Here is a 105,203-nt window from a genome sequence, read left to right on the forward strand (position 1 = left end):
CCCCTCCCCGACGCCCTCCCTAACTGGTGTCGGCACCTGTAACGTTCTACACAATTGCGTTTGCCTGGGGGGCCGGCGCCCCCGGGGGGGGGGGGGGGGCGGGCCCCCCCCCCCGCTCCGGTGCCGCTGGGTCAGCTGCCGGCCGAGAGGTTGCCGGACAGGACCGGGATGTTCTCGGCGATGTGCGAGAGGGTCTCGTCGCCCTTGGCCTGGGTGGAGTTCTCGGCGCACTGCTGGTTCTGCGGGTTGGAGGCGATCGGGATGTCCTGGACGCCGACGTTGACCAGGGCCAGCACCGACTGGACGTTGACCTTGGCCGGCAGGCCGACGCAGAGCTTGTTCAGCGAGCCCTGGACCGCGCTGAGCTGCGGGCTCATCTTGCCGGAGCTCTCCTGGTTGCCGTAGATCTGGTCGGCGTTGTTGCCGTTGACCGTGTTGATCCCGTTGTCGTTGCCGATGGCCATCGCCGGGGAGGCCACGAGGGCGCCCGTCCCGAGGACGGAGGCGGTGACGGCGGCGGTGGCCATGAACTTCTTGAGCATCGTGTGGATCCTTCTGTCGCATGTGGCTGTCCCCGGCGGGACGATCTGACCAACTGCCGCCCGCCCCGGTGGTTATCACCGGTCACCCGTGCGGCCCAATGCATCCATGCGACCGCCGGTCCGCGCCCCCGCGGGTGCACCCTTCTGTGCATGACGGACGAACCGATGCCGGAGCTCTCCCAGATCACCGAACCCCGCGGGGTCACCACCGGACTCCGCGCCGAACTGATCGACTGCTGGACCGCGGTCACCAACTCCGGCGGCGCCGCCGGGTTCCCCTTCCCCCCGGTCCGGGACGAGGACGTCGCACCGGCCGCCGACCGGATCATCGGCCGCCTCCACCCCCGCGGCAGCCGGCTCCTCCTCGCACGGGCCGGGGGCGCGCTGGCGGGCTGGGTGGTCCTCGACCGCGACCCCCACCGCCTCGTGGGCCACTGGGGGACGGTGCACCACCTCCAGACCCGCCCGGGACTGCGCGGCCGCGGGATCGGCTCCGCGCTCATGCGCGAGCTGCGCAGGGCCGCCCGGGACGAACTGGGCCTCGAACAGCTCCACCTCGCGGCACGCGGCGGCGAGGGACTGGAGGGGTTCTACGGGCGCCTCGGCTGGCGCGAGGTCGGACGCTGGCCCGGAGCCCTGCGGCTGGCGCCCGAGGACACCCGGGACGAGGTCCTGATGCTCCTCGCCCCCCTCTGAACCCCGGACGCCGCACGCGTGACGCCCGGTCAGGCGTCCGGGGGAGGGGCCACGGCGCCGCCCCCGGCGCGGATCGCGCGCAGCGCGGCCGCGTGGAGGGCGGCGGGGTCGCCGTGCGCCACGGGGCTGCCCGTGAGCGTGTACCACTCGTCCGCGTCCGTGTACTGGACGTCGAAGCGGACCTTGCCGTCCGCCCCGCCGGTGGTGCGCAGCGTGAGCGGGCCCGTGATGACGCCGACCTCGTCGGTCATGGCGCCGCCGGGACCCGCGAGGACCTCGTCCTGCCACGGGCGGGGGGCTCCGGGAGCGGTCATGAGGCGCAGGTGTCGATCATGGTGGTGAGCATGGCCCTCTCGGCGTCGGTGACGGTCAGTCCGTAGTGGGACTTCACGGTGGTCCAGGCGCGCCCGTACTGGCACCAGCTCGACCTGTCCGTCGGCTGCCACAGGTCGGGGCTCTGGTCCCCCTTGGAGCGGTTGGACGCGGCCGAGACCGCCAGCAGCTGCGGACGCGTCAGGTCGTTGGCGAAGGCCTTGCGCTTCGCCGCGTCCCACCCGGCGGCGCCGGACCGCCAGGCCTCGGCCAGCGGCACCATGTGGTCGATGTCCAGCTTGCCGGCCTCGTTCAGCACGACCCCGTCGTACAGGCTCTTCCAGGTGCCCGACAGGGCCCGGCACTCGGAGTCCTGGGTGACGTCCGCCCCGTCGCGCTTCAGGACCGTCTCGCGGGTGTCGCACTTGTTGCCCTGCTCGGCCCAGTGCGTGAACTTGTCCCGGCTGTACCCGGCCATCGTGCCGGGCTTGCCGGTGGCCAGCCCGGCGAGCTGGGTCCGGGCGACGGCCGCGCTCACCATCCCCGGCAGCACGTCCCCGGAGGCCGGCTTGGCGTCGCCGGCGGACGGCGGAGCGGAGGGTGCGGTGGCCGAGGCCTGCGCGGAGGGACTCGCACCGGCCGGCTTCCCCGCCGGTTTGCCGTCCCCGGAACTCCCCGAGCCCCCGCACCCGCTCACGCCGAGCAGCAGCGCCACGGCCACCGCCCCGCCGCGTACACCTGTGTGACGATTCATGACCCCACCCCGGACGAGACGCTCCGCGAACTGACCCGGGAAGACTACCCATAACCGGACATCCAACCACGCACCGGGCCCGCCTTCGGGAGCGGATCCGGATCAACCGGACAACGGTGCAGGTCAGTTGGCGAGTCGACCGGCGGGTCACCCTCCCCGTCACGCCGGCGTCCGCCGGAGCCGGGAGGGCGACCCGCCCCCGGACAGGTCAGGCCCAGGAGGCGGCGACCAGGGAGCGGTGGGCGGCCTCGAGGTGGGCGGACGCCGCCAGCCAGGCCCAGGCGTAGCCCTCGGACGAGGCCTCGGTGAGCCGGCCGAAGGGGTCGCGGGGGCGGCGCGCGGCCTCCGCCACGAGTGCGCCGGCCAGGTCGGCCGCCGTCCCGAAACCGGCCCGGCGCAGCGGTCCGTACGCCGCGAGCGGCTCCGGACCCCGGCCGGTCTCCGCCACCGCCCGCCGGCCGCCGGCCACGCCCGTCTCCAGCAGCCGGCGCACCCGCCACAGCGGCGAGTCGGCCACCGCGTCCGGACCCGGCTCGCCGACGGCCGCCGGCCCGGCGGGGGACCCGCCGTCCGGGAAGTGGCTGCCCTGGAGCCGGTCGTAGCCCAGGTCCGCCCGGTCGCGCCACTCCGGCGGCAGCCGCAGCGTGTACGCCGCCCCGGGCACCGGCCCCACCGCGAGCGGACTCAGGGTGGCGGCCCGGTCCGGGTCGGGGCGGCCCAGGACGCGCACCGCCAGCCCCGGACACCCGGCCAGGCGCCTCAGGTTGGCGGTGTGCGCCAGCTCCGGGTGCGGATGCGCCGGGCGCAGCCGCAGCAGCGGCGCGTCCGCGCGCGCCTCCCGCACCAGCAGGTGCTCGCCGGCCGCGCCGACCACCTCGACGTCGCAGCCCAGCAGCCCCGGTTCGGCGTCCTGCGCCAGCAGTTCCCGTACGGCCTCGGCCGCCGGACGGGCGAACAGCGCGGCCAGCGGCTCCTCGTCCCAGGCCGCGCCCGGCGCGGGCACCGCCCGCACGCCGCGGCCGGCGCCGAGCCGCCCGTCCGCGGAGACCGTGGCCCCGGTGATGCGCAGGCCCCCGCGCGCCAGCCCGGCGTGATCGAGGACGGCCCCGCCCAGGGCCACGGAGGCCGCTCCCGCACCCCGGGCGCGGGCCAGACCGCCGGGGCGGACGTCCGACAGCGTGTAGCGGCCGCCGTCCGCGCCCAGCAGGTGGGTGACCACGCCGCCGTAGCCGGTCGCGCTCAGCACGGGCTCCCGGCACAGGCCGTGGACGCGCAGGCTGCCGCCGGCACCGTAGGCGCGCCTGCCGCCCCCGGTCAGTCCCGGACCGCCCGATCCGGACGCCAGCAGCGCGGCGGTGCGCAGCAGTTCGGAGAAGGCGGCGGCCAGGTCGGTGAGCCGCTGGCCGGCGCGGCGCTCCCGCGCGGCCCGCAGTCCCCGCACCACGCGCAGCGCGGCCGCCTCCGCGCGCGGCAGCCCGGCGAGCCGTGCGGTGTGCGCGGCGCGCAGCAGTTCGGCCTGGACCACCGCGCCCCCGGCGACGACCCCCGCGGCCAGGGCCTCGGCAGACACGGCCCACAGCGCGGCCCCGGCCCGGACCTGGGCCGGGGTCGGCGGTGCGTCCGCCCCCGCGTCCTCGGGGTCCGGACCGGTACCGGTACCGGCGCGGCCCGCCGGGGCCCCGGCGCCGGACGCGGTGCCGCCGGCGTCCGGCCCGGAACCCGGCGGTGTACCCGGGCCGGTGGCAGGTGCCGGGGCGTCCGCGTCGGGGTGCGTGCCCGCGTCCGGTCCGGCGCCGGCCGGGGCCCCGGCCGGCGGCACGGTCTCGGGTTCGGCCAGCGGAGCGGCCCCCAGGACGGCCGCCCGGTGCAGGCAGCGCGGCGCCAGCAGGCAGCCGCAGACCGCCTGCCCGGGTTCGGTGACCGCCCCCGACGGCCCCGGCCGCAGGGTGACCACCGCGTCCTCACCGAAGCGGAAGGTGACCGCCCCGTCCGCGCCGGCCCCCTCCGGGCAGCCCTCGATCGCGGCGTCCAGCTTCTTGCGCAGCCGGGCGCTCAGGTTCTCCACCGCGTCCGCGACCACCTCGGCGGTGACGGGCGGCAACAGCGGGCTGGTCATCGGGGCTCCCCACGGAGTCGGTCGCCCACCCAGCGGGCGAGGGCGAGAGGGCTGAGCGCGGCCACCGGCATCCCGGCGGCGACGAGCTGCCGCGCGACCGGCACCGAGTACCGGGGTGCGCCCGAGTCGTCGAGCGCGGCGCAGCCCAGCAGGTGGGCGCCGGACGCGGCCAGCGCCCGCACCTCGGCGAGCAGGCCCCCGACGGGGCCGCCCTCCTCGAAGTCGCTGACCACGACGACCAGCGTCCGGCTCGGCACCGTGATCAGGCTCCGGGCGTGCGCCAGGCCCGCGGCGATGTGCGTACCGCCGCCGACCCGGACCTCCAGCAGCAGCGAGAGGGGGTCCTCGACGCGGCCGCTGAGGTCCACCACCTCGGTGGAGAAGGCGAGGAAGTGCGTGGACAGGGTCGGCACCCCGCCCAGCACGGCCGCCGTCAGCGCCGCCCAGACCACGGACGCCTCCATCGAGCCGGAGACGTCCACCACCAGGACCAGCCGCCAGTCCGCCTCCTTCGACGCCCGCGTGCTGAACACCGGACGCTCCGGGACCACCACCACCCGGCCGTCGTCGAGGCGCCGGGTGTGCGCCAGGTTGGCCCGCAGGGTGCGCGCCAGGTCGAGCGGGCCGCCCGGCCGGCGGGTCGGGCGCGGGGTGGCCACGCCCGAGAGGGCCGGGCGCAGCCGGGTGGCCAGCTCCCGGGACAGCTCGTCGACGAGCCGGCGCACCAGTGGCCGCAGCCGGGCCAGGTGGGCCTCGGACATGCCGCCGGCCAGCGAGAGCACCGAGGTCAGCAGTTCCACGGAGGGCCGCACCGCCGCCGGGTCGAGCTGGGCCAGCACGTCGGTGCGGCCCGCCCCCGCCGCGTCGGCGAGCACCTCCTCGCGCACGTCGGCGCCGAACAGGGACTCCAGTTCCGCCGACCACTCCCGGGCCGTCGGGAAGGAGGCCTCGTCCCCGCCGCCCGAGCCGGGCCGGCCCACGTCCGCGGAGCCCTCCCCGCGCCCGGCGCCGTACAGCTCGTCCAGCGCGCGGGCGTAGGGCCGGGCGCCGGCCGGGAGCCGGTCGCGCTGGCGGCCCAGCAGCAGCCGCCACCGGTCGGCGGGCGCCAGCCGCCGCTCCTGCGCCGGCCGGGCGGGGAGCACGGTCGCCGCCGCGTCGGCGGGACCCGGTACGCCGGCCGCGTCCGGCGGGCCACCGGGCAGCGGCAGTTCCTTCAGTGCGGCCAGCCCGGCCGCGTCGGCGGCCGCCCACAGGGCGAGCAGCGCGGGCGGCGCGTCCAGCGCGAGGTCGACGCGGTCGCCGAGCCGCTCGGTGACCACGTCGAGCAGCCGCTCCCGGGCGGCCGGGGCCAGCACGTCGAACCCGGCCCGCAGCGCGGGCAGCCGCTCCAGGAACGCCGCGTCGGACAGCGAGTCCACCCGGTCCAGCAGCGGGGTGAGGGCGGCCGGGGAGGCGCCCAGCAGCGGCCCGGCGGCGGTGAGCAGCCCGGCGAGGCGGCGGGCCGTCGCGCGCCGCCCCTCCGGGGTGGCCGCCCCGTCCACCCAGGCGGCGGCGCGGGAGCCCAGCGACTCCGCGGGATCCAGGTCGAGCAGCACCCGTACGGCCAGCGCCGCACCCCGCATCAGGGGGCCGGCCCCGGTGGCGAGTTCGGTGAGGGCGGCGTCCATGCGCAGCCCCAGCCGGCGGGCGGCGGCCCGGTCGGCGAGGGCCACCAGGGCGCCCGCGTCCGCGGGGTCGTCGCTGCCGGCGAGGCCGGGCAGGGACCGCAGGGCCGCGTCGAGCAGCTCGCCGGCCAGTTCCCCGGCGGCGGCCCGCGCCCCGTCCCCGGCACCGGGCAGGTGGCCGCGGCGCAGCCCCTCCAGCAGGTCCACGGCCTCCAGGAGTTCCGGCACGCCGGCGGTGTCCGGCAGGACGGCCGCCATCTCCTCCAGTCGTACGCCGACCAGTTCGGGCAGGTCGCAGCGCGCGGCCGCGTCGAGCCCGGCCAGCACCTGGGCCGCCGTCGGGCCGCCTTCGGCCGCCTGGCGGCGCGCGGTGTCGCGCAGCGTCCCGGCGGCCGCCTGGGCGGCGGTGACGCCGCGGACCCCCGCCAGGTCGAGGCGGGCCGGGACCGACGGGGTCCACGACAGCCGCCACTTGCTCCCCAGGGCGGTTCCGTCACCGGTGGCCGCCGTGGCCAGGGGCTCCCCGTAGGAGGCCCCGCAGACCAGCAGCCGCCGCAGCAGCACCTCCCGGCGTCCGTCGAGCTCGGAGCGCAGCGGGTCCAGGCGGACCTCGCGCGGCTCCGGATCCCCGGGACACGGCAGCCGCAGCGCGGCCAGCTCCGCCTCCACGGAGGGGCCGAGTCCGGAGCGCGGGGCGTGCGGGGTGGTCCGGCCGCGGCCCGTGCCGACGAACACGGCCTCCAGGGCGCGGGCCAGCGCCCGCCCCCGGCCCAGGGGTTCGCCCTGCCCGAACACCGTGGTGACGGCCTCCAGCAGCTCGCCCCGGCCGGGGGCGGGCAGCCCCCGCAGCGCCGCCAGGTCGCAGGCCAGCCGCAGGGTCTCGGCGGCCTCCCCGGTGCCGGCCGTGTGCCCGGCGCGGCGCAGCTCCCGGCACAGCCGGGTGAGGGCGGCCGCGGCCGCCTCCCGCAGCCGTCCGGGGTCCCCGCCCGCCTCGAACACGGCCTGCTGCCACAGCGGGTCCCGGATCCCGGCGGGGTAGCCGGAACGCGAGTCGAGCAGGTCGTACGAGTACGCCACGAACGAGGTGACGGCACCACCGGCCCCGGCCTCCGCACCCGCGCCACCGGCCCCGGGACCGGCTTGCGCACCGGGACCGGCCGTGCCGGTGGCCCCGGCACCGGTACCCGGACCGGCCTCCGTCCCAGGCCCGGCCGAGTCGGCGGCCCCGGCACCCGTTCCGGACTCTGCCGGAGCGTCACCGTCCGGGCCCGTGGCACCCGCGGCACCCGCGGCACCGGCGGCACCGGCGGACGCCGTGAGCGCCGGGGCGTGGAAGGCGCCGATCACGGCGGCCACCCGGCGTCCCGCGAAGCGCGCGAGCACGCCCCGCATGTGGGACTCCCGCGCCAGGTCCACCGCCGCCACCGCGCCCGCGTCGGCCCGCAGCGCCCAGCCGACGCCGAGCGCGGCGCGGCGTACGGCCTCGGGCGAACACCCCGGGGCCAGGACCTCGACGGCCCGGTCCCACAGGTCGTCGCCCTCGCGCCCGGTCCCCGACGCGGCGAGCGCACCGGCGTAGGACGGGCCGCCCGACGGGCCGGGGGCGTCCGGCGCGGCCTCCGGCGTCCAGCCCCGGTCGGACAGCGGCAGGTCGCAGCACACGATGTCCACGCCCCGGTCACGGGCCCAGCGGACCGCCGCCAGCTCGGGGGAGAAGTCCGCGAACGGGTAGAAGGCGAGCCGCCCTTCGGCGCCCAGGCCCGCCAGGGCGACCGGCGCGACGGTCTCCGGATCGGCCAGGTGCGGCAGCCACGGCTGGAACTCGGCCGGCAGCTCCACGCACACGACCTCGGGGTCCGCCGCGTCCAGCAGCGCGGGGACCACCGCGGCCAGCGCGGGACTGTGGTGGCGCACCCCCAGCAGGTACGGGGCGCGGCAGGCGGCCAGCTCCTCCACCGCCGCCCTCGGTTCGGCGACGGGCGGCACCCCCGTCGCCACCGCCGACACCGCCGACGCCGTCAACGCAGGCTCCCGCGCAGGTCCCACAGCCGGCGCCACATCGCCGAACCGTCCTCGGCGCGGCGGCGGACCGGGCCGTCCCAGTAGCCCAGCAGCCGCCCGTGGTCGGCCCGGTCGTCCTTGCGCACGACACCCAGCAGGTGCCCCGGCAGCAGGTCCAGCACGTCACCGGCCGGCAGGTACGCGGCGGAGACCCCGAGGGAGGCCGCCACCTGCACGGCCTCGGCGGTGGACATGACCGTACCGGGCCGCTCCACGTCCCAGCCCTCGGCGCTGCGCCCCGAGCGCAGGTCCCGGAAGACGGTGACGAGCGCGTCGAGGACGGAGTCGTCGACCCCGAAGGCGGCGCCCGCGCGCTCCACGGCGGCGACCGCCTGCCGACGGATCAGCGCGGTCTCGGCGTCCGGGTCGGCGATCGGGCCGACGGTCTCGAAGTTGAAGCGCCGCTTGAGGGCGGCGGACATCTCCGAGACGCCCCGGTCGCGCAGGTTGGCGGTGGCGATGACCGTGAAGCCGGGGGCGGCCGAGACCACCGCGTCCTCGGTGGCGGTCAGTTCGGGCACGCTGACCCGCCGGTCGGACAGGATCGACACGAGCGCGTCCTGCACCTCGGGCAGGCAGCGGGTGATCTCCTCGACCCGGGCCACCCGGCCCGTCCGCATCGCGGAGAGCACGGGGGAGTCGACCAGGGCCTGCGAGGTGGGGCCCTGGGCGAGGAGCAGCGCGTAGTTCCAGCCGTACCGGAAGGCGTCCTCGGTGGTGCCCGCGGTGCCCTGGACGGTGAGTTCGCTCGTGCCGCACACGGCGGCCGACAGCAGCTCGGACAGCATCGACTTGGCGGTGCCGGGTTCACCGGTGAGCAGCAGCCCGCGCTCGCCGGCCAGGGTCACCACGCAGCGTTCCACCAGGGCGCGTTCGCCGACGAACTTCGGTGCGATCACCAGCTTCGCCGGCAGTCCGGCACGGCGCTTGGGCAGGGACAGCTCCTCGCCCGCGCTGCCGCACACGAAGGTCACCACCGCGCGCGGGGTGAGCGCCCAGCCGGGCGGGCGGGGGCCGGTGTCCTGGGCGGCGAGGAAGGCGAGTTCGGCGGCGTACCGCTCCTCGGCGGGCATCGCCTGCCGGGCGGGGGCGGTCTGTTCGGTGGCGGTCATCGGGTATCGGTTCCTCTGGGTTCGGAAGTACGGGGGAAGGGGCGGGCGGGGCCCGGTGGGGGCGCGGCAGCCGCTGCCGCGCGCCCCCACCGGCTCCGCCCGCCGGAGGGAGGGAGGGTCAGCGCCGGCGGGCGCCGGTGCGCTTGACCTTCAGCTCCTCGAAGCGCGGCACGTCGCCCTCGCGGACCCGCGCCCAGGCCCGGCGGTACAGGTCCGCGGCCGGCTCGGCGGGCACCAGCACGCCCAGCGCCGGGCGGCCCCCCGCGGCCAGGGCGTACAGGGGCAGCTTCCACGACTCGACCGGCAGGACCGGCGAGGCGGGCTCGGACCAGCCGCCCGGCAGGAACAGGGAGCGTCCCGCGCGGGCCCGGACGGCCGTCACCACCAGCTCGGTGGAGGCCAGTTCGGCGCGGGCGGCCTTCATCCGGGCCGGCTTCCAGCCCGTCCAGCGCGCCGTGTTGCGGTCGGTGGGGTCGGGCATCGCCAGCAGCGCCAGGTACAGAGCGGCCGCGTCGGCGCCCAGCCCGTGGGCCCCGGACACCTCCGCCACCAGCTCGGGCACGCTGCGCGACGGGTCCTGCGGCCACCAGGTCCCCTCCTTGTCGAGGCCGCCCGCGACGGGCTCCCCGGGGTCGGCGAGCAGCGCGGCGAACGCCGGGTCCTGGACCAGGCGCAGCGCCGTCTCGGCGGCGGAGGGCTGCTGCCCTTCGCCGCGCAGCAGCGGCAGGTACGGGTCGGAGCCGGTCGAGTCCAGCAGCGCCGGGCGCACCGCGGGCCGGGGCTGCGCGTCGTGCGTGGCCAGCACCACCGCGCCGTACCGCTCGTAGCCCTCGCCGGTCTCGGTGGGGGTGCCCGCGGCCTCGCGGAACTCGGGCAGCCGGATGTAGTGCCCGACGCTGAGCAGCAGTCCGGGCGCGGCGAGCCGCTGCCGCAGCGCGGTCAGCGCGGGCGGCAGGACCGCCCGTACCGGGTGTCCGGCGGGCAGCCGGTGCGCGAGCCAGGCCGTCAGGGCGGCGGCCCCCGTGAGCACCCCCTCGTCGAAGGGCCGTTCCACCGGGACGGCGGGCTCCACGTGATCGCCCTTGACGGTCCACTCGACGTCGGCGGTCAGCACCTCGGACGCCGCCGCGTCCAGCAGCTCGGGCAGTGCCCGCTGCGGGACCCAGCCGGTGCGCACGTCCTTGGCGGCCTCGGCGAGCAGCCACTCGGGCACGGGCGTACGCCGGCCCACGCGCTCGTTCCACACCCGTGCCGCGGCGGCCGCGTCCGGGCCGTCCGTCCACAGCCGGGCCGGTTCGGCCGGCAGCAGCGCCGCGACCAGGGCCCGCCGGACCTCCAGGCCGAGCTCCTTCAGGTCGTCGCGGGCGTGCACGGCCTCGCCGGCCTTCAGCCGGAGCGTGTCGCGCAGCCCGGCGGGCAGGAAGGAGCGCTCGTAGGAGTCCAGGTACGGCAGCCCCGCGAGGACCATCCGGGCCCCGGCGGAGGAGACCCCGGTGAGCCGCGCGAACTCCTCGGCGGCCTCCGGGAACCAGGGCGCCGGGCCGCGCTCGGCCGCCTCCTTCAGGAAGGCTGCGGCCCAGTCCGCGCCGCGTCCGCGGTCCCCGGCCGGTTCGGCCGTCCCGGCCAGGGTGTAGGGGGCGGGCACGGCGAAGGCGCCCGCAGGGTCGTGCAGCAGCGCGTCGAACTCACGGGCCTTCGGGAACTCCCTGGTCTGCTCGTTGAGGGCGAGCAGGGCGCCGCCGCCGAGCGGGAGCACGGCGCGGTGCCGGCCGCCCCGGCCGCGCTCGCGGCCGTCGGCCCCCAGCAGGTGGGCGGTGTCGATCCGCACCCGGACGCGCCGCCACCGCTCGGCCGACGCGGCGGCCGAGGCCAGGCCCAGGGCGTCCACCTCGGCGAGCAGCCGCAGCAGTGCGGCCCGCTCCTCCTCGGTGGTCTCCCCGGTGACGACGGCGCGGTAGGCGACCGCGGCGGGGGCGTCCAGGAACAGTCCGGCCCAGGGGAAGGAGGAGTGGGCGATCTTCGGGCTGTCCACGTGCAGCAGGCCGGGGACCGCCTCGGCCGCGGTGAAGGCCACGCCCGCCGACAGGGAGCGCAGCAGGCGGAACGTCCCGTCGGCCTCCCCGCCGAAGTGGCGGTGGTACGGGGTGCCCGTCAGCCCGTGCAGCGCGCGGTCGACGAGCTGGTCGGCCGGGCCCTTCCGGACCGGGTCCTTCGGCCGCTCCGGGCCCGGCTTCAGCGCCTGCGCCACCTTCTGCAGGGCCTTGCGCTGGGTCAGCGCCGAGCGGAGGGTGTCGGCCACCCCGCCGAGCAGCGCGGGCGCGGTGACGCCGGGCAGGGACGCGGCGACCAGTGCGGGCAGGTCGGTGCGCTTCTCCAGCTCCGCGGCGGAGGCCAGCAGGGCCCCGGCGGCCCGCCCGTCCATCGCGCGCAGCACCCGGGAGCCCTCGGCGTCGCGGGGCCGCAGGCAGTACCAGTAGGACAGCTTGGGGAGTTCGGTGTGACCGGTCCAGAAGAGGCCGCCGTTGTGGTCGGAGGTGACCCGGCAGGTGACGGCGCCCTCGGGGTCGGTGAGGGACAGCGTCCGCCAGTCCTGGGAGACGGCGCGCGGCCGGTCGTCACCGGGGAAGGCGACGGCCGCGCGCGGCAGCGGGCCGCCGTCGCGCACGGTGACGGAGCGTCCGGTGTTGTCGGAGCCGTGCCAGCCCTCGCCCCGGGCGTACACGACGCGCCAGCCGAGCAGCCCGTCCACCGGCGCGCCCAGCACGGAGCCCTCGACGACGGGCGTCGGCCGCAGCCAGTTCTGGCCGACGTGGTCGTTCAGGACACTGCCGGCCGGGTGGCCGTCCAGGGCGTCGGCGAGGAAGCCGGGCAGGGAGCGCCGCCCCACCGCGCCGGAGGCCGGGTCGTACTCGGCCCAGCCCCAGTCGCCCGGCCGGCCGCCCTGGTCCCACACCCAGTACGAGGTCCCGTCGGTGATGACGGCCTGCTCGGCGGGCAGCCGGCTGTCGCCCGCGTGCAGCGGGGCCGCGCCGCCGGTGGTGCGGCCGCCGCCGGGCAGCGCGAGGGTCACGTGCTCGGAGCGCACCGACCAGTAGGTGGCGCCGGAGTCCAGGGTGAGGACCTCGTCGGGGGCGCTCAGCCAGTAGCCCTGGACGGGGCCGTCGTAGGAGGCCCAGAAGACGAGGAGGTCCCCGTCGGTGTAGTGGAAGCCGTGGTTGTGCCGGTCGCCCGGCGGGACCCGCAGGTCGTGGGTGAGCACGGTGGAATCGGGGCCGATGACCCGGACCTGCGTGGAGTTGCCGACGATGAGGTACGGCCAGGCGTCCATCACGGTCAGCCGGGTGCGGCCCCGGCCGGGCGACAGCTCGGTGACGGCCTCCTCCCAGGCCGGCCAGACCAGTTCCTCGAACAGGCCGCCCCGCAGGGTGCGGGCCAGGATCTCGCCCAGGTCGACGGCCGCGGCCCGGGACACCTCCTCGGGAGCCAGGGCCAGCGCCTCGGACGGCAGCCAGGTGAGCCGGCGCAGCGCCTCGGGGAGCTCCGGCAGCGCCGCCGCCGTGGACTCGCCGGCCACCCGGCGGACCCATTCGGCCACCAGCGGGGCGCTGCCGGGGGTCCCGGCGAGGTGGCGCACCGTCCCGCGGTCGGACGACATGTGGGTGTTGAAGCGGTCCAGGGTGCGGAAGAAGGCCGGCCGCATCCGCTCGTCCGCGCACAGCGCCCGCAGGTCGCGCCGTCCCTCCGAACGGGCCCAGTCGTCCAGGCCCAGCACCTGGTTCGACCCGGGTTCGGCGACGGTCAGGCCGGACGAGAGCAGCAGGTCGAGCAGGTTCACGTCCTGGAGGCCCAGTCGCAGGCCGTCCTCCCGGCCCGGCAGGGCGAGTTCGGCGCGCAGCACGCCGGTGCAGCGTTCGACCAGGGGGAGCAGTGCCGGGAGCGGCGGCGGGGTGCCCCAGCCGGTGTGCCGGGCGGTGTGGAAGCGCTCCAGCCAGCCCGCGGTGCCGTCGGGGCTGCGCTCCTCGGCGGGCAGGTCCGCGTCGGTGAGCCCGGCGGTGGCGCCGGACTCCTCGAGCACCTCCAGCCAGAGGGCGGCCAGTTCCCCGGCGTCGCCGCCGCCGGAGGGGGTGATGCCGAGCAGGGTCCCGCGGACCGCGGGCACGCGCAGGGCGAGGGCGACGAGGGCCGTGCGGTGGGCCTTCCACCAGCCGGCCGCGGCGCGCAGGGTGGCGGGCAGCGGCAGCAGCTCGGCGAGGTAGTCCTGCTCGGCCGTGTTGCCGGTCAGCCCGGCCGCGCGCGCCAGCCGGCGCAGCTCGACGGCGGCCTGTGCGGAGGGCGCCAGCCCGCCCGCGGTGCGGCGCACGCACAGCCGGCGGAACCGCTCGAAGGCCTGCTCGGGGGAGACCCGCTGGGCCAGCTCCTTGCCGTAGCCGGTGAGCACCTTCACCGGCAGGGCCCCGGCCAGCGCGAACTCCAGGAAGACGGCGTCGAGCCGGTCCTCGTCGACGGCCAGCCCGTAGCGGGCCTCGCTGGTGCGGGCCCGGCCGAAGAGCTGCGCCGCGTAGGTGGTGTTCTCGACGGCGAGGAAGACGCGCGCGGCCTGCTCGTAGAAGACGGGCAGGAAGTGCGGGACGGCGGCCGCGAGCCGGTCGGCCAGCTCGGTGCAGGCGTCGAGGGCGGCCTTGGGCTTGGTCTTGGCCTGCCGGGCCAGCCGGTCCAGTTCGGGGACCACGGCCAGCGCGTGGTGCCCGTCCTCGGGGTGGTGCACCAGCACCCACTCGGGGAAGCCGAGCGCCTGGCGCCGGCCGAGGCCGACCACCGGCGGTTCGCCGTCCGGTACGAGGCCCAGGAAGCCGGCGGCGAGGTCCTCGGCGGCGCCGAGTTCGGCCGCGGCGAGGCGGACCACGACGCGCCCGTCCCCGAGCGCCGGGTGGCGGTACGCCCGCGCGGTGAGGGGGACGGCGGAGGAGCCCGCCCCGGTGGTGCCGGCGGGCAGCACGGCGCCCGCCGCGAGCAGTTCGGCGGCACCGCCGGGGGTCCGCCCGGCCGCGCCCGTCGTGTCGGTGGTGTCGGTGGTGCTCACGCTTCGTCCCCGCCCTCTTCGATCCTGCGCCCGGCGTACAGCGCCGCGGCCATCCGCATGCCCTCGGACCAGGCCACCGGTCCGACCTCGCCGAGGCGTACCGCCCGGCCCTCCCCGTCGTGCCAGTTCAGCGCCCCGGTGGCGGTCTCGTCGTCCCAGTACGGCTCGCCGATCCACACGGCGGCCTCCACGGCCCGGCCCGCGTCGCGCACCTTGCAGGTGGCGTAGCCGCCGGAGACCCGGTAGCCGAGGCCCGTGGCGCGGGCGGCGAGGCCGAACCGGGTCGGGAACACCCCGCCCGCGTAGTCGCGCACCTCGGTCGCGGCCGGCTCCAGGTCCGCGGGCTTCGCCCAGGTGGCCCGGTGGATCTGCTCGACCCGCTGGGTGATGTCCAGATCGGCGGCGAACTCCCGTACGTCCTCCAGGTCGGGCAGCAGCACCGGGTGCGGCAGGGTCACCGTGCGCGGGGAGAGGCGTACGGTCTCGCCGTCGAGGTTGACCACCTTCAGCTCGCCCGTGGCGGTGGCGTCGCGCAGGAAGCCCACCTCGTCGGGGTCGCTGTCGGGGACGACCGCGAGGTCGCGCAGCGCGGCCTGCCAGGCCTCGTCGGGCCAGACCCGGGCGAGGAGTTCGGTCGGCACCGGCAGCGAGGACACCATCCAGGTGTCCACCTGGGCCACGCAGGCCGCCTGGTGCCGCTCCAGCCACTCGGCGAGCCGGCGCAGCCGGTCCACCTCGGGGTGGTCGCGCAGTGCCTTGGGCAGCGCCTTCAACTGCCGCCCCTCGGGCCGCCGTACCGCGACCTTCCCCTCCACGAGGGAGATCTCGTACCCCTCGTCCAACGCCAGCCAACCCATCAGCGCGCGCCCCTCCGCCTGTCCGAAAATGGTCTTGCGCAGCCCGGAACAAGGCGCGGGCGCCCTGCTGAGCTGCGGTATGCGGGGAGACTAGCGAGCCCCACTGACAACGCGGACGGGAGGGTTCCGGGCGAGGGTCCCGGACACGCCGCCGCCCCCGGTCCTCGGGGGACCGGGGGCGGCGGGGGAGCGGCTTGACGGGGGCTCAGACCGCGTCTGCGGTCTCGGCGGCTGCGGGCGCCGGGGCGGCGGCGCGGACCACGCGCGGGCCGTGGCCGGAACGCAGGCCGAGCCAGCTGATCAGCGCGACGAGGGCGAAGGCGGCGGCGCCGATCCAGAAGGTGAGGGTGAACCCGGACTCGGCCGGCAGCGGCGGGACGCCCTTCGGCAGGTGCTCGACGGTCTTCGACGCCAGGATCGTGGTGACGATGGCGCTGCCGATCGCGCTGCCCGTGGAGCGGGAGATGGAGTTGATGCCGTTGGCGATGCCGCTCTGGTGGTGCGGGACGCTCGACATGATCACCGCGGGCATGGCGGCGTAGCCGAAGCTGACGGCCGCGCCGACGACGAGGCCCGCGCCGATCACGGAGAAGGTGTGGCCGTGGTCCAGCGCCAGCCAGCCGAATCCGGCGGCGCCGAGCGCGGCGGCCACGGCGAGCGCGAGGCGGGGGCCGCGGTGGCGCACCAGCTGGCCGCCGACGGGGGAGGCGAGCAGCGAGACGATCGCGCCGGGCAGCAGGAACTGGACGGAGGCGCGCAGGATGGACGCGTCGAAGCCGTAGCCGGTGAGCTTCTCGGGCATCTGGACGAGGTAGGAGACGCCGAGGAAGTTCGCGAACATGCCGAAGCCGACGAGGATGCCGGCCAGGTTGGCCATCAGCACCGGGCGGTGGACGAACATCTTCATGTCGACGAGCGGCTCGGCGACCTTGCGCTCGACCAGGACCCAGACGGCCGTCATCACGGCGGCGCCGGCGAAGCTGCCCAGGGTGCGGGCGGAGGACCAGCCCCACTCGTGGCCCTGGGAGATGGGCAGCAGGAGCAGCAGCAGGGCGATGCCGAGGGTCAGCGCGCTGAGGAAGTCGGTGCGTCCGCCGGTCTTGTGGCGGGTGGCGGGGACCAGGAACAGCACGGCCAGCAGGGCCACGACGGCGAAGCCGGTCGCCATCCAGAAGGCGTTGCGGTAGTCGGCGCCCTCACCGGAGGTGAGCAGGCCGGTGGCGACCAGCGCCAGGCCGCTGCCGAACGCGAGCGTGCCGCTGACCAGCGCCATGGCGCCCGGCAGCTTCTGCGGCCGGACCTCCTCGCGCAGGACGGACAGGGCCAGCGGGAAGATCGCGGTGGCGGCGCCCTGGAGCACGCGGCCCAGGATCAGCAGGGGCAGGGAGTTCGCCAGCGCGGCCACCACGGAACCCGCCACCATCACGCCGAGGACGGCCACCAGGGTGGGCTTCTTGCCGTGCTGGTCGCCGAAGCGGCCGAGCAGCGGGGTGAAGACGGCGGCGGAGAGCAGGGTGGCGGTGGTCACCCAGCTGACGTTGGCGGTGGAGGTGCCGAGGTCGTTGCGGATCAGGCCCAGGATCGGTACGGGCAGGGTCTGCATCATCGACACGACCATGGCGGCGAGGCTCAGGGCGAAGACGATGACCGTCTCGTTGCCCTTCCTCGCTTCGGCGGGGGCGGATGCGGCGGAGCTCATGGCGGGGGGACCTTCTCAATGGTTCAGAACGCAGATGTTTTATGTCATCAAGTACTTCGCCGAAGGTAGCCAGGAATACTTAAGGTGGTCAAGTAAAAGGTTGATAATGTCAACGATCCTCGGCTAGGGTCCCGGCCATGAGCACCACCGCCCCGCACCGCCCCGCCAAGCTGGAACTGCTGGAACTCCTCGCGGCCATCGGAACCGCCCAGTGGCGCGACTTCGCCGCCGCCGCGGCCCGTCACGGGCTCACCTCCACGCAGGCCAAGGTCCTCGCCCAGCTCGACGGGCCCGTGCCGATGCGCGGCCTCGCCGCCCTGCTGGCCTGCGACGCCTCGAACGTCACCGGGATCGTCGACCGGCTCCAGGCGCGCGGGCTGGTGCGGCGCGAGCCCGACCCGCGCGACCGCCGGGTCAAGAACGTGGTGGCCACCGCCGAGGGCCGCGAGGTCATGCGCCGGGTGCGCGAGGAGATGCAGGCCACCCACGGGGCGCTCGACACGCTGGACGGGGAGGAGAGCGCCGCCCTCTACGCCCTGCTGGAGCGGCTGCGCCCCGCCCTGGAGCGCGGCTCCGCCGCCTGATCCGGGCCGGTCAGGCCCGGGGGGCGGCCTCGGCCGACTCGACGGCGGCGTCCAGCGCGGCCGTGAGGCGGCCCAGGCGCTCCTGGAGCTCGCGGATCTCGGCCAGCTCGAACCCGGTCGCCCGCGCGATCCGGCGCGGCACCTCCACGGCCCGCCCGCGCAGGGCCGATCCCTCCTCGGTGAGCACAGCGTGCACCGAGCGCTCGTCCTCCGCGCTGCGCTCGCGCCGGATCAGGCCGGCCGCCTCCAGCCGCTTGAGCAGCGGCGAGAGCGTGCCCGAGTCGAGCCGCAGGTGCTGTCCGAGCTGTTTGACCGGCATCGTGCCGTGCTCCCAGAGCACCAGCATCACCAGGTACTGGGGGTAGGTGAGCCCCAGGTCCTTCAGGACCACCCGGTACAGGCCCCCGAAGGCGCGGTTCGCGGCGCCCAGCGCGAAGCAGACCTGTCCGTCGAGGCGGAGGAAGTCCTGGTCGCGAAGGGGTTCGCGGAGGGCGTCGGCGGGCTGCTCGGTCATGCGCACCAGTGTACCGGAGGCTTCTTGCGGGCCATTGAGTTGTGCACAACTTAATTGTGTGCTCTATTAGTGGACGAGGGCCGGCCGCCGGCCGCCCCGCCCCTGCGAAAGGACCTCACGATGGACGCGCTGTACACCGCCGTCGCCACCGCCAACGGCCGCGAGGGCCGCGCCGTCAGCTCCGACGGCCAGATCGACCTGCCCCTCGCCATGCCCCCGGCCCTCGGCGGCAACGGCCAGGGCACCAACCCCGAGCAGCTCTTCGCCGCCGGCTACGCGGCCTGCTTCGCCAGCGCCCTCGGCCTGGTCGGCCGGCAGGCGAAGGTCGACACCGGTGACGTCTCCGTCACCGCGGAGGCCTCCATCGGCCAGGACGCCGGCGGCTTCGGCCTCGCCGTCACCCTGCGCGTCGAGCTCCCCGCCCACCTGGAGGGCGAGACCGGCACCCTGCTGGTCAAGCAGGCCCACGAGGTCTGCCCCTACTCCAAGGCCACCCGGGGCAACATCCCCGTCGAGCTCGTCATCGAGTAGCAGCCCCCGCCGCCGTCAGGCGGTGCGCCGCGCGGCCACCACCGCGCAGGCCACCGCCAGCGGCAGCTCCGCGGCCAGCGCCATCAGCACCGCCGCGCCCTGCCCGGCCGTGCCCGCCGACGTGGTGACGTCGAGCCAGGCGTCCGCGACCAGCAGCGCGGCCGTCGCGCCCGCCACCCCCGGCACCCGCGGATCCCCCTTGCGCAGCAGCACCCCCGTCCCGGTCAGACCGGCGGCCAGCAGCGCGTCGAACCCGACCCAGGCGGTGGCCCAGTGGGACACCTCCGCCGTCTGCGGCAGCGTCCGCGCCAGCACCGCCATCCACGGCAGCAGCGCCAGCCCGGCCCCCGTCAGCACCGCCGCGAGCCGGGGCGCACGTCCGCGGACTCCCCCGGAACGGGGACGGGCCTGGAACTGCGGGGCGATGACGGCCATGGCTGCGGGTCTCCCTCCGTTCCGGCGGTCCGTCCGCCGGGCACACCACAACCCTGCTGGCCCGTACGGCGAAGATCAGTAGCCCCACCGTCCCGAACGGGGGTGGTGCCAGGTACACCCCCGGCCGGGTGCCAGGGTGGTCGTGGCCCCGTGATCACTCCGACTACCGTTGTGGACATGGCAACTCGGGGCGCGCTGGGGCGTGCGTACACCTGGATCGCGTCGCGCACCCCCTGGTCGGCGTGGGCCTGGCGGAACACGGCCTTCAGCACCGCCGCGATACCGCCCGCCCTGCCCCTCGTCCTCGGCGCGGCCGCCCTCGTCGCCCTCCCCGGCCACAGCGCGCTCCCGCTGCTCCTCGTCCTCGCGCTCCGCCCGCTGCTGACGCTCCTCCAACGGAGCCGCTTCCGGACGCTGCTCGGCCTGGACGTACCGCCCGTCGTCCGCGAACACCGCTGGGCGACCGTACGCGGACTCGCCGAGCGGCTGCGCTCCGAGGCGACCTGGCGCCAGTACGGCTACCACCTCCTCGTCAGCCCGCTCGCCGCCGCCGGAGCGGTCGTCCTCGTCCTCACCTGGGCCGGCGGCGCCGCCGCGGCCTCGGTCTACGGCTGGTCCTGGATGCTCCCCTCCGACGGCACCGTGCCCTCCCCGGGCTGGACGGCCCGGTACGACGCCGTCACCGTCCTCGGCGTACTCGCCCTGCTCGCCGCCCCCTGGCTGGCCGCGGCCCTCACCCGGCTCGACGCCACCGCCGCGGCCGCCCTCCTCGGCCCCAACCGGGCCCGCGAACTCGAACGCCGCGTCGAGGACCTCGCCGAGAGCCGGGCCGGCGTCCTGGACGCCGCCGACCTCGAACGCCGCCGCATCGAACGCGACCTCCACGACGGCGCCCAGCAGCGCCTGGTCTCCCTCGCCATGAACCTCGGCATCGCCCGCGCCACCCTCACCGACCTGCCGCCCGAGGCCAGGGCCGTCATCGACGAGGCCCACCGCGAGGCCAAGGAGGCCATCGAGGAACTCGGCAACCTGGTACGGGGACTGCACCCCGCCGTCCTGGAGGACCGCGGCCTGGACGCCGCGCTCTCCGGGATCGCCGCCCGCGCCCCGCTCCCCGTCGAACTCACCGTGGACCTCGCCGAGCGGCCCGGCCCCACCGTCGAGGCCGTCGCCTACTTCGTCGTCTCCGAGGCCCTCGCCAACGTGGCCAAACACGCCCGCGCGACACGCTGTTCGGTCCGGGTCGTCCGCGCCGCGGACCGCCGCCGGGGCGACCTGCTGCGCGTCGTCGTCACCGACGACGGGATCGGCGGCGCCGATCCGGCGGGCGGCACCGGACTGACCGGCCTGCGCAAGCGCGTAGGGTCGGTCGACGGAACGATTCTGATCAACAGCCCCCTCGGGGGCCCGACCACCGTCACCGTGGAGCTGCCGTGCGGGCTGTGATCGCCGAGGACTCCGTCCTGCTGCGCATAGGTCTTGTCAAAGTCCTGGAAATGGCCGGATTCGAGGTGGCCGCCGAGACCGGCGACGCCGAAGCCCTGCTGGCCGCCGTCGAGGAGCACCGCCCCGACCTCGCCCTCGTGGACGTCCGGATGCCGCCCGGATTCACCGACGAGGGCGTCCGGGCCGCCCTCATGATCCGCAGTCAGTACCCGGGGACCGCCGTACTGCTGCTCTCCCAGTACGTGGAGGAGCGCTACGCCGCCGACCTGCTGGCCTCCCGCAGCGGTGCGGGCATCGGCTACCTGCTCAAGCAGCGCGTCGCCGACGTCGAGGAGTTCGTCGACGCCCTGCGCCGCGTCGCGGCCGGCGGCACGGCCCTCGACCCGCAGGTCGTCGCCCAGCTGCTGCTGCGCCGCGGTGGGCCCGACCCGCTGGAGCGGCTCACCCCGCGCGAACGCGAGGTCCTCGCCCTCATGGCAGAGGGCCGCTCCAACGCGGCCATCGCCGCCGGACTCGTCGTCAGCGAGAGCGCGGTCGCCAAGCACATCAACAACATCTTCGCCAAGCTCGACCTGCCCCCGGCCGCCGAGGCCCACCGCAGGGTCCTGGCCGTACTGCGCTTCCTGGACGGCACTCCGTGACCGGTCCCGCCCCGGCGGGCGGTGGACCGCGCCTCGCCTGGTACACCGCCGCCGCGCTCAGCGCCGCCCTGGTGGTGGCGGCGGCCGCCTGGCAGGTGGGCAGCGGTGCCGGCGTGCGCACGGGCACGGCCGTCGGGGGCAGCGGCGGCCGGCCGGTCACCGCCGTGGAGGTGGTCGCGGGCTCCGCCGACGTGGCCGTCACCCCGCGCGGCGACGGGCGGGTCGGCTACCGGGCCGACCTCACCTGGTCGTTGGAGGAGCCCGAGGTCGAGGAGAGCTGGCTCGGCGACACCCTCCGGCTCACCCCGCACTGCCCGGGCGGCTCCGTCACCGCCGCCGCCGGGCTCGGCTGCTCCGTGCGGCTGGCGGTGACCGTGCCTGCCGGGGTTCCGCTGAAGGTGTCCGGAGGCACCGGCCGGATCAGCGTCAGCGGCATGGCCGCGACGGTGGACGCCGAGACGGGCCCGGGCACGCTGGTCCTGGCCGACCTGCGCGGCCCCCTGCGGGCGCGGGTGGGCGACGGCACCCTGCGGGCCACCGGCCTCACCGTCCCGCAGGCCGACATCCGGGCGGGGGCCGGCCGGGCGGAGGCCCGGTTCGCGGCACCGCCGGAACAGGTCACCGCACGCGCCGGGGCCGGCCGCCTGGAGCTCGTCCTGCCCCCGGACACCCGGTACCGGGTCGGCTGCCGGGCGGGGACGGGACGCTGCGAGGTACAGGACGGCCTGGACGACCCCTCGGCCGGCCGGTCCCTGGACCTCGCCGTCGACATGGGCCACGCCACCGCCTCCTACCGCGCGGAAGGCCCCTGAGCTACCCGGACGTCCGCTCCAGGACGCCCCGGACGTAGGCGGCCTGGCCCGCGTGCTGGAGGTCGTCCGCCAGCACGCTGACGAGGCGCACGCCCAGGGTGACCGGCGGGTCCCAGCGCTCGTCGACGATCCGCTCCAGGTCGGCGGCGGCCAGGCCGCGCACGAAGCGCAGGCTCTGCTCGTGGACCGCGTCGTAGTAGCCCAGCAGCAGCCCGGGGGAGTCGGCGCGGACCTTTCCGGCCTCGGCGGCGGTGTGCCCGTAGCCGATGCCCTCGACGGGCAGCGGCAGGGCGAAGCGGCCGGCCCAGCCGCCCGTCCGCCAGACTTGCTCCAGCCCCGCGACCTCGGCCACGTGGTCGTCCTGGACCCGGGTCAGGTGCCAGACCAGCCAGGCGATCGAGTTCGCCGCCGGGTCGAGCCGCGCGTTCAGCTGCTCGGCCGTGAGCCCCTCGACCGCCTCGTGCACCACCTCCCGGATGCGTCCGAAGCCGTCCGCCAGTACCTCCGTGGCCTTCATGAGCAGTCCCCAGCCGTGTTCCGCGTCGTCGTGTACGCCGTCGAGCCGTTCCGGGGACCACCATGCTCGCCCGCCGCCGGGCCGGGCGGGCGACACTCCGTCAGCGACGGGAGCGGCGCAGGAAGATGCCGGCCGCCGCGCCGGCGAGGGCGATCCCGGCCACCCCGGCGGTGGTCCACCAGCCCCCGGAGACGCCGGAGCCGGCGGAAGCCCCGGACGGTGCGGTCGTCGGGGAGGCGGGGGCGGCGGGCGGTCCGGCGGGGCCGGCGGGGCTCGCCGGGGCCGAAGCGGCCGGGGAGGCGGGCGCGGCGGGGGCCGGGGCCGACGGGGCCGGGTCCACGGCGGGGACCGCGATCTCGGTGTGCGCGTGTCCGAGCGAGGGGAAGCCCGCGTCCACGGTCACCTTCCACGTGCCGGGCGGCAGCGCCTCGGCCGTGACCCACCCCGCGGCCCGGCCGGGGTCGCGCGCCAGCCGCCACGGGCCCTCGGTGCGGCTCCCGTCGGCGCTGACGGCGTTCACGGTGGCGGCCACGGCCTCCTCGACGGCGTCACCGTCGTTCTCCCAGGTGACGTCGGCGGTGACGCGGCCGTCCCGCTGGCCGGTGATGACCACCTTCAGCGTGTCGCCGTGGGCCTGGGCGGGCCCGGCGCCCATGACCAGGACGAGGCACAGCAGGGGGAGGGTGAGTGCGGCGAGTGCCAGGGCGGGGAGGTGCGGGAGGTGTCGGCGCATCGGCACGGTGCTCCAGGTGAGGGGAGGTGCGGGAGGGGAAGACGAGGGGCGGGCGGCCGTAGGGGAGTACGGCCGCCCGCGGTTCGAGGGGTCGGTCAGCCGGCCTTGCGGGCCGTCCAGACCTGCGCCGGACGGCCGTCCGCGCGCTGGAGGTCGAGCAGCCAGGTCCCGTAGTAGGGCCGGTTGCTGACCGTCAGGGCGAAGCCGCCGCTCGGGTCGGTGATGGTCACCGCGCCGTCGCGGGAGGTCACCCGCCACTGCTGGGCGGCGGAGTTGCCGCAGGGCTGCTGCGCGACCCACATGCCCGCGGCGGCGGCGCCGCCGGGCTGGAGGCACTTGCCGGAGGCCGCGGACTTGATCCGCACCGTCCCGTTGCCCGCGTCGTCGAAGTACCACTGCTGCTGCGCGTAGCCGTTGCTGCGGTTCGCGACGAGCACGGTCCCGTCGGCGGTGCGCCCGCCCCACAGCTCGGCGGCCATGCCGCTGCTGCCGTTGCCGAGCACGTAGCGGGTGCCCGGGGTGGTGGCGCCGCCGCCCGTGTCGGTCGTGCGGAAGGACGCGGCCCTGCCGGGTCCGCTGTCACGGCCGGAGGTGTCGCGGACCGAGACGGCGGCCGTGTACGCGGTGCCGGGCTTCAGGTTGTAGACGCGCAGGGAGGTGGACTGGACCCAGGTCAGGTGCTTGTCGTTCAGCAGGACCTGGTACCAGGCGGCACCCTCGGTCTTCGGCCAGCTCAGCACCACCGAGTCGGCCTGGATCTGGCCCGCCGTCACCGCCGGGGCGCCCGAGGGCTTCTTGGTGGGGGAGGGGCTGGGCTTCGCGGTCGGCGACGGGTTCGGGTTCGGGTCCGGGTTGGTGCCGCCGCCGCCCGCGTTCTTCATCAGGAACTGGTTGTCGGCGATGTTCCAGTGCGTGGCCAGGTAGCTGCCGGCCTTCGGACTGGTGTGGAAGTAGTCGTCGTGGTTGCAGTCCAGGATGTTCTCGGACGCCTTGTTGGTGCAGATGTTGCGCATCTGCGGGTAGTACGGGGTGTCCGAGTAGCACATGACGTCCCACTCGTCGGTGCAGTGCGCGCCCCGGCTCGTGTTGGGCGCGCTGTTGTTGACCGCGCCCAGGTTGTGGCCGAGTTCGTGCGCGGCGGTGTGGCCGCCCCAGCAGCCGGAGTCGGTGCGCCCGTAGGAGGGGCCGAAGTTGCTCAGGTTGTTCTGGCCGGGCCGCTCGTCGCCGTTGAAGGTGCCGATGCCGCAGTAGACCTGGGTGTCCGCGAAGATCATGTACTTGCGGTCGCGGCGGTCCAGGCCCTTGCCGGCCAGCGCGTTGTTGGTGGCGCTGAACTCGGAGAGCGCGGAGTCGGGGAGCTCGATGTTGAGCACCGAGGGGGTGCAGTCGGCCGCCGTGACGTAGCGGATGTGCCGGACGCCGCCGGTCTCCTTGGCGCTCGCCGCGTAGATGAGGTCCGCGTCGGCCGCCCACTTGCGGAACGAGGCCACGTACTCGGCGTACCGGTCGCGGCCGGGGCCGTGCACGTAGACGACCTGGACACGGTTGCCGGTGGTGCCGTCGCCGTCGCACTGGACGGTCTGTCCGGCGGGCCCGGCTGCGACGGCCTGGCTGCCCGAGGCGGGCGAGGCGGGCGGGGCGGGGGCCTTGGCGCTCGCGGCGCTGCGGGCGTCGGCGGCGGGCGCGTCCTGAGGACGCCCGCCGCCCTCGCCGGCCGCCGGGTCGGCGCTGGCCGGGGAGGCGGGGTCGGCCGCCGGTGCCTTCGTGCGGACGACGGGCTCGACGTCCTTCTTGATGTCCACGCCCCCGGGGGGAGCGTCGGGCCCGTGGGTGCACAGGCCCGCCTTCGTGCGGTAGACGCCGACGCAGCGGTCGCCCTTCGGGGCCGTCTCCAGCCCGTCGTAGACCATGCCGCGCGCGCCCTCGTTGGCGGGCGTCTTCGCGAGGGGGGCCGGTTCCGCGTCCCGGGCCGGTGCGGCCGCCGGTTCGGCGGCCACGGCGGGCGCCTCGGCCAGCGCGGTCGTCGTCGCGTCCGCGTCGCCGCCCATGCGGGAGTACGCGAGGCCTCCCGCCAGCACCGCCGCCGATGCCACGGCGGCGGTGAGGAGTATCAGCTTCCGGGGTTTGCGCTTGTGGCCGGGCTTGCGGCGCCGGCCGGTGGATCGTGCTGTCATGCGCACCTCAAGTCCATGTCAGGAGAGTGGGTGCGCGGAAGCTTGCCAGATGAGCGGCTCGGAGAATTCGGACAAACGGGAGACCGGCCCGAGAAATCTATCCGTTACCTTGATGTCTGATTTGATGAACTGTCAACTCGCTGTAAGCACAAGGGAGTTACGCGCGTTGCGCGTGAAAGGTCCAGGCCTTTTCCGGGATCTCGTTATCAAATCGAGATATGATGCGGAACCTTGTTGACGGGAATTCAGTCAGCTATTCACTCAAAAACTACCCGCCGAACTCCCCCCGTCACGAGCCGTGAAGCGGAGCGGGCCGGAGAGCACGGCCGAGGGTGCCCAGGCCGCCCGGAAGGTGCGGCGCCGGCTTGGGCACCCGTACGGACTAGCGGACGGCGTCCCGCTCCCAGAGGTAGAACCGCTGGGCCATCGCGTCCTTCGGACCCCGCCACGTCTTCGGGTCGTGGGGGCTGACGAAGGCCGAGAGCCGCTCGCTCAGGTCGCGGAACTCCGGGTGCCCGGTGACGTGGGCGATCGCCGGACCCGGGTCCCGGTCGGCCTCGATCAGGTGCATGTACACGTCCCCGAACTGGAAGAGACTGCGGCGGCTGACCCCGACCAGGTGGGGCAGCTCACCCGCGTCCGAGGCGGCGAACAGACCGGCGATGTCGGGCGCCGAACCGGGCGCCATACGGGCCACGATGAGGGCTTGGTGCATCGGGAGGTGTGCCTTTCGTTGGGTGGGGGCGGGGGAGGGGCCCTCAGCGGCGGCCGGCCGGGGCCCTGCGGCCGCCCCGCTGCTCGATCTTGTCCCGGATGAGTTCCATCTGGATCCGGGAGTTCAGGTTGATGCGGTCGGTCATCCCCGCGTCGTCGATCGGCGCGTCCGGCTTCATCGCGAAGTCCTGGACCCACCGCATCCGGGTCCCGCCCGGCACCTCGCCGTACTCCCAGTGGATGTCCATGTGCGCGAACGGGCCGGTCTCCACCCGGCGGGCCTTCACCGTGAGGCCCTCCCGGTCCACCGTCCGCTCCGAGACCCAGCTCCACACCACGCCGTTCTCGTCCGGGTGCATGGCGAGCCGGAACCGGGTGGTGTTCCCGGCCTTCTCCAGGATCTCGATCGAGGCGTACTCGCTGAACAGCTTCGGCCAGTTGGGCAGGTCGTTCGTCACGTCCCACACGACGTCGACGGGCGCTTTGACCAGGATCTCGTTGTCGGTGTGTCCAGGCATGTCAGGCTCCGGTCATCAGGCTGTTGTTGACGAGGTCGAGGAACTCGCGCGGGCTCTTGCAGCGGTCCGCGTCCGTGGGCAGCGCGCGGCCCCGCCGGTTCTCCAGCTCACCGACGATGCCGAGCAGGCCCAGCGAGTCCAGTCCGTAGTCGTCGAACCGGGAGTCCGGGCGGCTCGCCAGCTCGGTGGGGTCGACGGTGATGCCGGCGGTCTTCATCAGCTTCGCCAGCTCTTCCAGGGTCAGTCGGTCGGACATGGTGCCTTCTCTCTTTCCTTCTACCGGGGGCCGGGCCCTTGGCCGCGCCCGGCCCTGACGAACGGGGTGCCGGTCACTGCGTTCCGGATCCGGGCCCCTTGCGGAGGACGAGGGCCGCGTTCGAACCCATCCGGCCCCGGCTCAGGACGAGCGCGGTCCGCAGGGGGGCGACGCGGGCGCTGCCGGTGACCACGTCGAGGTCGTGGCAGACGTCGAAGACGTTCGGGGTGGGAGGGACGACGCCGTGCTCCAGTGCCAGCACGGCGGCGGCCGCGTCGAGGGTGCCGGCCGCGCAGTACGCCCGCCCGGTACCGGTCTTGGGGGCGGTCACGGGCACCTTCGCCCCGTGCGCGCCGAGCGCCTCACGGATCGCCCGCGCCTCCGCCGCGTCCGCCTCGGGCGTGCCCAGGGCGTCGGCGAAGACCACGTCCACCTCCTCGGGAGCCAGCCCCGCCTCCCGCAGCGCGCCGCGGATCGCGTGGGCCAGGCCCTCTCCCGACTCCTCGGGCCTGCCCGGCCCGGTGAAGGTGGCGGCGTGCCCGGCCAGCAGGGCCCGCACCGGCGCGCCCCGCCGCTCGGCGGCCGCGGCGTCCTCGACGGTGAACATCGCGCCGCCCTCCGCCGGGACGAACCCGCAGGCCTTCGCCGTGAACGGCCGGTAGGCGCGCTCCGGGTCCTCGGCGGCGCTGAGCCCCTCGTACCCGAGCTGGCAGACCACCGAGTACGGGGCGAGCGGCGCCTCCGTCGCGCCGACCAGCATCGCCCGGCTGCCCTGACGGATCCCGCGGGCGGCGTGCGCGAAGGCGTCCAGCCCGCCCGCCTCGTCGCTCGCCACCACCCCGCAGGGGCCCTTGAACCCGCGCCGGATGGAGACCTGGCCGGTGCTGGCCGCGTAGAACCAGGCGATCGACTGGTACGGGCCGACGTAGCGGGGACCCTGCCCCCACAGCCGTTGCAGCTCGCGCTGCCCGAACTCGCCGCCGCCCGACCCGGCCGCGGTGACGACGCCCACCGCGTACGGATCGTCCTCGTAGTCCGCCCGGCCCAGCCGGGCGTGCTCCAGGGCGAGGTCCGCCGCGGCCAGCGCGTAGTGGCTGAACCGGTCGGTCTGCACGAGGAACCGGTCCTCGACCAGCTCCCCGGGCTCGAAGCCCCGCACCTGGCCGGCGACGCGCACCGGGAGGTGCTCGCACCCCTGCCGGGTCACCCGGTCCAGGACGCTCTCGCCCGCCTGGGTCGCCTTCCAGAAGGCGGCGGCACCGATCCCGTTGGGCGCGACGACCCCGATGCCCGTGACGGCCACCGGCGTGCCGGTGGTGGCTCTGTTCACGCGCGTACCTCCTTGGGCTGGGTCATGACCACGGCGGACTGGAACCCGCCGAAGCCGCTGCCGACGGACAGCACGCTGCGCAGGGTGTGGCTGCGGGCGGTGCGCGGCACGTAGTCCAGGTCGCATTCGGGGTCGGGGGTCTCGTAGTTCGCGGTCGGCGGCACCACGTGGTGCTTCATGGCCAGCACGCAGGCCGCGAGTTCGATCGCCCCGATGGCGCCGAGGGAGTGCCCCACCATCGACTTGATGGAGGTCATCGGCGTCTTGTAGGCGTGGTCGCCGAGCACCCGCTTGACGGCCGCCGTCTCGTGGCGGTCGTTCTGCTTGGTGCCGGAACCGTGCGCGTTGACGTAGTCGAGGTCCCGCGCGTCGGTCCTGGCCTGGGCCAGGGCGGTGGATATCGCCCGCGCCATCTCCAGGCCCTCGGTGGTCAGCCCGGTCATGTGGTGGGCGTTGCCGAAGGTGGCGTAGCCGCCGACCTCGCAGTAGACGTGCGCCCCGCGGGCCCGGGCGTGCTCCAGCTCCTCCAGCACCAGCACCGCGCCGCCCTCGCCGAGGACGAAGCCGTCCCGGTCGGCGTCGAAGGGGCGGGAGGCGTGCGCCGGGTCGTCGTTGTTCGCCGAGGTCGCCTTGATGGCGTCGAAGCAGGCCACGGTGATGGGGGAGACGGGGGAGTCCGAGGCGCCGGCGAAGCACACGTCCATCCGGCCCTCCTGGATGGAGTGCACCGCGTACCCGACGGCGTCGAGCCCCGACGTGCAGCCGGTGGAGACGGTCTGCACGGGGCCGCGCGCCCCGGTCTGCTCCGCCACCGCCGAGGCGAGGGTGGCGGGGGTGAACGCGCGGTGCAGGAAGGGGGAGGAGAGGCGGTGGTCCACGTCCCACCACGCCCCCTGCTGGCTGACCGCGACGTAGTCGTGCTCCAGCCGGGTGGTACCGCCGACCGCGGTGCCGAGGGAGACGCCCGTGCGCCAGGCGCCCTCGCCGTCGATCTCCAGCCCGGCGTCGGCCATCGCCTCGCGGGCGGCGACCAGGGCGAACTGGATGTAGCGGTCGGCCCGGGCCGCCTCGTCCCCGGTGAAGCCGTGCTCACCGGGGTCGAAGTCGACCTCGGCGGCTATCCGGGAGCGGAACCCGGCCGGGTCGAAGAGGGTGATGCCACGGGTCGCCGTACGCCCGTTGGACAGCAGGTCCCAGAAGGCGGTGGTGCCGATGCCGCCCGGGGCGACGACGCCCACCCCGGTGACGGCCACCCGCCGGCGCGTCACGAGACCACCCCGGAGCGCTCCGGCGGACGCTCCGCCCATGCGGTGCCGTCCGGATTCGGCGCCTCCTCGGTGTCCACGTGCCCGAGCTTGGGGTCCGGGGCGAGCGGGCCGAGGTGGAAGACCATCCGGGCCTCGGTGCGGCCGGTGTTGCGGAACCGGTGGCGCACGTTCAGCGGGACCAGCAGGCCCTGGTCGACGCGCAGCGGGTGGGTCTCGCCGTCGAGGTCGACCTCCAGGGACCCCGCGACCACGTACACGAACTCCTCGGAGTACGGATGGTAGTGCTCGGCGATCGACTCGCCGGGGGCCATCACCGCCAGGCCCATGAACCCGCTCGTCGAGCCCACCGAGGTCGGGGTGAGCACGGCACGCAGGTCCCCTCCGCGCCGGGTGTTGGGCTGGGTCTCGCTGAGGTCGACGATGCGCGGCTGATGTCTGGTCATGCTGACTTCCTCCTGGCGGATCGGAGCCTTGGCGTGCGCGTGGGCTGCCGGGTGGTGACGGGGGTGCTGCACGGGCCGGGCCCGGGGCGGGCCCGTCCGGATCAGGACTGCGCCGGAGACCGGCGGTCGGTGATCGGGTCCATGGGGTGGGGGGCGGCCGGCGCGGCGGCGGGCGTCCCGGCCAGCAGGCGGTTCAGCACCGCCGCCCGGCGGGGTCCCTCGATGCCGAAGCCCGCGGCGAACCGGCCGTCGGCCGGTCCCCTGACGTCGAGGAGGCGCACCACCACGTCGTCGCGCTGGAAGATGCTGCTGCTCAGCACCGGGGAGGTGGGGACCTTCGCGGCCGTCTCGTCCTGGCGGGCCAGGAAGCGGGCGACGAGCGGACCGCAGCCCGGCTTCGCGGGGTAGAACAGCGCGTGCCGCGCCACCCGGTCGGGCTGCGGGCCGTGCGCCGCCACGTGGTGGACGGCCGGCAGGGCCGCGCGCATGAAGAACATCCGCGCCGACTCCGGGTCGGACAGGTCCCGGTCCTGCTCCAGATAGGGGTTGATGGCGTGCTCGACGGCCCGCACCTCGGGCTGCTCCGACACGTGCCGCAGCGCCGCCGTCAGGTCGCCCTGCACCTCCACGCAGCGCACCACCCGGTTGCCGTGCATGAAGAGGGAGGTGCGCAGCAGCCGGGTGTGGTCGTCGACCCGGGCGGCCGGCGAGGTGTACGAGGAGAGGATCTCCGCGACCTTCTCCTCGCTGCCCGGCTTCACCGTGAAGGTCAGCGCGTGCCGGACGACTCCCTCGCCCAGCCGGGGCGCGTCCTGGAGCCGGCCCGACGCCCGCTCCGGGGCCTCGTAGCGCTTGCCGGTCTCGCGCAGGACGGTGAAGGTCAGCGGCCGCATCGAGCGGGCACAGGCGCCCAGCGGCTTCACCTGCGCGACGTGCTCCTCGCTGTTCACCCAGGCGAGGTACTGCGGAGCGCTCTCCCACTCGCTGGTGATCAGCCACTGGGAGGGGTTGGCGAAGGACTGGCAGAGCTGGTCGCCGAGGTGGCCCGGCACCGACGCGATGTCGTGGCGCAGCTGCTCGTAGGCGTCGAAGAACCGCTGCTGGGCCCCCTCGTGGAGGTCCATCAGCAGGACGACCCGCAGCATGGAGCCGTCGAACGCGGACTGAGACACCCGTTCGGACAGGGTGGTTGTCATCTGCTCACTCCTTCGTGAGGACCCGGGACCGGCGCGTGGGCGACCCGGTGCCCGTCGGCGGTGACCGCCGGTGGCGCGGGCCCGGCGGGCCCCGCGGGCCTGCGCGGTGGGGAACGGCGGACGGTGTGGCCCAAGTGGGTCCGCCGCTGTCGCTCATCGTCATCCGGCCGGGTACGGATCGCGACATCTCCGGATCAAGCGGGTGACAAGAGGCGACTCGCCAGGGCAAGAACCCTGATCGGGGGCATAAGGCGTCCACTGGCCCCCACACGAAACAGGAGTCCGCAGCCGATGGAAGAGCATGCCGATGTCCGCGTACCGGTCCTCGTCGTGGGCGGTTCCCTCGTAGGCCTCTCCACCTCGCTGTTCCTGAGCCGTCACGGCATCAGGCACATGGTGGTCGAGAAGCACGCCGGGACCTCCGTCCACCCGCGCGGACGGGGGATCAACGCCCGCACGATGGAACTGTTCCGGACGGCGGGCGTCGAACCCGCCATCCGAGAGGAGGCCTCCGCGCTGGAGGCCAATCAGGGCATCCTGCAGACCGAGGCCCTCGTCGGCGGCGAGCACAAGTGGCTCATCAAGGCCGTCGACCCCTCCGGGGCGCTGGCCCGCTTCAGCCCGACCGGCTGGTGCCTGTGCAGCCAGAACAACATCGAGCCGGTCCTCGCCGCGCACAGCCGCGCCCAGGGCGCCGACGTGCGCTTCGCCACCGAACTGATGAACTTCGACCAGGACGCCACGGGAGTGACCGCCCTGGTCAAGGACCGGGAGACCGGCGAGCACGTCACCGTCCGCGCGGACTTCCTGATCGCCGCCGACGGCCCGCGCAGCCCCGTCCGTGAGGCCCTCGGCATCCGCCAGACGGGCAACGGCGAGCTCTTCCACAACGTGAGCATCGTCTTCCGGTCGGAACACCTCGCCGAAGCCCTCGGCGACCTGCGCTTCATCGTCTGCTACCTGATGCGGCCGGGCGCCGACGGCGCGCTGCTGCCCGTCGACAACGAGACCCAGTGGGTCTTCCACGCCCCCTGGCACCCGGAGACGGGCGAGACCCTGGAGGACTTCACCGAGGAGCGCTGCGCCACGCAGATCCGGGAGGCCATCGGCCTGCCGGACCTCGACGTGGAGATCGGCGGCAAGGCCCCCTGGCACGCCGCCGAACGGGTCGCCGAGCAGTACTCCGTCGGCCGGGTCTTCGTGGTGGGCGACGCCGCCCACGAGATGTGCCCGACTGGGGCCTTCGGCTCCAACACCGGCATCCAGGACGCGCACAACCTCGCCTGGAAGATCGCCGCGGTGCTGAACGGCTCCGCCGGCCCCCGCCTGCTCGACAGCTACGAGGAGGAGCGCCTCCCCGTCGCCCGCGCCACCAGCGAGCGCGCCTCCGCCCGTTCGGCCGAGCACAGCCACCCCGGGTACGTGCCCCCGCCCACCATGGGCGGCGGCCCCGGCAGCGGGGTCCTCACCACGGCCATGGGCTACTGCTACCCGACCGGCGCCGTGCTCGGCGGCGACCCGGCGCGGCCGGTCATCCCGGAGGAGATGCGCCTGAAGGGCGACGTCGGCACCAGGGCACCGCACCTGTGGCTCGCCCAGGCCGGCCGGCGGATCTCCTCGCTCGACCTGTACGAGACCTCGTTCGTGCTGCTCAGCAGCCCGGACACGCCCTGGAAGGAGGCGGCCGGGCAGGTCGCCCGGGAGCTCGGCGCGCACCTGGACGCCTACACCGTCGGCCACGGGCCGGACGCCGACCTGGTCCAGCCGGAAGGCGCCCCGCACTGGGCGCAGCTGCACGAACTGCCCGCCGACGGCGCCGTCCTCGTCCGCCCCGACGGGTTCGTGGCCTGGCGCTCCGAGGGACCGGCGGCCGACCCGCGCACGGTCCTCACGGACGCCATGACGCGGCTGCTGCGCCGCTCCTGAGCGCACCGGGCCCGCTCAGCGGCAGGCCCAGCACCCCGCCCAGCATCCGTGGCCCGCGGGCCGCGGGGGCGGGCGGTGGTGCGCGCCGCGGGCCGGCCGGTGCGGGGCCTGCGCGGCCCGCCCGGCGAGGCAGGCGACCACCACGGTGATCGCGGCCAGTTCCTCGGGCTCTGCGCTGCCCCGGTGGATCCGGAGCAGGCCGGCTATGGAGACGTCGCTTCCCATCGGTACGGCCTCTCGTCGGGAGACCCCCCTGCCCCGGTCCTGCCGGGTGCTGACGACGCTACGAGCCCCCCGGCGGCGTGTCGTGCCGGGGGCCCCGCCGCACACCCATCCGGGCGACGCGCCCGGACGGGTGCCCCGGCCGGACCGTCAGCGGTGGCCGAGCTTCACCCACTCGGCCTTACTGGGCACCCCGCGCGCGTCGAGCAGGAACAGCATGTAGTACCCGGGCGGGGCGTCCGCCGCCGTCGCCGGGGTCCGCAGCCCGACGGTGTCGCCGCGCACCCCGGTGAGGGCCAGCTCCAGGTGCCGCTGGCTGGTGTTGACCGCGTGGGTGACCGTGGTCGGCGCCAGCAGCACGGCCCGCCGGACGGCGGCGGCGGTGGAGCTGTGCACCTCGAAGGCGGCGCCGTGGGCGAGTTCGCCCCGGGGCACGCGGTCCAGGGCCGGCCGGGTGCCGCCCCGGTGCAGGTACGCGGGCTCGTAGATCTCGATGCTGCCGTCCATCGAGTCCGCGATGTCGGGGTCGTTGGCGATCTGCTGGAGCTCGTCCCCGGTCACCATCACCCGCCCGTCGGGCATCACCAGGGCGTTGGAGTGGTAGCCCCGGGGAAGCCGCTGGGCCGGGCCCAGCCGCCAGTGTCCGGCGGCGTCGCGCAGCTCCGTCCGCCGGTACTTGAGGTCGGCCTTCGGGTTGAAGGGGCCGTTGCCGTAGTCGCGGGTGCTCAGCGCCCCGTTGACGGTCAGCAGGGTCGCGTCCGGCAGGATCAGGGTGTCGTCCTGGGTGCGGCCGAAGGCCCGCGGCCGCTCGGTGGTCCACCGGCCGCCCGAGAGCCGGTAGGTGTTCGGGTCGTGCGGGTCACCGCCCAGCACCAGCACGGAGTCCGGGCCGCGCAGCCCCGCGGGGAGCGGCACGGCGGATCCGTAGCCGCGGAAGTCGGCCGGGCGCCGGGGGAGGTCGCGGCGGGTCTCCTTCACCGGGTCGAAGAGCCACTGCTGGTCGGCGTCCCGGCCCAGGCCGTAGATCATGCCGTCGCGCAGCGAGAACAGGTGCGGGTAGTCGTTGCGGAAGGGCGCGTCGGCCCGGAACCGGTCGACCGCGACGTCCAGCGGGATGTCGAACGGCCGCCAGGGCACGGGCAGCCCCTTCGCCGGGAAGCGCTCCACCACCGGGGTGGGGGTGCCCGTGCCGCGCTCGGACTGGCCGGACATGACGATCTGGCGGCCGTCGGCGCCGGTGACCGCGGACGGGTACCAGCGGCCCACCGACATGTCCCGGTTGCGGTACCAGTGCTCGGTCCACGGGTCGAAGACGAAGGACAGCTTCGCGCCGCTGCCGCCCTTGCCGCCGGTGTTGCCGCCGAAGACCGCGAGCATCCCGTTGGGCAGGAAGGCGTGTCCGGCGCAGAAGAACGGGGCGGGGCGCGGGACGTACGTGCCGTCGGGCATCAGCACCGTCGGCGGCCGGACCTCCTTGAAGGCCCGCGCCCCGGTGCCCCTGGCGGGGTCCCAGAGGAAGGCCCGGCCCGCGTTGGTGGGGCCGATGCGGTCGGTGGGGCCGGTCTCCTTGGTGGGGTCGGTCTCGACCCGTTCGAAGGAGAAGAGCAGCACCTTGCCGGTCGGCAGCTGGGCGAGGTGGACCCCGAAGTCGGGGGAGGGGAAGAACTCGGTGAACCTCCCCGACTCCGCCGGGCGCACGGCCCGGTTGGCCCGCGCCTGCGAGGCGGCGAGCGCGGCCAGGCTCGCGGTCCGGGTGGCCTGCGGGTAGCCGCCGGCGCCCCGGGCCGCGCGCCGCCGCTCGGCGTGGGCCAGCGCGTGCTCCTCGCCGATCAGGGCCGCTTCCGCTGCCGTGACCCCGGCGTCGGCGTCCGCCCCGTCGTGGGCCGGGGCGGCCGCGGCGGCCGGCGCGGACAGGAAGACGGCCGCAGCCAGCGCGGCGGCCAGGACGCCGGACCGGTGTGCTGCTGGGGACATGCGACTCCTCGGTGTGCGACGACCGCCGGGACGGGAGGGACGCCATGCTAGAAGATCAGTTGCATATCACCTCATAGGACGCGAACCGGCTGCCTCGTACGGGTGCCGGGGGCGCCCCCACCCACCGATATCAGGACAATCGGCGACAGTGTGCCCCGTCCGGGGCAAGGGCGGCCCTTCGGCCACACCGGGCCCGCGCGACCCGTGCGTCCCGTCCGGCGACCGGCGCCGCAGCCGCTCCGGGCGCCGTGATCACGCCAGCCGCGCACGCACCCGCCCGGCGCGCGGGCCCGAACGGAACGTGCCATGGGCACCTGCGCGTCCTGGACGGGTGGATATGCCGCGTTGTTGGGTGGTGTCGCGCTTCAGTTCCCAAAGGTCCCTTCGGTGAACCGGGCGCCACATCCGCATATTCGAGGAGCATCCATGCGCATCGTCCGATCCGTCCTCGCGCTCGCCGCGGTCCCGCTCGTGCTGGCCGCCGTCGCCGCCCCCGCCGTCGCCGCACCGGCGCCGGCCCCGAAGCCCGCGAAGTTCTGCGCCCTCGTCATCGACACGGGCGAGGGCGGCTGTTTCGCGACCAAGGCGGAGGCCGCCTCGCTGGGTGCCGCGGCCGAGTACAAGGACCTCGGCAAGATATGGAGCGACGCCAACTCCGGCGGCAGCGAGTTCACCTTCCGCGGCAGTGTCGGCTGCAACTGGCGCTACCCGGAGTTCAACGCCCTCTCCAAGTGGGGGTGGAACGACACGGTGAGCTCCGCGCAGGGCATCACCTGCCCGATCACCCTCTGGGAGCACAGCGACTTCCGGGGCGCCCACCAGACCTACTACGGCTACAACGCCTACGTCGGCGACGGGATGAACGACAAGGCCTCCTCCGTCAGCTTCGACGTGCGCTGACCGGAGCGACATCACAAAAACGCCCCGGACGAATTGACGTCCGGGGCGTGCTTCCGCGTATATTCGATGGTTCACGCTCTCGTGTGAATGAGGGCGTGACGAAGCTTTACGGGGACATCGTATCGCGCTGGGAGCGAAATTGTCAAACACCGAATTTCAGAGCGAGCAGGAATTCATCACCGAGCTCTACGCGCGCCTCGAAGACCTGCGGGACCAGGCGGAACGGGCCCTCCAGAGCGCCCTGGGGGAGGGCGGCAACGGTTTCCAGGCGCGGCTGGAAAGGGACGTCCTCGTCGCCGAGCAGTCCGGCCTGCTTTCCGCCCTGAACTCCTCCGAACACGGTCTGTGTTTCGGCCGCCTGGAGTTCTCCGACGGCCGCGACCACCACATCGGCCGCATCGGGATCAGGCAGGACGACGCCGAACGCACCCCCCTCGTCCTCGACTGGCGCGCCGAAGCGGCCCGCCCCTTCTACCTGGCCACCGGACACGTCCCGATGGGCCTGCGCCGCCGGCGCCACATCACCACCCAGGGGCGGCGCGTCACCGCCCTGCACGACGAGATCCTCGACCTCGCCGACACCGAGCGCACCGGCTACGAGGGCGCCGACGCGGACGCCGTGCTGCTCGCCGCCCTCGACGCGGCCCGCACCGGCCGCATGCACGACATCGTCCGGACCATCCAGGCCGACCAGGACCGCATCATCCGCTCCCCGCACCAGGGCGTCCTCGTCGTCGAGGGCGGCCCCGGCACCGGCAAGACGGCCGTGGCCCTGCACCGCGCCGCCTTCCTCCTCTACGCCCAGCGCGAGCTGCTCGCCAAACGCGGCGTGCTGATCGTCGGCCCCAACCCCGCCTTCCTCGGCTACATCGGCGAGGTGCTGCCCGCCCTCGGCGAGACCGGGGTGCTCCTCGCCTCCCCCGGGGACCTCTACCCGGGCATCCGGGCCACCGGCACCGACCGCCCCGGCGCCGCCGCCGTCAAGGGCCGCGCGGCCATGGCCGACGCCCTCGCCCGGGTCGTCGCCGACCGGCAGACCCTCCCCGAGGCCGTACCCGCCGGCAGCGGCGAGGACAGCGCCGTGGTCCCGGAGCCGGCGCTGGAGATCGACCACGACGACTACGGCACCCTCCTGCTCGACCGGACCATGGCGCACGCCGCCCGCGACCGCGCCCGCACCACCGCCCTGCCCCACAACCTGGCCCGCCCCTACTTCGCGTTCGCCGTCATCGACTCCCTCACCGAGCAGCTCGCCGACCGGCTCGGCGCCGACCCCTACGGCGGCCCCAACCTGCTCGGCCCGGACGACGTCGCACAGCTCGGCAAGGAGATCGCCACCAGCTCCGAGGTGCACGCCGCCATCGACACCCTCTGGCCGCACCTGACCCCCGAACAGCTGGTCGCCGAGTTCCTCGCGGACCCCACCCACCTCCCGGCCGAGGACGCCGCGCTGATCCGCCGCACCCAGGGCGAGTGGACCCCGGCCGACGTCCCGCTCCTCGACGAGGCCGCCGAACTCCTCGGCGTCGACGACAGCGCCCTCCGGGCCGCCGCCGCACGCGACCGGCTGGAGCGCATCGCCTACGCCCAGGGCGTCCTGGACCTCTCCCAGGGCTCGGAGTCCTACGAGTTCGAGGACATGGAGAACGAGTACCTCGCCGCCCACGACATCATCGACGCCGAGCGGATGGCCGAGCGGCACGAGGAGGCCGACCACCGCACCACCGCCGAACGCGCCGCCGCCGACCGCACCTGGGCCTTCGGCCACCTCGTCGTCGACGAGGCCCAGGAGCTGTCCGAGATGGCCTGGCGACTGCTCATGCGCCGCTGCCCGACCCGCTCCATGACCCTGGTCGGCGACCCCGCGCAGACCGGCGACGAGGCCGGCGGCGGCTCCTGGAAGCAGATCCTCGACCCGTACGTGGGCGACCGCTGGGAACACGTCCGGCTCGGCGTCAACTACCGCACGCCCGCCGAGATCATGGAGCTGGCGGCCGGAGTGCTCCGCGCGCACCGGCCCGGCTTCGAACCGCCCCGCTCGGTGCGCTCCACCGGTGTGCGCCCCTGGGTGCGGGCGACGGCCGACCTCCCCGGCGCCGTCGCCGCGGCCGTCCGCGACGGCGCGCCCGCCGAGGGCCGGCTCGCCGTGATCGCCCCCCGCCCCCTGCACCCGGCCCTCGCCGCGGCACTGCCCGGCGTACGGGCGGGCGAGCAGCCCGACCTCACCCGGCCGGTGGTCCTGCTCGACGCCCGCCAGGCCAAGGGGCTGGAGTTCGACACGGTGATCGTCGCCGAGCCCGCGGACCTCGACCCGAGCGACCTCTACGTCGCCCTCACCCGCGCGACCCAGCACCTCGGGGTGCTCCACACCGGCCGCCTCCCCGAAGGCCTGCCCGGCTGACGGACCGGACGGACCGGACGGGAACACCCGCGCACGGGACCGGCCACGGGACGCACCGCGGCACGTGGCCGGATTCACCCCCCTCCAGGCGGCCTCGACCGTCGTAGGGTGACCCGATGGCCCTCGTCGACATCACCTCCAGCGCCCCCGACTTCGACTCCGACCCGCACTCCTTCTACGCGGCACTGCGCGCCGCCGGGCCGGTCCACCAGGTCAGGGGCCCCGGGCCCCAGCAGGACGCGTACTGGCTCGTCGTCGGGTACGAGGAGGCCCGCCAGGCCCTCACCCACCCGGACCTGCTCAAGGACTGGCGCAACTCCGGGCTGTATCCGGACATCGAGCCCAGCGCCTCCAGCGCCAACATGCTGGAGGCCGACCCGCCCCACCACACCCGGCTGCGCCGCCTGGTGGCCCGGGAGTTCACCGCCCGCCGGGTGGAGGCGATGCGTCCCCGCGTCCAGCGGATCACGGACGAGCTGCTGGACGCGATGGCCGCCCGGCCCGAACGCTCCGCCGACCTGGTCGAGGCCCTCGCCTTCCCGCTCCCCATGACGGTGATCTGCGAGCTCCTCGGCGTCCCCGACCTCGACCGCGAACGCTTCCGCCGCTGGTCCAACGAGATCGTCGCACCCCGCCCGGAGACCACGAACGAGGAGGCGTTCGTCCAGCTCACCCTCTACCTCACCGACCTCGTCGCCGAGAAGGCCAAGTCCCCGGGCGACGACCTGCTCAGCGCCCTGATCCGCACCCGCGACGAGGACGGCGACTCGCTCTCCCCCGACGAACTGATCGGGATGGCCTTCCTGCTGCTCGTCGCCGGCCACGAGACCACCGTCAACCTCATCTCCAACGGCGTACGCGCCCTGTTCGCGCACCCGGACCAACTGGCCGCACTCCGCGCCGACCCCGACGGCCTGCTCGGCGGGGCCGTGGAGGAGATGCTCCGCTACGACGGCCCCGTGCAGAACGCCACCTACCGCTACGCCGCCCGGGACGTGGAGCTCGGCGGCACCCTCATCCCCGCCGGGTCGGTCGTACTGGCCTCCCTCGCGGGCGCCGGCCGCGACCCGGACCGCTTCGCCGAACCCGACGCGTTCGACATCCGGCGCGCCCCCGGCGGCCACCTCGCCTTCGGGCACGGGCTGCACTTCTGCCTCGGCGCGCCACTGGCCCGGATGGAGGGCCGGATCGCCGTCCGGAGCCTGCTGGAACGGTTCCCCGCCCTGGAGGCCGACCCGGCCGGCGGCCCCCTGGAGTGGATCCCGGGCACCCTGATGCACGGCGTGACCCGGCTGCCGGTGCGCTGGTAGCCGGTCCCCGCGGAACCGCGGATACCGCCTGCCGGTACGCGTTTTGGCATGGCGCCGGATCCTCAATACGATCCGGCGATGATCACAAGAAAACGACTGGCGGCAGGGGCCTGCGGCCTGTTCGTCGCCTTGACCGCGGGACTCCTCCCGTCGACCGCGGCCGCCGCCGACGGACCGGCGAAGGAGCCGCCGAAGGTCGAGCTCGTGCTCGACGTCAGCGGCTCCATGCGCGCGAACGACATCGACGGACAGTCCCGCATGGCCGCCGCGAAGCAGGCCTTCAACGAGGTCCTCGACGCGGTACCCGGTGAAGTCCGCCTGGGCATAAGGACCCTGGGCGCCACCTACCCCGGTGACGACAGGGCGCTCGGCTGCAAGGACACCAAACAGCTCTACCCCGTCGGCGCGGTGAACCGCACCGAGGCGAAGACCGCCGTCGCCACCCTCGCGCCCACCGGCTGGACCCCCATCGGGCCCGCCCTCCAGGCCGCCGCCCAGGACCTGGAGGGCGGCAACGCCACCCGCCGGATCGTCCTCATCACCGACGGCGAGGACACCTGCGCCCCGCTCGACCCCTGCGAGGTGGCCCGCGAGATCGCCGCCAAGGGCATCCACCTCGTCGTCGACACCCTCGGCCTCGTCCCCGACGCCAAGACCCGCGCCCAGCTCACCTGCATCGCGGAGGCCACCGGAGGCACGTACACCTCCGTGACGCACACGGCCGAGCTCTCCGGCCGGGTCAGACAGCTCGTCGACCGCGCCGCCGACCCCGTCGCCACCCCCGTGGCCACCGAGGGCGCCAAGCAGTGCCAGAGCGCCCCGCTGCTGAAGGCCGGCCTCTACAGCGACCGCGAGACCTTCGGCGAGCACCGCTGGTACAAGGTCGACGTCCGCCCCGGCCAGGAGCTGCGCGCCTCGGTCAGCATCGGCGCCGACCGGGCCGTCAACAACGACTACGGCGTACTGCTGCGCGCGACGACCGTCCACGGGCGGGAGATCGTGCGCGGCTCCGAGGCCGGCGACGGCCGGACCGACGTCATCTCCACCGGCCTGCGCTACCCGAAGCCCGAACTCGACGGGGACGACGCGGAGAAGACCGAGACCGTCTGCCTCCAGGTCAGCAACTCCTTCGCGGCCGGCCCGGCCGTCAAGACCACCCCCGGCATGCCCGTCGAGCTGACCATCGACCTCGTCGACGGCCCCGACGGCGGCACCGACGCGGCCTCCTTCGGCCTCGGCCGGGGCTGGTGGCTGATCGGCCTGCTGGTGCTGACCGGCCTGCTCGCCGGTCTGGTCTGGGGCTGGATCTCGCGCTGGCGCATCTCCGTCTGGAGGACCAACTGATGCGTACCGTACGCACCCTGACCGCCGCCCTGCTGGCGGGAGCCGCGCTCCTCGCCCCGGCGGCCACGGCCACCGCGGCACCGACACCGAGCCCCACCCCGAGCGCGGGCCAGGGCACCGGCAAGGACGGCAGGGCCCCGACCGAGGCCGGCACGGGCTTCCGCACCGCGGCGCTCTTCAGGCCCGGCCAGAAGGCCACCGCCGCCGGGTCCACCGGCGACTACCTCTACTGGGCGTTCCCCGCCGACACGGGCCAACGGGCCACGGTCCGGGCCTCGGTGACGCTCCCGGAGTCCGCCGTCCGGCACGGCGCGCAGACGTGGCGGCTCGACGTGTACGACGGCCTGCGCCGCAGGCAGCCCTGCATGTACGGGCACCAGAGCGCGGCGGCGGCCAGGGAGGCCGCCACCGTGGAGCTCTCCTGCACCCTGCGCACCGTCCGCTCCGGGGCCGAGGCCTGGTCGAACGACCCGCTCCCGGGCAGCTACTACGTCCGTCTGACGGCCGTCGCGGCGCACGAGGAGGACCTGGGCCTGCCCGTGAAGGCGCAGGTCGAGGCCGAGGTGAAGGAGACGGGCGGGGCCACGGCGGTGGACGCCGCCCTGGCCGAGCCCCTGGTCCCGGGCATCGCGGGCGCCTCCGAGCAGCAGCGGGAGGCGCGCGCCCCGGAGGGCGGCTGGTCCGGCGGCTGGTGGTCCGACCGCTGGCTGTGGACGGCCGCCGGCGGGGTGCTCGGGGCCCTCGCGGGCATCTACGGGTACTCCCTCACCCGCGGCTCGGGCCGCCCCTCCCGGCCCCGGACGTGACCGGGTGCCGCCGTGCCCTCGGGTGCGGCGGCTCCCGCCCCCCAAATGATCATCCGGCCACGGAGCGTGGGCTATGTTGGAGGGAGAGTGACGTGAGAAGGAGGCCGCCGGTGTCATCGGGGCAGCAGGCACGCGCGCAGGCGGCCGCGATCACGCCCGGCGGGACCCCGCCGGGGCAGGAGAAGCCGCCGGCCGAGCGGCTCCTCGCGCTCTTCGACGGCCACCGGCTCTCACCCGGTCAGCGGCGGATCGCCCAGTACCTGATCGACCACCTCACCGAGGCGGCCTTCCTCTCCATCACCGAGCTCGCGGAGCGGGTGGGCGTCAGCCAGCCCTCCGTGACCCGGTTCGCCTCCTCGCTCGGCTTCAGCGGCTATCCGGCCCTGCGGGACGTCCTCCAGCCCATCGCCCTGTCGGCGGTCGCGGGCACCCCGGACAGCAAGGAGCAGATCCGGCAGAACGAGCTCCAGGCCGCCGTCGACGCCGAGATCGAGAACCTGGAGAACGTGCGCCGGCTCCTCGCCGACACCAACCAGGTCCTGGAGATCGGCCGCGAGCTGGCCCGCTCCGTCCCGCTGACCGTGCTGGGCCTGCGGATCTCGGTCTCGCTGGCGGAGTACTTCGCCTACGCGGCCCGCCGCATCCACCCCGACGTCCGCCTCGTGACCCGGGGCGGCAGCGTGGCCTACGACGCCCTGCTCCAGTGCCGGGCGGCGGGCGGGAGCTGGGTGCTGGCCTTCGCCATGCCCCGGCACGCCAACGAGACCCTGGCCGCCCTGCGCGCGGCCCGCAGCACGGGCCTGAAGGTCGTCCTGATCACGGACCCGACCGTCGGGCCGCTGGTGGAGGCGGCCGACGTGGTGCTGACCGCCGGCACCGGCTCCCGGCTGGTGTTCGACTCGTACGCGGCCCCCGGGATGCTCTCCGCCGCCCTGCTCCAGGCGATGGCGGACGCGGACCCCGAGCGGACCCAGGCGCGGCTCGAACAGTACGAGCAGGTCGCCGACCAGCACGGTTTCTTCATGTAAGGCCCGATTTCACCCGTCGTACACCCCTGCGCGACCGGGAGATATTCAGAGCCTGGGCATGCATGAAATTTTTCATACCCTTGATTACTCGACGGTATATATGTTTACTGACGGCGGCGCTCCGGATCCCTCAGACGCCAAAGGCGGACGTTCCCCTCGTCCGCCTCGAACGGCCACCCAGTACGCCGAACCTCCTCACGGCGGGACCGGGTGCCGCGTCAAGGCTTGTGGATCCCCCGGAGGAGCGCCCCCGGCGGCCTCGGTCAACCCCTGGACCGAGGCCGCCCCCCTCAGTGTCTCGATCAGAGTTCGACACCACTCGGAAGTGACGAGAATGCCCCAGACGGCCACCCTCACGCGCAGCCCGGACTGGCCCCTGCAGGTCAAGGCCCCCGGCACGCACGACTGGGAACGCAGCGCCACCCGCTGGCTGCGGGACCTCCTCCCGGCCCGCTACGGCAGCTACCTCACGCTGACCCGTCACCACGCCCTGCTCGCCCGGCACGTCCAGCTCCAGCTCCAGCACGAGATGCGCGCGGTCCGCGTCGCCCTGCACACCAGCCGGGCCGAGCTGCCGACGATGGGCGTCGCCGAGTCGGTCATCGAGAACACGATCAGGATGTACGCCATCGAGCTCGAACAGCTCGGCCGCCTCTCCCGGGGCGCCCGCCTCGTCTCCGAGGCGCTGCTGCTGGCGTCCACCCCGGGTCAGCGCAGGCGCTGACCCGGAGCGGGGCGCGGCCGCCCGGCGGCCGGGCCGCCGGCCGTCAGGCCTGGCAGAGGCCGCGCGCGTAGTCGTACGTCGCGGTCGCCTGCGAGTACTTCCACTGCGGAGCCAGCAGGGAGTCCTTCAGCTGGTTCGCGGCGGCCGGGCTCTCGACGACGTAGCCGAAGTCCTGGAGCCAGGACGGGTACAGGTTCTTCGAGCCGATGTAGAAGGCGGAGTCGTCCACCGAGACCAGCTTGTGGTGCTGGGCGTACGGCTTGCCGTCCGCCCACGTCGCCCTGTCCGAGGCGCGGAAGGTCGCCAGCTGGAGGTTCTGGCACATCGCGGCCTTGGACGTGCGCTCGTCGCCGGTCAGGGCCGTCAGGCGGCCGCGCAGCGCGTCGCTCACCTCGTTCAGCGACTTGATCTGCGAGTAGCCGTCGCTGCCGACCGCGCCGCGGTTCGCCGGGTCGCTGACGACGATGCGGACCTTCACGCCGGCCGCCAGCTTCGCGGCGAGGGTGTCGTAGAGCCGGACGTCGTAGCGGGGCAGCGGCGGGCAGGTCGCGTGCACGTCCTGCTGGGAGATCTCGATGTGGCTGTTGGCGCTGGCTACGAGCGCGCGCAGCGCGCTCTCCTCCGGGTTGACCGTGTCGTAGTCCCGGTCGGCGTTGGTCCGGTCGGCCACGCCGATGCCGCACTTGGTGTCGGGGGCCGTCGGCAGGACCGGCTTGAACGCCGACGTCGGGTCGCTCTGGCGGATGCCGATGCCGAGGCCGCCGACCGCGATGGCGGGGACGTCGCCGCCGGCCGGGGCGGCCGGGCGGGGCAGGGTGGGCATGCACCCGGCGTTGTTGGAGGAGGCGAACCAGACGCTGCTCCAGCTGGTCTTGTTGCGGCAGGTCCAGTCCCACAGGGTGTCGAGGTAGCGGCCGGCCGAGCCCGCCGCGGGACCGGCCAGCGCGAGGTCGACGTCGTTCACCGGGTGCGCGGTGTCGAGGTAGTCGTCCTTCCAGCTGTTGATGCCGCCGGTGATCACCGTGCCGCCGTCCACCACCACCAGCTTGGAGTGGTTCCAGGAGAAGCCGGTCTTCGAGGTGGTCATCGAGGCCACGTTGAGCGTGACGTTCGCGGCGTCCGGGCCCAGCTTGGCCACCAGCTCGTCACGGTACGAGGACGGGATCACGTTGGCGTGGTAGATCGGCGCGGCGCCCACCAGGATGCGGACCTGGAGCTTGTTGCCCTTCTGTACGGCCTCCTTGAGGCCGGCCACGATCGCGTCCTGGAACCCGCCGTTGGGGAAGGGCGCGAGGGTGGATATGTCCACGGTCTGCCGGGCCTTGGCGATGTCCTGCCGGGTCTTCTCCAGCAGCCGGCGCGAGCCCGGACGGTCGGTGCAGGACGGGTCGCCCCAGCAGCCGGGGGTCTGGAGCAGCCAGTCGGAGCCGCCGGGGGCGGAGGCGCCGAGGGTGTTGCCGGCCGTGCGCTCCCAGACCGAGCCCTCGAGACCGGGGGAGACCTGGCGCAGGGTCTGCTCGATCGAGTCCAGGTGCGGGGTCGGCGAGTCGGCGAACGCCGGCGCGGCGGGGAGCAGGGCGAAGGAGAGGGTGAGCGAGAGGGCCGTCGTGCGGACGGTGCGTGCCAATGTGGTTCCTTGGTGCTGGGGGGTGGCTCGGGCCGGGCGGCATGGTGAAACCGGTCCCCGGCCTAGATCAACTCGCGCAAGTTACCAGCCCGTAAGCCCCCGTTCATCCGGGCATGGTCGCCTTCCGGCCACCCCTCGGGGCCCCCGGCCCCACCCATCGGGTACCGTCCGGCCATCGCGTCCGGCCGCGTGGCCGAAACCAGCTGCCGGAATGGGGCCGTCCGATGGGCGGGGCGAGGGGGAGGGCCGTCAGAGCCAGGGGATCTCGTCCGCGGCGTGCCGGTAGGCGCGGAACACCGAGTTCTGGGCGCCGCGCGAGGACTCCAGGCCCGTGCCCCGGCTGAACGAGCCGAACTCCGGGACGATGAACTCCCAGACCACGTCCCCGTCCGGGGTCACCTCGAAGAGGCGCCCGAAGGAACCCTCCGCGATGAACGTGTTCCCGTTCGGCAGGCGCTGCGCGCTGGACATGTAGGGGCTGAAGAAGTTCTGCGGCGGGTTGTCCTCGTACGACCAGACCTCCGTGCCGCTGACCGGATCCAGTTCCAGCACCCGCGAGTACGGCACCGAGGTGGTGTCCCGGTAGGTCCCGTTGTCGAAGACCAGGACGGTGCCGCCCGGCAGTTCGTGCGGGTAGTGCTGCTGGGCCAGCACGTCGGGGCCGATCCGCCAGCGGACGGAGCCGTCGGCGCGGTCCACGGCCACCGTGGTCGAGGCGCTGCGGAAGCCCACCACGATGCCGCCGTCGGCCAGTTCGTTGACCGTGTTGGCCATCGGCCAGTGCTCCCGGGCGAAGTGCGGGTTCAGCGGCACCTCCTCGGGGTCCAGGTGCTCGATGGCCGCCCAGCGCCACAGCACCTTGCCCTCCCAGGTCAGTTCGTACACCACGTCCCCGTAGATCACCCCGCCCGGGGCCTCCGAACCGGGGATCCCGCCGCGGATCCGGGCGGCGTCCGCCGCCGACAGCGGCTCCACGCCGGTGATGAGCAGGTTGCCGTTGCGCAGGATCGAGGCGTCGTGGTGGTGGAAGGGGTGCCGGGCCTCGCGCAGCACCGTGGAGTCCGGGGCCAGCTCCTGGAAGATGCCGCCGTGGTAGACGTCCCAGATCGGGAAGAGGGTCGGGCCCGAGGTGTCCTTCGCCGCGTAGAAGAGGTTGCCGTTCGGGAGGAGCCGGGCCTGGCGGCCCGGCGGGTGGGGCGAGTTCCAGGTGTGGACCGGCTTGCCCTCGATGTCGACGAGGTGGATCGTGCCCTCGCTGGTGATGGGGGTGTAGAGGGTGTAGCCGCCGTAGCTGCGCTCGGGGTCGTGCGCGCGCAGTCCGGTGCCGCGGCGGCGGAGGGTGTTCTGGTCGACGGTCATGGTGTGCGTACCTGCTTCCTGGTGGAGGTCGGTGGAGGGTGTGGAGGGTCAGGGGAGGGTGACGGCGGCCGGGTCGGCCGCCGCCAGGGGTGCGGGGCGCAGCCGTTCGCGCAGCGCCTGCGGGTCGGCGGAGCCGGGCAGGTTCTGGGCGGCCTTGGCCCAGGCGGCCTCGTCGGCCAGCTGGGCGACCAGCTCGGGGGTCAGGCTCGCGCCGTACGTGTAGCGCGGGTGGAAGGCGTCGACGTAGCCGGCCTGGAGCGCGCCCTTGGACTGGGCGACGACGGCCGCCCGCGCGGCGGCCGGGTCGGCCCCGGCGGCCCGCTGCGCCCGGAGCACCGTACGCAGGACGGCGGTGGCCGCGGCGTCGTCGGCGGAGGGGCCCGAGACGAGCAGGGTTCGGGCGGTGTAGCCGGAGAAGGGAACCTCGGCGTAGCGGTCGGCCAGGGCGGTGCGGGCGGCGTCGTAGAAGCTGGGGAAGGTGACCCCGGCGTCGACGTCGCCGCGGGCGAGTGCCGCCGCGACCTGGTTCGGGGCCAGGTTGACCACGGTCACGTCGGCCGGGGTCAGCCGCTCCGAGGCGAGCATCCGGCTCAGGGCGTACTCGACGTTGGTGCCCTGCGGGACCCCGACCTTGCGGCCCTTGAGCGCGGCGAAGCCGGTGATGCCGCGGTCGGTACGGGTGAGCAGGCGCCAGTCGGAGAACCGCGACAGGTCGGCGACGATCCGCACGTCCCGCCCGCCGAGCGCGGCCGTCACGGCGGGCAGGTCGCCCACGACCCCGAACTGCGCCTGCCCGCCGAGGACGGCGTTCAGCGCGTCCCGCCCGGTGGACAGGGTGGTCACGGTGGCGTCGAGGCCCTCCTCGGCCCAGAGCCCCCGCTCCTGCGCGAGGTACACCGGCGCGCCGCCGAGCTGGTCGCTCCCGGCCACGGTCACGGCCCGCCGGCCGCTCCCCTCGGGGGTCTGCGCGCAGCCGGTGACGCCGAGCGACAGCAGGGCGGCGAACAGCACGGCGGCCACTGCGCGGGGTCCGGTTCTGTGACGGGGCATGACTGGAGGTCCTTTCCGGGACGGGGGAGGGGAGGGGGGAGGGGGACGAGGGAGCTGCGCCGGGGCCCGGAGCCGGTCCGTGTGGGTCCGGGCCCGGAGGCGGTCCGTACGGGCCGGTCCGGGTGCCGGAATGCGGGCGGCCCGGGTCAGGGGGTGGTCAGGTGGCGGGCTATCAGGGCGCGGAGGTCCGGGTCCGGGGGGCCCGGGGGGACGGGGTGGTCGGCGAGGACCCGGCCCGGGGAGGCGCCCAGCACCACCACCCGCCCGGCCAGGGCCAGCGCTTCGTCGATGTCGTGCGTCACGAACACCACCGTGGTCCCGCTGCGCCGCCACAGCTTCCGCAGCAGGTCCTGCATCCGGCCCCGGGTCAGTGCGTCCAGCGCCCCGAACGGCTCGTCCATCAGCAGTACTTCCGGCTCCGCCGCCAGCGCCCGGGCCAGCGCCACGCGCTGCTGCATCCCGCCCGACAGCTGCGCCGGGTACTTGTCCGCGCCGTCCGACAGGCCGACCTCCGCCAGCGCGGCCAGCGCCCGTTCGCGCCGTTCCCGCCGCGGCAGCCCGAGCCGTTTCAGCGCGAACTCGACGTTGCCCCGGGCCGTGCGCCACGGGAAGAGCGCGTAGTGCTGGAAGACCACGCCCCGTTCCGGGCCCGGCCCCTCCACCGGTACGGAACCCGCCGTCACCCGGCCCGAAGCCGGGCGGACGAAGCCCGCCACCGTGTTCAGCACCGTGGACTTGCCGCAGCCGCTGGGTCCCAGCAGCGCGGTGAACGACCCCGCCGGGAACACCAGGTCCGTCCGCTCCAGGACCGGAGCCGTCGTGCCGTAGCCCACCGTCAGCCCCTCCAGCCGTACTTCGAGGCTCATGACGCGCTCCAGTGCACGAAGCGGCGTCCGACGGCGGCCAGTGCGAGATCCGCCGCCACGCCCAGCAGCCCGAGCACGAGCAGCCCGGCGAACATCCGGTCCACCCGCAGGAACTGGCCGTCCACCTGGAGCCGGTACGCCAGCCCGCTGTCCGCGCCGCCCAGTTCGGCGGCGACCAGCGCCAGCAGTGCCACCGAGGCCCCGTAGCGCAGCGCCGCCAGCAGCGCCGGTGCGGCGGCCGGCAGCAGCACCTCGGTGAACCGCCGGTGCAGCGGCGCGCCCAGCGACCGGGCCGCCCTCAGGTGTGAGACCGGCACCCGCGAGACCCCGTCGTGGACGTACAGCCAAACCGCGAGGAGCACGGCGTACGCGATCAGCAGCCGCTTCGCGCTCTCGCCGATGCCGAACCAGGCCGTCGCCAGCGGCACCAGCGCGATCGCGGGGATGGGCCGCAGGAAGGAGACCACCGGGGTGACCGCGGCCGAGAGGCGCGGCAGGTACCCGGTCGCGAAGCCGAGGGCGCCGCCCACGACCGCCCCCAGTGCGAAGCCCTGCCCCGCACGGGCCAGGCTGGCGGCGAGGTCGTCGGCCAGCACCCCGCTGCGGGCGCTGTCCGCCAGCGCGGCGAGGGTGTCGGCCGGCGTGGGCAGGAGACCCGGCGCCACCGCGCCCGACCAGGCGAGCAGGGACCAGAGCCCGAGCACGGCGGCGGCCGCGCCGAGCGGCGGGCCGAACCGGCCGAGGGCCCGGCCCGTGGGGGAGGGGGTGGGGTGCACGCGAGCACTCCTCATCTGCTGTCCGGCCGTCGCCGGCCTGCCGTTCATAAGTGAGGTCAATAATTGACGACGCTTATGAACGGTGTGTTGCAGCAGTACGAAACCTCCCGGGCCCACCCGGCCGCCCGGAGCCGATGGGGTACGTTCACCAGCGTGTCCCGCCCCGAACCCACACCCGAAGCCATCGAGGTCGGCCGCGCGATCCGCGAGTGCCGGACGGCACGCCGGGTCTCCATGGCCGTACTGGCCGCCCGCTCGGGCCTCTCGCAGCCCTTCCTCAGCCAGCTCGAACGCGGACTGGCCACGCCCAGCCTCAGTTCGATCTACCGGATCGCCGAATCCCTCGACGTGGCCCCCGGGACCTTCCTGCGGCCGCCGGGCCGGCCGGGCGTGGTCAGCCACGAGAGCGATCCGCAGGTGATCCGCGTCAGCGAGGCCGCCGGGCAGGTGGCCCGGGTGCTCATCCCGGGCGGGCGCAGCGCGCTGATGGAGGCCTACGAGCACCACTTCGAGCCCGGCCGGGGCGAGCGCGGCTGGTTCGAGCACCCCGGCGAGGACTTCCTCTACGTCCTGGAAGGGGAGGTCGTCCTCGAAGTGCGGGGAGAGGAACCCCTGTTGCTCACGGCCGGCCAGAGCGCCCACCACCGGGGCGACCTGCCGCACCGCTGCGTACTGGCGGGCGGGGGTGCGGCGCCCGCCCGCACCCTGCTGGTCATCGCGAACCCGTAACGGGCCTACACGGGCGCGGCGTAGCAGTGCACGCGGACCACCCGGCCGGGGCCCCAGGACTGCTCGACGGTCGCCAGCAGGCTCCAGCCGAGCCGCTCGTACAGTGCGGCGGCCGCCTCGTCGGAGGACACCACGTCGAGCACCGGGTGCAGCCCGAGCTCCCGCGCCCCGCGCACGGCCCGCGCCATCAGCAGGGCGCCGGTGCCGTGCCCGCGCGCGCCGGGCGCGACGAACAGCCGGCTGACCACGGCCACGCACTCCGCGGGCGTCCCCGTCCGCCGGCTCCACAGCTCCGGCGCCGAGTCGCCCGGCCCGCTCCGGCACAGGGCGACGTGGCCGGCCACGCGGCCGTCCCGCTCCGCCACCCAGCTGCCGAGCAGTGCGGGCGGCGACAGCCAGTCCCGCGGCCGCTCGGGCCAGTCCACCGGGTAGCCGTCGCCGTGGTGGACCTCGGCGAGTACGCGCTCGCACGCGCCGAGGTCGTCTGGTTCGCGTCGCCGGATGTCCATCCGGTCATGCAACCACGGCTTCTCCCGTTCTCCCGCCTCAGGACAGGCGGATGACCCGGGCCCCGAACGAGGGCTCGACCAGGTCCGTGCCCACCGCGACGGGCACGCTCTTCGCGCCTTCCCCGTCGCCCACGGTCAGCAGCCCGACCTCCGTGCCCGCCTTGGCCTCGTGCGGCAGCGGCTTGGCGCCCGCGCCCAGCGAGAGCCGCAGCTGCTGCCCCGGGACCCCGATCACGGTGAGGTCCTTCGTCGCCACGAGCGGGGTCGAGCCGCCGAGCCCGTCGGACACGTGGCCCACCAGCTGCCCCTTGCGGATCACGGTGGCCGGGGCGAGCGCCTTGCGGACGGCCTCGATGATCTTGCGGCTGTTGTTCAGCACCAGCTCCAGGCTCTTCGCGGCGTTGGGGTCCGGCCCGTCCACGCGCTGCTCCATCATCGCGCCGAGGATCAGCGGGCTCTCGCCGCCGACCTTCTTCTCCGCGGCCCACATCAGGGTGCCGCCCGCCGGGGTGCTGGACCCCGTCTTGATGCCCACGGCCTCCAGACCGCGGACCTGGAGCAGGGTGTTGTTGTTGCCGACGCCCTCGGTCCGCCCCTTGATCGGGGACGAGGCCATCTCCACGATGTCGCGGAACGCCTCCTCCCGCATCACCGCCTCCGCGAGCTTGAGCTGGTCGACGGCGGTACTGACCGTCCCGGCGTCCAGGCCGCTCGGGTCCGTGTACGCGGTGTCCCGCATCCCCAGTTCCTTCGCGGCGGCGTTCATCTTCGCGACGAAGGCCGCCTCGTCGTTCCCGCTGTCCCAACGGGCCAGCTGGCGGGCGATGTTGTTGGCCGACGGGATCATCATCATCTTGAGCATGTCCTGCTCGCTGAACTTCTGACCGAGGGTGAGGTCCTTGATCCGGGACTCGTCCTCGGACTTCCCCTCGGCGACGGCCTTGGCGTCGATCTCGATGGCGGGACCGGGCTCGTTCTTGCGCAGCGGGTGGTTCTTGAGGATCACGTACGCCGTCATCACTTTGCCCACGCTGGCCGTCGGGACCGGCTTCTGTTCGCCGAACGTGCGGATGTCCCCGGAGCCGGGCAGGCGGACCGCCGCCTGCCCCTTGGCCGGCCAGGGGATGGCGGTCGAGCCCTCGATGGTGTGCGAGGCCTGGGTGGTGACGAAGGCCGGTGCGGGGAGCGGGCGCAGCAGCTGCGCGCCCACGACGGCACCGCCGAGCAGCAGGACGATCGGCGTCCACACCTTGACGCGGCGCGTCAGGGTGCGGCGTACGGTCTCCGGCGGCGGAGCGGTGTTGGTCAGCTCGGCCAGCAGCTCCAGCGGCGGGAGCGGGGCCTCGCGGGTGGGCTCCAGGACGGCGGGCGCGGGGCGCTGCGGGGGTGCGGGGGCCGGCTTCGGCGGCGTGGGGGCGTCGGGGTCCTTGAGCGCGACGAACTCGCTGGTCCGCTCGGGGTCGTGCGGTTGCGCTGCCGCGCGCGGTTCCGGGGTCTGCTCGCCCTTCGCCCAGGACGGGCGGGGCCGTTCGGGCGCCCTGCCCGGCCGGGCCCACGAGGGGCGGTCGCCGCCCCCCTCCGGCCGTCCCGCCACGGGCTCCACCGCGGCGGACCCGGTGTCCTCCGGCTCGGAGCCGGCGGCCTTCTCCCGGGCGGGGCCGCGCCCCTTCGGGCCCGGGGCGCTCGTCTCCCGTGCCGGCTCGTCGTCGTCCGCCCCGCCATCGGCGCGGACCTCGGCCTTCCCCTCCCGGGCGCCGCCGTCCTCCGGCTCCGGCCGGGAGCCGCCGCCGACAACGGCCTTCCCCCCGGAGGGGCGGCCGCCCTCCGGGCGTGCGGAAGCCGCCGCCTGGGGCCCGCGTGCGCCGGGGACGCCGTCCTGCGGGCGCGGGGTGGCCACCTCCCGCCCGAGCCGGGGGTCGGAGGGGGCGCCGCCGTCCGGGCGGGTGCCGACGTCGGCGGATCCCGGGCCGGTTCCGTCGGCGGGGATGCCGTCCTCCGGCGCGGCCGGGGCATCGCCGGACCCGGGCGCACGGCCGGCCGGTCCGGGCGCGGCCCGGGCATCGGTCCCCGACCCGGCGCCGGTCACGGCCGCCTCCTGCCCGGCGCGGGCTTCGGGTCCGTCCGCTCCACGCCGGGCAGGGGCGTCGGCCGGCCCGCCGGCGGACGTACCCGCCTTGTTTCCGGCAGGGGCATCGGCGGACTCGGCCCTGGAGGCGCCTGCTCCACGCCCGGCCGGTTCGGTGTCGGCCGTCGACTCGGCGTCGGGTGCGCCCGCCTTGCTCCCAGCGGGGGCATGGGCGGACTCGGCCCCGGAGGTGCCTGCGTCACGCCCGGCGCGGGCGTCGGTCGGTTCGCCCTCGGGCGCGCTCGCTCCCCGCCCGGCCCCGGAGGTGCCCGCTCCGTGTCCGGCCGGGGCATCGGCGGACTTGGGCCTGGGGGTGCTTGTTTCGCGCCCGGTGCCGGTGTCGTCGGGCGCGGGGTCGGTCGCGTCCGCTCCTCGTCCGGCAGGGCGGTCGGCGGGCCCGGCTCCCGGGGTGCCCGCTCCGTGTCCGGCCGGGGCGTCGGTGGGCCCGGCTCCGGAGGTGCCTGTTTTGCGCCCGGCCGGGGCGTCGGTGGCGTCCGCTTCGCGTTCGGCTGGCCCGGCTGCGGGTGCGCTCGTCCCGTGCTCGGCAAGGGCCTCGGCGGACTCGGTGTCGGGGGACCCCGGTTCACTCCCGGCCGGGGCGCGGCCGCCCGGCTCGTCCCCGGCCGGCACACGCGCCCCGTCTTCCACCGGGCCCCGGCCGCCCCGCGTGCCGTCCGCCACCGTTTCCGCCTTCATCCACGCCCCACCTTGCTGTTCACACCCGGCTGCGCCGGTTCTCGCCGTCACGTGGGCGCGGCCGTCACCGGCCCGCCGATCACCTAGATGTCCGTCCTGGCCTCCGCGTTCCCACCCCGACCGGCTGTGACGGTTCGGTCATACTCCGCCGGTTTGACGATCCCTCACCCAGTCTGCACTATTCCACTAACGTGTTAGTGGAATGAGGTGGAGGAATGGAGTTCCGAGTAGACCGGCGCAGCGGCGTCGCCACCTATCTGCAGCTCGTCACGCAGGTCAAACAGGCCCTGCGGCTGGGCGTGCTGGAGCCGGGGGACCGGCTGCCGACGGCCCGGGAGGTGGTGGCGGCCACCGCCATCAACCCCAACACCGTCCTCAAGGCGTACCGGGAGCTCGAACGCGAAGGGCTCGTCGAACCGCGCCCGGGAGCGGGGACCTTCGTCCGCCGTTCCCTCTCGCACCCCGGCGCGGCCCCCGATTCGCCGCTGCGGCTGGCCCTGGCCGGCTGGATGGCGCAGGCCCGCGAGGCGGGACTGGACCGGGAGGACGTCACGGCGCTCATCGCGGCCGCCGTGGAAGAGAGCTTCAACCCCTCCGGGCCCGGACGGCCCGGACAGTCGAGAGAGGAAACGGCGTGAGCGATCCGACCCACCCGCCGGCACTACGGGCCACCCGGCTCGGGCGGGAGTTCGGCGGCCACCGGGCCCTGCACGCGTGCGACGTCGAGCTGCCCGCGGGCCGCGTCACGGCCCTCGTCGGCCCCAACGGCGCCGGCAAGAGCACCCTGCTCCAGCTCGCGGCCGGCCTGCTGCGCCCGACCAGCGGGGAGATACGCGTCTTCGGCGAGGCCCCCGGCACCCCCCGGGCCCGCCGGCGCACCGCCTTCCTCGCGCAGGAGAAGCCGCTGCACACGGGCTTCACCGTCGCCGAAACCCTGCGCATGGGCCGCGCCCTCAACCGCGGCCACTGGGACCAGGACGCCGCCGAGCAGCTGCTCACCGGCTCCGGCATCCACGGCGGGGCCCGGATCGGGTCGCTGTCCGGCGGCAACCGGACCCGGGTCGCGCTGGCCCTCGTACTCGGCAAGCGCGCCGACCTGCTGCTGCTGGACGAGCCCCTGGCCGACCTCGACCCGGTCGCCCGGCACGACGTGATGGCCCTGCTGATGGCCGAGGCCGCCGAGCACGGCACCGGCATCGTGATGTCCTCGCACGTCCTGGCCGAACTGGAGGACGTCTGCGACCGGGTGGTCCTCCTCAAGGACGGGTCCGCCCGGCTCAGCGGCGACGTCCAGGAGCTCTGCGCGGCGCACACCTGGATCACCGGCAGGGCCGATCCGGCGGAGCCCGACGGGCTGCCCCGCGGCATCGACCGCGCCGGCGTCGTGCACTCCGCCGTCGCCGGCCGCCAGGTCACCGCGCTCGTCCGTACGCCCCCGCCGGACGGGGACGGCCGCTGGATCGCCGAGACCCCGTCCCTGGAAACCCTGTTGCTCGCCCACCTGCGCGCCCCCCGCGCCGCCGCCGAGAAGGAGGCCGCCGCATGAAGGGCGTCCTGTGGCTGGCCTGGCGCCAGCAGCGCCTGATGATCCTGTCCGCGCTCGCCGTGCTCGTGCTCTGCGCGGCGTACGTGACGTACCGGCGCTCCGAGATGGCGGAGCTGATCGAGGCCACCGGATGGGTGCCCTGTCCGGGGTGGAACGGCGGCTGTGAGAGCCCCGCCACCTTCCAGATCATGGACGGCAACTCCACCGGGATCCGCGCCCTCGGCGCCCTCGGCATCGCGGTACCGGCCCTGATCGGCGTGTTCTGGGGCGCCCCGCTGATCGGCCGGGAACTGGAGACGGGCACGTTCAAGCTGGCCCTCACCCAGGGCGTGGGCCCGCGCCGCTGGTTCGCGGCCCGGTTCGGCCTCGCGGCCCTGGTCGCCGTGGTCGTGGCGGCCGTCATCGGCGCCCTCGTCGCCTGGTGGTGGCTGCCCATCGCCAACACCCTCGACGGCCCCTACTGGCACGACGCCGCGGTCTACAACGCGACCGGCCCGGCCCCGGTCGCCTGCGCCCTGTTCGGCCTCGCCGCCGGCACCCTCGCGGGCCTGCTGGTGCGCCGCGTGCTGCCCGCCATGGGCGCGGCCCTGGCGGCGATCGGCACCGCGATGGTGTTCGTGACGTACTTCCGCACCGCCTGGATCGCCCCCGAGACCCGGATCACCCCCGGCGACACCCCGAAGCGGCTCGTCGGCAGCGCCTGGTCCACCGGGCAGTTCGGCTACATCACGCCCGACGGGCGGGAGCACTCCATCATGAAGGTCTGCCAGACCTCGGGCGACGAGATGCGCGCCTGCATGGCCGAGCACGGTTTCACCGGCCGCTACCACAAGGTCTATCCCAGCGGCGACTTCTGGACCTTCCAGTGGATCGACACCGCCCTCTACCTCGGGGCCGCGGCCGCACTCGTGGGCCTGACCCTCCTGGTCCTGCGCCGCCGGACGGCCTGACCGCCGCGCCCGTCCGCTCCGTCCGCGCTTCCGCCCGCTCGTTCCGCTCGTCCCGCCCGTTCCGTCCGCACTCCTGGGGGACCCCTCATGGCCACCAAGAAGAACCTCACCGCGAACCGCGCCGGCCTCGGCCACAAGGTCCGCTACGCGCTCGGCAACCCGACCCGCATCGCCCCGTACGTACGCCGTGCCGCGCGCGACCGCTGGCTGCGCCTCAAGCACCCCGACCACGTGGGCTACTACCGGGCCGTCATGGCCTCCGACACCGGCCGCAACCCGGAGGCCGCCGTCGGCAGCCAGACCCACGAGCGCTGGCTGGCCCTCGGCAAGATGCAGTTCGACTACCTCGTGGCGCACGGCCTCACCCCGCGCCACCGCATGCTCGACATAGGCTGCGGCAACCTGCGCGCGGGATGGCGCTTCATCGAGCACCTGGAGACGGGCCACTACTACGGCATCGACATCTCGCCGGACATCCTCATCGCCGCCAAGGGGACGCTGGCCGGGCGGGGACTCCAGGACAAGCTCCCGCACCTGACGATCACCCAGGACCTCACCCTGGACTTCCTCCCCGAGCGCCACTTCGACGTGGTCCACGCGCACAGCGTGTTCTCCCACTCGCCGATCGGGATCATCGACGAGTGCCTCGCGCACGTGGAGCGCGTCCTCGCGCCCGGCGGCTGGTTCGACTTCACCTTCGACCGTACCGAGGGCGCCGAACACCAGGTCCTGCGCGAGGACTTCTACTACCGCACCCAGACCCTCGTGGACCTCGCGGCCGGGCACGGGCTGAAGGCCCGCTTCATGGAGGACTGGGAGCAGCTCGGCCACGGCCAGTCCAAGATCCGCGTCACCGTCGCCTGAGGGCGGCCCGGCCCGGGCGGCGAAGCCGGCGGTACGGCTTCCCGTCCGGGCCTCTTCATGCTCAAATCTGCTTGCTATCAGACGACTTCGAGCAGGTTCCTTCAAATGGGCGGCCCGAGTCCGCTATCTTGCCGGGTGCATGCCAAGGCGGTGTGTCCGCGATCCGGACCGCACGAGGAGCTGCCCCATGAGTCCGACGAGTCCCCCTCGACCGTTTTCGAGGCGCGTCCGGCACGACCCTCCACCCGAGCACCGCCGCCGGGGGCGCCCCGGCCGCCACCGGACCCGCCTCGCGGCCCTGCTCGCCGCGGCGCTCGCGACCGCCGGCCTCGCCGCGACGGGGCCCGCCACCGCCCGCGCGGCCGCCGCCCCGGCGGCCACGGCGGGGTCGGTCACCGGACTGGCCCAGTCGGGCGGCACCTTCACCGTGAGCACCACCAGCGGGGCCAAGGCCCGCGTGGTCGTCGCCCGCGCCGACGTCTTCCGCCTCTGGCTCTCCCCGGACGGGTCCTTCACCGACGACCCGGCCGGCACCGACCTCGCCACCACCACCGACTTCGGCCCGGTGAACGCGAGTTACACCGACGCGGGCACCCACTTCCGGATCACCACGGGATCGCTCTCCATCCGGGTCAACAAGTCGCCCCTGCAGTTCTCCGTCTACCGCGCCGACGACACCACGCCCGTCTGGCAGGAGACCCGGCCCACCAGCTGGGGCGGCGGCAAGACCACCCAGTACCTGGCGCGCGGCGCCGACGAGCAGTTCTACGGCACCGGCCTGCGGCTCGGTGAATGGGCGCTGCGCGGCAAGACCGTCCCCGTCGCCGTCGACAACAAGTGGCGCGAGAACGACAACGCCAGCCCCGCTCCCTTCTACATGTCCACCAACGACTACGGCGTCATGCGCAACACCTGGGCCCCGGGCTCGTACGCCTTCGACGCGCCCACCGCCCTCACCCACGACGAGACCCGCTTCGACGCCTGGTACTTCACCGGCGACTCCCTCAAGTCCGTCCTCGACGCGTACACCGACGTCAGCGGCAAGCCCTTCATGGCGCCGATGTGGGGCTTCGAACTGGGCAACGCCGACTGCTTCAACGCCTCCAACCCCGACTACCAGGGCGACCACGGCCGGCCGCGCCACCAGACCACGCCCGACGTGGCCGGCTACGCCGCCGACGCCCGCGCCGCCGACATGCCCTCGGGCTGGTTCCTGCCCAACGACGGCTACGGCTGCGGCTACACCGCGCCCCTGAAGTCCACGGTCGACGCACTGAAGGCCAAGGGGTTCCAGACCGGCCTGTGGACCTCCACCGGGCTCGGCTCCATCGCCGACGAGGTGGGCAACGCGGGCAGCCGGGGCGTCAAGACCGACGTGGCCTGGATCGGCGGCGGCTACAAGACCGCCTTCCAGGGCGTCCAGCAGGCCGTGGACGGCATCGAGAAGAACTCCGACGCCCGCCGCTACGTGTGGACCGTCGACGGCTGGGCCGGGACCCAGCGCAACGCCGTCGTCTGGACCGGCGACACCCACGGCACCTGGGACGACATGCGCTGGCACGTCCCCGCCATCGCCGGCGCGGGCCTGTCCGGCCTCAACTACGCCTCCGGCGACGTCGACGGCATCTTCGGCGGCAGCCCCAAGACGTACGTCCGCGACCTCCAGTGGAAGGCCTTCACGCCCGCCTTCATGACGATGTCCGGCTGGGGCGCGACCAACCCGTCGGCCGGCTACCAGGACAAGCAGCCCTGGCGGTTCGCCGAGCCCTACCTGTCCATCAACCGCAAGTACCTCCAGCTGAAGATGCGGCTGATGCCCTACCTGTACACCATGAGCCGCACCGCCCACGAGACCGGAGTGCCCAGCACCCGCGCGATGGTCCTGGAGTACCCCGACGACCCGGTCGCCCGGGGGAACCTCACCAGCGGCCAGTTCATGGCCGGGGACTCCTTCCTCGTCGCACCCGTCGTCTCCGACACCTCGGTCCGCGACGGGATCTACCTGCCCGCCGGGACCTGGACGGACTACTGGACCGGGAAGACGTACGCGGGCCCCGGCTGGCTGAACGGCTACCGGGCCCCCCTCGACACCCTGCCGCTGTTCGTCAAGGGCGGGGCGGTCGTGCCGATGTGGCCGCAGATGAACTACTCCGGCGAGAAGCCCGTCGACACCCTCACCTACGACATCCACCCGCGCGGCGCCTCCACCTTCAGCCTGTACGAGGACGACGGCCGCACCCGCGCCCACGCCTCCGGCGCCTACGCCCGCCAGCGCGTCGACGTCAGCGCCCCGGCGTCCGGCCCCGGCACGGTCACCGTCTCCGTCGGTGCCCCCACGGGCAGCTACGCCGGGCAGCCTGCCGCGCGCGGCTACGAGTTCACCCTCCACGTGGCCTCCGCCCCCAGCGCCCTCACGGCGGACGGCACCGCCCTGCCCCGCCTCGCCGACAAGGCCGCCTACGACGCGGCCGCCACCGGCTGGTTCTTCGACCCCGCCGACCGGGCGGGCGTGCTGTGGGTCAAGACCGGTAAGAAGACGGGGGCGTTCGGCGTCACCGCCACCGGAACCTCCGTCCCGGCCGCCGAGGCGATCCCGGTCACCTCCACGCCCGTCCCGCAGTCCGGCTGGTCCCTGGTGTCCGCCGACAGCCAGGAGACCGCCGCCGAGAACGGGGCCGCGGCCAACGCCTTCGACGGCGACCCCGCCACCTTGTGGCACACCGCCTGGTCCTCCGGCAAGCCGGCGGCCCTGCCGCACGAGATCCGGATCGACCTCGGCGCCCGCTACGCCGTCGACGGCCTCGGCTACCTGCCCCGCCAGGACGGCGGGTCCAACGGCCGGATCGGCGGCTACGAGGTCTACCTGTCCGACACCACCGCCGACTGGGGCAGTCCCGCCGCCACCGGCACCTTAGCCGACACCCCGGCCGCCAAGACGGTCCCCCTCGCCCCCCGGACCGGCCGCTACCTGAGGCTGCGGGCCCTGACCGAGGCGGGCGGGCGCGGCCCCTGGACCAGTGCCGCCGAGATCACCCTCACCGGCCGCCCGGCACCGCTCCCGGCCGACGCCACCCTCGTCAACGCGGCGTCTTCGCGCTGCCTCGACCTCCCGCACAGCGCCACCACCCCGGGCACCGCACCCACCCTCTACACCTGCCACGGCGGCCCCAACCAGCGCTGGACCCTCCGGGACGACGGCCGCCTCACCGGCCTGGACGGGGTCTGCCTCGACGCCGCCGACCCGGCGAAGGTCACCGTACGGGCCTGCGCGGCCGGCCCCGGCCAGACCTGGCAGCCCGGCCCGGACGGCAGCCTGCGCAGCGCCGGCCAGTGCCTCGCCCCGGCGGGCTCCGGCACCGCCAACGGCACCGGACTCACCCGGGCCGCCTGCACCGGCGCCGCCGCCCAGCGCTGGACCTTCACCCCCTGACCCCCCGACAGGGTCCGGCCCGGCCCCCCACGCCGGGCCGGACCCGCCTACTGGACCGGACCCGCCTACTGGACCGGACCCGCCTACTGGACCGGACCCGCCTGCCCTGCCGGACCCGCCTGCCCGGCCCGCGCCGGCTCCCGGCTCCGGCCCGGCAGCAGCCGGGCCGGAGCCAGGCCCAGGGCGGCCACGGCCGCGAGGGCCCCCAGCGGCCCGCCCGCGGTACCCGACCCCGCGGCTCCCGCCCCGGCGCCCGCGGCGACCGCGATCCCCAGGGTCGGGCCCACGTTCATCGCGGTCTGCTTGAGCCCCCCCACCACCCCGGCGTACCCTGCGGGGGCGTCGCCCACCACGGTCCCGGTGGCGGTGACCATCACCGCCGCGAACCCGGCCCCGAGCACCCCGAAGGCCACCCCGCCGCCCGTGCCCAGCCCGGCGATCCCCAGCACCACCAGCGCCGTGCCCGCCAGCGCCGTCCGCCGCGCCCCGAACCGGCGCAGCGCGGCCGCCGCGACCGGTGCCCCGGCCACCATCAGCGCGGTCAGCGGCAGCACCCGGACCCCGGTGGCGAGCGGGCTGAGGCCCCGTACGTCCTGGAGCAGGAACGTGGCCGTGAACAGCGCCCCGAACATCCCCGCCGACACCGCCAGCAGCAGCGCCACCGCCGCCGCCACCGGCCGCGACCGCGCCACCGCGGCCGGCACCAGCGGCAGCCGCGCCCGCCGCTCGCCCCGTACGAACAGCGCCCCCAGCCCGGCCGCCGCCGCGCACCCGAGCAGCGTGGGCGCCGCCGTCCAGCCGTACTCCGGTACGCCCGCCAGCGCGTGCACCGCCACCGCCAGCGCCGCCGCGAGCAGCACCGGACCGGTCGCCCCCAGCCGCCCGGTCTCCCACGACCGCGGCGCGGGGACCCGTACGGCGAGCGCGAGGCCGGCGATCAGCAGCGCGGCCGGCACGTTGAGCAGGAACACCGCCCGCCAGCCCAGCAGCGCGACCAGCGCTCCGCCCAGCAGCGGCCCCGCCGCCGCGGCCGCCCCGATCGCTCCGGTGCGCACCGCCACCGCCCGCCCCAGCCGCTCCGGCGGGTACGCCAGCCGCAGCAGGGCCAGCGTCGCGGGCTGCAGCAGCGCCCCGAACAGCCCCTGCGCGGCGCGCAGCGCGATCACCCAGCCGACCCCGGGCGCCAGGGCGATCCCCGCCGACGCGGCGGCGAAGCCGAGCACCCCCGTCAGCAGCAGCCGGGTGTGCCCGTAGCGGTCCCCGAGGCGTCCGGCGACGACCAGGAACGCGGCGACGGCGAGCAGGTAGGCGGTGCTCGTCCACTGCACCGCGGCCACCCCGGCCCCCAGGTCGCGGCGCAGGGCCGGCTGGACCACGACGAGCACCGTGCCGTCGAGCGCCACGAGCATCGCCCCGGCCGCGCTGACCGCCAGCGCGAGCCGCTCCCTCATGCGGGACCCGCCCCCAGGTGCGCGTTCACGACGGCGTCCACCAGCGCGTCCAGACCCGGGCCGGCCCCGCCGTCCGCCCCGCCCCCGAGGACCAGCGGCAGGCTGCCGTAGCCCCACAGCTGCGCCACCCCGTGCAGCCCCGCCCACAGCGCGGCCGCCGACACCTCGGGCTCCGCCGCCCCGCAGGCGCCGACCAGCCCGGTCAGCAGCGCGAACAGCGGGAGGGTCTGCTCGCGCAGCCGGGGGCCTCCCGGGGCCTCCTGGCCGGTGCTGTCGAGCAGGTCGTGCCGGAACATGAGGGCGAACATGCCCGGCTGCTCCAGCGCGTAGGCCACGTACGCCCGTCCGAGCGCCCGTACGTGGTCCCGGGGCGCGGGCCGGTCGGCGCCGGCCGCGAGGAAGCGGGCGCCGAGCTCGCCGAAGCCGCGCCGGGCGATGGCCGACAGCAGCGACTGGTGGGTGGGGAAGTAGCGCCGGGGCGCGCCGTGGGAGACCCCGGCACGGCGGGCGATCTCGCGCAGGCCGAGGGAGCCGGTCCCCTCGGACCTGACCAGTTCCACCCCGACGTCGATCAGCCGCTCGCGCAGCGGTACATCCGGTTCCATGGGCATAGACAGTGTCTACCAGAACCTTGTAGACACTGTCTACTGTGCGGTGAGACGTGCGGCACGGCCAAACCCCCTGGCGGCGGGCCCGCCCCGCACGTGATCATCTCCGGATGCCCACAGAGACGATCACCGCAGCCGCGTCCGGAACCTGGACCCTCGGCGACCTCGAGGTCCACCGCATCGGCTTCGGCGCCATGCGCCTCCCGCAGGACGGCCCGGCGCTCCGGGCCGCCGCCCGGTCCGGCGACAGGAGCCGGGCGATAGCCGTCCTGCGCCGCGCCGTGGAACTCGGCGTCAACCACATCGACACCGCCGCCTTCTACTTCTCCCCGCTCCGCTCCGCCAACGAGCTCATCAACAGCGCCCTCGGCGGCCCCTACCCCGACGACCTCGTCATCGCCACCAAGGTCGGCCCCACCCGCGACGCCGCCGGCGAATGGGCCGCCCACGCCGGCCCCGGCCAGCTGCGCGGACAGGTCGAGGAGAACCTGCGCCAGCTCGGCCGCGACCACCTCGACGTCGTCAACCTGCGCGTCCTCGGCACCGACTCCCTCGCCGAACGCTTCGGCGTCCTCGCCGGACTCCGCGAGGCCGGCCTCATCCGTCACCTCGGCGTTTCCAACGTCACCCCCGAACAGCTCGCCGAGGCACAGGCCATCGCTCCCGTCGTCTGCGTGCAGAACATGTACGGCATCGGAGTACGGCCCGAGTACGACGCCTTCGTCCGCTCCTGCGGGGAGCAGGGCATCGCCTTCGTCTCCTTCTACGCGATCGCCGCCGCGGGCCGCGAGGGCGGCGCCGCCGGCTCCGAGAGCGAGGAACTGCTCACGGTCGCCCGCGCCCACGGAGCCAGCCCCGCGCAGGTCCGCCTCGCCTGGACCCTCCGGCGCGGACCCCACGTCCTGGCCATCCCCGGCACCGGCAACCCCGACCACCTCGCCGACAACGTCGCCGCCGGCGCCCTGCACCTCACCGACGAGGACCTGGCCCTCCTGGAGCGCCTCCACCACGCCCCGGCGGCCTAGGCCGGGAACCGGCCGCGCGGGCCGGCGGGAGCGGAACCGTCCCCGCCGGCCCGCCCGCGTCCGGCACAATCGCCGGATGAGCGAACAGACCCCCGCCGCCCCCGGCGGCCCGCACGACCACGACCCCTACCTGTGGCTGGAGGACGTGGAAGGGGAGGCGGCACTCTCCTGGGTCCGTGAGCGCAACGCCGAGACCGTCGCCGCGCTGACCACGGCCCCCGCCTTCGAGGCACTGGAGCGCGAGGTGCGCGAGGTGCTCGACGACGACGGGCGCATCCCCTACGTGGTCCGCCGCGGCCGCCACCTCTACAACTTCTGGCAGGACGCCGACCGGCTCCGCGGCGTCTGGCGGCGCACCACCCTGGAGGAGTACCGCACCGAGCACCCCGCCTGGGAGACCCTCCTCGACCTCGACGCCCTCGCCGCCGCCGAGGACGAGAAGTGGGCCTGGGCCGGCAGCACCGTCCTCGGCCCCGAGTACCGCCACGCCCTGGTCATGCTCTCCCGCGACGGCGCCGACGCCTGCGTGGTGCGCGAGTTCGACCTCCACACCCTGGAGTTCACCGAGGGCGGCTTCGCCGTCGACGAGGCCAAGACCCGCGTCGACTGGATCGACGCCGACCACCTCTGGATCGGCACCGACTTCGGCCCCGGCTCCATGTCCTCCTCCGGCTACCCCCTCCAGGTCCGCCGCTGGCGCCGCGGCACCCCCCTCGCCGAAGCCGAACTCGTCTACGAGGCCGGCCCCGGGGACCTGTCCGCGAGCGGCTGGCACGACGACACCCCCGGCTTCGAGCGCGACTTCGTGTCCCGGCAGACCGACTTCTGGAACGGCGAGCTCTTCCTGCTCCCCGAGGACCCGGCCGCGGCACCCGAGAAGATCGACGTACCGGACGACGCCCGCGCCGGGATCCACCGGCAGTGGCTGATCGTCCAGCCCCGCACCCCGTGGCTGGGACACCCCGCCGGCAGCCTCCTCGCCTTCGGCTTCGAGGACTTCCGGGCGGGCGGCCGCACGGCGGAGGTCCTGTTCACCCCCGACGGGCGCACCGCCCTCGCCGGCTACAGCTGGACCCGCAACCACCTCCTGCTCGGCACCCGCGCCGACGTCTCCTCCCACCTGGAACTCCTCACCCCCGGCCCGGACGGCTGGACCCGCGCACCGCTGGACGGCGTGCCCCCGCTGTCCGCCGCCTCCGCGTGGGGCACCGACCCCGACGAGAGCGACGAGTACTTCCTCAGCGTCACCGGGTTCCTCCAGCCCTCCACCCTCGCCCGGGGCGAGGCCGGGACCGCCGGCACCGAGGTCCTCAAGCAGGCCCCCGCCCTCTTCGACACCGCCGGGCTCCAGGTGAGCCAGCACTTCGCCGCCTCCGCCGACGGCACCCGGGTCCCGTACTTCGTCGTCGGCCCCGAGGATCGGCCCGGCCCCGGCCCGACCCTGCTCTACGGCTACGGCGGCTTCGAGGTCTCCATGGTCCCGGCCTACAGCGCCGTCAACGGCCGGACCTGGCTCGCCCGCGGCGGCACGTACGTCCTCGCCGGCATCCGGGGCGGCCGCGAGTACGGGCCCGCCTGGCACCAGGCCGCCCTCGGCGCCAACCGGGTCCGGGCCTTCGAGGACTTCGCCGCCGTCGCCCGCGACCTCACCGCGCGCGGCATCACCACCCCCGCCCGGCTCGGCATCGAGGGCGGCAGCAACGGCGGCCTCCTGATGGGCGCGATGCTCACCCGCGACCCCGCCCTGTTCGGCGCCGTCGTCTCGCACGTGCCGCTGCTGGACATGCTCCGCTTCCACAAGCTCCTCGCCGGAGCCAGCTGGACCGCCGAGTACGGCAACCCCGACGACCCCGCCGACCGGCCCCACCTGGAGGACATCTCGCCGTACCACCGGATGACCGCCGACGGCCCCGCGTACCCGCCCCTGCTGCTGCTCACCTCCACCCGCGACGACCGCGTCCACCCCGGCCACGCCCGCAAGGCGGCCGCCCGGCTGCGGGAACTGGGCCACCCCGTCCTCTTCCACGAGCACATCGGCGGCGGCCACGCCGGCGCCACCGACCACCGGCAGACGGCGTTCAACGAGGCCCTCGTCGCCTCCTTCCTCTGGGAGCGGCTCACCCCCGCCAGGTGACCGCCCGGCGCGCTCCACCGGCCCCGCCGCTCCGGGGCTGGTGGAATGGACCGACCGGCGGCCCGCAGGGGGCCGCCCGCCGGTCGGAGGAGACGTTGTCGGACCGCGACGGCCGCGCACCGGACCCGGACGGGGCGCTGGAGGCGCTGGAGGCCATCGGCACGACCGACGACGAGCGCACCACCTGCCGGGAACTGGCCGGCTTCCTCTTCCGCACCCTGTGCGACGCGGCGGCCGTCGACCTGACCGCCGACGGCCGCACCGAGCGGGTGGCCGCCGCCGGGGCCACCGCCCTGCTGCGCGCCCCGGGGCCGGCCGTCCGGCCCGCCGTCGTCGCCCTCGACGGGGGCCATCCGCTGCGCAGCTGGACCCTGCGCCCCGGCGACCCCCCGGTGCACGGCCTGTCCGTCGAGCTGGCCCGGCACGGGACCTCGTACGGCACGGTCCTCGCCGTCCGCACCGGCGGGGCGTTCACCGACCGGGAGGCCGCCGCCCTGCACTTCGCCGCGCGCCTCGCCGCCCTGCACGTCCGCCACGCCAGACGGCTCGCCGCGACCGAGTCCGTCGCCCTCGACCTGCAGCGGGCCCTGGTCGCCGACCCCGGCCGGCCCCACCCGAACCTGCTGGTCGCGGGCCGCTACCTACCGGTCGGGCCGAGCGCGCTGGTCGGCGGGGACTGGTTCGAGACGGTCCGGCTGCACTTCGGGCGGACCCTGCTGGTGGTGGGCGACGTCATGGGGCACGGCCTGGACGCCGCCGTGGACATGAACGCCTACCGCTCCACCCTGCGCGAGGTCGCCTCCACCGAGCTCGCCCCGCACCGGGTCCTGCGCCAGCTCGACGCCCTGGTCGCCGAGGACGCCGCCCGGCGCGCCGCCACCTGCCTGCTGGTACGCGTCGACCCCGCGCGGGGCACCGCTCTGTACGCCAGCGCCGGCCACCTGCCGCCCGCCGTGTTCGCGGCGGACGGCACCGGCCGGCTGCTCGACGTACCGGTGGGGCCGCCGCTGGGCACGGGACTGGGCGGGTACGAGTCGGCGGCCCATCCGCTGGGCCCCGGGGACACCCTGGTCCTCTACACCGACGGGCTGGTCGAGCGGCGCGGCGAGGACATCGACCGCTCCCTCGCCCGGCTCACCGGCCTGCGGCTGCCGGTCTGCGGGACGGCCGAGGAGGCCGTGGACGCCGTGGTCGCGGGCCTCGACGCCCGCCACGCCGAGGACGACGTCGCGGTGCTCGCCGCCCGGATCCGCGCGCGGCCCGCGCCCGGGTGAGGGTGCGGCCGGGGGCTCAGCCCAGGGCGCGGGCGACGAGGAGGGCGACGTCGTCGTGCGTGTCGGGACGGCGCAGCGCCGACAGCAGCAGGTCGCAGGTCTCCTCGATGGGGCGGTGGGGGCCGGCGAGGAGGTCGGTCAGGGTCAGCAGGCGGGTGTCGATGTCCTGGTCGCGGGTCTCGACCAGCCCGTCGGTGTAGAGCACCAGCTCGTCGCCCTCGGCGAGGGTCACGGCGGTGTTGCCGAAGGGGACGCCACCGACGCCCAGCGGCACCGCCGTGGGCAGCCGCAGCAGCCGGGGCGGGCGCCCGCCGCGCAGGTGCACGGGCGGCAGGTGTCCCGCGGTGGAGATGTGGCACAGCCGGGTGTGGGGGTCGTAGACGGCGTAGACGCAGGTGGCCATGGCCTCGCCGAGGTCGCCGGTCGCGGCGTCGAGGTGGGTGAGCACCGTGGCCGGGTCGAGGCCGAGCCGGCCCAGCGCGCGGGCGGTGGCGCGCAGCTGGCCCATGGTCGCCGCGGCGTTGATGCCGCTGCCCATCACGTCGCCGACGACCAGCGCGGTCCGGTCCCCGGTGAGCGGGATGACGTCGAACCAGTCGCCGCCGGTCTCGTCGGCCGCGCCGGCGGGCTGGTACCGGTAGGCGATGTCCAGGCCGGGAGCCGCCGGGGGGTGGCGGGGCAGCAGGTGGCGCTGGAGGGCGAGGGCCGCGTGCCGCTGGCGCTGGTACCAGCGGGCGTTGTCGATGGACACGGCCGCGTGGGCGGCGAGTTCGGAGGCGAGGAGCACGTCGTCGGGGCCGAACGGCACCGGGTTGCGGGCCCGTTTGAGGTCGAGGGTGCCCAGGACCTGGCCGCGGGCGATCAGCGGCACCGCCAGGTACGAGTGCACCCCGGCCTCGGCCAGCAGCCGGGCGGCCGCCTCGTCGCGGGCGATGCGGGGCAGGTCCTCGGGCCGCACGTGGGGGACGAGTTCCGGCCGGGCGGTGCGGGCGCAGCGGGCCACCAGCCGTTCGGGGCGGTAGGACGCCACGTCGCCGACCGGGTCGGCCGCCGCCTCGGCGGGGCTGCGGTACGCCGACTTCACCGCGAGCGCGCGGAACCGCACGGCCCGCTCGTCGGCGTCCTCGCCCGGCCGGGGCCCCGTCAGCATGGTGTCGAGGACGTCCACGGCGGCGATGTCGGCGATCTCCGGGACGGCGACGTCGGCCAGTTCCCGGGCGGTGATGTCCAGGTCGAGGGTGGTGCCGATGCGCACGGAGGCGTCGGCGATCAGGGCCAGGCGGCGGCGGGCGTGGGCGGCCGACACGGCCGTGCGGTGCTGTTCGGTCACGTCGACCACCGACACCGCGACGCCGATCACCCGGGCGGCCTGGTCCTCCAGCCGGTAGATCGACACCAGCCAGGCCCGCTCGCCGGAGTCCTGGGAGATCCGGCCGGTGGTGAAGTGGTCCAGCAGGGGAGCGCCGGTCGCCATCACCTCCCGCATGCTGGCCTCGACCGCCGACGCGTCCAGGAAGGGCAGGATGTCGGCGATCCGGTGCCCGATGTGCCGCTCGGACGGCACCCCGTTGATGCGTTCCAGGGCCGGGTTGACCAGGACGTACCGCAGGTCCGTGTCGAGGACGGCCAGCCCGATGGGGGACTGGTCGACCATGCGCAGGGACAGGGCCAGATCCCGTTCGACGCGGCGCAGGGTGGCCTGCTCCGAGGCCAGGCCGAGGGCGTAGAGCCGGCCGTTGGCGGCCTGGAGGCGCATGTTGCGGAACTCCACGAGGACGCTGTGGCCGTCCCGGTGGCGTACGGGGAAGGAACCCGCCCACGCGCCCTGGCCCCACATCACCCGGGCGAACAGCTCCAGGACCTCCTCGCGGTCCCGCTCGTCCACCAGCAGGGTCGCCGCGTACTGCCCGAGGGCCTCCTCCGCCGGGTAGCCGAAGAGGGTCTGCGCCTGCGGGCTCCACAGGCTGATGCGCCCCTCGGCGTCCAGCACCACGGCGGCCACCCCGAGCACGTCGAGCAGGCCGCCCGCCGCCGGAGTTCCCGCTCCGGGGCCGCCGGACGGCGGTCCGGGCTGCGCATCGGCCATCACCGGCGCCTCCTCACCCGGGCGGACTCCCCACCATGCTGCTGCCCCGCCGCGGCCCCGGCGACCCGGTCGGGGCCATCGGGTGGTGGTGCCGTCCCGCGGCGCGGTGCCTTCCGTGGCGCGGAGCCGCACGGCACCGCCGTCCGGTGGGGACGGCGGTGCCGCCGCGGCGGGTGCGGGCCGGTCAGTGGAAGAGCATGGACGCGCCGCCGGCCGCCGTGGTCACGGACCCCGGGCACAGGAAGCTGCCCGAGGCCTTGGTGGCGGTGAAGGCGCGGTTGACGTACTTCCCGGTGGCCGCGTCGCGGTCCCACAGGATGTTGGTGGCCTTGTAACGGCAGGAGACGAAGCTCTGCTGGCCCGTGATGTCGATCAGGTCGGTACGGGCGGAGGCCCCGGCGGAGTCGAAGGTGAAGGCCGGGTTGTTGTTGAGGGTGGCGGTGATGCCCCCGTCGCAGGCGAGGTTCCCACCGGGCCGGTTGATGCTGGTGCGGTCGACGGTGAGGGCGCTGGGGGGATTGGCGCTGGTGCGGGCGTTGGTCCAGGTGCAGGTGTTGCCCGCGACGACGATGACGCCGTCGACCTTCTGGTCGGCGGCGGTGCCGAAGGCGGCGGCGCTCGTGGCGGTGCCGGCCGTGGCCGCGAGGGCCAGTGCGGCGACGGCGAGTTTCGCACGGTGCATCATGTCGCTCCTCTGTGACACGTCCTTGTGGGGGTGTGGTGCGAGGGCGGTGCGGAGTGCGCCACGGAATGTGTCACAGCGGTCTTGAAATGTCATGCACGCGTCATTCATTGGCCGGAATGAGGCCCCGGCGGGAGCCTCAGGGGACGTCGGTGTCCGCCGGCTCGGCCTCGTAGACGTGCGGGGCGTCGCCCTGCCACTCGACGAGCCCCGGCGCAACGCCGAGGACCGCCTCGCCGGGGTCCGGGACCTCCGCGCGGCGCAGGAACTCGATCACGTCCGCGTCGTTGTGCGCCGTGCCGAGGGCCGTGTCGTGGTCCCCGATGCGCAGGGTGACCCGGCGGCCGCCCGAGGGGGAGATGCGGTGGACGACGATCGGCGCGTGCTCCATGCCTCCACCCTGGAGCCGGTCCGGCGCGGGCGCATCCGGGCGCGGCGGCGACGGGTACCGGGCGGCCCGTCCGTCGCGGACGGGCCGTTCGGCCGCGCCCTCCGGGACGGTGCCGCCCGAGGCCCGCACCACCCGGGGCGGCACCGGGTCCGTAGAGTGATCACGAGACCGCCGAGCCGGGGGTGGGCCGTCACCCCCGCGGTCCGAACCGGGGGAGACCGACGATGGAACAGACCGGAGCCGTGGAGATCACCTCCGAGGCCGAACTGCGCGCACTCCTCGGCCCGGTGGGGGACGTGGCCGCCCGGAAGGGGCGGCGCTCCCTGCACGAGCACCACCGGCAGTGGATCGCCCGGTCCCCGCTCTGCCTGATCGGCACCTCCGCCGCCGACGGCAGCTGCGACGTCTCCCCGAAGGGCGATCCGCCCGGCTTCGCCAAGGTCCTCGACGACACCACCCTGGTGATCCCCGACCGCCCCGGGAACCGCCGCGCGGACAGCTACCGCAACGTCCTCGCCAACCCGCACGTCGGGCTGCTCTTCCTGGTCCCCGGCCGGGGCGACACCCTCCGGGTCAACGGCCGGGCCCGGCTGCTGCGGGACGCCCCGTTCTTCGACACGATGACCGTCCAGGGCCACCGGCCCGCGCTTGCCCTGGTCGTCGAGACCGAGGAGGTCTACTTCCACTGCTCCCGCGCCTTCCTGCGCTCCGGCCTGTGGGAGACGGACACCTGGGACCCCGGGGCCGCGCCCTCCCGGGCGAGCATCTCGAAGGCCCTGGAGAAGCCGGAGCAGTCGCTGGAGGAACTGGAGCGCTACTACGGCCCCCAGTACGGCCTGAACGACCTCTACAGCTGACACACCGGCCCCGGGGCCGCGCCCCGTGGCCGGGCCGCGTGGCAGGCTGGGTGACATGTGCGGCCGATACGTCTCCACCCGCGGTCCCGAGGACCTGTCGGGCCTGTTCCAGGTCCCGGCCCCCGCCCCCGGCCCCGTCCTGCCGCCCAGCTGGAACGTCGCCCCGACGGATCCGGTCTGGGCGGTGCTCGAACGCGCCGACCGGGAGAGCGGGGTCCTGGAGCGGCAGCTGAGGGCGCTGCGCTGGGGCCTGGTGCCGTCCTGGTCGAAGGGGCCGGGCGGCGCGGCGAAGATGATCAATGCCCGGGTCGAGACGGTGGCGGAGAAGCCCGCCTACCGCCGGGCCTTCGCCAAGCGCCGCTGCCTGCTGCCCGCCGACGGCTTCTACGAATGGGAGGCCGTCCCGGCGGCCGGGTCCGCGAAGGCCTACAAGCAGCCGTACTTCATCAGCCCCGAGGACGGCACGGTGATGGCGATGGCGGGCCTGTACGAGTTCTGGCGCGACCCGTCCGTCCCCGACGCGGACGACCCGGCCGCCTGGTGGGCGACCTGCACCGTCCTCACCACCGAGGCCACCGACGCCGCCGGCCGCGTCCACCCCCGGATGCCGCTGGCCCTCGTCCCCGCCGACTACGACGCCTGGCTCGACCCCGCGCACCAGGACCCCGAGGCCCTGCGCGCCCTGCTGGCCGCCCCCGCCGGAGGCCGGCTCGCGGCCCGCGCGGTGAGCACGGCGGTCAACAGCGTGCGCAACAACGGCCCCGAGCTCCTCGAAGACGCACGCCCCTCCTGAACCAGCGCCCCCTCCACCCCTGACGGACAGGACACCGATGACCCCCGCAACGGCGAACGCCGCGTACCAGATCCGCCCCGGCGTCCCCGACGTCGCCACCTACCGCCGGCTGCGCGGCGCGACCGGGCTCGGCGCCAAGAGCGTCGAGGGTTCCGCCATCGGACTGCCCAACTCCTGGCACTGCGTCACGGTCGGCCACGACGGCGAAACCGTCGGCATGGGCCGCATCATCGGCGACGGCGGCTGCTTCCTGCAGATCGTCGACATCTGCGTGCTCCCCGACCACCAGGGCCGGGGCCTCGGCAAACTGATCATGGCGGAGCTCACCGCCGAGCTGGAACGGCGCGCGCCGCAGGGGACGTACGTGTCCCTGATCGCCGACGGGGACGCCCGGCACCTGTACGCGCAGTACGGCTTCGCCGAGACCGCACCCGCGTCGGTGGGCATGGCCCGGCTGCTCTAGAGGGCCTCGCGCAGCGCGGACGCCGAGGTGAAGAGGTGGCCCTGGATGCCGAGGGCCCGGGCGGCGTCGACGTTCTCCTGCCGGTCGTCGACGAACAGGATCCGGCCGGGCGGCGCGTCCAGCGCGCGCAGGCACCACGCGTAGGCGCCGGGCGCGGGTTTGGCGTACCCGATGCGGCAGGACAGGCCCCGCACCTCGAAGTGCGCGAGCCAGGGGTGGTGGCGCTCGTAGTGGACGGCGAGCTCCTCCGGGACGTTCGACAGGAGCGCGATCCGCCGCCCGGACGCGGCCAGTTCCCCGATCAGGTCCACCATCTCGGCGTCCACGGCGCTCCAGCTCGCGATGTCCGCCTCCACCAGCGCGGCGATCCGCTCCGGGCCGAAGGCGGTGCCGAGCGCCCCGGCCACCAGGCGCCAGTACGCGGGACCGTCCACCGCCCCGCTGTCGTAGGCCGGCCGCAGCGCCCAGTACGCCTTCCAGAACGCCTCCCCGGGCACCCCGGCCGCCTCCACCAGGCGCGCCCTGCCCTGCGGCGACTGGTGCCGGGCGATGACGCCGAACAGGTCGAAGAGCAGGATCTCCTCCACCGCCTCACACCTTCCGTATGGTGACGCCGGCCGCGGCCAGGGCGTCGGTCTCGTCCTGCGGCGCCCCCTCGTCGGTGACCACGGCGTGCAGCGCGGAGGCGGGCAGCACGTGCGCGAGGGCGGTGTGCGAGAGCTTCGCGGACTCGGTGACGGCGATGACGCGGCGCGCCGAGGCGATCGCGGCGCGCTTGACGGCGGCGTCGGCCAGGTCGTAGGCGGTCAGGCCGTGTTCCGCGCTCAGGCCGCAGCAGCCGATGACGGCGGTGTCGAAGCGCAGGGCGGCCAGGGAGGCCTCGGTCAGCGGCCCGGTCAGGGCGAGTTCGCCCTTGCGCGGCGCCCCGCCCGGCAGCAGCAGCGTCATGCGGGGCGCGTCGGCGAGGGCGTTGGCGGCGTGCAGGGACAGCGGTACGACGGTGAGCCGGCGGCCGTGCAGGGCGCGGGCCACCTCCAGGCAGGTGGTCCCGCTGTCCAGGACCACCGATTCGCCGTCCGCCAGCAGGGCCGCGACCTCGGCGGCGATGCGCCGCTTGGTCTCCAGCCCGTCGCGGGCGCGCAGCGGGAAGGGCGTCTCCTCCCCGCGCAGCAGCAGGGTCCGCGCCCCGCCCCGGTAGCGCTCCAGCACCCCCTGGGCGGCGAGGGCCTCCAGGTCGCGGCGGACGGTCATCTCGGAGGCGCCGGTGAGCTCCGCGAGCTCCGTGACGGTGCGGCTGCCGCTCGCGCGGACGGCGTCGGTGATCTGCCTCAGGCGGTCTGCACTCATACCCGAATTGAACATTAATGATGTTCGAAAGGCAAGTTTCGAACATGACTGGTGTTTGTTATGTTCGAATGCATGCCGTCAATCGCACCCGGACCCGGACTCCCAGGGCCGCCCCCGACCGCACGCCTGCGCAAGGGGCGGCGGGCCACCTTCGCCTACTTCGCCCTCAACGGCTTCCTCATGGGCCTGTGGATCGTGCACATCCCGGTGGTGCAGCAGCGCACCGGCGCCGACCACGCCCTCCTCGGCTGGCTCCTGCTCCTTCTCGGCGCCGGCGCCTTCGCCGGCATGCGGGTCGCCGGACCGCTCACCGACCGCTTCGGCGCGCCCGTGACCGTCCCCGCCGGCGCCGCCCTCTGCGCGCTCGCCCTGGTACCGCCCGCCTGGGCGGGCGGCGCACCCGCACTGGGCGCCGCGCTGGTGCTGCTCGGCTTCGGCAACGGCTGCCTCGACGTTGCCATGAACGCGCACGCCGTCCAGGTGGAACGCGGCTACGGACGCCCCGTCATGTCGGCCTTCCACGCCGTCTTCTCCGTCGGCGGCGCCCTCGCCGCCCTGGCCGGCGCCGCCGCCCTGGGCCTCGGCCTCCCGGCCGCCGCCACCCTCGGGACCGCCGCCCTCGGCGGCCTGGTCCTCGCGCTCCTCGCCGCCCCCGGCCTCCTGGAACCCGACCCCGCACCGGACCCGGAACCGGCCGGCGAGGGGTCCGGGCGCCGCGAGCGCCGGGCCGCCCCGCGCGTGCGGATGCTCGCCGTACTCGCCTTCCTGCTGATGCTCTGCGAGGGCGTGGCCAACGACTGGAGCGCGCTCCACCTGGAGGGCTCCCTCGGCGCGCCGGCCGCCACCGCCGCCCTCGCCTACGGGGCCTTCGCCACCGCCATGACCGCCGGGCGGCTCCTCGCCGACCGCCTGGCGGCGCGTACCGGACCCGTCGCGGTCCTGCGGTACGGCGCCGCCCTCGCCGCGGCCGGCCTGGCCCTGGCCGTGGCCGCGCCCGCCGTTCCCGCCGCCCTCGCCGGCTGGACCCTCTTCGGCGCGGGCCTCTCCGGCTGCGTCCCGCAGCTCTTCAGCGCCGCCGGCCGCGCGGACCCGGCGGCGGCCGGGGTCAACGTCGCCCGGGTCGCGGGCCTCGGCTACCTCGGCATGCTCGCCGGACCCGCGGTGATCGGCCCGCTGACCCGCCTCGTACCGCTCGGCGCGGCCCTGCTGCTCCCGGTGGCCTGCTGTGCCTTCGCGGCCCTCGCCGCCGGCGCGCTGCGGCCCCGGGAGCCGGGCCGCGAGAACCCGTCGTCCGAACAGGCTTATGTCATCCAATAGTTCGACTTTTGGCTGATTGGATCGAAAGTCAGACAATCCTGTGACCTGTGTGGCAGCCTGCTGCGCACGGCAGGGGTGCGGAGGCGCCCGGCCGTGACCGGGGAGGTCACATGCGTGGATCACTGCTGCGTAAGTCCCGTGCGGTGCTGACGGGTTCGCTGCTGGCGCTCGGGGCCGTCGGCCTGAGCGCCGCTCCCGCCAGTGCCTGGACGGGAGGGAACGTCTGGGTCAACTTCGGCAGCTGGAACTGTCCGGCCGGCGGCTCCGTCGTCGGCGTGTACTGGGGGGTGGACGCCTATTCGAGCGGCCCGGCCGAAGGGGACTGGGGGGACAACGTCATCTACCCGCGCGTCCGCGTGGGTTCGGGGGCGTACAACACCCTCAGCTACCAGACGATGTGCAAGAAGTGGGGCTGGTACACGTACCGCGGTGTGGTGAGCCAGCGGACGCTGACCCCGTACAAGTCGGGCCTGAGCTACACCTACTGACCGGCCGGCGGCGTCCCCCTGGGTGCAGGGGGGCGCCGCCGTTCGATCCGGAGGGGGTCAGCGCCTGAGGATCCGGCGCGAGAGGCGGTCGCCCAGGAACTGGGCCGACTGCACCAGCACGATCAGCACGAGTACGGTCACCACCATCACGGATGTATCGAAGCGCAGGTACCCGTACGTCATGGCCAGGTTGCCCACCCCGCCGCCGCCGACCGTGCCCGCCACCGCGGAGAAGTCGATCAGCGCGACGAGCATGAAGGTCAGGCCGAGCACCAGCGGCCCGAGGGCCTCCGGCACCAGCACCGTGAGCAGGATCCGCAGCGGCCCGGCCCCCATCGAACGGGCCGCCTCGACCACGCCCGGCTCCACGGCCAGCAGGTTGGACTCCACGATCCGGGCGATCCCGAAGGTGGCCACGACCGTCATCGGGAAGATCGCGGCATCGGTGCCGATCATGGTGCCGACCACCGCCCGGGTGACGGGCGCGAGGGCCACGATCGCGATGATGAACGGGATCGGCCGGATGACGTTGATGAACGTGCCGAGCACGGCGTGCACCACCCGGTTCGGCAGGACGCCGCCCTTGCGCGTGGCGTAGAGGGCGAGCCCGACGGCCAGTCCGCCCACGCTGGACAGCGCGAGGGTGATCAGCACCATGTAGACGGTCTCGCCGGTCGCGTCGAGGACCTTCGGCCAGAAGGTGCTCCAGTCGGCCTTCACCGCACACCCGCCTTCCGGCGGCCGGACGCGGCCAGCCCCGCTTCGACGGCGTCGACCGCCGCCCGCTCGCCGCGCAGCTCGATGGTCACGCTGCCCAGCGGGCGTCCGCGGACCTCGCCCACCCCGCCGTGGACGAAGGCGAAGTCGACCCCGTGCTCGCGCAGCAGCGGGGAGAGGCCCTCCATGACCGGTACGCCGTCGACGACGGGTACCGTCACGAGCCGCCCCGGATGGCGGGCGCGCAGCCGCTCCAGGAGCGGGCCGTCCGGTTCGGCGTGCAGCGCCGAGCGGACGAAGGCGGCCGTGGTGGGGTGCTGCGGGCGCGCGAAGACCTCGTACACCTCGCCGCTCTCCACCACGCGGCCGTCCTCCATGACCGCCACCCGGTCGCAGAGGCTGCGCACGACCTCCATCTCGTGGGTGATCAGGACGATGGTGACGCCCAGTTCGCGGTTGACCCGGCGGAGCAGGGCCAGTACCTCGCCGGTGGTCTGCGGGTCGAGGGCGGACGTGGCCTCGTCGCACAGCAGTACCTTGGGGCGGGTGGCGAGGGCGCGGGCGATGCCCACCCGCTGCCGCTGCCCGCCGGAGAGCTGTTCGGGGTAGCGCCCGCCGTGCCCGGACAGCCCGACGAACTCCAGGGTCTCCTCGGCGCGCGCCCGGGCGGCGGCGCGGTCCAGGCCGGCCAGGCGCAGCGGGTAGAGGACGTTGCCGAGGACGGTGCGGGAGCGGAAGAGGTTGAACTGCTGGAAGACCATGCCGATCTCCCGGCGTACGGGCCGCAGCCCGCGCTCGCCGAGGACGGCGAGGTCCTGGCCGTCCACCAGGACGCTGCCCGAGGTGGGTTCCTCCAGGCCGTTGACCAGGCGCAGCAGGGTGGACTTGCCGGCCCCGCTGTGGCCGACGACCCCGAAGACGGTGCCCTCCTGCACGGTCAGGCTGACGTCGTCCACGGCGACGGCCCCGCCCGGGAACTCCTTGCGCACGGAGCGGAACTCGACCGCCGGGCGGCGGGCCGCCGCCGGGTGCGCGGAGGCTGCCGGGCTCACTTCGCCAGCTGCTTCGTGATGCGGGCCAGCTCGGCCCGGAGCTCCTGGGCGGGCAGGTCGATGTGGTGGGCGGTGCCGTTGCTGGTGCGGCGGACCTCGTCCTGGACGGCCTGGGAGGCGTACAGCTCCACGATCTTCGCGTAGTCCGGGTCGTCCTTGCGGTCCGCGCGGGCGGCGATGACGTTGAGGTACGGGACGGACTGAGGGCTCGCCGGGTCGTCCTTGAAGAGGGCGGTCTTGGCGTCGATGCCGGCGAGTTCGGCGACCCCGTCGTTGATGATCGCGGCGTCCGCGTCCTTGAGGGTGCGCGGGGTCTGCTGGGCGTTCACCGGGGTGATCTTGATGTGCTTGGGGTTGGCGGTGATGTCGTCGGGGGTGGCGAAGAGCCCGGCGTCCTGCTTCAGCTCGATGACCTTGGCCTGTTCCAGGACGCGCAGTCCCCGGCCCTGGTTGGCGGGGTCGTTGGGCAGGGTGACCGAGGCCCCGTCGGGGAGGTCGGCGAGCTGCTTGTGCTTGCCGGAGTAGAGGCCGAGGGGCACCACCGTGGTCGCGGCGACGGGGGAGATGTCGGTCTTGTTCTCGGTGTTGGACTGGGCGAGGAAGACCAGGTGCTGGAAGGCGTTGAGCTCGATGTCGCCGACGGCGAGCGCCTTGTTGGGCAGCGAGTAGTCGTCGAAGACCACCGTCTCGACGGTGAGGCCCTGCTTCTTGGCCTCCTTGGCGAGGACGTCCCACTCGGGGGAGTCCCCCGAGACGCCGACCCGGATGCGCTTGCCCTCCGAGCCCGCGAACCCGCAGCCGGAGACGAGCAGCGCGAGGGCGGTCGCGGTGGTGGTGAGGGCGAGGGCGGTGCGGCGGCGGCGCGGTGCGACAGCAGACATCGTGGGATCCAGAGGTAGAAGAACGCGTCAAGCGAGGTACCTCTGAACAGTAGGCACGGATCTGCCTTTTATCTTGATATGAAAGATCGTATTCACGATCCTGCAACGAATGAAAGGTTCAGGGGCTGGGTGGGTAGTGCTCGCCGAACACCGCGCCGAAGAGCGTCGACACGTCGCGGGCGCTCAGCCCCTGCTCGCGCGCCTCGCGCATCCACTCCCCGAGGCCCCGGCGCAGCGGCGACTCCGGCGCCGTCTGCGGGGTGGCCAGCGAGCGGGTGATGAACGTGCCGGACCCCTGGCGCACCTCGACCAGCCCGGAGCGCTCCAGCTCCCGGTAGGCCTTCAGCGTGGTGTTGGGATTGACCTTCGTGGTCGCGGCGACCTGTGCCGCCGTCGGCAGCTTGTCGCCCTCGGCCAGCGCCCCCATCCGCAGGGCCTGCTCCACCTGCTGCACGATCTGGAGGTAGGCGGGCAGGCCGCTGCGGCGTTCGATGCGAAACACGACCACCGTGCCCGCCTCCTTGCTGCTTCTCGGTCCTTCGGGGTTCCGGGGTTCCGGGCTCCGGGGTGACGTTCCAGCCTAGGCCGTCCGCCGGGGTGGTCCGGTTCTCCGCCGGAGCGGTCCGGTTCAGAGCGCCGAGTGCCGCGCCCAGCGCAGGAACGCACCCACCAGCAGCACGGTCGGCCCAAGGAAGATCCCGGCCGCGGTCCACTGCATGCCCGCCATCTGGTCGGGACCGAAGTACTCCCAGACCGAGTTGACGATGCCGAGCGAGGCCCGGCAGGCCTCCGGCGCGCTGTCGTGCACACAGGTGCTCCAGCCGTAGAGCTTGCCGGAGGCGGTCCCGACCCACTGGTCCACCTGCACCACGTGCTCGAGCGCGGCGGGCGGGTCGGCACTCAGCGGATAGGCCAGCGTCCGGGGCGTGGCGAGCCGCTCCCTGAGCAGCTCCGCCGCGAAGAGGGCGGCGCCCGAGGCGAAGAACGTCGCCACCATGGACGTCAGCGACCGGCCGGCCACCGCCCCGATCGTGATGCCGAGCGCGGTGCAGAACAGGGCCGAGGCCACCAGGACCGGGCCGGTGGCCCCGAACGCCGGGCCGGCCAGCCAGTTGCCGGGGGCGAGGTCGCCCACGGACTCCAGCCACCAGGAGTAGAGCAGGCTCAGGACCGCCGTCGGCACCGCCGCCAGGGTCAAGGCGAAGCACAGCTTCCACAGCAGCCAGCGGACGCGCGGGACGGACTGGGTGGCGATCAGCCGCGCCGTCCCGTGCTCCCGGTCGTCGGCCACCAGCGGGGCGCCGAGCAGGACGCCGAACAGGACGGGGAGGAGGGCGAGCATGCTGCCGGCGGACTCCAGGCCGTTCGCGGCCCGGTCGCGCACGGCCTGGTCGACGGCGCGGGGGGACGTGGCGGGCCAGCCGGCGGCGTGCAGGGCGTCCAGCATCGCGGCGCGCTCGAAGAGGATCCAGGCCGCTCCGCCGACCGTCAGGGCGGCGCAGATCAGCACGGCGGTGCGGTGCTGGCGCGTCAGCAGCCAGGCGAGCCCGCGCAGCCGGCGCGGGCGGGCGGGCGTGGTGGCGGGTCGGGACGCGCCCGCGGTCGGTGCGCTCATGCCGCGCACTCCTCTCGGTGCAGCGGGGCGGCGGTGGGCGAGAGCAGCGCGGGCGCCCCGGGGGAGCGGAGGTAGGAGAGCAGCACTTCCTCCATGCTGGGCTCCGCCTGCTGCCACGCCTCGTCCAGCGGGCCCTGGCGGCGCACCAGCGCGGTGAAGTGGCGCCCGGAGGTCCGCACCTCGACGACCGTGTGGTCGTACAGGGAGGCGGGCAGCCCGGCCTCCGTGCTCACGCCGGTGACCAGGGTGTGCATGGGGACCAGCTCGTCGGCCTCCCCGGCCATCCGGACCCGGCCGTCGGCGAGCACGAGGACGTAGTCGCACATCGGCTCGATCTCGCTCAGCAGGTGGGAGGACATCACGACGGTGGTCCCGTGCTCGGCGGCCTCGGACAGCAGCAGGGCCCCCATCTCGTCCCGCGCCACCGGATCCAGATCGGCCATCGGCTCGTCCAGCAGCAGCAGGTCGGGACGCTTGCCGAAGGCCAGCGCGAAGGCCACGCGGGTGCGCTGGCCGCCCGACAGGTCCCCCACGCGGGCGTCCGGCGGGACCATGCCCCCGCGGACGATCCGTTCGGCCACCTCCTGGTCCCAGGCCGGGTTGAGCTCCTGGCCCAGCCGCAGGGTCTGGGCCACCGTGAACCGCTTGAACAGCGGCTTGTCCTGCGCGAGATAGGCCCACAGCGGCATGCAGGCGCGGGAGCCCGCCGGGATCCCGAAGATGCTCAGGTCGCCGGCCGAGGGCTGCGCGAGACCGGCCGCCAGGCTCAACAGGGTGCTCTTGCCCGCTCCGTTGGGCCCCACCAGGGCGGTGACCCGGCCGGCGGGTATCCGGAAGGAGCAGTCCCGGAGGGCCCAGCCCCGCCGGTACCTCTTGCCCAGGCCGCGCGCCTCCAGGGCCCATCGGCCGTCAGCCGTGCCGGAAGTGGTCATGCTCCGCACCGCCTCCCCCTTTTCAGTGAATCCACTAGATGAGTAATGGAATCATGAGCTGAGGGTGCGGCCCTGTCAAACGGCGGCCGCCGCGGTCAGGAGGAAACCGGCCCCGGAGCCGCGGCCGCCGACACCTGGTGCAGGCGCAGGGCGAGTTGGAGCTCCAGGCAGCGGTCCGGGGACTGCCAGTCGGGGCCGAGGAGACGGCCCACCCGGTCCAGGCGCTGCACCACCGTGTTCACGTGGACGTGCAGGGCCTCCTTCGCCCGCACCGGGCTCATGCCCGTCGCGAACCAGACCCGCAGCGTCCCCACGAGGTCGCTCCCGCGCCGCGCGTCGTAGTCCAGCACCGGCCCGAGCACGGTCCGGACGAAGCCCGACAGGTCGGCCCGGTCGCCCAGCAGCACCCCGAGGAACCCGAGACCGGCCAGGGTGCTCCCGTCGCCGGCACGGCCCAGCGCACGCAGCGTCGACAGGCAGCGCAACGCCTCCGCGTGCGCCTCCGGAAGCCCGCCCGGACCGTCACCGGCCCCCGCCGCACCCACCGTGACCGGCGCCCCCACGCTCCGCCCGAGGGCCGCGGCCAGCCGGGCCGCGTCCTCGCCGACGGCCTCCGACGGGGCCAGCAGCACGGCGTGGTCGTGGTGGACCCCCGCCAGGCCCCGGCGCTCGCGCGCCCGGTGCGCGGCGGCCGCGAGCAGGCGCGGCCGCGGCACGGTGTCGCTGTGCAGGACGAACAGGGCGTGTGGGCGGGCCAGGTCCACGCCCAGCCGGCGGGCCCGCACGGCGAGGCTCCCCGGATCGGCGGACGGCCCCAGCAGGTCCCCGAGCAGCTCCCCCCGGACCCGGTCCTCGGTCTGCGCCACCGAACGGCCCAGGAGCAGCAGCAGGGCCGTGACCGTCGCCGCACGCTCGAACAGGCGCCGCCCCGCCTCGTCCAGTCCCGGCCGGCCGGTCAGCGTGATGCTGCCCAGGAGTTCCGGCCCCGCCAGTACGGCGCACACCCAGGTGCCGCCCTCCGCGACGGCCCGGCCCCCGGCCCGGGAGGCCGCCACGGCCCCGGCCGGCGGCGGGCAGGGAGCGGCCCCCGCACGGGCCAGCTCCGCACCGTCGGCGTCGTGCACCAGGGTGCCTCCCTCCAGCAGCGCGCCGATCGCGGCCGCCACCTCGGCGACGTCCCCGCCGCGCAGCACCAGACCCGTCAGCCGGTCGTGCGCCCGCTCGGCCCGGCGCAGCGCGTCGCTGTTCTCCTGGATGGTCCGGGACGCGGCGCCCAGTTCGGCCAGGGCCCGCCGGGTCTCCTCCAGCAGCCGGGCCCCGTCGATGGCGATCGCGGCGTGGTCGGCGAGCGAGGACAGCAGCGCCACCTCGCGCGGGCTGAACCCGCGCGGGCTGCGGTCGGCGGCGAAGAGCACCCCGATCACCTTCGGCCCCAGCCGCAGCGGGACCCCGAGGATGGCGTGCAGGTCCTCCTCGCCGACCGCGTGGTCGATGGGTCCGGTGTGCCGGAAGCGCGGATCGCCCTGGTAGTCCCCGGTGGCGTACGGGCGGGCGGTCTGGGCGACGAGCCCGCCCAGCCCCTCGCCCATCCCGAGGCGCAGCTGCTGGAACGCGGCCGACACCGACCCCTCCGTCACCCGCATGAACGTGTCGCCCGCCGCCTCGTCGATCAGCGACAGGTACGTGACGTCCGTGTGCAGCAGCTGCTTGGCGCGGTGCGTGATGGCCCGCAGCACCGCGTCCAGGTCGCGCAGCGCGGCCAGGTCACCGGCGGTGTCGAACAGCGCGGTCAGCTCCGCCTCGCGGGTGCGGTACCGGCCCAGCGTGCGGTGGACCTCCAGCGCCACCCCCGCCGCCTCGTCGAGCGCGGCCAGTTCGGCCCCGGAGAGCCCGGCGGCGCGCGCGGCCGCCGCGGGCCGCGCGAACTCCTCCGCCGGAGCCCCCCGGGCCAGCAGGCCGAGCAGCTCCCGTATGCCTTCCGTCACGGTGGTCACGCCGGTGAGCATACGGGCGCGGACCCCACCGGGCCCCGGTCAGCCCTTGACGGGGACGGGCGCCGCCGTACGGGCGGCCGGGTCCAGGCTGCGGCCGCGGGTCTCCCGGGCGACGAGCGCGGTCACCGTCGTGACGAGCGCGGCCGCGCACAGGTAGACGGAGACCGGCACGGAGGACCCGTACTCCTTGAGCAGCTCCACGGCGATGATCGGGGCCAGGGCGCCGCCGATGATGGAGGCGACCTGGGACCCCATGGAGGCCCCCGAGTAGCGGACGCGGGTGTCGAACATCTCCGAGATGAACGCCGCCTGGGGCCCGTACATCGCCCCGTGCAGCAGCAGCCCGGCGGTGACCGCGGCGGCGATCACCGGGAAGGAGCGCGAGTCCAGCAGGGCGAAGAAGGCGAACGCCCAGCCCGCCATCCCGACCGACCCCACCAGGGTCACCGCGCGCCGCCCGATCCGGTCCGACAGCGCGCCCCACAGCGGGATCGTCACGAAGTGCACCGCCGACCCGATCAGCACGGCGTTCAGCGCGTCCCCCTTCGGCAGGTGCAGGTGCACCGTCACGTACACCAGCAGAAAGGCCGTCAGCACGTAGTAGGACACGTTCTCCCCGAGGCGCACCCCGATCGCGGTGAGCACCCCGCGCCGGCCCGACCGCAGCACCTCCACCACCGGCGGCCGCTGCCGGACCCCCGCCGCCTCCTCGGCCTCGGCCCGGGCCCGCGCCTCCAGGAACGCCGGCGACTCCGACACCGAGACCCGTATCCACAGCCCGACGCCCACCAGCACCCCGGACAACAGGAACGGCACCCGCCACCCCCACGCCAGGAACGCCTCGTCGGACTGGACGGCGGCCAGCAGCGCCAGCACCCCGGTGGCCAGCAGGTTCCCGCCGGGCGCACCGGCCTGCGGCCACGAAGCCCAGAACCCCCGGCTCCGGTCGTCCCCGTGCTCGGCGACCAGCAGCACCGCCCCGCCCCACTCACCCCCGAGCGCGAACCCCTGCACCAGCCGCAGCACGGTCAACAGCACGGGCGCGGCCCCGCCGACGGCGGCGTGCGTCGGCAACAGCCCGATCGCGAAGGTGGCCCCGCCCATCAGCAGCAGACTCACCACGAGCAGCCGCTTCCGCCCGATCCGGTCCCCGTAATGCCCGAACACCACCCCGCCGAGCGGCCGCGCGGCGAAGCCGACGGCGTAGGTGAGGAACGCGAGGAGGGTCCCGACGAGGGGGTCGCTGGACGGAAAGAACAACGTGTTGAACACGAGGGCGGCGGCGGAACCGTAGAGGAAGAAGTCGTACCACTCGATGGTGGTCCCGACGAGACTGGCGGCGACGATCCTGCGTATGCCGGACGGACTCGTTCTGCTCGCTGCGGGGGAGACCATGTGCACCACTTCCAGGGTGTCTGCGGGGACGTCGGGTGTCGCCACAACGTAGAAGTCCCCAGGTCAGCGTCATATGTGGCGAACCATCACATTCACCGGCCGGCTTGTGTGCCGCAGCACCACACGACCACCGCTGGCTCATTTTCGCCCCCGGAGGGCACCCCTCCACATGGTGTCAGATTTGCAGAATTACGCACGTTTTAGAAGGGCGGTGCTGACTCCCGTGCTGGTTCGGTGCTGACCAAAACCCCACGTCATCCCACCTCGCAGCCCGTCCCGTGCTGGTTCGGTGCTGGTTACGCAGTGTCGAACTCCGGCATTCGGCGCGGATCGGGTCTGCAGTTCCGCCGCCTGACGGCGTTCGTCAGGTGCGTCGCGCGAGGCGATGTTCCGACCTTGCCGGCCTCTGCGTCCACGCTGCGCGTTGGCGGCGATGGCCGACCGGTACTGGCTCTGCTGTCCGGACCTCTCCGATCCGCGAGAGCGTCACTGGGGGAGCGGCGTCGACCCGTCGACGTTTGAAGTGCGGCGACGGGTGTCGTGCCCGGATGCGGCTCCTGCGGCCTTGGGTGGATCCGTTGTCAGACCCTCCGTTTAGCGTGGACAAGTTAGATCTGCGAACTCCGAACTGTGCTTCCCTGGCCATGGGTTGGTTGATTACCACCCAACTCTTTAACGTCGCCTCCATGCGCAGAGCGTCCATCGGTAACTAGGCCTGCGTGTGCGGTTGTTGACGACCTCAGAGAGAGGAGTAAAACCGTCATGGGTGAGATCACTCGACAGATGCCGAGGGTCCAGGTCCGTGTTCGTACGGATGCCGACCCGGACGAGACCGCGGCAGCATTCCCCGGCGGGGTGCCGGGCGGCCAGGTGACGGTGGACCTGGTGTCGCTGTTAGCCGGACTGCACCTCCTGGACGCCTACACGCCGGTCAACCCGGGTGCGGAAGCGGTGCTGCGGCGATTAGTTGCCGCGCTCGTCGCTCGGATTGGCGGCCTGGACCACGGCGGCCAAGAGGAGTGGGAGGACCGCTTCGACGTGCTCCTCGCAGCCGGCCATCTCGACCGGGGGCAGGTCGAGGCGTACTTCAGCCGGCACGTGTTCGACCTCGCGGATCCCGACAGGCCGTTCCTCCAGCACCCCGCACTCGCCGAGGAGTGCTCGAAGCAGGGCCCACCGGGCAAGCTCCACTTCGACCGGACCTCCGGCAACAACGCCGTCTGGTGGAACGACACACCTCAGGACACGCCGATGGACCTGGTCACCGCGTTCGAGGGGATCCTGCTGTGGCGCGGATACGGGCCCTGCGGGATGGGCGCGCAGCGCAAGCACGGCACGGTGAACTCGAAGTCGATGAAGGCCGGCCCCTACCGGTCGCTGGTCTCGTACTTCCCCGAGTGCTCGAACCTGTTCCTTTCGGCGCTGCTGTCGTGCCCACCCTGGTCGGTATGGCCGTCCGGTGACGGGCAGGACCTCGCGCCGTGGGAGGCAGAGGCCCCGGCCGATCCGCTCGCGCCGCCTGTCCCGGCCGGTCCGGTCAGCCTGCTCACGTCGCGGGCCGCGCACCACGTTCTGGTCCAGGTTGAGGGCGACACGGTGTCGCAGTGCTGGGTTGCCTGGGGCGCCGTGGAGGACCTGCCCGCCGCCCGGGACCCGTTCGTCCTCGACCGTGAGAAGGGCGGGCCTGTGCAGGCTTCGCACCGCCGGGGCATGCTGCGGGACTTCGACGCGCTGATCGCCGCGACCGACCCGTCCGTGAAAGCCCCACCTGGCATGCGCCGGCCGGCGTGGATCGATGTCTACGCCCAGCTTCCCCCCGAGGCGTTCACCGCGCTCGGGCCGGTCCGGGTACGGGCCGTGGGCTACGAGCAGGACAAGCGGGAGATGGGCGATTCGATCGCCTACACCGCCACCACCCCCGAAACCCTCGCGGCCTGCCTGCCCGCCCTGAATCCGCAGCGGGCCCGGATCGTGGCGGTCGGACGTCAGGACAGCGAGTACGCCGAAGCCCACATGGCCCGGCAGCTGCGCGCGGCGTGGCGCCGGCTTGACCCGGGGGCGAAGGAGTCCCCGTGGGTGGAGGCGGCACGCACCCTGTTCTGGGACCGCGCGGACCGGGTGTTCTGGACTGCCGTCGCCACGGTCACCGACCCAGCTGCCGTGCTGACCGGGATGACGCTCGCCGTCTACGACGAGGTGACCGCCGACGTGGCCGCCACGAGCGAGGGATTCCTGCCGGTCGCCGAGCACCGCAAGTGGCTGCGGATCGGTCTTGCCCTTCGCGACGGCCGCATCACCCAGCCCGAAACCCGGCCGCGTAAGACGAGCCTGCGAGGAGCGTCCCGATGACCACCACCCCCGACACCCCCACACCCGCGTCCGCCGACGGCCCGGCCGCGGACGGCCGTGGTTCCTTCATGCACGTCGTGCGCGCTGCCTGCGCCACCCCGGCGGGACGCTCCGACATGCGGCGCGGCCTGAACATCGTCCTCGCCGACCTCGAACACCCCACCGGTAACTCCGGGCAGTCCCGCTGGCCCCTCTACACGCACCTCATGGCCGCCGGCTACCGGCCGCCCGCCACCGCGGCCGCCGAGCTGCCGCACCTCCTGGTCGCTGCCCTGTACGCCGTGTACGACGCCCCCAACCCCCGCATGTCGTCGACCACGACGCTGCCGGCACCGGCCTTGTTCAAGCCCTGGCACAACCTCGGCTGGTCCTTCGCCACCGCTGCCCACCGCGGCGTGATGAACCAGGACAACGCCACCGGGACCCTCGGCTACCTCGCCGAACTGGATCAGACCACCCTGCTGCGGGAGATCCCCGCCGTCGTGGCTCGCCTGCGCTCCGCGAGCATCCCGATCACCTGGACCCTCCTCCTTGCCGACCTGCTGCGCTGGCGCGACCAGTCCGCGCAGGTCCGCCTGGACTGGGCCCGCGCCTTCCACAACACCCGCAGCAACGAGGAGACCTCCAAGTGACCAGCATGAGCCTGCCTGCCGCCCTCTACCTGGACGTCATCCAGCTCCAGTCCACGCCGTATGCCTCCACCAACCGCGACCGCAACGGATCCCCGAAAACCGCCCTAGTCGGAGGCGTACTCCGCAGCCGGGAGTCATCCCAGCACCAGAAGTACCACCACCGCATCGCCGCCCAGGACATGCTCGGCGTCCAGGCCTACCGCACCCGTACCACCACCCTGGAAGCCGCGAAGGACCTCACCGGACGCGGCTGGGATCCCGGCGAGGCCCTGACCGCCGTGCAGATGCTGATCCTCGCCAGCGGCGTCGGCGGCCTCGGCATCACCAACAGCGGCGGCACCAACGCCCTGCTGTTCCTGCCCGCGGCCGCGATCACCGAACTCGCCGACCTCGCCCACCACCACCGCGACGCCTTCGCCCCACACATCACCGCCGCGCACACCGCCCTCGCCAAGGAAACGAAGAAGAAGCCGACGGACGACGAGGCCGAGACCGACGGCGGCGAACCCGCCGAGGACACCAGCCGCACCAAGGTCCTCACTGCCGAGGCCAAGAAGATCAGCGGCAAGGGCGGCTTCCTCACCAAGGAGCACGTGCTGCGCATCCTGCGGACCCGCAACGCGATCGTCGCCGCCTACGGCCGCATGCTCGTCAACGAGCCCGGCTCCATCATCGAGTCCGCCATCCAGACCGCGCACGCCCTGTCCACCCACGCGATCACCACCCAGATCGACTCCTTCACCGCCGTCGACGACATGATCAAGGAACTCGGCGAAGCCTCCGGCGTCGGCCACATGGGCGAACAGCGCTACAACAGCACCACCCTGTACCGCTACTCCACCCTCAACGTCACCAAACTCATCGACAACCTCGACGGCGACCACATCACCGCCCGCGACACCGTCGAAGCGTTCCTCCGCGCCGCGTGCGCCCCCCGCAACGTCGGCAAGGTCTCCGGCACAGCCCCCCACACCCTGCCCCACCTCATGTACGCAGCCGTCCGCACCGACCGGCCCGTCAACCTCGCCGGCGCCTTCGAGGAGCCCGTCCCCGCCACCGCGACCGGCGGCTACCTCACCGCCAGCATGGCCCGCCTCGACGCCCACGCCGGTGCCCACCACCGCTTCCTCGGCACCAACCGCATCGCCGGCCACGCCCACCTCACCCTCGCCGACGACCAGACCTTCACCCACCTCGGCGAACGCATCGACAGCCTCGACGAGTTCGTGGCCACCCTCCTCGCCACCATCGACAAGGCCCGCGCATGAGCGACGGCCTGATCCTCCACCTCTCCGGCCTCCAGGCCTGGGGCGGCCCCGCACAGGCAGGCGTCCGCCCCACCTACCGCCAGCCCACCCGCTCCGCCCTCACCGGACTGATCGCCTGCTGCGCCGGCCGCGAACGCGACGCCGACAACAGCGACCTCGACCAGCTCCGCTACACCATCCGCACCGACCGGCCCGGCACCCTCCTGGCCGACTTCCACACCGTCGGCGGCAACCACGACCCCGTACACGGCCTGGCCGCCGCAGACGGCGGCACCCGCGACGCACCCATCGTCTCGACCCGCTACTACCTGGCCGACGCCGCCTTCACCCTCGCCCTCACCGGCCCCACCCCCGTCATCGACACCGCCGAGCACGCCCTCACCCACCCGGTGTGGACCCCCTACCTCGGACGACGCTCCTGCCTGCCCGACACACCCATCCTCCTGGCCCGCACCGCCACCGCCGTCGACGACCTCGACCACATCCCCCTTCACCGGGCCGACGCCGCAGACCAGCAGATCCTCTTCACCTACGACACCCCACCCACCCCCGACACCCCGGCCAGCACCCAGCACAACGACCAGCCAATCCACGGCCGCCACCGGGCCTGGACCCCCCGCCGAATCTGGGAACAGCACCGCACCATCCCCGCACCCAACGGCGGCCTCGGCACCACCTGGCTCACCACGCTCGCCGACCACTACGGCCGTAGCCGCCCCCTGGAGAACGCCCGATGACCACCACCTGCCTGACCCTGGCCCGCATCCGCCTCAACCCCGCCTCACGAGACGTCCACCGCGACGTCCGCAACCCGGCCGAGATGCACCGCACCGTCATGAACCTCATCGACCGCGAGGACGGCAACCCCACCGCCCGCCGCGACGCCAGCCTCCTCCACCGCCTCGAACACGGTCCCGACGGCGCCACCCTCCTCATCCAGGCCACCACCCCCCTCCACCCCGACCGCCTCCCCACCGGATACGCCCTCGACGCCGCCCAACGCGACGCCACCCCCGTCCTCGACTGGATCACCACCGGCCGCACCGTCCGCTACCGCATCCACGCCAACCCCGTCACCACCACCCGCGACCCCCAACTTCTTCAGCAGGAAGCCGACCGCCGCGCCGAAGCCGCCATCAAGGCCGGCAAAACCTACGCCCAGGCCACCGAGATCCGCGACGCCTTCCTCGACCGCGCCGCCCGCCAGACCGCCAAACGCCGCGGCGTCCGCCTGCCCGCAACCACGGACACCATCAACGCCTGGTGGACCCGCACCGCGCAGACCAGCGGCCTCCACCTCGACCTCGTCATCGACACCCCCCTCCCCAAGATCAGCGCACGCCGCGAGGCCGGCACCATCACCCTCACCGCCACCGCGTTCGACGGAATCGCGACCATCACCGACCCCGACGCCCTCCGCACTGCCGTCACCTGCGGCATCGGCCAGGGCCAGGCTTACGGCCTCGGCCTCCTCTCCCTTGCCCCCCACCAGCAGTAAACAACCGGCAAAGCCCGCAAGATTGCGCAGGTCACGAAGGGTCCACTCCGCCCACGCGGAGCTGTACCGTGCCCGGCGGCGTATTGCTGGCTCGGGTGGAAGTCCGCTCCGCCCACGCGGAGCCGTACCGTCAGCCGCTTCATCCACGATGAAGAAGACCGGGTCCGCTCCGCCCACGCGGAGCTGTACCGGAGGCGGATCCGGTCATCCGGATCGTCGGCGAGTCCGCTCCGCCCCCGCGGAGCTGTACCGAACTCGGTGCGGCGGCTGAGGGAGACGGTGTTGCCTGCTCCGCCCACGCGGAGCTGTACCGCGTCCACAGGGCCGCCGACATCGAGGCCTCCGGTCTGCTCCGCCCACGCTGAGCTGTGCCGCCGGACCCGCTCGCGAGGTACGGGGGCATGTCGTCCGCTCCGCCTATGCGGAGCTGTCCGAAGACCACCTGGACGGGCAGGAGCTGGATGGTCCGCTACGCCCGCGCGGAGCTATACCGTTGACGACGTTCTTCTCGGGCCCCTCCTCGATGTCCGCTCCGCCCGCGCGGAGTTGTACCGACGGTTGGCTAGGGGAGGGGGTCGGCTGGCCCGCCTGCTGCGCCCATGCGGAGCTGTACCGGTGCTGGCCACCATCAGCCCTGCCCTGCCTGCGTCCGCTCCGCCCACGCAGAGCTGTAGCGCTCCTCGACCAGCTCACCGACGAGGAACTCACGTCAGCTCCGCCCACGTGGAGATGTACCGTCGTCGTATCGGAGGGCGCCGGCCGACTCGGAGTCCGCTCTGCCCACGCGGAGCTGCACCGGCGGGGAAGACCACCCCCGACATCATCGCCCCGTCCGCTCTGCCCACGCGGAGCTGTACCGTGCCCGTCCGCCAGGCCGGCCGCGAGGAGACCGTCCGCTCCGCTCACGCGGAGCTGTACCGCTCGCCCTCCCGACCACGTGGGTGCGGATCGCATCCGCTCCGCCCACGCGGAGCTGTTCCGTCGACGGCGGTGGCCCGTTACGGACTTGCTCGTCCGTTTCGCTCCTTGAGAACTCCACAGCGCTAGGTCTGCTCAGCTGTACCTGAGATGCTTCGCCGGTCCAGCTGGGGTCACTTGTGATCAACGCGCCCGCTTCGCCCGGGCGGAGCCGCATCGGCCTCCACGGACGGCCTGCGCCAGTCCATTCAGTCCGCTCCGCCCACGCGGAGCTGTACCGCGGCCGATCCCGCCGATGGTGCCCCTGAGGGGGTCCGCTCCTCCCATGCGGAGCTGTACCGGCTTCCGATGCGGGCGCCCAGCCCGCGTACAGGTTCGCTCCGCCCACGCGGAGCTGTACCGCGGCTCTACGCCCGCCACCACGACGGCCACATGTCTGCTCCGCCCACGCGGAGCTGCACCACATAATGGGGCGTCGTTCAACACGTCGGCGTCGAGTGCTCCGCCCACGTGGAGCTGTCTCGCTGACCCAGGAGGTCGAGGCGGGCGAGGAGTCCGCTTCGCCCGCGCGGAGCTGTACCGTCCCCCCGCGCCTTCTCGTCCGTGGTCGCGGCGTCCGCTCCGCCCACGCGGAGCTGCACCGTACTTCGCCGACGGTCCCGGCAGATGCTCCCAGTTTGTTCTGCCCCCACGGAGTTGTACGGGCGCTTGAGGTTGCTGGCGCCAGACCCTGCCGTCCGTTTTCGCCTGCACGGAGATGATCCGCTGTTTGGACGTGTCGGTGTAGCGTGCTTCGCGGGGTTCCCGCGGCCCACGTGGGTGAGTGCTCTGTCGATGCGGAGCTGGACCGGGTTGCGTGGTTATCAGGCTTCGGGGAATTCCGGTGCTCCGCCCACGCGGAGCTGCGCCGGTCTTTCACGTCGCGAACTACGACGACGGGTCCGCTTCGCCCAAGCGGAGCTGTATCGGCCGCCGTTTTCCGCGCCACCCTCCGCACCGTCGGGTCCGCTTCGCCCGATGCGGAGCTGTACCGCAGAACGGGGTGTCGGTGAAGAGGTCGGTGTAGTTCGCTCCGCCACGCGGAGCTGCACCAGTGTGGGCGCCGTGGTTGTCGGCTGCCTGGATCTCCGCTCCGCCGACGTGGAGCCTGTGTTGTTCTGGTTTGCGAGGTGGAGGAGTGATCGGGTGATGCGTCTGCATCCCCTGCTGTGGGGGAAGATGCGAGGTCTCGACCGGGCGTATCCGGTGGGCTGTCACGGCATTGACACGGCCGCGATTGTGGAGGTGTTGTGGGAGCGGTACCTGTCCGGCCGGCAGCGGAAGATGCTCGCGAAGGGCTGGGGTCTGTCCCAGCAGGAGACCCGGCTACTGTTGGTGTGGCTGGGCTTTTTGCATGATCTCGCGAAGATCAGCCCGGTGTTCCAGCGTCAGGTACCTGATGCGGATCTGCTGTCCGGGGCCGATCAGTTCCCGGTGACGGACGAGGAGACGCCGTATCACGACCACGGTGTGCACCTGGCGCTGCCCGAGCTGCTGCACCGCGTGCACGGTCTGCCGCTCGCGGGCCGACCTGGGCGACTGGTTGCCGAGCAGCTGGGGCAGATCCTCGGCGGCCACCACGGCCGGTTCGGTGAGCTGCTGTCCCATCAGGACGGGTCGTTGACGTGTCCCCTTGTAGCGGCACCTGGGCTCGGTGCGCAGGGTTGGGACGATCAGCGTGAGGCGATGGTGCGTTTGGCGGGTGAGCTGTTTGGGGTGCCGGTGTGGCCGACGGCGAGGGCTTCGGCGCCGGTGGCGGCGGTGACGACGGGGCTGGTGTCTCTGGCGGACTGGCTGGCGTCGCAGACGTGGTGGCTGAAGGCGCGGCAGCGTCAGCACCGCAAGTCCCGTTGGGCGGAAGGGGACTGGCAGGCGCATCTGGAGATGGCGCGGCGGGCTGCGGTCCGCGTGCCGGCCCGGGCGCAGCTGCTGCCACCGTCCTGGCGGCGCCGGAAGTCGTTCGGCGCGATGTTCCCCGGGCTGGACGATCCGTACCCGTTGCAGGCCGGCATTGAGAAGGAGCTGCCGGACTTGGCCGAGGGCGGGGGGATGCTGCTGGTGACCGCGGCCCCCGGCGACGGGAAGACCGAGATCGGCTTGTTCGCGGAGCGGGTGCTGGGCCGCGCGGCGGGGACGCAGGGGATGACGATGCTGCTGCCGACGATGGCGACGACCGATGCGATGCACCGCCGGCTCGTGCGGCACGCCGCCCACAACTGCCGGGGCCGCACCCCCGTCGCGCGTCTGCACGCACTCGCGTGGCTGGACGCCGAGTACACCCCCGAGGACCTCACCCCCAGCGTGGACAACCCCGGCCTGGTGTCGGACTGGCTGCGCGGCCCGCACCGCGGACTGCTCACCGGGATAGCCGTCGGCACCTGGGACCAGGCCGTCCGCGCCGTCCTCCCGCACAAGTACATGGCGATGCGGTGGCTGGGCCTGTCGGGGAAGACAGTGATCATCGACGAGGCGCACGCCTACGATGCGCACGGGCACGCGCTGACCGTCACCCTGCTGGAGTGGCTGGGGCAGCTGGGGGTACCGGTCGTGGTGCTGTCCGCGACACTCACCAGCCCGATCGCGACGAGCCTGCTGAACGCCTACCGAGAGGGTGCCGGGCAGCCGCCGGTGGAGACGCTCACCCCCACATACCCCGGCTGGACATACACCGACCTGGACACCGGTGAAGTGACAACCCGTGGCCCCTACCCGTCACCGCGCGCGCACCGCCTGACCGTTCGCCTCCACCCCTACCGGCCAACCCGCCCCACACCCGCTACCGCGCCGACGGTGACCGATCGCACGCACAGGATCCTCGACATCCTCCAACCCCTCCACGACAACCCCGCCACGCCGGGCGCGGCGCTGATCGTGTGCAACACCGTCGCCGACGCCCACGCCACCGAAGCAGCCCTCCTCGACGCCTACCACGCGAGCGCGACGCTGGTGCGAATCCTCCACGCCCGCATGCCCGTCCACCAGCGCACCGGCATGACCTGGCGCCTGGAACGGTGGACAGGCCCGCAACGCCCCGCCCAGCGTGCTGCGGACGGCACGTGGACGGCGGCGACCGGCCGGCGCCCCGGCCGTCCCCTGGTCGTCATCACCACCCAGGTCGCCGAACAATCCCTCGACGTGGATTTCGACCTGATCATCAGCGACCTCGCGCCGTTCGCGCTCCTCGCGCAACGCGCAGGCCGCGGCCACCGCCACCAAGGACGCACCCGACCCCCGTACGCCCAGACCCCCACCCTGCACGTCCTGACCCCCGTCAACACGGCCGGGGCGCCGACCGTGCCCCGGCACTGGGGCAAGGTGTACGACGCCAGCCTTCTGCGCCGTACCCACGACCACCTGACCACGCTGACCGGGCCGATCGCCGTCCCCGAGACACTCCAGCACCACGTCGACGCCATCTACAGCGACCTCTACACCGCAGCCGACGACCGACGCCGCTTCGCCGACGACAGCGCCAAGCAGGCCCTGGCCGACCTGGTTGCGATCCGCCAGCACCGCACCGGCACGAACCTTCACCCACTGACGAACTCCACCTTCAGCAGCGACCTGCTGGCCACCCGCCTCGGCGACCCCTCCATCCGGGTCCTGCCCGTCTGGACCGACCGTGACGGCCGGCACTGGCTCCACCCCACCCGCCGCACCCCTCGCACCCGCCTCCCGCAGCGGGTCCGGCCCGGTGACCGGCGCACGATCCGTCGCCTGATGCGCAGGACCCTGCCCGTGAACCGTCAGTGGATCGGCGTCGGCGCCCCCGGCTTCCGCGCTGACGACCCCGCCACGAGCATCCCGGCCGACTGGGCGCGGACACCGGCACTGCGGAATGTTGCTCTGCTGCCGCACAGCCCGGCGACCGGTACCTACGTCAACGGTGCCCGCAGCGCCCACCTGAGCCTCAGGAGCGGTCTCACCAGGGACTGAGTCGATTCCAGAGGTCCGCTCCGCGCGACGGCACTGCTCCCCACCGTTGACACGCCAGGATAGGCAGCGGCTCCTGCTGCGTGTGGGAGCCGGGGCCTTCGACACCTGTGGGCATGCTCGGTAATGGCCTATTGGATCGGCCACCTTCGGAAATAGCTTCGGGATCTTTTGTGTTGGGGGAGGTCGACGATGGGGGTGTCGACGCTGAGGTTGTTCAGCACGAAGGGTGGCGCGACGGAGGTTGCGCCGCGATTGGCCAGTGAAGAGGCAGAGGTACAGGCCCTCGTCGAGGGGGCGATGGAATCCATGCTCGGGGTGAGGTTCCTCGCCACCGAGTACGTCACCGGCCCGGTGCACGGCGGGCGCATCGACTCGCTTGGTCTCGACGAAAACGGAGCCCCGGTCATCGTCGAGTACAAACGGGCGACCGACCCGGGCGTGATCAACCAAGGCCTGTTCTACATGGCCTGGCTGGTGGACCACCCGACCGAGTTCGAGGTGCTCGTGCGTGAGCGTCTGGGAGTGACCGCGGCCTCGCAGGTGTTGTGGAGCGCGCCCCGGTTGATCTGCATCGCCGGCGACTTCACCCGCTACGACCTTCACGCGGTGCGCGAGCACCGCCGCTCGATCGACCTGGTCCGCTATCGCCTGTACGGCGAACACCACATCGCGCTGGAGACCGTCGCCGTTTCGGTCGCCACCCGGACCAAAGCGCCCAAGCGCCTTCGCCGGATCGGTGCTGCCGGCACCCCGCCCGCCCAGCCGTCGCCTGCGGGAATCGCGTACCTGGCGTCGGCGGTGGACGAGCTGCTGCTGGGGCTGGGGGAGGACGTCAAGAAGGTCAGGCGCCAGCAGTACGACGCCTACCAGCGGCTGCGGAACTTCGCCTGCGTGACGCCACGGCAGGACAAGCTCCTCGTGTACCTCAAAGCCGCCCCCGCAGCGGTTGACCTCGTGCCGGGCTTCACAAGAGACATGACCGGGCTGGGGCATCACGGCACCGGCGACCTGGAAGTACAGCTCCGCTCGGAGGAGGACGTCGAGCGAGCGGTGGAGCTGTTCCGGCTGTCCTACGGCGCGGCGTAGGGGCCGTCGCGCCGCCTGGCTCTTCGCTGAGCTGGTAGAAGTCTACGCGGACGGGCACCGTCTTTCGGCCTAGCCCGCGCCCTGAAACCGGTGGCCCCGGCCAGCGCGGTCCGCCGCCTCGGGTCCGACATCTCCGCCTGGAACCAGCTTCTCGACGCCGTCCTCAGGATCTACGACAAGCGGGCGGACCTGGTCGCCCGGCCAGAGAGCGTCTACCGGCGACCCGAACCGCATCGACAAGATCTCCACCTGCGTGTACGAGAACGACCACAAGGTCTCCAGCTCCCGTGGCGAAACTCCGTGGAGTGACGGGGAAGACGGTGGGCTGCGCAGGGATTCCGCGGCCTACCTCAACCCCTACGGAAAGGAGGGCGCCATATTCGACAGGATAACCCCCTTCCTGACGTACGACTGCAAAGATAGAGACGTCCAGGCCGTTGCCGGTCACATAGCAGCCGCCTTCAAGAGCCCGAATGCCACCTTCCCCCGCCCGGCGCCGGGGCGAGGGAAGTTCATTCCGGGCGATTACTTCGGAATCGGCACGAAGGTGACCCGCAACTATCCTGGATTCAATGGGGCGTCGGCACAGATCCAGAGGGACAACCGAAGCTCTAAGGACAAGGCTTGCGCTACCCTAACCAAGCCTGCGCCTTCCTACCAGTGCGACGAATTTCCATTTGCGTCCACCAAGGAGGGTGCCGGAAAGGGCGACGGGAACTTCTCGCTCCGCTATGTCCCGCAGCCTGATAACTCGAAGGCCGGCGCCGCCCTCTCAAAGTGGTATGGGCAGGATAGAATCCTCGATGGCGACGCTTACGGTGTGAGGATTATTAACGCTCCGGTCAATCCGTAGAGCTGACTCCTGAAAGCTCGATCATGTACTCCTCGAGGCCCTCAATTGGGTAGACATTCCCCACAAGTGCAGCATGCTTCTCCGTGGCCGTGTCGCCCCCCTTCCGCCAAACTCGCAGAGTGTACTCGCTCTTCGGATTCAGCGTGAAAGAGAATAGCGGGCCATCGATGTTGTAAAGGCCGATCTCGCCGCCGACGGTCCGATAATGCCACTGGCCGAGAAGCTCAAAGCCGGGGGCCGCATCCAGTTGCGGTCCCCGGCGAACCTCGATCGTCACTGTAGCGTCGTGCGATTCTACCGTGCTCATGACTCGAACTGCCGACTGGCTGACACGCACTGGCTCACCATCCATCGGAAGGTCAACCCAGTAGGGGCGATCCGGCTCCTCTGCACTGCGTTCCTCGTCCAGCCCAAAAATGGACCTGTCAATCGGAACGGCGATGGTCTCGCGAAGGAAAGCTGCTTCTGTCATGCCTTGCAGGCTAGGTTAATCCCGAAGGCCACGCAGCCTCGTCCTGATGATTGGCTGGCACCGGTCGTAGTCGCAATCTCGGCCTCCCGTTCACCGGGGCCAGACCGTCAAAAGCGCACCTAGTGCCGGATCAGGCAACGTTTGCCCTGTTGTGATGTGACGCTCCGTCCGGGTGCTGTGCCGGGCGGCGCGTGACGGCCACCCTGTCCCAGTGGCGATACGAGTGCAGGTCCGTGAGATCGATGATGACGAGGGGCGGCGGCTGCTACGGATCGTTCGCCGGGGCACCGGGTCGGTGGTGACCTGGCGGCGGGCCCAGATGGTGCTGCTGTCCGCGCAGGGCATGCCGGTGGCGAAGATCGCCGAGGTGTCCTTCACCAGCGCCGACCGGATGAGAGACGTGATCCACAACTTCAACACGGACGGCTTCGACTCGCTGTATCCGAAGTACAAGGGCGGTCGGCCCAAGACCTTCACACTGCCTGAACGCCGCGAGATCAAGAAGATCGCCAAGTCCAAGCCCACCGAGCACGACCTGCCCTTCTCAACCTGGAGTCTGACCAAACTGGCGGACTTCCTGGTCGCATTCAACGCCTGAAGACCTGGAAGACCTCCCGCGACCCCGACTACGCGGCCAAGAAGGCCCGCGTCGAGCACCTCTACCCGATCGCCGACGGCGAGGTCATACCCGAAGACGGCGAACCCGAAGTCATCTTCTGCATGGACGAGTTCGGACCCCTCAACCTAATGCCGCACCAGGGCCGGCAGTGGGCCGAACGCGGAGGCAAGCACAAGGACCCCGACCGTGATCCCCGTCGACGGCGCCGGGCGACCTACAACCGCTACGGCGGAGTACGACGCCTGTTCGCCGCACTCGACCTGGGCAAGGACAAGCTTTACGGCCACATCAAGCCGATCAAGAGACGGACACAGTTCCTTGAGTTCTGCCGCTACCTGCGCACGCTCTACCCGCGAGAGGTCCGGATCGCGATCGTCAGTGACAACTTCTCCCCGCACCTGACCACGAAAAGGTGCCAGCGGGTCGACACCTGGGCCGAGGCGAACAACGTCGAGATGGCCTACACCCCGACCAACAGCTCCTGGCTCAACCGCATCGAGGCCCAGTTCACGGCCCTGCGCTACTTCACCCTCGACGGCACGGACCACGCCGACCACAAGGAGCAGGGCAGCATGATCCGCCGCTACATCATCTGGCGGAACAAGCACGCCACCGACGAGCGTCTGCGGAGAGTTGTGCGCAGGGCGAATGTCGCCTGACGTGCAGGACCATCACGTGGTTGCAACTCGTGGCTCGGCGTTGACGAAGCCGAGCCGTCGGTTCATGCCGATGGCCGATGCGTTGTCAGGGTGGTGGAAGGTCCGCAGCCAGTGCATTCCGTGAGAACGCGCGAAGCCGATGGCCAGGAGCTTCATGGCCAGCGAGATTCCCCTTCCCCGATGGCTGGCCAGCAGCCCGGTCATCTCGCTGAGGGCGTGCCCTTCGGGTTGGAGCGACGTGGTCGCCATGCCGACCCATGACCCACCGTCCAGGGCAAGGACGACACCTTGGGGATCGTAGGTCGGAGTCTCGATGCGCTGGGCGAGGTACTCGTCGAACGTATAGAACTCCCCCCGCTCCGGGATGTCGGCCGAGCACGTCTTGTTCAGGTCGTAAAGCGCACGCCGATGCTCAACCGTGTCGCCGACAGCTGCCATGGTCGTGAACTCGATACCAGCCTGCTGGCATCGTCGGAGGTAGGGCTCGAATCGGGCATCGTCGAACGCCTCCAGGTCGAGCTTGAGCCGAACCCACTCGACGGCCATGAGGGCACCTCCAGGATCACCAACCTGAACACGTTCTCGAAGCCTATCGATCAAGGGCACGTCACATCACAGCAGGGCGAACGTTGCCTGATGCGGCACTAAGTGTGCGAACAGGACGCCCCCGTAGGCCGGGACGCAGGTTCGACGGCCGTGACGAGCACCGGCGGTGTCCCGCCTCTCTGGGCTGGGAGACCGGACACCGCCGAATAGCTCCCGTCATCCTTGCAGCAACCGCCTACGTCTGGCCTCTTCGTCCGAGTCAGGCAGGACAGACGTGCTGGTAGGCCCTGGAGGCGTCCGGTCAGAGGAAGGCCGAAGGGACACCTGGTACGCCTCAGCGGATTCGAGGACGGAACCATCTGGGTTCCGCCGACGGCCGCGGGCCTTGACTTCCAGCTCGTACCACCCTGGGCCCGAAGTTGAGAGGATCGGCAGGTCCAACTGCGGTCCGCTGACGACTGACTCGATCCGCAGGTTGCCGGTGGGGGACCAGACCAGCACTGTCGCGGCCTCCTCCCATTCCCCCGAGGCGTCTGGCGAGTCAGCTGTGTGCACCTCTACCAGCACCTGCACGTTGCCGGTGTTGATCCCGGTGCGCACCATGGCCCCTGCGGACATGGGGGCGATCAAGCTCCCGGACCAGTCCGTGCTTTCGATGGGGACCTCACTGCTGTCGAAGATCCCGAAGGTGCCTTCGTTGATGAAGACTGGGGCCTGGCGGTACGTCATCATCTCTCCTCACGTCGTACGGCGCAGCCGCTGCCAGGCAAGGCAATCACCGCCTTGGCCGCCACGCAACGGCGACGCCATCCGCCTGGGCCAGCGGCCGCACCGTCGTTACTGGACGACCACGTTGAACGGGTCGCCCTGAAGAACGCGGTCGCGCCTGAAGAACTGCGTGTTCGTGCCGCCCTGCGAGTTGTTGTCCGCCGTGGCGATCATGCACACGCTGGCGCCGACCGGTCCTGTCCCTGTTGGAACGCCGGCGAACCCGCAGCCGGGCTGGGTGCGCCGTGTCCCTCCGGCGTTCAGCCCCTGCTGCGACGTGGCGATCGGGTACTCGTCACAGGACTTGTCGGGGACGCTCGGCGCGGACCCGCAGGCCTTGGTGCGGTTGGAGTCGATGACACTCGGATCCTCGGTCCGGGTCAGCCGCGACGGCAGCCCGCTTGCCTGTGCCTTGGTCACGTGGTCGGCGAGCTCGGGCGTCGCGGTGCGGGTGTAGACGAGGTTGGAAGCCGCCAACGGGATGACGCATCCGATGCCGGGCCGGCCCGCGGTGGCGTTGTCGCAGCGCACTTCGTTCATCGAGTAGTCGACAACGGCGGAGTCATAGCCTGCGTTCTTGAAGGTGAGGTACCACGTGGTCTTGCACTGGCCCTTCGCCGCAGGCCGGTGTTCCGGCTGTTGACGGGGGCGAGGGGCTCGGCGGGGAAGGTGGCGCTGTTGCGCGTGCAGGGGCCAGACAGCGTCGCCTGCCCGTCGATCGTCGCCTTCACCGCGTCCCCCAGCCGCTGTACATCGACGTGTCGATCTGGTGTGCACAGCGGCTTAGACGTCATCTCATTTGGTGAGTCTTCGGTAGCAGATGAGGGTGCAAGCGATGCTGGTGAAGGCGAGGAAGTGGTCGGCTTTGCGTTCGTAGCGGCGGTGGAGACGGCGGCAGCCGGCGAGCCAGGCCATGGTGCGTTCGATGGTCCAGCGGTGGCGGCCCAGCCGCTGTGAGGACTCGATGCCGCGGCGGGCAATCCGGTGGGTGATGCCACGTTCGCGTAACCAACGTCGCAGGTGGGCGTAGTCGTAGGCCTTGTCCGCGTGGAGCTTCCCGGGACGACGTCGGCGGGGGCCCCGCCGGGACCGGATCGGTGGGATGCCCCGCACGAGCGGTTCGAGCCCGAGGCTGTCATGCATGTTCGCCCCGGAGATTCCGACGGACAGGGGCAGACCGGTCCGCTCGGTGATCAAGTGGATCTTCGATCCGTACTTGCCCCGATCGACAGGATTCGGACCTGTCAGATCCCCCTTTTCAAGGCCCTCATGTTCACCGAGTCGATCGCACAGCGCGACCAGTCCAGCTCGCCGCGGGCACCGAGCTCGTCGAGGACCAGGCGGTGGAGCTTGGCCCATACCCGGGCCTTCGACCACTCGGAGAAGCGCCGGTGGGCGGTCGCACCGGAGGGTCCGAACGACGCCGAAGGCAGCTGCTGCCAGGTGCAACCCGAGGTCGCGACGAACACAATCGCCGCCAGTACTTCCCGGTCACCGTGCCGACGCCGGCCGCCACCCTGAGGCCGTGACGGCGCCTCCGGCACCACCCGCTGGAACAGCTCCCACAACTCATCCGGCACCAGCCGCTCAACGATCCCCGCCATGGCCACAGCCTACCCACGAAGCCCAAATGAGATGACGTCTTAAGACCGGGACCGCTGCGGAGGGCTTCCAGAAGGCGAGCAAGGCTCTGGAGACAACGCTGCCGAACGCAGCGAAGCACGCGGGCACCCTCTCCTTCGGCGGCAGTGAGGGTACTGGGATGGGGCCCATCGCTGCCGCTTTGGCGGAGCTGATGGCTGCCCACAACGTGCGTCTGACGTTCATCGGGGCCCGGACGAACGCGTCGATGAAGGGTGCGATGGACGCGACGACGGCGTACGTCAACGGCAACCTCGAGCAGGCGGCGAATGCCCAGCGCGAGGCTTTGAAGGCGCCGCAGGTCGTCTTCTTGGAGGCGGTCAAGAAGTGAGCGGCGAGCAGCCAGTGAACCCCTGTACGGTTCCGACTTTCACGGGTGACCTGGAGGCACTGGAGCATGACTATGCTGCCATTACGGCTGCCGCGGGTACCTTCCGCGACGCGGGAGCCAACGTGGACTCAGAGTTCCAGGGTCTGTCCGCGTTCTACTCTGCGCCGGAAGCAGCCCAGCTGTTCGCGACGACGCAGCCGGTGCGCACGGACAGCGACTTCTTCGCCGACCAGATGGATGCGGCGGCGAAGGCACTGGGCGAGTACGTCAGCGAGGCGCGGCCGATCGCGGCGCGGCTGAAGGAACTCCAGGCGAGGGCAGCCGCCTTCAGCGACAAGATCAGCGGGGATGAGCACTGGAAGGACGACAAGAAGAAGACCGACGAGAACAGCCGGCTGATCAGTGAGATCAGTGCAGCTGTCGCCGCGTTCTGGGCTGCCGAGAAGACCTGCGCCGACAAGCTCCGTGCGCTGCATGGTGAACCCCCGCTCCGCTATGACGACGGATCGCACGGCAAGGACATGTACGGGTACCGGCTGGAGGACCTGAACGCCTCCAAGTCGCTGCCGTGGGGCACGCAGTTCGATCAGAGCCACCGCTGGTACGAGATCGACCACTGGGTAAAGTCCTTCGTCTGGGACGGCATCGTCGTCGACGGCATCGGCGACACCCTCAGTGGACTTGGCACTCTCGTCGGCAAGGACGGCTGGGACAAGGCCGGCCAGGCTTGGACGGGCCTTGCGAAGCTGGGTACCGGCCTGGCCCTCACCCTCCAGCCGGGCATGGGCGTCGCCTACTGGACCGCCGACGACAAGGCCATGCCTGCCTGGCTTCGTGACTCCCGTAACGCTATGAAGGAGACGGGCAAAGCCCTCGTTGCCTGGGATGAATGGGCCAAGAACCCCGCCCGCGCCGCTGGCGCCGTCACCTTCAACGTCCTCACCACCGTCTTCTCCGGCGGCGTCGGCACCGGAGCCAAAACCGGCGCCGTCGCCAAGACCATCAGCGTCGCGGGCAAAGCCGGACGCCTCATCGACCCCATGACCTACGTCGTCAAAGCCGGCTCCTTCACCTTCACCAAACTCAAGATCGGTGAGCTCTTTGCGAACCTCGGCAAGGCCGACGGGGCCTTCCCGAAGCCCGACGACGTGGTCTGGAAAGACCTCCCCCAAGCACAGACTCCGGCAGGTGCGCGCCCGCCCAATCCCGAGGCCACCACCCGCCTCCCCGACGACACCCTCGGCCGCCCGCAGTACTTGGACAAGACCACCCAGCAGATCCAGGACCACAACTTCCGACCCAAGCAGGACCTCACCGCCGTTCCCAAGGGCCCCGACCACCCTCTCGCCGAAGTCCCCAAGTATCAGGAAGTCCCGGTCGGCGTCGGCGCCCGCACGACGGACGTCACCTCCCGCACCCCCGGCGGCGCGGCCACCCACACCTCCGGCGGGGCTGCGTCCCACACCCCGGGCGGCACTGCGGACAATATGCCGCATAACAGCCACGCCGAACCCGGCGGCGGAGGCACGGGCCGCGGCGGTGCGGACGCCACCCCGACTGGCGGCCACGCCGACACGCCATCCGTGAGCGGTCACGGCGCATCGGGTGGCAACGGCAATGGTCCCCATCGGCGCAGTGGCGACTTCGCTCCTACCACTCGTTCCGGTCGCCTCACGGAATACGAGCGGGCGCGTTCGATACCCCCCGAGGAGCGGACCGCCGCGGAACGGGCCGCCATCACCAGAGAACATGTGCGACTCGTGAACGAGGATGACGCCTGGCGTCAGAAGCATTACAACGAAATCAGACGTCGGCAAAGCATTTATCGGGAGGTTGATGGCCAGATCATCCCGCAGCTAGTCAAGAATCCGGAGGGTGGATGGATGAATGCCGACGACCTCCCATTTGGCGACTCCGAGGCATTTCGACTTGAACCATTGGAGCGAGGGCGTAACACAGTCTCGGACGACGCCGGCCTCCAGCATCTCGACGACGTATCCGACAGGCGCTGGGCCGGTATGGAACTAACAGACGCGCAAGCGAAGTTCCAGGCAGATCCTTCCATGGAGAAGCTGGAGGCCCTCCGCCTGGCAAAGGAGTCCTTCAACGACAGGGTAGGAAGTGGGGTAGCAAACAATACCAAGCTCGGCGAAGCTCTCGGCGAGGAGGCCGCGAGACGCCACATGCTGCTACTGAAGGAGTTCGAAGGAGCCAAGGAGATCACAGATCTTCCTCAAACACCCAACGGATCACGCCGCTTCGACCAGCTTTGGCGGACAAAGAACGGCAATCTGCTCATTGTCGAGGCCAAGGGTCCCAACGGGATGCTCAAATGGCGCCAAGGGAATGGGACACTGGATGCGCTAACCCAAGTGAAGCAAGGGGCGCTCGGATATGTTCGCACCGTAGTGAGCGATATGGAGGATCGCGTGATGGCGTCACCGAAGGACGGCGAATACGCGGGCGAACTCCGCATCGCCATCAAGAACAAGACCCTGCAATACGTGCTCGTCACTGCCGCCGAGAACAGCGGAAGGTGTGCTGGAGCCGAGCTGAAGTACTTCAAGATATTCGAGGAGTCATAAGGTGACTGTGACCGTTTCTCGGCACTGGTTCCCTACGGAACATGCCGCCGAGGGTCTTGCGGTACTGACCAGAAGTGCGCGTCGGCTGATCGGTGACCTGGAGGAGCCCCCCAGCGATCTAGGTGACGCCCTGCGGCTGACGCTCACCCTGGCGAAGTCGCGCTGCCTGTTGGACCCCGAGGCCGGCGAGCTCGCCACCTGGGAGGCCTGGGTCACCGCCATGCAGACCGGCTCCGCGCTGTTCGCCGCGGCAACCGCGGGCGAAGAGTCCGTAACCTGCCGCATCGCGGACAAGGACCGGGTCCTGACTGTGATGGGCGCTCATCGTCAAGCTGACGCGGGAGCCTGGTTGGCGGCCTTCTACCTTGCAGTCGTCTGCCGAGAGAAAGCGCGGCTGACCGCCCTGTGCCAGATCCCTATCTCTCTCCTCCGCGAGGCTGAGGCCCCGTACGACGAGTACGTCTACGCATGGGTGGACACTCTTCAGACATACTGGCTCGGCAACTCCGAGCTGGTCAGCAAGCTGGTCGCCGCAGTCGACGGCACCGACCCGTCGGTCGTCACCATCGCCGACCACGAGGTGACGGCGAAGATCCTCTATCCGCCAATGGAGCTGTTCCACCGCTTGGTGCGCGAGGACCACGACAACTTCAACCGGGCACTGAACGAAACGCTTCGCTGGCACAAGGACTACTGGAGCGACGAGGACCGGGCCCTGCAAGCGAGCGGTCTCGTCGCGCTCGCCCCGCTGGCCATGGCCTGCTTCGCCTACGACGCGGGTTTCCCCGTCGAAGTCCGCTCGGACTACCTGCCGAAGTACCTGCTGGAACGCGCATGGGCCGGAGAGTTCCCGACCTGACAGCGGCCCTTGGGTCCCTCACCAAGACAGCCGGAACCGCCCCCGACGCGTCCGGGGTGATCGGGGTCGGGTCGGTGTCCTCAGCAGAAGTGCAGGGAGCCGATCGGGCGGTCCGCCGAGGTGGCGAGGTGCGGGGTCAGGGCAGCGAGGAAGGCCTCCACGTCCGGGAGGCACTCGGGGTGGGTCTCCTGGCGGGCCGTGAGGGCCCAGAACCTTGGAGTGCGAGTGAGGTCGGCGGAGCAGTCGCCGCACACGCGGTACACCGGACCGCGCTCCGCCAGCACTTTGAAGGGCGGGTGTACGTACTCTTCCTCCCCGTCCGCGTCCTCGTACTCGCCCTCCTCGGGGTACGGCTCCGTGTGGTCGCGGATGAGGACGAGCACCGGCTCCGGGGGGGGGGGGGGGGGGGGCCGGGGGGGGGGGGGGGGGGGCGGGCGGCCCCCCCGCGGGCTGTGGGGAGGGCGACGCTCGCGGC

Annotated in this window: 88 protein-coding genes and 2 pseudogenes; 40 read left to right on the top strand and 50 right to left on the bottom strand. The window is 73.5% G+C overall.

Annotation, left to right across the window (positions count from 1 at the left end):
- Window positions 1-131 precede the first annotated feature (131 nt).
- Window positions 132-542, bottom strand: a complete 411-nt coding sequence (locus tag ACIPW5_RS16480; RefSeq protein WP_401245185.1) for a rodlin — start codon at window positions 540-542, stop codon at window positions 132-134.
- A 150-nt stretch (window positions 543-692) separates the two neighbouring features.
- On the opposite strand from ACIPW5_RS16480, the gene ACIPW5_RS16485 reads away from it, so the two are divergent.
- On the top strand, window positions 693-1,238 hold the full coding sequence (locus ACIPW5_RS16485; protein WP_401245187.1) for a GNAT family N-acetyltransferase: 546 nt from the start codon (window positions 693-695) through the stop codon (window positions 1,236-1,238).
- Window positions 1,239-1,267: 29 nt separating this feature from the next.
- On the opposite strand, the gene ACIPW5_RS16490 is transcribed toward ACIPW5_RS16485, so the two are convergent.
- The 8 genes from ACIPW5_RS16490 to ACIPW5_RS16525 all read right to left on the bottom strand — a co-directional run bounded on the left by ACIPW5_RS16490 (window position 1,268) and on the right by ACIPW5_RS16525 (window position 16,893).
- Window positions 1,268-1,552: a hypothetical protein gene (locus ACIPW5_RS16490; protein WP_401245189.1), complete on the bottom strand. Its 285-nt coding sequence runs from the start codon at window positions 1,550-1,552 to the stop codon at window positions 1,268-1,270.
- Complete coding sequence (locus ACIPW5_RS16495; protein ID WP_401245191.1) at window positions 1,549-2,304, bottom strand: DUF1524 domain-containing protein; 756 nt, start codon at window positions 2,302-2,304, stop codon at window positions 1,549-1,551. The genes ACIPW5_RS16490 and ACIPW5_RS16495 overlap by 4 nt, the downstream gene beginning before the upstream one ends.
- 208 nt (window positions 2,305-2,512) lie before the next feature.
- The gene (locus tag ACIPW5_RS16500; RefSeq protein ID WP_401245193.1) at window positions 2,513-4,420 is read right to left on the bottom strand and encodes a hypothetical protein; all 1,908 of its coding nucleotides are present in this window, start codon (window positions 4,418-4,420) and stop codon (window positions 2,513-2,515) included.
- Window positions 4,417-8,070 carry a DUF5682 family protein gene (locus ACIPW5_RS16505; RefSeq protein ID WP_401245368.1) on the bottom strand — a complete coding sequence of 1,218 codons (3,654 nt, stop codon included), beginning with the start codon at window positions 8,068-8,070 and terminating at the stop codon, window positions 4,417-4,419. The genes ACIPW5_RS16500 and ACIPW5_RS16505 overlap by 4 nt, the downstream gene beginning before the upstream one ends.
- 32 nt (window positions 8,071-8,102) lie before the next feature.
- Entirely contained in the window at window positions 8,103-9,257 is a 1,155-nt protein-coding gene (locus tag ACIPW5_RS16510) for an AAA family ATPase (RefSeq protein ID WP_401245195.1), read from the bottom strand.
- A gap of 118 nt (window positions 9,258-9,375) precedes the next feature.
- Window positions 9,376-14,337, bottom strand: a complete 4,962-nt coding sequence (locus ACIPW5_RS16515; protein WP_401245197.1) for a DNA-binding protein — start codon at window positions 14,335-14,337, stop codon at window positions 9,376-9,378.
- Window positions 14,334-15,194, bottom strand: coding sequence for a DUF4132 domain-containing protein (locus tag ACIPW5_RS16520; RefSeq protein ID WP_401245199.1), 861 nt, complete (start codon window positions 15,192-15,194; stop codon window positions 14,334-14,336). The genes ACIPW5_RS16515 and ACIPW5_RS16520 overlap by 4 nt, the downstream gene beginning before the upstream one ends.
- Before the next feature lie 205 nt (window positions 15,195-15,399).
- Window positions 15,400-16,893 carry an MFS transporter gene (locus ACIPW5_RS16525; protein WP_401245201.1) on the bottom strand — a complete coding sequence of 498 codons (1,494 nt, stop codon included), beginning with the start codon at window positions 16,891-16,893 and terminating at the stop codon, window positions 15,400-15,402.
- A gap of 137 nt (window positions 16,894-17,030) precedes the next feature.
- Here ACIPW5_RS16525 and ACIPW5_RS16530 point away from each other — a divergent pair, with 137 nt between their 5' ends.
- Entirely contained in the window at window positions 17,031-17,477 is a 447-nt protein-coding gene (locus tag ACIPW5_RS16530; RefSeq protein ID WP_401245203.1) for a MarR family winged helix-turn-helix transcriptional regulator, read from the top strand.
- A gap of 10 nt (window positions 17,478-17,487) precedes the next feature.
- Here ACIPW5_RS16530 and ACIPW5_RS16535 read toward each other — a convergent pair whose 3' ends face one another.
- Window positions 17,488-17,991: a MarR family winged helix-turn-helix transcriptional regulator gene (locus ACIPW5_RS16535; RefSeq protein WP_401245205.1), complete on the bottom strand. Its 504-nt coding sequence runs from the start codon at window positions 17,989-17,991 to the stop codon at window positions 17,488-17,490.
- 120 nt (window positions 17,992-18,111) lie between these two features.
- Here ACIPW5_RS16535 and ACIPW5_RS16540 point away from each other — a divergent pair, with 120 nt between their 5' ends.
- Entirely contained in the window at window positions 18,112-18,522 is a 411-nt protein-coding gene (locus ACIPW5_RS16540; RefSeq protein WP_007262362.1) for an organic hydroperoxide resistance protein, read from the top strand.
- Window positions 18,523-18,537: 15 nt separating this feature from the next.
- On the opposite strand, the gene ACIPW5_RS16545 is transcribed toward ACIPW5_RS16540, so the two are convergent.
- Entirely contained in the window at window positions 18,538-18,957 is a 420-nt protein-coding gene (locus ACIPW5_RS16545; RefSeq protein WP_401245208.1) for an LPXTG cell wall anchor domain-containing protein, read from the bottom strand.
- On the opposite strand from ACIPW5_RS16545, the gene ACIPW5_RS16550 reads away from it, so the two are divergent.
- The 3 genes from ACIPW5_RS16550 to ACIPW5_RS16560 are packed head-to-tail and all read left to right on the top strand — an operon-like array spanning window position 18,937 to window position 21,856.
- Window positions 18,937-20,403 (top strand): histidine kinase, encoded by a 1,467-nt coding sequence (locus ACIPW5_RS16550; RefSeq protein WP_401245370.1) that lies wholly within the window; start codon window positions 18,937-18,939, stop codon window positions 20,401-20,403. The genes ACIPW5_RS16545 and ACIPW5_RS16550 overlap by 21 nt on opposite strands.
- Window positions 20,391-21,044, top strand: a complete 654-nt coding sequence (locus ACIPW5_RS16555; protein ID WP_401245210.1) for a response regulator — start codon at window positions 20,391-20,393, stop codon at window positions 21,042-21,044. The genes ACIPW5_RS16550 and ACIPW5_RS16555 overlap by 13 nt, the downstream gene beginning before the upstream one ends.
- A complete protein-coding gene (locus ACIPW5_RS16560) occupies window positions 21,041-21,856 on the top strand; it encodes a hypothetical protein (protein WP_401245212.1) in 816 nt (271 codons plus the stop codon). The genes ACIPW5_RS16555 and ACIPW5_RS16560 overlap by 4 nt, the downstream gene beginning before the upstream one ends.
- Window position 21,857: 1 nt before the next feature.
- Here the strand turns inward: ACIPW5_RS16560 and ACIPW5_RS16565 are convergent, their stop codons facing one another.
- From ACIPW5_RS16565 to ACIPW5_RS16610, 10 genes are all read right to left on the bottom strand, one after another.
- Window positions 21,858-22,373 (bottom strand): DUF664 domain-containing protein, encoded by a 516-nt coding sequence (locus tag ACIPW5_RS16565; protein WP_401245214.1) that lies wholly within the window; start codon window positions 22,371-22,373, stop codon window positions 21,858-21,860.
- 100 nt (window positions 22,374-22,473) lie between these two features.
- A complete protein-coding gene (locus ACIPW5_RS16570; RefSeq protein WP_401245216.1) occupies window positions 22,474-23,106 on the bottom strand; it encodes a hypothetical protein in 633 nt (210 codons plus the stop codon).
- Between the two features lie 95 nt (window positions 23,107-23,201).
- On the bottom strand, window positions 23,202-25,280 hold the full coding sequence (locus ACIPW5_RS16575; RefSeq protein WP_401245218.1) for an RICIN domain-containing protein: 2,079 nt from the start codon (window positions 25,278-25,280) through the stop codon (window positions 23,202-23,204).
- Window positions 25,281-25,662: 382 nt separating this feature from the next.
- Entirely contained in the window at window positions 25,663-25,995 is a 333-nt protein-coding gene (locus ACIPW5_RS16580; RefSeq protein WP_401245220.1) for a TcmI family type II polyketide cyclase, read from the bottom strand.
- Between the two features lie 43 nt (window positions 25,996-26,038).
- Window positions 26,039-26,512, bottom strand: a complete 474-nt coding sequence (locus ACIPW5_RS16585; RefSeq protein WP_401245222.1) for an SRPBCC family protein — start codon at window positions 26,510-26,512, stop codon at window positions 26,039-26,041.
- Window position 26,513: 1 nt separating this feature from the next.
- Window positions 26,514-26,768 (bottom strand): acyl carrier protein, encoded by a 255-nt coding sequence (locus ACIPW5_RS16590; RefSeq protein WP_401245224.1) that lies wholly within the window; start codon window positions 26,766-26,768, stop codon window positions 26,514-26,516.
- Between the two features lie 73 nt (window positions 26,769-26,841).
- Window positions 26,842-28,098, bottom strand: a complete 1,257-nt coding sequence (locus ACIPW5_RS16595) for a beta-ketoacyl synthase N-terminal-like domain-containing protein (RefSeq protein ID WP_401245226.1) — start codon at window positions 28,096-28,098, stop codon at window positions 26,842-26,844.
- Window positions 28,095-29,366 (bottom strand): beta-ketoacyl-[acyl-carrier-protein] synthase family protein, encoded by a 1,272-nt coding sequence (locus ACIPW5_RS16600; protein ID WP_401245228.1) that lies wholly within the window; start codon window positions 29,364-29,366, stop codon window positions 28,095-28,097. The genes ACIPW5_RS16595 and ACIPW5_RS16600 overlap by 4 nt, the downstream gene beginning before the upstream one ends.
- Window positions 29,363-29,809, bottom strand: coding sequence for a cupin domain-containing protein (locus ACIPW5_RS16605; RefSeq protein WP_401245230.1), 447 nt, complete (start codon window positions 29,807-29,809; stop codon window positions 29,363-29,365). The genes ACIPW5_RS16600 and ACIPW5_RS16605 overlap by 4 nt, the downstream gene beginning before the upstream one ends.
- Window positions 29,810-29,910: 101 nt before the next feature.
- Window positions 29,911-31,005, bottom strand: a complete 1,095-nt coding sequence (locus tag ACIPW5_RS16610; protein WP_401245232.1) for a SchA/CurD-like domain-containing protein — start codon at window positions 31,003-31,005, stop codon at window positions 29,911-29,913.
- Window positions 31,006-31,296: 291 nt separating this feature from the next.
- Here ACIPW5_RS16610 and ACIPW5_RS16615 point away from each other — a divergent pair, with 291 nt between their 5' ends.
- The gene (locus ACIPW5_RS16615) at window positions 31,297-32,931 is read left to right on the top strand and encodes an FAD-dependent oxidoreductase (RefSeq protein ID WP_401245234.1); all 1,635 of its coding nucleotides are present in this window, start codon (window positions 31,297-31,299) and stop codon (window positions 32,929-32,931) included.
- A 15-nt stretch (window positions 32,932-32,946) separates the two neighbouring features.
- Here ACIPW5_RS16615 and ACIPW5_RS16620 read toward each other — a convergent pair whose 3' ends face one another.
- Complete coding sequence (locus ACIPW5_RS16620) at window positions 32,947-33,156, bottom strand: acyl-CoA carboxylase subunit epsilon (RefSeq protein ID WP_401245236.1); 210 nt, start codon at window positions 33,154-33,156, stop codon at window positions 32,947-32,949.
- 147 nt (window positions 33,157-33,303) lie between these two features.
- Window positions 33,304-35,127, bottom strand: a complete 1,824-nt coding sequence (locus tag ACIPW5_RS16625) for a galactose oxidase-like domain-containing protein (RefSeq protein ID WP_401245237.1) — start codon at window positions 35,125-35,127, stop codon at window positions 33,304-33,306.
- 426 nt (window positions 35,128-35,553) lie between these two features.
- Here ACIPW5_RS16625 and ACIPW5_RS16630 point away from each other — a divergent pair, with 426 nt between their 5' ends.
- The 7 genes from ACIPW5_RS16630 to ACIPW5_RS16660 all read left to right on the top strand — a co-directional run bounded on the left by ACIPW5_RS16630 (window position 35,554) and on the right by ACIPW5_RS16660 (window position 43,640).
- Window positions 35,554-36,027 carry a hypothetical protein gene (locus ACIPW5_RS16630; protein ID WP_401245239.1) on the top strand — a complete coding sequence of 158 codons (474 nt, stop codon included), beginning with the start codon at window positions 35,554-35,556 and terminating at the stop codon, window positions 36,025-36,027.
- Window positions 36,028-36,166: 139 nt separating this feature from the next.
- Window positions 36,167-38,428 (top strand): HelD family protein, encoded by a 2,262-nt coding sequence (locus ACIPW5_RS16635; RefSeq protein WP_401245240.1) that lies wholly within the window; start codon window positions 36,167-36,169, stop codon window positions 38,426-38,428.
- A gap of 116 nt (window positions 38,429-38,544) precedes the next feature.
- Window positions 38,545-39,738, top strand: a complete 1,194-nt coding sequence (locus ACIPW5_RS16640) for a cytochrome P450 (RefSeq protein ID WP_401245242.1) — start codon at window positions 38,545-38,547, stop codon at window positions 39,736-39,738.
- Window positions 39,739-39,816: 78 nt separating this feature from the next.
- Window positions 39,817-41,082, top strand: a complete 1,266-nt coding sequence (locus ACIPW5_RS16645; protein WP_401245244.1) for a VWA domain-containing protein — start codon at window positions 39,817-39,819, stop codon at window positions 41,080-41,082.
- Entirely contained in the window at window positions 41,082-41,888 is an 807-nt protein-coding gene (locus tag ACIPW5_RS16650) for a hypothetical protein (RefSeq protein WP_401245246.1), read from the top strand. Before ACIPW5_RS16645 ends, ACIPW5_RS16650 begins: the two co-directional genes overlap by 1 nt.
- A 110-nt stretch (window positions 41,889-41,998) precedes the next feature.
- Window positions 41,999-42,916 carry a MurR/RpiR family transcriptional regulator gene (locus ACIPW5_RS16655; RefSeq protein ID WP_401245248.1) on the top strand — a complete coding sequence of 306 codons (918 nt, stop codon included), beginning with the start codon at window positions 41,999-42,001 and terminating at the stop codon, window positions 42,914-42,916.
- A gap of 334 nt (window positions 42,917-43,250) precedes the next feature.
- The gene (locus ACIPW5_RS16660) at window positions 43,251-43,640 is read left to right on the top strand and encodes a hypothetical protein (RefSeq protein ID WP_401245372.1); all 390 of its coding nucleotides are present in this window, start codon (window positions 43,251-43,253) and stop codon (window positions 43,638-43,640) included.
- Window positions 43,641-43,683: 43 nt separating this feature from the next.
- On the opposite strand, the gene ACIPW5_RS16665 is transcribed toward ACIPW5_RS16660, so the two are convergent.
- From ACIPW5_RS16665 to ACIPW5_RS16685, 5 genes are all read right to left on the bottom strand, one after another.
- Entirely contained in the window at window positions 43,684-45,267 is a 1,584-nt protein-coding gene (locus ACIPW5_RS16665) for a phospholipase (protein ID WP_401245250.1), read from the bottom strand.
- A 249-nt stretch (window positions 45,268-45,516) separates the two neighbouring features.
- Window positions 45,517-46,626 (bottom strand): aryl-sulfate sulfotransferase, encoded by a 1,110-nt coding sequence (locus ACIPW5_RS16670; protein ID WP_401245252.1) that lies wholly within the window; start codon window positions 46,624-46,626, stop codon window positions 45,517-45,519.
- Window positions 46,627-46,674: 48 nt separating this feature from the next.
- Window positions 46,675-47,676: an ABC transporter substrate-binding protein gene (locus ACIPW5_RS16675; RefSeq protein WP_401245254.1), complete on the bottom strand. Its 1,002-nt coding sequence runs from the start codon at window positions 47,674-47,676 to the stop codon at window positions 46,675-46,677.
- 146 nt (window positions 47,677-47,822) lie between these two features.
- Window positions 47,823-48,542 carry an ABC transporter ATP-binding protein gene (locus ACIPW5_RS16680; RefSeq protein WP_401245255.1) on the bottom strand — a complete coding sequence of 240 codons (720 nt, stop codon included), beginning with the start codon at window positions 48,540-48,542 and terminating at the stop codon, window positions 47,823-47,825.
- On the bottom strand, window positions 48,539-49,318 hold the full coding sequence (locus tag ACIPW5_RS16685; protein ID WP_401245257.1) for an ABC transporter permease: 780 nt from the start codon (window positions 49,316-49,318) through the stop codon (window positions 48,539-48,541). The genes ACIPW5_RS16680 and ACIPW5_RS16685 overlap by 4 nt, the downstream gene beginning before the upstream one ends.
- Before the next feature lie 153 nt (window positions 49,319-49,471).
- On the opposite strand from ACIPW5_RS16685, the gene ACIPW5_RS16690 reads away from it, so the two are divergent.
- Window positions 49,472-50,047: a helix-turn-helix domain-containing protein gene (locus tag ACIPW5_RS16690; RefSeq protein ID WP_401245259.1), complete on the top strand. Its 576-nt coding sequence runs from the start codon at window positions 49,472-49,474 to the stop codon at window positions 50,045-50,047.
- A 5-nt stretch (window positions 50,048-50,052) separates the two neighbouring features.
- Here the strand turns inward: ACIPW5_RS16690 and ACIPW5_RS16695 are convergent, their stop codons facing one another.
- Together ACIPW5_RS16695 and ACIPW5_RS16700 are read right to left on the bottom strand one after the other, a co-directional pair.
- Window positions 50,053-50,556, bottom strand: a complete 504-nt coding sequence (locus tag ACIPW5_RS16695) for a GNAT family N-acetyltransferase (RefSeq protein WP_401245261.1) — start codon at window positions 50,554-50,556, stop codon at window positions 50,053-50,055.
- Window positions 50,557-50,593: 37 nt separating this feature from the next.
- Window positions 50,594-53,377, bottom strand: a complete 2,784-nt coding sequence (locus ACIPW5_RS16700) for a serine hydrolase (protein ID WP_401245263.1) — start codon at window positions 53,375-53,377, stop codon at window positions 50,594-50,596.
- 215 nt (window positions 53,378-53,592) lie between these two features.
- On the opposite strand from ACIPW5_RS16700, the gene ACIPW5_RS16705 reads away from it, so the two are divergent.
- The 5 genes from ACIPW5_RS16705 to ACIPW5_RS16725 all read left to right on the top strand — a co-directional run bounded on the left by ACIPW5_RS16705 (window position 53,593) and on the right by ACIPW5_RS16725 (window position 60,167).
- Window positions 53,593-54,015 (top strand): GntR family transcriptional regulator, encoded by a 423-nt coding sequence (locus ACIPW5_RS16705; RefSeq protein ID WP_401245265.1) that lies wholly within the window; start codon window positions 53,593-53,595, stop codon window positions 54,013-54,015.
- On the top strand, window positions 54,012-54,923 hold the full coding sequence (locus ACIPW5_RS16710) for an ABC transporter ATP-binding protein (RefSeq protein WP_401245267.1): 912 nt from the start codon (window positions 54,012-54,014) through the stop codon (window positions 54,921-54,923). Before ACIPW5_RS16705 ends, ACIPW5_RS16710 begins: the two co-directional genes overlap by 4 nt.
- Entirely contained in the window at window positions 54,920-55,873 is a 954-nt protein-coding gene (locus ACIPW5_RS16715) for a transporter (RefSeq protein WP_401245269.1), read from the top strand. The genes ACIPW5_RS16710 and ACIPW5_RS16715 overlap by 4 nt, the downstream gene beginning before the upstream one ends.
- A gap of 87 nt (window positions 55,874-55,960) precedes the next feature.
- Window positions 55,961-56,737: a class I SAM-dependent methyltransferase gene (locus ACIPW5_RS16720; RefSeq protein ID WP_401245271.1), complete on the top strand. Its 777-nt coding sequence runs from the start codon at window positions 55,961-55,963 to the stop codon at window positions 56,735-56,737.
- Window positions 56,738-56,924: 187 nt separating this feature from the next.
- Window positions 56,925-60,167 carry a TIM-barrel domain-containing protein gene (locus ACIPW5_RS16725; RefSeq protein WP_401245272.1) on the top strand — a complete coding sequence of 1,081 codons (3,243 nt, stop codon included), beginning with the start codon at window positions 56,925-56,927 and terminating at the stop codon, window positions 60,165-60,167.
- Window positions 60,168-60,250: 83 nt separating this feature from the next.
- Here ACIPW5_RS16725 and ACIPW5_RS16730 read toward each other — a convergent pair whose 3' ends face one another.
- Both ACIPW5_RS16730 and ACIPW5_RS16735 read right to left on the bottom strand, forming a co-directional pair.
- Window positions 60,251-61,618 carry an MFS transporter gene (locus ACIPW5_RS16730; RefSeq protein WP_401245274.1) on the bottom strand — a complete coding sequence of 456 codons (1,368 nt, stop codon included), beginning with the start codon at window positions 61,616-61,618 and terminating at the stop codon, window positions 60,251-60,253.
- Window positions 61,615-62,223 (bottom strand): TetR/AcrR family transcriptional regulator, encoded by a 609-nt coding sequence (locus ACIPW5_RS16735; protein ID WP_401245275.1) that lies wholly within the window; start codon window positions 62,221-62,223, stop codon window positions 61,615-61,617. Before ACIPW5_RS16735 ends, ACIPW5_RS16730 begins: the two co-directional genes overlap by 4 nt.
- Before the next feature lie 113 nt (window positions 62,224-62,336).
- Here ACIPW5_RS16735 and ACIPW5_RS16740 point away from each other — a divergent pair, with 113 nt between their 5' ends.
- From ACIPW5_RS16740 to ACIPW5_RS16750, 3 genes are all read left to right on the top strand, one after another.
- Window positions 62,337-63,251: an aldo/keto reductase gene (locus ACIPW5_RS16740; RefSeq protein ID WP_401245277.1), complete on the top strand. Its 915-nt coding sequence runs from the start codon at window positions 62,337-62,339 to the stop codon at window positions 63,249-63,251.
- A 76-nt stretch (window positions 63,252-63,327) separates the two neighbouring features.
- Window positions 63,328-65,385 (top strand): prolyl oligopeptidase family protein, encoded by a 2,058-nt coding sequence (locus ACIPW5_RS16745; RefSeq protein WP_401245279.1) that lies wholly within the window; start codon window positions 63,328-63,330, stop codon window positions 65,383-65,385.
- A 95-nt stretch (window positions 65,386-65,480) separates the two neighbouring features.
- A complete protein-coding gene (locus ACIPW5_RS16750) occupies window positions 65,481-66,659 on the top strand; it encodes a PP2C family protein-serine/threonine phosphatase (RefSeq protein ID WP_401245281.1) in 1,179 nt (392 codons plus the stop codon).
- Between the two features lie 16 nt (window positions 66,660-66,675).
- Here ACIPW5_RS16750 and ACIPW5_RS16755 read toward each other — a convergent pair whose 3' ends face one another.
- The 3 genes from ACIPW5_RS16755 to ACIPW5_RS16765 form a co-directional block, all read right to left on the bottom strand.
- A complete protein-coding gene (locus ACIPW5_RS16755; RefSeq protein WP_401245283.1) occupies window positions 66,676-68,745 on the bottom strand; it encodes a SpoIIE family protein phosphatase in 2,070 nt (689 codons plus the stop codon).
- 184 nt (window positions 68,746-68,929) lie between these two features.
- Window positions 68,930-69,430, bottom strand: coding sequence for a hypothetical protein (locus ACIPW5_RS16760; RefSeq protein WP_401245284.1), 501 nt, complete (start codon window positions 69,428-69,430; stop codon window positions 68,930-68,932).
- Between the two features lie 136 nt (window positions 69,431-69,566).
- On the bottom strand, window positions 69,567-69,818 hold the full coding sequence (locus tag ACIPW5_RS16765) for a hypothetical protein (protein ID WP_401245286.1): 252 nt from the start codon (window positions 69,816-69,818) through the stop codon (window positions 69,567-69,569).
- A gap of 224 nt (window positions 69,819-70,042) precedes the next feature.
- Between ACIPW5_RS16765 and ACIPW5_RS16770 the strand changes: the two genes are divergently transcribed.
- Genes ACIPW5_RS16770 through ACIPW5_RS16780 form a run of 3 tightly spaced genes read left to right on the top strand, consistent with a single transcriptional unit; the run spans window position 70,043 to window position 71,931 of the window.
- Window positions 70,043-70,675, top strand: coding sequence for a pyridoxamine 5'-phosphate oxidase family protein (locus tag ACIPW5_RS16770; RefSeq protein WP_401245288.1), 633 nt, complete (start codon window positions 70,043-70,045; stop codon window positions 70,673-70,675).
- A 55-nt stretch (window positions 70,676-70,730) separates the two neighbouring features.
- Entirely contained in the window at window positions 70,731-71,468 is a 738-nt protein-coding gene (locus ACIPW5_RS16775) for an SOS response-associated peptidase (protein WP_401245289.1), read from the top strand.
- Window positions 71,469-71,505: 37 nt separating this feature from the next.
- Complete coding sequence (locus ACIPW5_RS16780) at window positions 71,506-71,931, top strand: GNAT family N-acetyltransferase (protein WP_401245291.1); 426 nt, start codon at window positions 71,506-71,508, stop codon at window positions 71,929-71,931.
- Here the strand turns inward: ACIPW5_RS16780 and ACIPW5_RS16785 are convergent.
- Together ACIPW5_RS16785 and ACIPW5_RS16790 are read right to left on the bottom strand one after the other, a co-directional pair.
- Window positions 71,928-72,518, bottom strand: coding sequence for an HAD family hydrolase (locus ACIPW5_RS16785; protein ID WP_401245293.1), 591 nt, complete (start codon window positions 72,516-72,518; stop codon window positions 71,928-71,930). The two genes, ACIPW5_RS16780 and ACIPW5_RS16785, sit on opposite strands and share 4 nt — an antisense overlap.
- 4 nt (window positions 72,519-72,522) lie before the next feature.
- Entirely contained in the window at window positions 72,523-73,278 is a 756-nt protein-coding gene (locus tag ACIPW5_RS16790; protein ID WP_401245295.1) for a DeoR/GlpR family DNA-binding transcription regulator, read from the bottom strand.
- A gap of 72 nt (window positions 73,279-73,350) precedes the next feature.
- On the opposite strand from ACIPW5_RS16790, the gene ACIPW5_RS16795 reads away from it, so the two are divergent.
- Window positions 73,351-74,595, top strand: a complete 1,245-nt coding sequence (locus ACIPW5_RS16795) for an MFS transporter (protein WP_401245296.1) — start codon at window positions 73,351-73,353, stop codon at window positions 74,593-74,595.
- Between the two features lie 110 nt (window positions 74,596-74,705).
- Window positions 74,706-75,083: a hypothetical protein gene (locus ACIPW5_RS16800; protein WP_401245298.1), complete on the top strand. Its 378-nt coding sequence runs from the start codon at window positions 74,706-74,708 to the stop codon at window positions 75,081-75,083.
- A 57-nt stretch (window positions 75,084-75,140) separates the two neighbouring features.
- On the opposite strand, the gene ACIPW5_RS16805 is transcribed toward ACIPW5_RS16800, so the two are convergent.
- The 8 genes from ACIPW5_RS16805 to ACIPW5_RS16840 all read right to left on the bottom strand — a co-directional run bounded on the left by ACIPW5_RS16805 (window position 75,141) and on the right by ACIPW5_RS16840 (window position 83,669).
- Window positions 75,141-75,803: a methionine ABC transporter permease gene (locus ACIPW5_RS16805; protein ID WP_401245300.1), complete on the bottom strand. Its 663-nt coding sequence runs from the start codon at window positions 75,801-75,803 to the stop codon at window positions 75,141-75,143.
- Window positions 75,800-76,852, bottom strand: a complete 1,053-nt coding sequence (locus tag ACIPW5_RS16810; protein WP_401245302.1) for a methionine ABC transporter ATP-binding protein — start codon at window positions 76,850-76,852, stop codon at window positions 75,800-75,802. The genes ACIPW5_RS16805 and ACIPW5_RS16810 overlap by 4 nt, the downstream gene beginning before the upstream one ends.
- Window positions 76,849-77,733 (bottom strand): MetQ/NlpA family ABC transporter substrate-binding protein, encoded by an 885-nt coding sequence (locus ACIPW5_RS16815; protein WP_401245303.1) that lies wholly within the window; start codon window positions 77,731-77,733, stop codon window positions 76,849-76,851. Before ACIPW5_RS16815 ends, ACIPW5_RS16810 begins: the two co-directional genes overlap by 4 nt.
- 118 nt (window positions 77,734-77,851) lie before the next feature.
- On the bottom strand, window positions 77,852-78,241 hold the full coding sequence (locus tag ACIPW5_RS16820) for a GntR family transcriptional regulator (protein ID WP_401245305.1): 390 nt from the start codon (window positions 78,239-78,241) through the stop codon (window positions 77,852-77,854).
- A 120-nt stretch (window positions 78,242-78,361) separates the two neighbouring features.
- Window positions 78,362-79,348, bottom strand: a complete 987-nt coding sequence (locus ACIPW5_RS16825; protein WP_401245307.1) for an ABC transporter permease — start codon at window positions 79,346-79,348, stop codon at window positions 78,362-78,364.
- Window positions 79,345-80,289 (bottom strand): ABC transporter ATP-binding protein, encoded by a 945-nt coding sequence (locus tag ACIPW5_RS16830; protein WP_401245309.1) that lies wholly within the window; start codon window positions 80,287-80,289, stop codon window positions 79,345-79,347. The genes ACIPW5_RS16825 and ACIPW5_RS16830 overlap by 4 nt, the downstream gene beginning before the upstream one ends.
- Window positions 80,290-80,375: 86 nt before the next feature.
- Complete coding sequence (locus ACIPW5_RS16835; RefSeq protein ID WP_401245311.1) at window positions 80,376-82,286, bottom strand: helix-turn-helix domain-containing protein; 1,911 nt, start codon at window positions 82,284-82,286, stop codon at window positions 80,376-80,378.
- Between the two features lie 27 nt (window positions 82,287-82,313).
- On the bottom strand, window positions 82,314-83,669 hold the full coding sequence (locus tag ACIPW5_RS16840) for an MFS transporter (RefSeq protein ID WP_401245374.1): 1,356 nt from the start codon (window positions 83,667-83,669) through the stop codon (window positions 82,314-82,316).
- Between the two features lie 762 nt (window positions 83,670-84,431).
- Here ACIPW5_RS16840 and ACIPW5_RS16845 point away from each other — a divergent pair.
- The 8 genes from ACIPW5_RS16845 to ACIPW5_RS16880 all read left to right on the top strand — a co-directional run bounded on the left by ACIPW5_RS16845 (window position 84,432) and on the right by ACIPW5_RS16880 (window position 96,248).
- A complete protein-coding gene (locus tag ACIPW5_RS16845; RefSeq protein WP_401245312.1) occupies window positions 84,432-86,018 on the top strand; it encodes a type I-E CRISPR-associated protein Cse1/CasA in 1,587 nt (528 codons plus the stop codon).
- Window positions 86,015-86,650, top strand: a complete 636-nt coding sequence (gene casB / locus ACIPW5_RS16850) for a type I-E CRISPR-associated protein Cse2/CasB (RefSeq protein WP_401245314.1) — start codon at window positions 86,015-86,017, stop codon at window positions 86,648-86,650. The genes ACIPW5_RS16845 and casB overlap by 4 nt, the downstream gene beginning before the upstream one ends.
- Before the next feature lie 5 nt (window positions 86,651-86,655).
- Window positions 86,656-87,918, top strand: a complete 1,263-nt coding sequence (locus tag ACIPW5_RS16855) for a type I-E CRISPR-associated protein Cas7/Cse4/CasC (protein WP_401245376.1) — start codon at window positions 86,656-86,658, stop codon at window positions 87,916-87,918.
- Complete coding sequence (cas5e, locus tag ACIPW5_RS16860) at window positions 87,915-88,655, top strand: type I-E CRISPR-associated protein Cas5/CasD (RefSeq protein ID WP_401245316.1); 741 nt, start codon at window positions 87,915-87,917, stop codon at window positions 88,653-88,655. Before ACIPW5_RS16855 ends, cas5e begins: the two co-directional genes overlap by 4 nt.
- On the top strand, window positions 88,652-89,416 hold the full coding sequence (gene cas6e / locus ACIPW5_RS16865) for a type I-E CRISPR-associated protein Cas6/Cse3/CasE (protein WP_401245318.1): 765 nt from the start codon (window positions 88,652-88,654) through the stop codon (window positions 89,414-89,416). Before cas5e ends, cas6e begins: the two co-directional genes overlap by 4 nt.
- Window positions 89,417-91,522: 2,106 nt before the next feature.
- A complete protein-coding gene (cas3, locus tag ACIPW5_RS16870; RefSeq protein WP_401245320.1) occupies window positions 91,523-94,309 on the top strand; it encodes a CRISPR-associated helicase Cas3' in 2,787 nt (928 codons plus the stop codon).
- A 195-nt stretch (window positions 94,310-94,504) separates the two neighbouring features.
- The gene (locus ACIPW5_RS16875) at window positions 94,505-95,395 is read left to right on the top strand and encodes a transporter (protein WP_401245378.1); all 891 of its coding nucleotides are present in this window, start codon (window positions 94,505-94,507) and stop codon (window positions 95,393-95,395) included.
- 253 nt (window positions 95,396-95,648) lie between these two features.
- A complete protein-coding gene (locus ACIPW5_RS16880; protein ID WP_401245321.1) occupies window positions 95,649-96,248 on the top strand; it encodes a NucA/NucB deoxyribonuclease domain-containing protein in 600 nt (199 codons plus the stop codon).
- On the opposite strand, the gene ACIPW5_RS16885 is transcribed toward ACIPW5_RS16880, so the two are convergent.
- Window positions 96,238-96,720 carry a hypothetical protein gene (locus ACIPW5_RS16885; protein ID WP_401245323.1) on the bottom strand — a complete coding sequence of 161 codons (483 nt, stop codon included), beginning with the start codon at window positions 96,718-96,720 and terminating at the stop codon, window positions 96,238-96,240. The two genes, ACIPW5_RS16880 and ACIPW5_RS16885, sit on opposite strands and share 11 nt — an antisense overlap.
- 211 nt (window positions 96,721-96,931) lie before the next feature.
- On the opposite strand from ACIPW5_RS16885, the pseudogene ACIPW5_RS16890 reads away from it, so the two are divergent.
- Window positions 96,932-97,998: pseudogene (locus ACIPW5_RS16890) on the top strand (IS630 family transposase).
- 12 nt (window positions 97,999-98,010) lie between these two features.
- Here the strand turns inward: ACIPW5_RS16890 and ACIPW5_RS16895 are convergent.
- The 3 genes from ACIPW5_RS16895 to ACIPW5_RS16905 form a co-directional block, all read right to left on the bottom strand.
- Window positions 98,011-98,544, bottom strand: a complete 534-nt coding sequence (locus ACIPW5_RS16895) for a GNAT family N-acetyltransferase (RefSeq protein ID WP_401245325.1) — start codon at window positions 98,542-98,544, stop codon at window positions 98,011-98,013.
- Between the two features lie 837 nt (window positions 98,545-99,381).
- Entirely contained in the window at window positions 99,382-99,852 is a 471-nt protein-coding gene (locus ACIPW5_RS16900) for a hypothetical protein (RefSeq protein ID WP_401245327.1), read from the bottom strand.
- A 255-nt stretch (window positions 99,853-100,107) separates the two neighbouring features.
- A protein-coding gene (locus tag ACIPW5_RS16905; RefSeq protein ID WP_401245329.1) for an IS5 family transposase occupies window positions 100,108-100,916 on the bottom strand; the annotation gives its coding sequence in 2 pieces (ribosomal slippage) (window positions 100,108-100,569 and window positions 100,572-100,916; 807 coding nt in all).
- Between the two features lie 53 nt (window positions 100,917-100,969).
- Here ACIPW5_RS16905 and ACIPW5_RS16910 point away from each other — a divergent pair.
- The 3 genes and pseudogenes from ACIPW5_RS16910 to ACIPW5_RS16920 form a co-directional block, all read left to right on the top strand.
- A pseudogene (locus ACIPW5_RS16910) lies at window positions 100,970-101,284 on the top strand (DUF6507 family protein); the annotation flags it as partial.
- A complete protein-coding gene (locus tag ACIPW5_RS16915) occupies window positions 101,281-103,869 on the top strand; it encodes a hypothetical protein (RefSeq protein WP_401245331.1) in 2,589 nt (862 codons plus the stop codon). The pseudogene ACIPW5_RS16910 and the gene ACIPW5_RS16915, both read left to right, overlap by 4 nt.
- 1 nt (window position 103,870) lies before the next feature.
- On the top strand, window positions 103,871-104,728 hold the full coding sequence (locus ACIPW5_RS16920) for an immunity 49 family protein (protein ID WP_401245333.1): 858 nt from the start codon (window positions 103,871-103,873) through the stop codon (window positions 104,726-104,728).
- An 80-nt stretch (window positions 104,729-104,808) separates the two neighbouring features.
- Here the strand turns inward: ACIPW5_RS16920 and ACIPW5_RS16925 are convergent, their stop codons facing one another.
- Window positions 104,809-105,111 carry a hypothetical protein gene (locus ACIPW5_RS16925; protein WP_401245334.1) on the bottom strand — a complete coding sequence of 101 codons (303 nt, stop codon included), beginning with the start codon at window positions 105,109-105,111 and terminating at the stop codon, window positions 104,809-104,811.
- Window positions 105,112-105,203 lie beyond the last annotated feature (92 nt).

It is taken from the genome of Streptomyces sp. NPDC090077, assembly GCF_044747545.1.
Lineage (GTDB): Bacteria > Actinomycetota > Actinomycetes > Streptomycetales > Streptomycetaceae > Streptomyces.

What these genes read in the sequence shown, in the direction of transcription:
- ACIPW5_RS16545 (WP_401245208.1), bottom strand. Translation starts at nt 18,957, where the DNA reads ATGGCCGTCATCGCCCCGCAGTTCCAGGCCCGTCCCCGTTCCGGGGGA.
- ACIPW5_RS16495 (WP_401245191.1), bottom strand. Translation starts at nt 2,304, where the DNA reads ATGAATCGTCACACAGGTGTACGCGGCGGGGCGGTGGCCGTGGCGCTG.
- ACIPW5_RS16720 (WP_401245271.1), top strand. Translation starts at nt 55,961, where the DNA reads ATGGCCACCAAGAAGAACCTCACCGCGAACCGCGCCGGCCTCGGCCAC.
- ACIPW5_RS16730 (WP_401245274.1), bottom strand. Translation starts at nt 61,618, where the DNA reads ATGAGGGAGCGGCTCGCGCTGGCGGTCAGCGCGGCCGGGGCGATGCTC.
- ACIPW5_RS16660 (WP_401245372.1), top strand. Translation starts at nt 43,251, where the DNA reads ATGCCCCAGACGGCCACCCTCACGCGCAGCCCGGACTGGCCCCTGCAG.
- ACIPW5_RS16900 (WP_401245327.1), bottom strand. Translation starts at nt 99,852, where the DNA reads ATGAACGAAGTGCGCTGCGACAACGCCACCGCGGGCCGGCCCGGCATC.
- ACIPW5_RS16490 (WP_401245189.1), bottom strand. Translation starts at nt 1,552, where the DNA reads ATGACCGCTCCCGGAGCCCCCCGCCCGTGGCAGGACGAGGTCCTCGCG.
- ACIPW5_RS16795 (WP_401245296.1), top strand. Translation starts at nt 73,351, where the DNA reads ATGCCGTCAATCGCACCCGGACCCGGACTCCCAGGGCCGCCCCCGACC.
- ACIPW5_RS16825 (WP_401245307.1), bottom strand. Translation starts at nt 79,348, where the DNA reads ATGAGCGCACCGACCGCGGGCGCGTCCCGACCCGCCACCACGCCCGCC.
- ACIPW5_RS16540 (WP_007262362.1), top strand. Translation starts at nt 18,112, where the DNA reads ATGGACGCGCTGTACACCGCCGTCGCCACCGCCAACGGCCGCGAGGGC.
- ACIPW5_RS16645 (WP_401245244.1), top strand. Translation starts at nt 39,817, where the DNA reads ATGATCACAAGAAAACGACTGGCGGCAGGGGCCTGCGGCCTGTTCGTC.
- ACIPW5_RS16485 (WP_401245187.1), top strand. Translation starts at nt 693, where the DNA reads ATGACGGACGAACCGATGCCGGAGCTCTCCCAGATCACCGAACCCCGC.
- ACIPW5_RS16680 (WP_401245255.1), bottom strand. Translation starts at nt 48,542, where the DNA reads ATGAGCCTCGAAGTACGGCTGGAGGGGCTGACGGTGGGCTACGGCACG.
- ACIPW5_RS16670 (WP_401245252.1), bottom strand. Translation starts at nt 46,626, where the DNA reads ATGACCGTCGACCAGAACACCCTCCGCCGCCGCGGCACCGGACTGCGC.
- ACIPW5_RS16705 (WP_401245265.1), top strand. Translation starts at nt 53,593, where the DNA reads ATGGAGTTCCGAGTAGACCGGCGCAGCGGCGTCGCCACCTATCTGCAG.
- ACIPW5_RS16520 (WP_401245199.1), bottom strand. Translation starts at nt 15,194, where the DNA reads ATGGGTTGGCTGGCGTTGGACGAGGGGTACGAGATCTCCCTCGTGGAG.
- ACIPW5_RS16565 (WP_401245214.1), bottom strand. Translation starts at nt 22,373, where the DNA reads ATGAAGGCCACGGAGGTACTGGCGGACGGCTTCGGACGCATCCGGGAG.
- ACIPW5_RS16510 (WP_401245195.1), bottom strand. Translation starts at nt 9,257, where the DNA reads ATGACCGCCACCGAACAGACCGCCCCCGCCCGGCAGGCGATGCCCGCC.
- ACIPW5_RS16650 (WP_401245246.1), top strand. Translation starts at nt 41,082, where the DNA reads ATGCGTACCGTACGCACCCTGACCGCCGCCCTGCTGGCGGGAGCCGCG.
- ACIPW5_RS16885 (WP_401245323.1), bottom strand. Translation starts at nt 96,720, where the DNA reads ATGACAGAAGCAGCTTTCCTTCGCGAGACCATCGCCGTTCCGATTGAC.
- ACIPW5_RS16770 (WP_401245288.1), top strand. Translation starts at nt 70,043, where the DNA reads ATGGAACAGACCGGAGCCGTGGAGATCACCTCCGAGGCCGAACTGCGC.
- cas5e (WP_401245316.1), top strand. Translation starts at nt 87,915, where the DNA reads ATGAGCGACGGCCTGATCCTCCACCTCTCCGGCCTCCAGGCCTGGGGC.
- ACIPW5_RS16790 (WP_401245295.1), bottom strand. Translation starts at nt 73,278, where the DNA reads ATGAGTGCAGACCGCCTGAGGCAGATCACCGACGCCGTCCGCGCGAGC.
- ACIPW5_RS16800 (WP_401245298.1), top strand. Translation starts at nt 74,706, where the DNA reads ATGCGTGGATCACTGCTGCGTAAGTCCCGTGCGGTGCTGACGGGTTCG.
- ACIPW5_RS16570 (WP_401245216.1), bottom strand. Translation starts at nt 23,106, where the DNA reads ATGCGCCGACACCTCCCGCACCTCCCCGCCCTGGCACTCGCCGCACTC.
- ACIPW5_RS16845 (WP_401245312.1), top strand. Translation starts at nt 84,432, where the DNA reads ATGGGTGAGATCACTCGACAGATGCCGAGGGTCCAGGTCCGTGTTCGT.
- ACIPW5_RS16715 (WP_401245269.1), top strand. Translation starts at nt 54,920, where the DNA reads ATGAAGGGCGTCCTGTGGCTGGCCTGGCGCCAGCAGCGCCTGATGATC.
- cas3 (WP_401245320.1), top strand. Translation starts at nt 91,523, where the DNA reads ATGCGTCTGCATCCCCTGCTGTGGGGGAAGATGCGAGGTCTCGACCGG.
- ACIPW5_RS16835 (WP_401245311.1), bottom strand. Translation starts at nt 82,286, where the DNA reads ATGCTCACCGGCGTGACCACCGTGACGGAAGGCATACGGGAGCTGCTC.
- ACIPW5_RS16765 (WP_401245286.1), bottom strand. Translation starts at nt 69,818, where the DNA reads ATGGAGCACGCGCCGATCGTCGTCCACCGCATCTCCCCCTCGGGCGGC.
- ACIPW5_RS16855 (WP_401245376.1), top strand. Translation starts at nt 86,656, where the DNA reads ATGAGCCTGCCTGCCGCCCTCTACCTGGACGTCATCCAGCTCCAGTCC.
- ACIPW5_RS16625 (WP_401245237.1), bottom strand. Translation starts at nt 35,127, where the DNA reads ATGTCCCCAGCAGCACACCGGTCCGGCGTCCTGGCCGCCGCGCTGGCT.
- ACIPW5_RS16500 (WP_401245193.1), bottom strand. Translation starts at nt 4,420, where the DNA reads ATGACCAGCCCGCTGTTGCCGCCCGTCACCGCCGAGGTGGTCGCGGAC.
- ACIPW5_RS16725 (WP_401245272.1), top strand. Translation starts at nt 56,925, where the DNA reads ATGAGTCCGACGAGTCCCCCTCGACCGTTTTCGAGGCGCGTCCGGCAC.
- ACIPW5_RS16775 (WP_401245289.1), top strand. Translation starts at nt 70,731, where the DNA reads ATGTGCGGCCGATACGTCTCCACCCGCGGTCCCGAGGACCTGTCGGGC.
- ACIPW5_RS16740 (WP_401245277.1), top strand. Translation starts at nt 62,337, where the DNA reads ATGCCCACAGAGACGATCACCGCAGCCGCGTCCGGAACCTGGACCCTC.
- ACIPW5_RS16525 (WP_401245201.1), bottom strand. Translation starts at nt 16,893, where the DNA reads ATGAGCTCCGCCGCATCCGCCCCCGCCGAAGCGAGGAAGGGCAACGAG.
- ACIPW5_RS16610 (WP_401245232.1), bottom strand. Translation starts at nt 31,005, where the DNA reads ATGACAACCACCCTGTCCGAACGGGTGTCTCAGTCCGCGTTCGACGGC.
- cas6e (WP_401245318.1), top strand. Translation starts at nt 88,652, where the DNA reads ATGACCACCACCTGCCTGACCCTGGCCCGCATCCGCCTCAACCCCGCC.
- ACIPW5_RS16780 (WP_401245291.1), top strand. Translation starts at nt 71,506, where the DNA reads ATGACCCCCGCAACGGCGAACGCCGCGTACCAGATCCGCCCCGGCGTC.
- ACIPW5_RS16755 (WP_401245283.1), bottom strand. Translation starts at nt 68,745, where the DNA reads ATGGCCGATGCGCAGCCCGGACCGCCGTCCGGCGGCCCCGGAGCGGGA.
- ACIPW5_RS16745 (WP_401245279.1), top strand. Translation starts at nt 63,328, where the DNA reads ATGAGCGAACAGACCCCCGCCGCCCCCGGCGGCCCGCACGACCACGAC.
- ACIPW5_RS16620 (WP_401245236.1), bottom strand. Translation starts at nt 33,156, where the DNA reads ATGGGAAGCGACGTCTCCATAGCCGGCCTGCTCCGGATCCACCGGGGC.
- casB (WP_401245314.1), top strand. Translation starts at nt 86,015, where the DNA reads ATGACCACCACCCCCGACACCCCCACACCCGCGTCCGCCGACGGCCCG.
- ACIPW5_RS16590 (WP_401245224.1), bottom strand. Translation starts at nt 26,768, where the DNA reads ATGTCCGACCGACTGACCCTGGAAGAGCTGGCGAAGCTGATGAAGACC.
- ACIPW5_RS16630 (WP_401245239.1), top strand. Translation starts at nt 35,554, where the DNA reads ATGCGCATCGTCCGATCCGTCCTCGCGCTCGCCGCGGTCCCGCTCGTG.
- ACIPW5_RS16760 (WP_401245284.1), bottom strand. Translation starts at nt 69,430, where the DNA reads ATGATGCACCGTGCGAAACTCGCCGTCGCCGCACTGGCCCTCGCGGCC.
- ACIPW5_RS16575 (WP_401245218.1), bottom strand. Translation starts at nt 25,280, where the DNA reads ATGACAGCACGATCCACCGGCCGGCGCCGCAAGCCCGGCCACAAGCGC.
- ACIPW5_RS16640 (WP_401245242.1), top strand. Translation starts at nt 38,545, where the DNA reads ATGGCCCTCGTCGACATCACCTCCAGCGCCCCCGACTTCGACTCCGAC.
- ACIPW5_RS16585 (WP_401245222.1), bottom strand. Translation starts at nt 26,512, where the DNA reads ATGCCTGGACACACCGACAACGAGATCCTGGTCAAAGCGCCCGTCGAC.
- ACIPW5_RS16840 (WP_401245374.1), bottom strand. Translation starts at nt 83,669, where the DNA reads ATGGTCTCCCCCGCAGCGAGCAGAACGAGTCCGTCCGGCATACGCAGG.
- ACIPW5_RS16615 (WP_401245234.1), top strand. Translation starts at nt 31,297, where the DNA reads ATGGAAGAGCATGCCGATGTCCGCGTACCGGTCCTCGTCGTGGGCGGT.
- ACIPW5_RS16480 (WP_401245185.1), bottom strand. Translation starts at nt 542, where the DNA reads ATGCTCAAGAAGTTCATGGCCACCGCCGCCGTCACCGCCTCCGTCCTC.
- ACIPW5_RS16580 (WP_401245220.1), bottom strand. Translation starts at nt 25,995, where the DNA reads ATGCACCAAGCCCTCATCGTGGCCCGTATGGCGCCCGGTTCGGCGCCC.
- ACIPW5_RS16700 (WP_401245263.1), bottom strand. Translation starts at nt 53,377, where the DNA reads ATGAAGGCGGAAACGGTGGCGGACGGCACGCGGGGCGGCCGGGGCCCG.
- ACIPW5_RS16675 (WP_401245254.1), bottom strand. Translation starts at nt 47,676, where the DNA reads ATGCCCCGTCACAGAACCGGACCCCGCGCAGTGGCCGCCGTGCTGTTC.
- ACIPW5_RS16535 (WP_401245205.1), bottom strand. Translation starts at nt 17,991, where the DNA reads ATGACCGAGCAGCCCGCCGACGCCCTCCGCGAACCCCTTCGCGACCAG.
- ACIPW5_RS16815 (WP_401245303.1), bottom strand. Translation starts at nt 77,733, where the DNA reads ATGTCTGCTGTCGCACCGCGCCGCCGCCGCACCGCCCTCGCCCTCACC.
- ACIPW5_RS16695 (WP_401245261.1), bottom strand. Translation starts at nt 50,556, where the DNA reads ATGGACATCCGGCGACGCGAACCAGACGACCTCGGCGCGTGCGAGCGC.
- ACIPW5_RS16735 (WP_401245275.1), bottom strand. Translation starts at nt 62,223, where the DNA reads ATGGAACCGGATGTACCGCTGCGCGAGCGGCTGATCGACGTCGGGGTG.
- ACIPW5_RS16605 (WP_401245230.1), bottom strand. Translation starts at nt 29,809, where the DNA reads ATGACCAGACATCAGCCGCGCATCGTCGACCTCAGCGAGACCCAGCCC.
- ACIPW5_RS16530 (WP_401245203.1), top strand. Translation starts at nt 17,031, where the DNA reads ATGAGCACCACCGCCCCGCACCGCCCCGCCAAGCTGGAACTGCTGGAA.
- ACIPW5_RS16895 (WP_401245325.1), bottom strand. Translation starts at nt 98,544, where the DNA reads ATGGCCGTCGAGTGGGTTCGGCTCAAGCTCGACCTGGAGGCGTTCGAC.